Below are 114309 nucleotides of genomic sequence, written 5' to 3'. Positions count from 1 at the left end.
TCACATTGTCGGGTGCATCGTCGCCGGGGCCGGAATCGAACGCCGTGAACAGCGAATGGCCTATGATCTCGTCACGTCGCGCGCCCGTGACGTCGAGATAGGCCTGGTTCATCTCGACAATGCGCAGGTCCGGCGTCAGCAGCAGATAGGGATTAGGCGAAGCCTCAAAGGCGCTCGCCACCTCCGCTAGGGAAGCGCCCATTCTATTTTGTGTAGTCAATCGAAGCCCCGACCTCAGCCAAGTCGTAATGCGCGACAGGCAAAAGGGTTCGCTACCGAACACAGAATTTTCCTTTTATCCGTTCGTCATTGGCCTGTTGGGAGAATTTGCTAAGGACGGGGCATGACTTTCGTAGGCGCCTTGGCCACCCTCTCGCTCATGATGGCTCAACCGACAGATCAGCCGGCGGTGGATCGGCCCATTGTCCAATTGGCCCAGGGCGCCCTGGCGGGACGCACGGAAGACTCCGTCGCCTCGTTCAAGAACATCCCCTATGCCGCCCCCCCGGTCGCGGAACGGCGCTGGCGGCCGCCGGGCGAGGCGCCGCTTTGGGAGGGCCAGAGAGACGCCACCACCTATGGCGCCATCTGTATCCAGGCGACTCCCCAAGGCGATCCCGGCGTCGGCCCTCTGCCGATGAGCGAAGACTGCCTGAACCTGAACGTCTGGCGTCCCTTGGACGTCACCGGCCCGGCCCCGGTCATGGTGTGGATCCACGGCGGCGGACTGGTCAACGGATCGGGCACCGCCGCCCTCTATGACGGTTCGCACCTGGCGCGACAGGGCATGGTGGTGGTGACGCTGAACTATCGCCTCGGACGTCTGGGGTTCTTCGATCACCCGGCGCTGGCGGCGGAACGACCTGCGGAGGAGGCGGCAGGCAACTACGGCCTGATGGACGTCATCGCCGCATTGAAATGGGTCAGGGCCAATATTGCGGCCTTCGGCGGCGACCCGGCCAATGTCACCATCTTCGGCGAGTCGGCCGGCGGGGCCATCGTAACCCGGATGATGATCTCGCCGCCGGCGCGTGGGCTGTTTGATCGGGCCATCGTCCAGTCGGGTCTCGGGCGGGAACTGCAGACGCCGCTGGACCGTCGCGGCGCCTATGATCTCCCGTCGGCGCGCGAGAGAGGCGAGGTCTGGGCCTATGGCCATAATCTTCTAACGGCGGCCGACCTGCGCGCCGCGCCGGTGGAGCAGTTGCTGACCCCGGCGCCGGTCTTCGCCAACGGCGACCTGAGCCTGATCGACGGCCGAATCGTGACCTCGACCGTCGAGGCCGCCTTCCGGGCCGGGCGGCAGGCGCCCGTGCCGATGATGATCGGAACCAACAGCGCCGAGTTCTGGTGGATGAAGCCGACGGACCGCAACGGCTACGGCATGATCGACGATGACATGACCTGGCTGGAACGAGCCATGATCACGGCGGCCTATGGCGGGGAGGCGGGGTTCGACCGGGGCTTCATCACCGACGCGGTCTTCGCCGAGCCGGCGCGACGGCTGGCGCGGCTGCACACGGCGGCGGGACACCCCGCCTATTTGTATCGGTTCGACATCTCGTCGCCGGACAATCCTGAACCCCACGGCGGGGCGACGCACGCCATCGAACGCCCCTATGTGTTCGGGACCCTGTCGCTACTGCCTTATCCGGTGCGGGACGTTGACGGCGCAGCTTCCGAGGCGATGACACTCTATTGGACCGCCTTCGCCCGTTCAGGCGACCCCAACGGAGTCGGGCGGCCGAACTGGCCCCTGGCGGAGGGGGGCGACACCCAACTGATGCAGTTTCGGAACGAGGGTCCGGCCGCGACGTCGATCCCAGAATCGGGGCGGCTGGATCTGATCGAAATGTTCCGCGAACGGCCGCATCTGATCAGCAAGCCGGCGGTCACCCCGCCGACGTCGCGCCCGACTGCTTCTCCTTCAGCGTGACCAGTTCCTCGGCCATGGTAGGGTGAACGGCGCAGGTCGCGTCCCACTGGGCCTTGGTCAGGCCGGCCTTCACGGCGATGGCGGCGAGCTGGATCATTTCCGGGCTGTCCGGCCCGACGATATGGACGCCGACGACCCGCTGGCTCTGGGCGTCAACCACCAGCTTCATCAACACCCGTTCCTCCGAACCGGTGAAAGCGTATTTCATCGGCCGGAAGCGGGTCACATAGACATCGACCCCGGCCGAGCAGGAATGCCGGGCCTCTGCCTCTGACAGGCCGACGACGCCCACCGGCGGCTGGCTGAAGACGGCGGTGGCGACGGCCTCGTAATCGAAATGCTGCGGATTGTCGCGATAGACGGTCTGATGGAAGGCGACCGCCTCGCGGATGGCGACGGGCGTCAGATTCATCCGGTCGGTGACGTCCCCGATGGCCCAGATGTTGTCGGCCGTCGTCTTGGAATAGGGGTCGACCTTGATGGCGCCTTCGTCGTTCAGCTCTACGCCCGCCGCTTCCAGACCCAAGCCTTTCACATGCGGGATGCGACCGGTGGCGAACATGACCACGTCGGTTTCCAGCTTCATCCCGTTTTCGAGATGGTTGACCAGGCCGGTGTCGGTCTTTTCGATCTTCTCGTGCTGGCAGCCCAGGACAACCTTGACGCCGCGCTTCTCGATCTCGCCGGCCAGGTGGGCGCGCACGTCGTCGTCGAAGCCGCGCAGGATATTGGGGCCGCGATAGATCAGGGTCGTCTCGACGCCCAGCCCCGCGAAGATGCCGGCGAACTCGACCGCGATATAACCGCCGCCCGCGATCAGGATTCGCTTGGGCAGTTGCGGCAGGTGGAAGGCTTCCTCCGAGGTGATGGCGTGTTCGATGCCCGGCAAGCTGTCGGGTTTCCACGGCCGGCCGCCGGTAGCGATCAGGATCTTCTCGGCGGTGAAGGTCTGGTTCTTGCCGATGATCTCGACCGTATGGGCGTCCTTCAGAACCGCGCGGCCATGGACGAGTTCGACCCCGGCCTTGCCCAGATTGGCGGCGTAGATGCCGGACAGGCGGGCGATTTCGACGTCCTTGGCCTCCAGGAAGGTCGGCCAATTGAACTTCGCATTGTCGAACGACCAGCCATAGCCTTCGGCGATCTCCAGTGCGTGGCTGACCTCGGATGCCATGACCATGAACTTCTTGGGCACGCAGCCCCGGATCACGCAGGTTCCGCCGACGCGGTACTCCTCGGCCACCGCGACCTTCTTGCCGTCCAAGGCGGTCAGACGCGCCGCGCGCACACCGCCGGAACCGGCGCCGATGACGAAGAGGTCGTAGTCATACTGGGGCATTGGGGCCTCTGGCTTGGACGCAAATAAAGGCTAAGTTGGAGACCGTCTCTGACACAGCCTGGAGTCCTGCCAAGCCGAAGCGTCACTTAGGGGCCGAACGGCGGGGCGGCAAGGTTGGACCTCGCAGCCTGCCTTAAACGCATTTGACAAGACAGGGCGCGGCGACGACGCAGAGCTTGACCGCCAGACTTGCGCATGTGCAACTTGTGCTAAGTCTCCAGGAGGGTGAAATGATTGCCTTGGCTGTCGTCGCAATACTCGCGCTACAGACGTCTCCTTTAGCTGTCAGCGATACGACGGATCAGATTGATCAGGATCGAAGAACTCGTCTTGAAGACGTGGAGGTCGTGGGACGCCCGCTTGACCGAATCATCCGCGATTTCGTCGACGAGGTAGCTGCCCCCAATTCTGGCCGCGGACTCGCGCGTTGGGACAATACAGTCTGCGTCGGCGCGGCGAATATGCAAGGCGATCTGGCCCGAGATATCGTTGATCGCGTCTCAACGGTGGGGGCTGATCTCGGATTAAGGCTCGGCCAACCCGGCTGCAGCCCCAACATACTGATCATCGCCACATCTGATGGGAACGCCCTAGCGACAGAACTGGTGAGGTCCAAACCTCGTGCGTTCCGGATGGGAGGCAGCGGTATGGACCAAGGCCGAAGCGCGCTGAATGATTTCCAAACGTCGGGAGCCCCCGTGCGCTGGTGGCAGCAGGCGATGCGCGTCGACTCCAGCACGGGCCAACGCGCCCAGCGTTTGCCGGGCGAAGGGCCTGCGGTCGTAAATCAATTTGCAGCCTCTCGCCTGACCACACAGATCGTCGACAATATATTCCGAACCATAGTGGTCATTGATCTCGACAAGTCGAGCGGCGTGAATTCGGCGCAACTCGCCGACTATATTGCGATGGTGACCTTCGCCCAGATCAAACCCCAGGCGGACACGCGCCACTACGCCTCGATCCTCAACCTGTTCAACGAGCCGGAACTGCGTGAGTCGGGCTTGACTGACTGGGACAGGACCTATCTCGCAGGCCTTTATGTCGCGAGTCGCACCAGCAGCAATATGCGCGCCGTAAAGTCGGCTATTGTGGGCTCCATCGTGCAAGAACACCGGGTCTTGGCGGCCCAGCGGGATGTAAACACTGACGACCGGCGCGACGACAAAGCTGAGCTTGACCGGTGAACCTGCATATATGCAACCTGCATTACACTTCTTGGAGAGCGGAATGATTGCTCTGGTTGTTGCTGCAACAATCGCACTACAGGCTTCGTCTCCGCCGCCGGCTAGTAGTGATGCGTTGCGTTCAACCGATCAAGATCGTGGCGCGCGTCTCGAAGACTTGGAAGTCATCGGACGCCCCCTCGAAAGGCTGATAAGTGATTTCGTTGACGAGGTAGCGGCTCCCAACAACGGCCGAGGTATGGCCCGTTGGGACAATACGGTCTGCGTCGGTGTGGCCAATCTACAGGGGGATCTGGCCCAATATATCGTGGACCGTGTTTCAACTGTCGGAGCGGATTTGGGATTGACGGTCGGTCAACCGGGCTGCGGCGCCAATATCCTGATCATCGCCACATCAGACGGGAACGCTCTGGCCACGGAGTTGGTCAAGTCCAAACCACGCGCCTTCCGTATGGGAGGGAGCAGCATGGACCGCGGCGGAGACGCGTTGGAAGACTTCCAGCGCTCAGGTGCGCCCGTGCGCTGGTGGCAGCAAGCCATGCAGGTTGACTCGAATACCGGTCAGCGAGCTCAGCGCGTGCCCGGCGAGTGTGCCAATGACTGCTCCATTCCCTACGACATGGCGCCCGTCATCAACCAGTTCGCGGCTTCTCGCCTAAACACGCAGGTCGTGGACAACATATTCCGGACCATAGTGATCATCGATATCGACAAGACTGCCGGCATCAACTCCGGCCAACTTGCCGACTATATCGCCATGGTCGCTTTCGCTCAGATCAAACCCCAAGCCGACACGCACAACTACGCTTCTATCCTGAACCTTTTCGGGGCGCCCGAAATGCAAGAGCCGGGCCTGACCGACTGGGATCAAACTTATCTCGCGGGACTTTACGCGGCTCCCAGCATGAGCAGGAATATGCGAGCCGTAAAGTCGGACATTACGAGTTCAATCGCTCGAGAACATCGAAATCTCAGAGGCGGGTCGGAAGCCAATTCCGACGACTAAAGTGATGCGTCAGGGCGTAATGATCTCTACGCCTGTGTCGTGGCCGATGATCGCAAGATCCGCCAAATCCAGAAACAGCCCATGTTCAACCACGCCGGTGATCAGTTTCAGATCGTCGGCCAGTCGGACGGGATCGTTGATGGCCTTGCAGCCGGCGTCGTAGATCAGGTTGCCGCCGTCGGTGCGGACCAGACCGCGATCCGCCTGGCGCACGCGGGCGGGCTGGCTGATGTCATGGTCGATCAGAACGTCGGCGATGCGGTTGGCCGTGGTCTTGTGTCCGAAGGCGATCACCTCGATCGGCAGGGGGAAGGTTCCCAGCACAGGCACCACCTTGGCGGCGTCGGCGATGACGATACAGCGGCTGGACGCCTCCCACACCAGTTTCTCGCGCAGCAGGGCCGCGCCGCCGCCCTTGATCAGGGCCAGACCGGGACCGACCTCGTCGGCGCCGTCTACGGTCAGGTCGATGCGGGGGGTGTCTTCCAACGTGGACAGGGGCAGGCCCAGTTCGCGCGCCAGATCGGCGGTCTTTTCCGAGGTCGGGACGCAGCGAAGGCCGGACAGATTGCGCGCCGCCAGGGCCTTGACGAACCAGGCGGCGGTGGAGCCGGTGCCCAGGCCGACAACCATGCCGGCTTCGACATAGGCGGCTGCGGCTTCGCCGGCGTTCTTCTTTTGTAGATCGCTCATTTCGACTTGGCGGCCTTGGCCGCTTCCTTCTTCGCTTTGGCCTTCTCGCGGAAGGCGGCGCCGGCGTCCGGCTTAAGGGTTTGACGGGCTCGACCGAAGGCCAGGGCGTTCTCCGGAACGTCCTCTGTGATCACCGAGCCTGAGGCGATGATTGCCCCGGCGCCGACCGAGACCGGCGCCACCAGACTGGAGTTCGAGCCGACAAAGGCGCCGGCGCCGATCTCTGTCCGGGCCTTGTTGAAGCCGTCATAGTTGCAGAAGATGGTCCCGGCTCCGATGTTGGCGGCCGCGCCAACCGCGCCGTCGCCCAGATAGGCCAGGTGATTGGCCTTGGCCCCCGCGGCCATCTTCACATTCTTCACCTCGACGAAATTGCCGACCTTGACCCCCTCGGCCAGGTCCGCGCCGGGCCGCAACCGGGCATAGGGACCGACCTCGGCGCCGGATGCGACGCGCGCGCCCTCGATGTGGCTGAAGCTGCGGATGCGTGCGCCGCCCTCGATCACCGCGCCGGGGCCGAAGACGACATAGGGTTCGATCACGGTTCCGCCGCCCACCTGGGTGTCCCAGGCGAAGTGGACGGTGTCTGGCGCGCTCATGGTCACCCCGGCGGCGAGGAAGGTCTCGCGCTGGACGCTCTGGAACAGGGCTTCGGCCTGGGCCAGTTCGGCTTGAGAATTGACGCCCATCACCGAGTCCTCGCCGGCGAAGACCGCCCGTGTCGGGTGTCCGGCCTTGCGGGCCAACTCCACCACGTCGGTCAGATAATATTCGCCCTTGGCGTTATCGTTGCGAACCTCGGCCAGCAGCGAGAAGAGCAGGGCGGCGGGGGCGGCCATGACGCCGGAGTTGCAGGCGGTGACGGCCAGAACCTCGGGCGAGGCCTCCTTGGCCTCGGTAATGGCCATCAGCGTCTCGCCGTCGATGATCAGACGACCATAGGCGCCGGGATCGCACGCCTCGAAGCCGATCACCGTGACGCCTTCACCCGCAAACACCGGTTCGATGTCGACGGCCTTCAGAAGCGGCACGTCGCCATAGGTGACGACCACCTCGCCCTCGAACCCGGCCAAAGCCTGTTCCGCAGCGCGCACGGCGTGGCCGGTGCCCAGCGGCGGATCCTGCACCGCGACGGCGGCCTCGCCGAGACGTTTCACCACATGGGCGCGCACCTCGGGCGAATGGGTTCCGACCACCACGACGATCCGCTCGCAGCCCAGTCCCTCCGCCGCATCAATGGCGTGGTCCAGCATGGCCCAGGCGCCGACGGGGTGCAGCACCTTGGGCAGAGGCGATTTCATCCGCGTGCCCTGGCCGGCGGCGAGAATGATGGCGGCGCGGGGGCGCGTCTGGCTGGTCATGAATCGTTCCGGCGTCTAGTCGTCGTTCGCCGTCTACAGCGCGCCTGCCATTCCGTCATCCTCAGGCTTGATGTGAGGAGGGCGAATCGAAACGAGAGTGACCATGACCGATCGCGACCTTGAAGGCTGGACCATCGCCTTCGACCTGGACGGCACCCTGGTCGATTCCGCGCCGGACCTGATCGGGACCCTGAACCGTTTGCTGGTCGAAGAAGGACTGCCCCCCGTGCCGATGAGCTCGGCCCAGACCCTGATCGGATCCGGCGCACGGGCGCTGCTGGTCCACGGCTTCGAGGCGGCGGGCGCCTCAGTCGAGCGGGCGAAGTCCGACGAACTGTTCGAGCGGTTCCTGGTTGATTACGCCGCCCATATCGCCGACGGGTCGCAACCATTCGAGGGCGTGGTCGAGACGCTGGAACGGCTGGCCCAGCGGGGCGCCAAAATGGTTGTAGCGACCAACAAGCGCTCCGACCTGTCCGAACTGCTGTTGGAAAAACTTGACCTGACCCGTCACTTCGCCGCCATCGTCGGGCCGGATCGAGTCAGCGCCCGCAAGCCGTCGGGCGCCCATCTTAAAGAGGCGGTCCTGAAGGCCGGCGGCGATCCCGAACGCGCCGTCATGGTGGGGGATGCCGCGCCGGACGCCGAGGCGGCCAAGGACGCATGTATGCCGTGCATTCTGGTCACCTTCGGCTTCACCCCGGTTCCGGTCGAGGACCTCGGCGGCGATGTGCTGATCGACGCGTTCGAGGATGTTGAAGAGGCGATCGATGGGATTCTGTCGGACTTCTACGTCAAGAAAGCCCTGAAATTCTGACGGACGCCGACAGGAAATCTGGCGGCTGAATGACCGCCGACGCAGTTGCGGATCGACGCTGCGATGGACAGATTGGCGCGGCCTCAATGAAAGCGCCTCCATGTTCGCTCGTTTCTTCAAGATCCCGCTCTGGCAACGCTCCGCCGCCGGCTTCATTCTGGGAATCCTCGCTGGGCTGATCCTGCGCGAACGGGCCGAGGTCTGGCTTCAGCCGATCGGCGACGTCTATCTGAACCTGATCCGTATGGTGGTGGCGCCGCTGGTGTTGTTCACCATCGCCAGTTCCATCGCCAAGCTGGGGGAGGGGGCCGGGGCGGTGCGGCTGGGCGTGCGAACCCTCGTCTGGTTCGCCATCACCTCTCTATTGGCCGTGCTGGTCGGGTTCGCCTTCGGCCACATCATCAATCCGGGCGTGGGCTTGGCCAATCTGCCGCTGGGCGAGGTCAAGGAGCGGGTGATCCCAACCCCTCTGGAAGTGTTGATCGGCGTTGTGCCGACCAATCCCTTCGCCGCACTGGCCGAGGGCAGGGTGCTGCAGATCATCTTCTTTTCGGCCTTGGTCGGGATGGCCCTGGTCGCATTGGGCGACCGGGCGCAGGGCGTGCGGCGGCTGGTGGACGAAGGGGCCGCCGTCATCTTCCGCATCACCCGCTGGGTGATCCAACTGACGCCCATCGGGGTGTTCGGTCTCATCGGCTCGGTCGTCGGCGGCTACGGCTGGGAGGCCCTGCTGCCCTTGTTGAAATTCATCGGCGCCATCTACGCCGCCTGCCTGTTCCACATCCTGGTGGTCTATTCGGGCCTGCTGAAGATCCACGGCCTGAAGGTGACCAGCTTCTTCCGCGGCGCCTTCGCGGCCCAGCAGACGGCCTTCGCCACCTCGTCGTCGCTCGGCACCCTGCCGATCACTCTACGTCAGACGGTGGAGCGGTTGGGCGTGCCCCAGGCCTACGCCGCCTTCGCCGTGCCTCTCGGCGCCAATGTGAAGATGGACGGCTGCGGCGCCATCTATCCCGCCATCGCGACCATCTTCATCGCCCAGTATTTCAAGATCGACCTGACGCTGACCCAATATATTCTGATCGGCCTGACGGCGGTTCTCGGTTCGCTGGGCACGGCAGGTGTTCCGGGCACCTCCATCGTCATGCTGACCCTGACCTTATCTACAGCCGGTCTTCCGCTCGAAGGCATCGGCTATATCGTGGCCATCGATCGCATCATCGACATGATGCGCACCGCGACCAACGTCACCGGCCAGATGCTGGTCCCGGTGCTGGTGGCCAAGGAAGAAGGCATTCTGGACGAGGGCATCTACAACGGCCACGTCGCCTGGCTGCCCGGCGATCCCGAGGCCGAGACGCCGGAAAACGTACAAGCGGCCGGAATCTGAAACGGACGCTTGCGCGGCGCGAAAGGCCGGGCTATGTCGCCGCCTCCGCAAGGCATGGATGCGTAGCTCAGCGGGAGAGCACCTCGTTCACACCGAGGGGGTCACAGGTTCAATCCCTGTCGCATCCACCATTTCTTTCTCCCCAAATTTCGCGCTGTTGGCCGGTCGATGACCGAGCGCTTAGACGCACCCGTCTTCCGCGCGGCATACAAGGGAGACCGGCCAGTTGGCTGAGATCACGGCCAAGGCGTCGCTGATTCGCGCATCTCGCAGACCTGAAGGCCGTGGGTGCATTCGCGCCGATCCAAGACCTGAGCCTCGGGTCGGGCCACGCTGACCGCCTCATCAAGGCGCGCGCCATGGACAGTGGTTCAGCCGACCTCTGCGAGAACGTCCTGAAGGTCGTGGAAGGCGGCGTTGGCGGCGGGGACGCCGCAGTAGATGGCGGACTGGAGGATGACTTCCTTGATCAGGTCCGTCGACATTCCGTGCTGTAGCGCGGCGCGGAGGTGCAACTTCAGTTCTTCCGACCGGTTCAGGGCGATCATCATGGATATGGTCATCATCCGGCGCGTCGGATGATCAATGGCCTCGCGAGTCCATATCGTGCCCCAGGCATAGCGGGTGATCAGGTCCTGGAACTCGGCGGTGACCTCGGTGGTGTTCTTGATGGAGCGGTCGACGTGGGCGTCGCCCAGCACGCTGCGGCGGGTCTTGAAGCCCAGTGCGAGGCGTTCGGCTTCATCCATGATCAGGACTCCAGATGGGCGATGACAGCGCCGGTGAAGGCGTCGGGCTGTTCGAGGTTGGACAGGTGGGCGGCGTCCAGGACGATGTGGCACGCACCGCGGATCGCATCGGCCAGGGCGCCGGTCTGGACCGGCGGGGTGGAGACGTCCAAGGCGCCGCCGATCACCAGGGTCGGGGCCTCGATGGCGGCGACAGCCTCAGTCAGATCGGCGTCGCGCAGGGCGGCGCAGCAGCCGATATAGCCTTGGGCGGGCGTGGCCATCAGAGCGGCCCGCACCGGCGTGACGACCTCTGGACGGGCGTCGATGAAGGCGGCGTTGAAGAAGCGGCTGATCGCCATGTCGGCTATACTGGCCATGCCGCCGCCGCGTACGGCGGCGATCCGCTGGCCCCAGCCGTCTGCGGAGCCGATGCGAGCGGCGGTGTTGGCCAGGATCAACCGGTCGATCCGATCTGGATAGGTGAGGGCGAAGGCCTGGGCCACGGCGCCGCCCAGCGACAGACCACAGACATGAGCCCGCGCAGCCCCAGCGGCGTCTAGTACGGCGGCCATATCCCGCACCAGGCGATCAAGGGCGTAGTCGCCCTCCGGCGCGTCCGAACGCCCGTGGCCGCGCGTGTCGAACCGGATCAAGCGCAGACGACTGGCCAGAGATTCGACCTGCGGCGCCCACATGTCGGTCGTCGAACCGATGGAGTTGGCGAGCAAAAGAACGGGGGCGTCGGCCGGACCATCCTCAGTCCACCACAGGGAGACGCCATCGTCGGTCAGGGCGGTCGGCACGTCAGCTGTCCTTCAGAACACGATCAATGAAGTCGTGCGCGACGCCGAGACGGCGGGAGGGATCGAACAGGGCGTTCAGGTCGTCGTCATTCAAGTTTGCTACGATCTCAGGCAGGGTTTTCAGCACTTCGATCAAGGGGCGGCGTTCAGCGATAGCGGTCTTGGAGGCGGCCTCGACCAAGGCGTGGGCCTCGGTCTTGCCAAGCCTGGGGGCCAGGGCCAGGGCCACGCCCTCCGCAAAGGGCAATCCCTGGGTCAGATCCAGATTGCCGCGCATCCGGGCCGTATCGACTTCCAGCCCCTCCAAGATCTCAGCCGCATGGTCGCCGGCGCCGGCGGCGAGGCGGAACAGCTCGGGCAGAACCTCCCATTCTGCGTGCCAGCCGCCAACCCCGCGCTCATGTTCCTGTGGCAGGACAGTAAGTAGGGTCGAAGCCAGGGCCGGCGCGCGGGCCGCTGCTGCGGTGAGGACGACCGTTCCGACAGGATTGCGCTTGTGCGGCATGGCGGATGAGCCCCCCTTGCCGGCGGCGGCGGGTTCGAAGGTTTCGCCGATCTCGGTCTGCATCATCAGGGCGATATCGCGGCCGATCTTGCCCAGTACGCCGATGTACAGGGCCAGGGCGGTCCCCAGATCGACGATCCGCTCGCGGCGCGTATGCCAGGGCAGGGCGGCTTCGGGCAGGCCGAGGACCTCGGCGAGGGCGGCGCTGATCCGCAGACCGTCGTCTTCGAGCGCGGCCAAGGTGCCGGCTGCACCGCCGAATTGCACTCGAGCGGCGGCGTTCACCGCCTGCGTCAGTCGTCCATCGACGTAGCGAATGCTGTCGAGCCAACCTGCGCACTTCAAGCCGAATGTGGTCGGCAGGGCGTGCTGCAACAGGGTGCGCCCCGCCATCAGCGTGTCGCGGTGGGTTTCGGTCAAGGTCGTCAGCGCCGCCGCGATCCGGGCGCGGACCGGCGTCATGGCGGTGTTCGCCTCTACGATCTGTAGCGCCAGGCCGGTGTCGATGACGTCCTGGCTGGTCGCGCCCCAGTGAACAAAACGGGCGGCGTCGGGTGAGGAGGAATACACCTTGGCCGTCAGAGCCTTGACCAGGGGAATGGCCGGATTGCCTGCGAGACGCGTCGCTCCGGCGAGTTGGCCGATGTCATACAGGTCTGGGTCGCAGGCGGCGGCGATGGCGGGAGCGGCCTCGCCGGGGATCATTCCGGCTTCGGCCTGCACCTGGGCCAGAGCGCGCTCGAACCTCAGCATGGCGTTCAGGCGATTGCGGTCGGCGAAGATCGTCTCCACCGTCGGATCCCCGAACAACTCTCCCGTCAGTGCGCTCACGCCCAGATCCCGTATCAAACGTCGAAGAAGACCGTTTCGTCGGCCCCCTGCAGGCGGATGTCCAGCCGGTAGCCGCCGGGAACGGGCGTGGCGATCAGGGTGCCGCGTCGTTCTTCGGGCACCAGGGCCAGGATCGGATCTTCGGCGTTCGAGGCGTCGTCTGCGAAATACAGACGGGTGCAGAGCCGTTTGATGACGCCGCGCGCCTGGACGCCCACAGCGATATGGGGCGCCTGCAGGCTGTTGCCGGGACCGGGCGCGCGTCCGGGCTTGACGGTGCGGAAGCGATAGACGCCGTCCTGATCGGTGGACGAACGGCCGAAGCCGATGAAGCCCTCGTCCAAAGGCAGATCGGCGCGGTCGTCCTGGGGATCGGCATAGCGGCCCGCCGCATTGGCCTGCCAGATTTCGATCATGGCGTCCGAGACCGGGGCGCCGTCAGCGTCATAGACCACGCCCCAGATCTGGATCGGTTCGCCCGTCACCTTGCCGCGAGGGGTCGTATTCGGATTGAGGACATAGTGACCGTCGGGAATCAGGTCCAGGCGGGCGCCCAGATCGCCGCCGACCTCGATCAGGTCCGCGCCGCCCTTCCACGCCAGGCCGTAGTGGAAATAGGGGCCGACGGTCTGCCAGGGGGTTTGTCCAGCCATGCTCAGGCCTCCATCGGGGTGGCGTGGCGTCCGCGCAGGACGATGTCGAAGATGTAGCCGAGGGCATGGTGGTCCTCGGTCGTCTCGATGTCGAAGCGCGAGACCAGACGCTGCACCGCCGCCTCGGGGACCGCCTGGCAGATGGGATCGATGGCGATCAGCGGATCCCCCGGGAAATACATCTGGGTCACCAGGCGCGTTGCGAAGGCCGGACCCAGTAGGGAGAAGTGAATATGTTCCGGCCGCCAGGCGTTGAAGTGGTTCTTCCACGGATAGGCGCCGGGCTTGATGGTGATGAAACGATAGCGGCCCTGATCGTCAGTGACGACATGGCCGGCGCCGGTGAAGTTCGGATCCAGCGGCGCGTTCCACTGATCGTTCTTGTGGATGTAGCGGCCGGCGGCGTTGGCCTGCCAAACCTCGACGACAGTGTTAGGCACTGGGCGGCCGTTCTCGTCCAGCACGCGACCGGAGACGATGATCCGCTGCCCCAGCGGCTCAGCCTTGTGCTGTTTGGTCAGGTCCATCACGGCAGGCCCCATCAGCTGGTCCCAGGCGCCCTGGGGGCCGGTCACCTCGGTCAGGGTGTGGGGGATGTTCACCAGCGGTTGGCGGGGAGACCGGGCGATCGTCGAACGATAGGCAGGGGACAGCGAAGCGGGATGAGCGCCTGTCTCCTCACGATGATAGGCGAACACGTCGGTCATGATCAGACCCTCTCAATGACAATGGAAACGCCCTGGCCGACGCCGACGCACATGGTGATCAGGGCCAGGCGGCCGTCGATCTTCTCCAGGGCGTGAGCCGCGGTCAGGGCCAGGCGGGCGCCGGTCATGCCCAGGGGGTGGCCCAGGGCGATGCCGCCGCCGTTCGGGTTGATCCGGCTGTCGAACGGATCGACGCCCAGTTCGCGCATGGAGGCTATGACCTGGCTGGCGAAGGCCTCGTTGAACTCGATCAGGTCGAAATCGGCCATCGTCAACTTCAGCCGATCCAGCAGCTTGCGCGTTGAATAGATGGGACCGACGCCCATGATGTCCGGTTCGACCCCGGCCGAGGCGAAGCCCAGGATGCGGGCGCGAGGGGTCAAGCCTTGCGCGGCGGCGCCGGCCTGGGAAGCGATGAACAGCGCCGCCGCGCCGTCGTTGATGCCCGAGGCGTTGCCGGCCGTGACCGTGCCGTCGGGACGGACGACCGGCTTCAGCTTGGCCAACAGCTCCAGCGAGGTTTCGCGCGGGTACTCGTCGGCGTCGAAGACGAACGGCTTGCCTTTCGCATCCTTGGCCTCGACCGCGACGATCTCTTCGGCGTGAAAGGCGCGCGCTGTAGCGGCCTTTTCCTGGCTCCACAGGCCGAAGCGATCCTGATCGTCACGGCTGATCTTGTAGCGGTCGGCGACGTTTTCGCCCGTCTCTGGCATGGAAGCCGCGCCATAGAGGGATTTCATGATCGGGTTGACGAAACGCCAGCCGACCACGGTGTCTTCGATCTGGGCGCCGCGCTGAAAGGCGGACGTCGCCTTGGCCATGACCAGCGGTGCGCGGGTCATGGACTCGACGCCGCCGGCGACGGTCAGCTCGGCTTCGCCGGTCTTGATGGCCCGAGCGGCGGCCCCGACCGCGTCTGCACCCGATGCGCACAGGCGGTTCAGGGTCACGCCCGGCACCGAGACGGGCAGGCCGGCCAGCAGGGCGGCCATGCGGGCGACGTCGCGGTTGTCCTCGCCGGCCTGGTTGGCGCAACCGTAGAAGACCTCGTCGATGGCGGCGGGATCGACGCTGTTGCGATCCATCAGCGCCTTGAGCGGCGCAGCGGCCAGATCGTCGGTGCGGACGTGAGCCAGTGAGCCGATATATTTGCCGATGGGGGTGCGGACAGCGTCGCAGATGAAGGCGTCGGTCATTGGAAGCCCCCTGTATCCAGCGTCGCCTCGGTCTTGGCGAGCACCTCTGACACCTCGACGTCCGGGGCGAGTTCCACCAGGGCCAGGCCCGAACCGTCGGGCTTCACATCGAAAACGCCGAGATCCGTGATGATCCGATTGACCACGCCCGCGCCGGTCAGGGGGAGCTTGCATCGTTTAAGCAGCTTGGACTGCCCATGCTTGTTGGCGTGATCCATGATCACCACCACACGCTTGACGCCGGCGACCAGATCCATGGCGCCGCCCATGCCCTTCAGCATCTTGCCGGGGATGGTCCAGTTGGCGATGTCGCCGTTCTCGGCGCACTCCATGGAGCCGAGGATGGTCAGATCGACATGGCCGCCGCGGATCATGGCGAAGCTGGCGGCGCTGTCGAAAAAGCTCGAGGTCGGCAGCTGCGTGATCGTCTGTTTGCCGGCGTTGATCAGGTCGGGGTCGGCTTCGCCCTCATAAGGGAAGGGCCCCATGCCCAACATGCCGTTCTCGGACTGAAGGGTGACGTGCATCCCGTCGGGGATATGGTTGGCGACCAGGGTCGGGATGCCGATGCCCAGATTGACGTAGAAGCCGTCCTGGAGCTCGAGCGCCGCACGCTGGGCCATTTGTTCGCGGGACCAGGGCATCAGGCAGTCTCCTCGGAGCGCGGCCGGGTGGTCAGTTTCTCGATCTTCTTCTCGTTGACGGTCGAGACGATGATCCGATCCACGTAGATGCCCGGCGTGTGTATGGCGTCGGCGTCTAGCGCACCGGCCTCCACCAGTTCCTCGACCTCGACCACGGTGACAGCGCCGGCGGTCGCCATGACCGGATTGAAGTTGCGGGCGGTCTTGCGGAAGACGAGATTGCCTTCCGGGTCCGCCTTCCAGGCTTTCACGATCGACAGGTCGGCCTTCAGCCAGGTCTCGCGCACATAGTCGCGGCCATCGAAACGTTCGACCGGCTTGTTGTCGGCGACGACCGTGCCGACGCCCGTCGGGGTGTAGAAGGCGGGAATGCCGGCGCCGCCGGCCCGGATACGCTCTGCCAGAGTGCCTTGGGGATTGAGTTCAAGCTCAAGCTCGCCCGAGAGATAGAGGCTTTCGAACAGCTTGTTCTCGCCCACATAGGACGAAATCATCTTCTGGATCTGGCCGTTGTCGAGCAACATCCACAGGCCGAACCCGTCGGCGCCGCAGTTGTTGGAAATGACCGTCAACTTCCTGACGCCCGCATCACGAACCGCAGGGATCAGGGATTCCGGATTGCCCGACAGACCGAAGCCGCCGGACATGATCGTCATGCCGTCGAACAGAACGCCTTCCAGCGCAGCCTCGGGCGAAGGATAGATCTTACCGGCCATCACAGCCGCTCCAGCGGCAAGCCGACATAGTTCTCCGCCAGCATGGTCTGGGCTGCATGTGAGTGGGCCAGATAGTCGATTTCCGCAGTCTGGAGGCGGCGGTCGATATCGGACGTACCCGGAAAACGATGGGTCAGGCTGGTGAACCACCAGGAAAACCGCTCGGCCTTCCACACCCGCCTCAGGGCCAGGTCCGAATAGGCGTCAAGGCGGCTGTTATCGCCACGCAGACAGGCCCCGACGAGCGCGTCAGACAGAACGGCGACGTCCGAGGCGGCCAGGTTCAATCCCTTGGCGCCGGTGGGCGGAACGATGTGGGCCGCGTCGCCGGCGAGGAAGAGGCGCCCCCAACGCATGGGTTCGGCGACGAAGCTACGCAGCGGCGCGATCGATTTTTCCGTCGAAGGCGCACGGGTCAGCGCCTGGGCGTCCTGGCCAAGCCGTATCGCCAACTCGTCGTAGAACCGGTCATCGCTCCAGTCCTCAACACGGTCAGTCAGAGGACATTGGACATAGTAGCGGCTGCGGGTCGGCGAGCGCATGCTGGCCAGGGCGAAGCCTCTGGCGTGGTTGGCGTAGATGAGTTCGTGATCGACCGGCGGCGCGTCCGCGATGATGCCGAGCCAGCCGAACGGATAGACCTTCTCGAAGGTTCGCAGCACCGATGGCGGAATGGAGTTGCGGCTGACGCCGTGATACCCGTCGCAGCCCGCGACATAGTCGCATCGCAGCTCATGGTCTTGCCCGTCCGAACGCCAGCGAACGATGGGGTGATCCGTATCGAGGTCGTTCAGGCTGACGTCCTCTGCGTCGAACACGATCTGGACGTCCCGTTCCTCGGCGGCGTCGAAGAGATCCTTCATCACCTCCTGCTGGCCATACACCGTCACCGTCCGGCCGCCGGTGCATTCGGCGAAGTCGATCCGGAACGACTGGCCGTCGCGCGACAGCCGCGTACCGCCATGCACGAGACCTTCGCGCCGCAGGCGTTGATCGAGGCCGAGTTCCGCCAGCATATCGACGGTCACCTGTTCGAGAACTCCCGCCCTGACCCGAGCCTCGACGTAGGAACGGTCCCGACGTTCAAGGACCAGGCAATCGACGCCGGCACGACGAAGCTTGTGGGCGAGCAGCAGGCCCGCCGGGCCCGCTCCAATAATCGCGACTTGTGTGCGCAAAAGAATTCCTTTCGTTTCCAGAGCGGCGCCTCGAGGCGCTCTTGGTCGGACGATTTCATCGTGAAGGGCTATTCCCTCGACGCTTCAGTGACCGCCGAACCCCGCCGTCGAGGCAGGTGTTCGTTTGGGGATATCTGTACTGATGTGTACGCTATTGAAAACGACCTGACTAGGGCATATATGCATAATTCCGTTTATACCGGAACGGTGTCGAACTACTTCCTCTCCAAGCCCCCCCCTCGGCTCGGCGCATAAAAGGATGCCCCCCATGACTTCATCACTGGCGCCCTACACGGCGTTCGACGGACAGTTTATCGACGGCGCCTGGCGCAAGGGGCGCTCCGGCAAGGTCAAGGCCGACGACAATCCCTACAATGGCGAGATGGTGGCCGAGATCGCGCTAGCGGACGCGCAGGATCTCGATGACGCCTACGCCGCCGCCTATCGGGCTCAGAAGATCTGGAGCAAGGCGCTGCACAATGAACGCAGCGAACTGTTCCACCGGGTGCTGAAGATCATCGACGCGCGAAAGGACGAGATCATCGGCTGGATCGTGCGCGAGACCGGCAGCACCCTTCTCAAGGCGACCATAGAATGGGGATCGGTTCGCGGCGGGGTGCTCGAGGCGATCAACCTGCCGTCGCGGGTGCGGGGGCGCATCATGCCCATCGACGTGCCCGGCAAACAGAGCTTTGTGTTTCGTGAGCCGCTGGGCGTCGTCGGCGTCATCAGCCCGTGGAACTTCCCCTTCCATCTGTCCCACCGGTCAGTCGCCCCGGCGCTCGCCATGGGCAACGCCGTTGTCTTGAAGCCGGCCGAGGACACCCCGATCACGGGCGGTCTGCTGATCGCCAAGATCTACGAAGAGGCGGGCCTTGCGCCCGGTCTGCTGAACGTCATCGTCGGCGACACGAGCGATATCGGGGATGCCTTCACCCTGAACCCGATTCCCAAACTCATCTCGTTCACCGGCTCGACTCGCGTCGGCCAGCGCATTGCCGAACTGGCTGCTACGGGTGTTCGCCTCAAGCATGTCGGGCTGGAACTGGGCGGCAATGCTCCGTTCGTGGTGCTGGATGATGCGGATCTGGACCAGGCTGTTCGCGCCGCCGTGTTCGCTCGCTTCCTGCACAATGGCCAGATTTGCATGAGCACCAACCGCATCATCGTCGACGCCAGCCTCTATGACGAGTTCGTCGAGCGTTTCGTGGCAAGGGTGAAGGGGCTGAAGGTTGGAGATCCTGCGGATCCTTCGACCCATATCGGTCCGCTGACCACGGCCAAACAGACGGCGGCGGCGTGGCGGAGCATCGAGATGGCGCGCGAGGCCGGCCTTACACAGCGGCTGGGCGGGGACGGGGAGCGGCAGATCGTACCGCCGCACGTGTTCATCGACGTGCCGAATGACAGCGCCTTCGCCCAGTCGGAACAGTTCGCGCCTATCGCGCCGATCATCAAGGCGTCCAACGAGGCCGAGGCCCTCGCATTTGCGAACGCCGTGGACTTCGGCCTGTCCAGCGCCGTCTTCACCCAGGACACCGCACGAGGCCTGCGGTTCGCGCGTCAGGTCGAGGCCGGCATGACGCACGTCAACGACATCTCGATCCAAGACAGCCCCTACAACATGTTCGGGGGCGAGAAAAACAGCGGGATCGGTCGTTTCAATGGTGATTGGATCATCGACGAATTGACCACGGACCACTGGATCACCGTTCAGGAGACGCCCAGGGATTACCCCTTCTAAACAGGCATTTGTCTAGTTGATCTTCTCCAAAGGGCCCGGGCGCAACCCGGGCCCTTCTCTTTGTCTGAAATGTCAAAAATCCCAATTTTCCGGATATAACGGAAAATCGCTTGACTAAAGACGGCTTCGAGTCCGATCCTTCTTCAAGTTTGACGAGGCGGCGGTCCACGCCTCCCGGCACCTGGAGAGGAAAACCCATGAATGCGACGACGGCGCGCGCCCTTGCGGCGTGCATGATTACGGCTGGCCTGAGCCTGCCGGCCAACAACGCCAGCGCCGAGGCCCTGCCTGCTTCCGCAATCCCGGCGCTCGTCGGGCCGCCCAATGGCATCAACCTGGGCAGCACCAGCTTCTACGACGGCTTCTCGACGCTGAGGCCCGGCGTTACCGCCCTGGCTTATCTGCGGTACGAGGCCAATGACGCCATGAAGAATGCGGATGGCGACGACAACCCCGGCTTCGACGACCCTCAGATCGATACGACGACCGTAAACTTCCAACTGTCGTACGTCTCACGGTTCAAGGTGGCCGGCGGCGCGCTCGGTTTCGACGTCCTTATGCCGTTCACGAACATTGACGCCAGTTTCGGACCTGCTGGAGGACAGCTCGTCGATAACGGCCTGGGGATCGGCGACCTGACGTTCGGGCCTTTCATCCAGTTCGCCCCCTTGATCCGTCAGGGGCGCCCTGTGGCCTCGGCGCGTATCGCCTTGGATGTCCTCGCGCCGACGGGAGATGTCGATGAAAGCCGCGATCTGAACCAGGGTTCGGGCGCGTGGTCGATCAACCCCTATGTGGCTTGGACCTTACTGCCGGCGCCGGGTTGGGAAGTGTCCGGCCGGACGCAGTACCTCTACGCCTTCGAAACCGACAAGATTCCGAATCCGCCCTCCATTCCAGGTTTCACCTTTGAGGATGGCCAGGGTGGGCAACTGATCTGGACCAGCTTCACGGTGTCCAAAGAAGTCTCGCGCGGCCTTTCGCTCGGGCTGAACGGCTACGCCTTGCAGCAACTCAACGAGGACCAGATCAACGGGATCGACATCCCCGACACCAAGCGCCAGGCGCTCTACGTCGGCCCTGGGCTGCATTTCGACCGGCTGCCCGCCGGCATGGTCAATCTGAACCTCTATTTCCCGGTGCATGTCGAGAACATGTCGTCAGGCCCTCGCTTCAACGCCCAGTTCATTCGCCCCTTTTGACCTAAGCCGGAGCTCCAGCCATGCATTCCGCCGCCTATATGCCGGATGATGTGAACGGGGGATCCCTTTCCCGTCGCGCTCCCGGCGTCCTTCTCGCCCTTCTGGCCTGTCTACCGATCGCCGGCACCTTGCTGGTCGCCCAGATTCTTCCCCAGATGGAAGCCGCCTTTCCCCACACGCCGAATGTGCGTCTCCTGGTGTCGGTGGCCCTGACTGCGCCCGCGTTGGCGATTGCTCTGTCGTCGTGGATCGCCGGTTGGCTGGCGGACCGCGTGGGGCGCCGCCGTCTGTTGATGGGGGCCTTGGTCGCCTACGCCATCCTTGGCCTGACGCCCTTCGTCCTGAACGATCTCGGCCACATCATCCTCGCCCGCGCCGGCATGGGCGTAGCCGAGGGCTTCATCATGACCTGCTCGACCGCCCTGATCGGAGACCTTTACACAGGACGCGCTCGCGAAGGTCTTCTGTCGCTTCAAACCGCCATCGCCTCGATGGCGGCTGTGATCTTCGCTGTGATCGGCGGGCTGCTGGGCGAGACCGGCTGGCGGGCTCCCTTTGCTGTTTACGGCATCGCCCTGGTCTTCCTGCCGCTCGTGTTCCTGATGGTTCCGGCAGGCCAGGCTGTCGGGCGGCAAGCGCAAGGGCTGATCGCCAAGACGCGTTTCCCGATCACAGCCCTTTCGCTGATCTGTCTGACGACCCTGTTGTTCTCGTTCGGCTTCTACGTCGCCCAGATTCAGCTGCCCTATCTGGTCAACGGCGTCGGCGTGCTCTCGCCCGGCGCGGTAGGCGCGACTTCGGCCATCGCCAATACGGCGGTCGTTCTCGGGACCCTGACCTTCGTCGTACTTCGGCGACTGCCGCTCGCCGTGGTCGGCGGTCTTTGCTTCGTCTTCCTCGCGGCCGGACTGGGTCTGTCGGCGGCCGCCCGGTCCTATCCCCTGTTGTGCGCGGGGTTGGCCCTGGCCAGTTTTGGCGGAGGGATCGGCCTGCCGACCTTCCTGAACGCCGCAATGGAGCGTCTCGAGCTGGCGCAGCGCGGCGTAGGTACGGGCCTTTGGCAAACGAGCTTCTGGACGGGGCAGTTCCTCAGCCCCGTGCTCATGGTGCCCCTGACGGTGATGGCAGGCGGGCTGACCAGCGCGGTCTTCCTGGTGGCTGTCGCCTGCGTGGCGCTGACGATCCTGGTTCCCTTGGCTGTCAGGTTGGGCGTCAAGGCGATCTGAGCCGCAATACTTACGGTTAGGGCCCCGCGCGGAAACGCGCGGGGCCTATTCTTTTTTCCGCCCTGGGGTTGCGGACTGGGACAGGCCCGCCCTATCCAAAGGGTCTTCAAAAGGGAGAGATCGTGGCGACTGCGGACCGCGTGCTGGCCGTGCTTGGCCTGTTCACACTCGAAGAACCGGAGTGGACGGTCGACGACGCCATGCGCCGCCTTGGAATGGCGAGCAGCAGCACGGCCTATGAGTATTTCCGAAGCCTGGTGGACGCTGGGCTTCTAACCGCCACACGCAGCGGCATCTACACGGTCGGACCCGCCGTCATCGCCCTCGACCGAGTCACGCGCCGGCATGATCGGCTGGTGGCGGCCGCAACAGGCTCGCTATCTCAGGTCGTCGAGGGCCTGCACTCACGGACGACCGCCCTGGTGTGCCGTAGCTATCGGATGCAGGTGATGTGCGTGGACCAGTTCTGTGCTGCGCCGGGCGATCTTGCGATCAGCTACGAGCGAGGCCGGCCGATGCCGCTCTATCGGGGGGCGGCCTCCAAGGCGATTCTCACCCATCTTGCGCCGCGAATGGTCAAAAAGCTCTGGAAGGCGGACGCAGCCGAGATTTCGGCGGCGGGACTGGGCGACGACTGGGACTCGTTCAAGGTGAACCTGCGCCGGATGCGCAAGGCGCCCGCCCTCGTGACCCGTGGCGAACTCGACCCCGGCCTGGTCGGGATCTCGGCTGCGGTCTTCGACGAGGACGGGGTCGTGGGCAGTCTCGGGATCGTGGCGCGCGCCGAAGACCTGCCGTCGGAGGAGACAGAGGTTATCGAGCGGATCGGCGCCCAGGCCCTGGCCGTCAGCGAAACCCTGCGGGCTCAGGCGGCGGCGGGAAGCCGGTCTGAACCAGAGGCGGACGACGTCGACTGAGGCCATAGGCCCTCAAGCCGCCGGACAAAATGCTCCGCCTGTTCCGGCGTGAACGCCCCCAGGACGTATCGATCAGGACGAACCAGGAACAGCCGACCTTCCGGAGAGTCCAGTCCACGCGCCAGGCCGGAGGCCGCGTCATCGACCATCACCACCCCATCGTCCGTCTCTACGGGAGGCGTACGTGTCACCAGGACGCGGCGGGCGGCGAAACGGTCGAATGCGGTCGAAGTAAGCGCCGTCCGGACCGCGTCCGTAGATCCGAAGCCGAGCAAGGCGAAACCGTCTCCAAGCACGTCGTCGAGCAGCTGATCCCCATTGATGGTTCGGACCATCGGCTGTGGCGACAGGCGGCCGACGGAGGTGCGTCGTGTCGTCCGTCCATCGTCCAGCAGCAGCCCCTCGGCGAAGCGTGGAGCCGGCTTGTACTTCATCTGAGCGAAGTAATCGCGGGCCGCAGGCCACAGGTTGAGAAGCCTGAAGCCGCTCTGGGTCAGGAAGCCGTTCAGGGCCGATGAAGGAGCCATGATCCGACCCATCCGCAGCGCGAGGTCGATCATGGCCCGCACATGATCCCGCCGTTCCAACTCATAGGTCGCCAGCAATGAAATCGGCAGGGTTCCGCGAACCGCGTGGGCGAGCTTCCAGGCCAGGTTATGAGCGTCGCGCAGACCGCTGTTCATGCCCTGACCGGCGAAAGGCGGTGTCAGATGGCAGGCGTCGCCGGCCAGGAAGACGCGCCCGAGCGACCAGCGCGCAGCGAGGCGAGCATGGAAGCCATAGACGCATTTTCTGACGATGCGACTGGACCCGGCCGCGCCATGGGACGCCAGCAGGGTTTCCACGACCGCGTCGTCGGTCATGGTCTCGGCGGTCTCGTGGGGGAGGAGCTTGAACTCGAACCGCCGGGTGTGATGCGGTCCGGGAAGAGCGACGCAGGGGCGGCGGGTGTCGCAGAACACCATGGTGTCGGGACTGGTGGAGGGGGAGTTCTCCAGATCGACGATCAACCAGCGCTCATGGAAGCTGTCGCCGTCTATGCTCAGGTTCATGAGGCGACGCACCGTGCTGCTTGCCCCATCGGCGCCGACGACGAACCGCGCCTTGAAGGCGCGCTCCTGGCCATCGCTGTCGCAGGCGGTGGCCTCAACGACGCCATCCTCTTCAGCAAGGGCGGTAAGAGTCCAGCCGAACAGTGTCTCGATCCGCGAATGGCGGGTCAGACAGTCTCGCAGCGTCGCTTCCAGCAGGGGCTGACGAAAGGCGTTGCGGCGCGGATAGCCGTAGGGCGTCGTCGTGGGTTCGACTTTCAGGAACCGAGAGCCCTTGGAGGTCAAATATTCCGAGCCATAGCCGCGGACGATGTCCGGCAAGACCGCATCTATGACGCCGGCGGACTGAAGGGTGCGAAGGGACTCGTCGTCGATCGAAACCGCGCGGGGTTCCTGCACGGTCGTCCCGTTGCGCTCGATGAGCAGGGCGTCAACGCCATAGCGTCCCAGCAGATTTGCGAGGGTCAATCCGGTCGGCCCTCCGCCGACGATCAGGACGTCATAGATTTTCGCCGGGTTGGAAGCGGAGGCTGTCATCTCACGCCTCTTGCACGACAGCGTGGCGCAACAGGCCCACGCCGGGGATATCGACCTCGACCACATCTCCCGGCGCCATCCAGACCGGAGGCTGGCGCTTGGCCCCAACGCCGCCCGGGGTTCCGCTGACGATGACGTCGCCTGCGGAGAGCGGCGTGAAAGCCGAGACATAGGCGATGATGCGGGCGACGGGGAACAGCATCTCCGACGTCGGCTGGGATTGCATGACGGCCCCGTTGAGGCGGGTTGTCACGCTCAGGGACTGGGGATCGGGGATCTCGTCGGCCGTCACAAGCCAGGGACCGAAGCCGCCTGTGCCGGGGAAGGTCTTGCCGGGGGTGAACTGTTGGGTGTGCCACTGCCAGTCGCGCACCGAGGCGTCCATGTAGCAAGCATAGCCGGCGACATGTCGGAGCGCGTCTTCCTCGGCGATCGCTCGACCGCCAAGGCCGATGACCACGGCCAGCTCTCCCTCATAGTCCAACTGGGTCGAGACCGTGGGGCGGACGAGCGGCTGATCATGTCCGATCTGACTGTCGGCAAACCGGGTGAAGATCGAGGGATGCCCCGTCTTGGCGCGTCCGGTCTCCTGGCGATGGCTTTCGTAGTTATGGCCCACGCAGAGGATCTTCGCCGGGTTCGGAATGACCGGCGCCCAGTGGAACTGATCTTTGGTCAGCAGTTCGGCTTGCGGCAGAGCGTTTCGCACGGCCTCATAGCCGTTGTCGGCGAGCATGGCCTTGAGGTCGGAGTAGCGCTCCGCCAGAACAGCGCCTGCATCGCGCACTCCGTCACCTTCGACAACGCCCCAACTGGCGCGCTCGTTCGTGACAAAACTAGCCAGTTTCATCGGTTTATTCCTGTCTGTTGAAGAGGCGGCGTCTAGCTGCGCAGAATGCCTTGGCCCCAGAAGTTCAAAGTCCGTTCTTCGTGCAGCCACCGGCCCACGGGGCGGTCATGCGACACGACTTCAAGCTCGGCGGAAAGCTCGAGCCAGTTTCCGTCCGGGTCATTGATGAAGAAGAACAGATTGTTGCCTGGGCCATGACGCCCCGGCCCCCAGGTCATCTTGATCCGTTCTTCGGCCAGATGGTCGCCCCAGTCACGGATGGCGTTCCAGTCCCGCGTCTCATAACAGTGGTGATCGAAGCGCGCGCGCGGCGCCTTGAAGACCGCGAAACTATGGTGCTCCTCGCTGCAACGCAGGAAGGAGGTCCGAACGCCGCCTCGTTCATCAACCACGTCGTCAGACAGGGTGAAGCCGAGAACCTCGGTGAAGAAACGCGCGATCTGCTCCGGCTGCTCACTGGCGATGACGACATGCTGAAGGCGCGCGGGAGGAAGGGGAGAGGCGACTTCTTGAAGGGCGTCTGACGCGACCGCCGGCCTCAGCAGGCCGAATTTGTATTGGTTGCCGTCCGGGTCGGAAACCTGGACCGCATCTTCGAAGAAGACGTCTTCCCCATCGCTGGACGTCACGTCTGCTAGGGCCAGTCGCGAACGCAGGCGCGACAGGGCCTCCGCGTCGGGAAGAGCGAAACCTGCACAGGCCAACGAGTTGCCAGGGCCGTTCACAAAGCGAACACGACGATCGGCGGCATAACCGATCACGCCTTCTGGGCCCGTCTCGATCCGATAGCCCAAGGCGCGACGGTAGAAGTCGGCCAGCCCCTCGGGATCGGGCGTATTCAGGACGATATGGTGCAGGGTTGCGGTTAGGCAGGAATCCGGGCGTGCCGAACGAATTGTCATGGCTTCCTCCGCTCGTGTTCAATCACGAGTGCTGCAATATTCCTAAAATACCGGAATATTGCTGTCAAACGCCAATCGATCTATGCGGCGTTTTCCAGAGCGGCGGTCCAGGCGCGCCAGTCTCCGCCATTCTGCAATGGCGGCGGCGCGGCTCGGGAAACGGGGCCTGTTCGTTCCACATGGTCCACGGCGGCGGACGCCGCAGCGAGAAGATCGACGAGGTCGGTAGGTGCGCCTATTCGGGTCCGCGATCCTAATGAGGCGAGTTGGGCGCAACGAACCGTCAGGCGGATATATCGACGACGAGCCGTCGTAGGCCTGTCGGATCTCAGCACAGCGCCCAGATCGTCCAGCACGGACCGATACAACAGCCGCACCCGGGCCGCCGGGGTGGCAGGCGCAATCAGCAAAAAGGCCAACCAGGCCGCCGCGACGCCCAGGATGATCGCCAGCGCCTGCGCGAGGCTCTCCGAGGCGGTCGTTCCGATGTGCGCCAGGGGTTGAGCCACAAGCAGGAAGCACATGTTGTAATCTATCGCGGCCTTGGCCGTCGCCGGACGAGCCATGGCGTAGGCTCCGAGCGCGAGAAATGGCGTGAGTCCGGCGATCAGCGCCAAATCGCCCTGAAGGCGGGGCTGAAGCCAGAGGCAATAGATCACCCCGCAGGCCGCGCCGACCACGGAGCCCCGCAGCACCTGCGCCGTCGCCGCTTGAGCATTGTCGTGGGCTGAGAAGAGGGTGACGAAGATGGCGGCGGACATGACCATGGCGGGACCGTGACTCCAGCCTGTGGCCAGCCAGATTCCGGCGACGACGGCGAGCGCCAGAACGGCGCGCCCGGCCGCCTGCAGAACATCGCGCCAGGCGATCGCCTCTATGCCCCATAATCCATGACGCCGGCTGGCGATGGAACGGTCGAACGCCGCCAGTCCGCGCACCAGGTCGCGTCGCGCGACGTCGATTCGGCGGTCGGGGGTCGTGGGACCGGCGTCGCCGACAGGCGCACAACGCACCGCGCGATCCAGATTGTCCGCCTGTTCGCGAAGCGCAGCGCTGGTCGCCAGGCTGGGTGGCGCTCGCCAACCCGCCAGCCGCGCCTCGGCCGAGACCGTCAGGCCGGCCGCCAAGACGTGCCGGGCCCATCGGGCGCGGTTGGCCCAGCGAATCGAACCGGCTCCGGCCTGATCCGCCAATCCGCCTATCATCCCGACATCCGTCAGGATCCGCATGTCCGCCCGGTTCGGACGCCGGGTCGCATCAAGGTCGTCGGCCGCCTGCTCAAGTACGAGCCTCGCAAAGCGCTGGAGCGCTATACGCAAGGGATCGCGTTGGCTGGGCTTGAGGAAAAGACCGCTGACGAGCGTGGAGCAGACGACGCCGATCACCGTGCAGGCCACGCGCCCCAGGGCGAGCGCATCCTGATGGACCGGATCGGCCCATCCCGCCATGGCGACGATGCAAGCCGTATAGCCCGCCAGAAGCAGGCCATAGGTCTTGAAATGTCTGAGCGCCATTGCGCTGGCGATGCAGAGACTGAGCCATGCCGCAATCCCGACCATCAGCGTCCAGGCCTGGGCGCCGAGGTTCATCAACAGCAACCAGCCCGCTGCCGCGCCCAGGGCGGTGCCCGCCAGACGAACGGCGCATCGTTCCAGCAGCAGGTCTCGGGTCGGCTGGGCGACCAACCACACCGTCATCGCCGCCCAGTAGGGGTGAGAGATTCCCAACCCGGTCGCCGCGACCAGCGCAATCAGGGCCGCCCCAGTCGAATAGGCGGCGAACAGCGACGCCTGGGGATCGATCAGGTTTGGCAGGCCTGGACGGCCTTCAGCGCCGCTCTGCTTCCAGGCGCGCTTGAGGCCGCCCGTCATGGTCAGGCCGAAGGACCGGCGTCGAGCCAATTGCCGTGCAGGCTCATGCGAAGCCGGACCGGCAATTTCACGCGAGCGACCGGGCCGTCCGCGACCTTCAACGCGTCGAGGATGACCAGTTCAGTCGTGTGGGTCAGCAAATGGTTCACGAGGACCAGCACATAGCCGTCCCCTTCCGCCGCATCCTGTGATCGCGGAACGAAGGTGGGCTCCTGGAAACATTCGGCGTCTCCTGGGAACCAGGTTTCGAACCCGCCGCCCTGTGTGTCGACGTGCGCCAACTGGTTGAAGAACTGGAACGGCCATGGGCCTAAGGCCTCATGCTGGAAGGGGAGGGTGGGATCCAGTGCGAGGACGAAGGCGTGACGATAGGCCTGCCCGGCATAGCGGGGATCGCAGCGGGGGAACTCGCAAGGCTGAGCGAACAGGGTTGAGGGCACGGCCTCATCGCTCTCGGCGGCCAGGTCGATTGTCCAGCGCGTCAGTTCGGACCGCAGCGATTGTGGATCGGGGACGGATCCATCGGCTTCGGGGAAGAAGGTGAAGACATTGCCGCTGGCGCTCGGCATGTCGAGGATGAGCTTGCCGTCGGCCTCGAAGGCGTTGAGCACGTGCGCCTGGAAGCAGTTCGCCCCTCTGAACCAGCGAACACCCTGGGCGTCGGACGTGCGCGAGAGCACGCCGAACTGATAGTCCAGGTTCGGTTGCCATTCGAAATGCCGCCCGCCGCGAGCCATGCGATCCGCGTCCGCCGTCATCGGCAGAACCGGGAAAATGATCCAGTTGTCGGTCACCGCGAAGTCGTGGACCATCCCCGCATAGGGCGCCTCGAGCCATATCTCGCGCAGCTTTTTACCGGCGGCGTCGAACTCGTAATAGACGATGTCGCGGGTTCCCAGCCCCTTGGCCTCGTAACCCATGGCGCACAGCGCGCCGGAACGGCTGTCGATCTTTGGGTGGGCCGTGAAGGGCGTTCGGCCGATCTGGCCTTCAAAATCCCATTCGCCCATGGTTTCGAGCGTCTCGGGATCGACCAGATAAGGAAGGCTGTCCTCCTTCAGCGCCAGCAAGCGGCCGGCGAAAGGCACGATATTGGTGTTGGCCGTGCTGGGGCTCAGCTCGCGCACGCTCTCATCGTCCGTAAACGGATTGCGGTAGAGACCGAAGAGCGACTTCCGCGCGGCGCGTTGGGCGGCCAGACGGTCAGTCATGACATAGCGACGCTGGAGATCGACATGGCCTCCGGCGAACCGGAAGGCCGTGACCGCCCCGTCGCCATTGAAGAAGATGTCGTCGCCCAGCATCGGCGGGTAGGCCGGGTCAGGCGCAACCTGATAGAAGGCGCCGTTCAACTCGTTAGGAATCTGGCCGACCACCTCGAGGTCGAACACTTCACCCTCGAATCTTGAGGGCGTGTAGAGTGGGCCGGTGAAATCGGGGGTATGGGGGAAAGGGGTCGTCATTTTTGAGCCTTTCAAAACCGTACAGAATAGTACTGTAATAAGGTCGGCGGCGTCAAGAGTCGGCCATGGGAGGCGCGTTTGAGGGTCAGGACCGAAACCAAGAGACTTTCGATCATCGAGATCGCGGGTCAGATGTTTATGGCGAACGGATTTGCTGCTGTGTCGATGGCCCAGATCGCGGCGGCCGTCGGCGGATCGAAAGCGACGCTGTACGGCTATTTCTCGACCAAGGAGGATCTCTTCGCCGCCTTCGTCGTGGAACTGGGCAAAGACCATTTCGCCGATCTTCTGGAGGGGCTGAAAACCGAGGGCAAGCCGCTCGACCGCCTGATCAGCCTCGGGGAGCGCTATCTCAAACTCGCCCTGGCGCCGGACATCCAACGGATCAACAGGATGGTCGTCGCAGAGGCTGAACGCCTGCCGCACATCGGCAAGCTGTTCTTCGATAACGGCCCCGGACGCGTGATTGATGTGATCAAGACCCATATCGGCGCGCTCCAGCTTCCCAAAGGCGCCTTCTCGGACGATGCAGAGGCGGCGAACGTCCTGAAAGCCCTTCTGGACGCCGGCCTTCAAGAGCCGACGCAATGGTGCGTCGCCGCCACGCCTACATCCGACGAGCGACGTGCGGCGGCCGAGAAGGCTGCGCAGCGGTTTCTCCAACTGGCTCGCGCCGATCTCGGTGCGTCCTCGACGTAGTGGACGGCGGCCGACATTTGCCGCGAGCGTGTGATCGCTAGGAGGCGAACGAGATATCAAAGGCGGCGGCGTGACGTGTCGGCGAGACGTCGGGTGCGTGAATCAGGAGCGCCCCATCGGTCTGCTGGAACTCCAGTTTCCTCGGATATCCGAGCATCCTTACGCGTCGCACAGGTTGCGTCTCGTAGCCGGCGGCGCGACCAAGCGACTTGATCGCCACCGTGCCCTGGGGCTCTCCCAGAGTGATGGCGTAAAGGGATTGCCCCCGTGTCGTAAAGCGAATGTCCGCCGCCGTGTAATCGGCCTTTTCCTGAAATGCGCCGGCAGCGGTCTCGGTGGGGCCTTCCCCGAAGACGCGCCATGGTCGCGTGCCGTGGATGGCCTCCGCATTGACCTGCATCCAGGCCGCCAGGTCAGCCAGCAGGGCCTGCGATTCAGGCGGCAACGACCCGTCGGGATACATGACCACGTTCAGGAGCAGATTGCCGTTCTTGCTGACGATATCGGCCAACATGCGGATGACGTCGGGGCCGGTCTTGTAGTTGTCGCCCTCGGCGTAGAACCAGTCGCCGTTAGAGGTGTCAGTCTGCCATGGCAGATCGTTGATTCCGTTCAGGACGCCGCGCTCGACGTCCTGCACACAAGCCTGGCGGTCAAACTCGCCTGAACCCAGATCCTTGCAATTATAGACCGCTTCCAGGCGACCGTTGCGCGCCATGCTGCTGTTATAGAAATGGGCGACCAGAGCGCGCCCGACCTCTCCGAACGGAAGGCCGCCGTCCGAGTAAAGAAGATCGGGCTGGTACGAATCGATGAGGTCCCGAATGCGGGCGAACCAGAGCCTGTGGAACTGCGGATCGCGCGTGTACCAGCTGTCTGCCGTTCCCCGATAAGGTTCATTGTGCTCGGGGTGATAGAGGTCGCTGAACTGGGGATCGGCGCCGTCGTAGGGCACGCCCAGCTTGGGCCAGAACTGATCATATTGGTGGCTGGGGCGCCACCAGTTGTGACTGGCCCCAAGGTGTTCGGACACACCGAAGCGCAGACCGCGGCGCCGCGCAGCATCGCGCCAGGCGCCGACAATGTCGCGACGAGGCCCCATCGCGACGGCGTTCCATTTGTGATGTCGCGAATTCCAGAGATCGAAATTGTCGTGGTGAACGCCCATGCTGACGAAATATTTGGCGCCCGCCGCAGCATACATATCCATCAGCGCATCCGGATCGAAGCGCTCCGCCTTCCAAAGGGGGATGATGTCCTTGTAGCCCTTCGCCGACGGGTGCCCATAGGTTTCCAGGTGATGAGCGTAATGCGGATGGCCCGGGACATACATCCAGCGCGCATACCAATCGCCTCGACCCGGGACGGCCTGCGGCCCCCAATGCGCCCAGATCCCGAGCTTGGCGTCCCTGAACCAGTCCGGCGTCCGATAGGCCTTCAGCGAAGCCGCTGAGTCGCTGAAGGGGCCGGACGCGATATCGACGCGCGCCGCCGTGCTGGCGGGCGCCGCCTGGGCGGCCTTCGCGGCGAAGGCGACGGCAAGCGGCGCTCCGAGCAGGTTCCTCTTGCTGAACATCACCATGGCCGTCCTCCTGCGTGCCGACGCTTGTCGATCATCCCGATTTCTTGGCGGCCTGACCCGTCGTTCGTGCGTCGAACGAGTGCCGACGACGTTGCCACGACGGGGCGCCGCATTTACAGTGTTAGCGCTATCAAAAGACGGGTCAACTGTCTGGGCGAAAGGGAAGGCGTCGTGTGCTCCATCGCCGATAGGTTCACGAAACGCCGTGCCGACATGTTGATGGCGCGCAGGAGGAGAAGCGGAATGAAGGCCCTAATGATCAGCATGGCCGCCATGCTTGCGGCGGTCGCTGGCGTGGCGAATGCGCAGGACGCCGTTGATCGGCCGCCCCAGGCCGCGCCCCCTGGCCGCCTGTTCGTCGGAGCCAACTATCAGCCGGTCGATCGGACGTCTGCGGAAGTTCACCAGGACATCGCCTTCATGCGTCGCGCCGGGTTCAACGTCGTCCGAATGGGAGATCTGGCCTGGGACTATTTTGAACCCACGGAGGGCAGGTTCGATTTCGTCCGTTTCGATGCGGTCATGGACGAAATGCAGGCCAACGGCATTCGCGTGATCCTGGATATTCCGGGCCAACCCGCCCCGATCTGGCTGCACCATCGCTATCCGGGCGTTGATCTGGTCGACCAGGACGGCGTGCGCCTCAATCCGGCTGAACGATATATGGACAATATCTCGGACCCGGATTACCGGCGGCTGCTGCACCGGATGGCCGATACGCTGACCCGCCGGTACGCCGACCACCCGGCCGTGATTGCGGTGGGCTACAATAATGAGATCGGCAACGGTTTCATGTCCTACTCGGCGGCGGACCGCGACCGGTTCGTCGCCTGGCTGAAGACCCGCTACGGCGATATCGAGACCTTGAACCGCGCCTGGGCGACCCAGCGCTGGTCGCGCCGGATCGGCTCCTGGGACGAGGTCGATCTCCCCTACGGCGACGGTCCCGGCCCGTTCGAACGTTATTTGGATCTGCGACGCTTCTGGTCCGAAGAGACCATTGATGTCCTGACTGAGCTGGACGCGGTGCGGCAGGCCAATATGCCGGACACGCCCGCTCTGTCGAACCTTTGGCCCGGCTCCGGTCGCAAGGGTTTCGACTATTTCTCGAGCTATCGGCGATACACCGACCACGGCGCGTTCGGCTACTACGCCGGAGATGCGATCGGCGGCGCCTATGAGACCATGCAGATGCGCGGCGCGCTGGAGACGCCGGTCTGGTTCAATGAATTCCAGGCAGGCGGCGGCGGCTATTACGGCACGCGAGGCCGCTCGCGCATGTGGGCCTATTTCGGTCTGCTGAACGGCGGGCAGGGCTTCCTGGCCTGGACCTTCAACACCCACAGGGGTGGGGAGGAACAGGCCCTGTTCGGCCTGATCGATCACGACAATACGCCGTCCTGGAAGCTGGACGAATGGGGACAGATCGCGTCCGAGTTCAGTCGCCTTGAAAAGCTAGGCTTCCCCCGCAAGCTCTCGCCCAAGGTAGCCTTCGCCTATTCGTTCGAAGCGGAGGTGGCCTCGGACCCGCATTCACGCACCAATACGGTGCGCCAATATTTCACGACGCCCTATATGGATCAGCAGCGAAACGCCTTCGCGCCGATCTATAACGACAATATCGACGCCGCCGTTATCGACGTCGCCCATGAGGATCTGAGCCCCTACAAGCTGGTCGTGGTTCCGGCCCTCTATCTGATGAGCGACGCCGCCGCATCCAACATCCGCGCCTATGTGGAGAACGGCGGGACCGTGATCATGACGGCCTTCTCCGCAAAGGTGGACGAGACCAATCAGTGGTTCGATACGCCGCTGCCGGGGCGGTTGGGCGACGTGTTCGGCCTGCGCACGAAGGAGTTCTATCGGGCGTCCTTCCCGCTGAAGGGCGACATCGGGGGGCAGGCGTTCACCTCGACCATCGACTTCTACGAGGTGCTGGAACCCACTACGGCGACCGCCATAGGCCACATCGGCAATGTGGACGGCGCGCCGCCCTCCGCGACCGTCAACACCTACGGCAAGGGCCGGGCCATCTATGTGGCCATGCCGGCGCAACCGTCTGTGATGACGCCGCTGTACCGCAGTCTTTACGCCGAGTTGGGCATTGATCGCGGGCCGATCACGCCCGAGGGCGTCTATGCTCGCGTCGTCGAGGGACGCACCCTCTATGTCAATACGACGGGCGAACCCAAGGATGTCGCCTATGACGCGCAAGGCCGAGGCTTGCTGTCGAACAGCCGCGTTGCCGACACCCTGCGGCTGAAGCCTTGGGGCGTCGAGGTCGTGGAATAACGGAAAGCCGCGCGGTCATTCCGTCGGAGGCGATTGTGGACGGCCGGAACCGCAAAGTTCCGGCCGTCGCGACCGAGTCGGAGCGGCTGTCCCTGACTATCAGACGTCCGCCACTTCGCGGCCGGGGGGCACATTGACCCCCATCGACTTCAGGTAGCCGCGAATGTTGCGTGCAGCCTGGCGAATGCGCTGTTCGTTCTCGACCAGGGCGATGCGGACGAAACCCTCGCCGTTTTCGCCGTAACCGACCCCCGCCGCGACCGCGACCTTGGCGTGGGTCAATAGTTGCTTCGAGAACTCGAGGCTGCCCAGATGGGCCAGCGCCGGGGGCAGGGGCGCCCAGGCGAACATCGAGGCGGCGGGCTTGGGGATGTCCCAGCCGGCGCGGGCGAAACTGTCGACCAGGACGTCGCGGCGACGGTGATACAGGGCCCGGTTCTGATCGACGATATCCTGCGGCCCGTTCAGGGCGGCGACGGCGGCCGCCTGGATCGGCGTATAGGCGCCATAATCGAGATAGGACTTCACCCGCGCCATGGCTGCGATCAGCTTGCGATTGCCCACAGCGAAGCCGATGCGCCAACCGGCCATGCTGTAGGTCTTGCTAAGCGAGGTGAATTCGATCGCCACGTCCTTGGCGCCCGGCACCTGCAGGATCGAGACCGTCGGTTTGCCGTCGTAATAGAGCTCGGAATAGGCCAGGTCGCTGATGATCCACAGGTCGTTGGCCTTGGCGAAGGCGACGACCCGCTCATAGAAGGCCAGATCGACCGTCTCCGCCGTCGGGTTCGACGGATAGTTCATCACCAGGATCTTGGGGCGCGGCACAGTGTAGGCCATGGCCCGCTCGAGGCTCTCGAAATAGCGCTCGTCCGGCGTGGTCGGTACGCTGCGGATCGCGGCGCCGGCGATGATGAAGCCGAAGGTGTGGATCGGATAGGACGGGTTGGGCGCAAGAACGACGTCGCCCGGCTCGGTGATGGCGGTCGCCAGGCTGGCCAGGCCTTCCTTGGAGCCCATGGTGACGATCACCTCGGTCTCGGGATCCAGGTCCACGCCGAAGCGGCGGCCATAATAGTTGGCCTGGGCGCGGCGCAGGCCGGGGATGCCCTTGGAGGCCGAATAGCCGTGGGCGTCGGGCTTGCGCGCCACTTCGCACAGCTTGTCGATCACGTGGGGCGGGGGCGGCAGGTCGGGGTTGCCCATGCCGAGGTCGATGACGTCCTCGCCGGCCTGACGGGCGGCGGCTCGCATGGCGTTGGTCTCCGCGATCACATACGGAGGCAGGCGCTTCATGCGATAGAATTCTTCGGACATCTCGATCTTCATGGGTGGAGGATTACGGGGCGCCAGCGATGCCACCGATGCGCGCTTCGCGAAACAGAAAGATGACCTCAGAAGCCGTTTTCTCGCTGAAACATGTGTCCGCACCCTCGATACGCCCACCCGAAGCAAGAAGCTTGCGAAGCTGAGGTTCGTCAGGGTTCGAACGCGCGCGGTTCCTCGGCGATCCCGCTGGGCGGCCTCAGGTTCAACGAAGCGCTGCGTCGCCGCCGCACATAGTCCGCCAAGCCGCGCACCTCGGCCTCGACGACGCCGTCGCGCTCCATCAGGCGACGCACGATGGGATCAGCGAGCATCTCTTCTAGGGTCAGGTCGTAAGCCGCCATGTTGCGTCTCCGGCTCTTGGTTTCTCCCCCATTAAGGACATGGGAAGACTGGCCGCGGGCGCCAGCGCCGCAAGCCTGTGTCGTAGAAATTTCATCGCCCAGCCTCAGGCGCCGCACCTGTAATCCGAAGGCAGAGCGAATTGCTGATTGCGTCGCGCGCGCCAGACCGCCACCCTTGCCCCAACGACAGACTCCACGAGGACGCCCATGGCCCGCAAGCCCAACTACAGTTTCGAACGTCAGGAACGTGAGCGCGCGGCGGCCATAAAGGCGGCGGAAAAGGCGGCCGCCAAGGCTGAACGCAAGGCGGCGGACGCTGCGGAAAAGGCGCCGCCCGCCGAGGATTGAGGCTCCGCTGCAAAATCTATTCGTGTTTTCGTTGTTCGGGCGGCCGCAAAGCTCTATTCTTGCACGATGACACGCTGGACCCCCGAAAGCTGGAGAACCAAGACCGCCCTGCATATGCCGGCGGACTATCCGGATCCCAACGCCCTGGCCCTGGTCGAGGATGAACTGCGCGCCCTGCCGCCGCTCGTCTTCGCCGGCGAGGCTCGACGCCTGACGTCGAAACTGTCCCAGGTGGAGCGGGGCGAGGCCTTCCTGCTTCAGGGCGGCGACTGCGCCGAGAGCTTCAAGGAGTTCTCGACCGACAATATCCGCGACACCTTCCGCCTGATCCTGCAGATGGCGGTTGTCCTGACCTTCGCCGGGCGCAAGCCGGTCGTGAAGGTGGGCCGGATCGCCGGCCAGTTCGCCAAGCCGCGCTCTTCGCCGCTCGAAGAGATCGACGGCGTCGAACTGCCCAGCTATCGCGGCGACATCATCAACGGCATGGGGTTCACGCCGCAAGAGCGCGCGCCCGATCCTCAGCGCCTGATCCGCGCCTATAATCAATCGGCCTCGACCCTGAACCTGCTGCGGGCCTTCGCCGGCGGCGGTTATGCCGACCTCTACAACATCCACCGCTGGACCCTGGGCTTTGCGGGCGACAACGCCGCCGGCGCCCAGTACCGCGAACTGGCCGACAAGATCACCGAGGCCCTGGCCTTCATGGAGGCCGTCGGGGTCACGCCCGAGACCCATCCGGACCTGAGCCGGGTCGAGGTCTTCACCAGCCACGAAGCCCTGCTGCTGAACGTCGAGAGCGCCCTGACGCGGCTGGACGGAGGGTCGGGCGAATGGTTCGACACCTCGGCCCACATGCTGTGGATCGGCGAGCGCACCCGCCAACTGGACGGCGCCCATGTCGAGTTCATGAAGGGGATCAAGAACCCCATCGGCGTGAAGTGCGGACCGACCATGACGGCCGACGATCTGCTGCCGCTGATCGACGCCTTGAACCCGGACAATGTCTCGGGCCGCCTGACCCTGATCGGACGCTTCGGGCACGACAAGGTCGGCGAGCGCCTGCCCAAGCTGATGCGCGAAGTGAGCGCCTCGGGCCGCAAGGTGATCTGGTCTATCGACCCGATGCACGGCAATACGCTGAAGGCCGGCAACGGCTACAAGACCCGGCCGTTCGACCGGATCCTGGGCGAGGTACGAACCTTCATCGACGTGGCCGAATCCGAGGGAGTCCACCCCGGCGGCGTCCACCTGGAGATGACCGGTCAGAACGTCACCGAGTGCATCGGCGGGGCCCAGGCCGTGACCGAGGACGACCTGTCCAACCGCTATCACACCCACTGCGACCCGCGCCTGAACGCCGACCAGGCGCTGGAGCTGGCCTTCCTGGTGGCGGAACGGTTGAAGTCGGGCCGGATCAGCCGCTCGGAAGCCGCCTGATCGACGGGAACAACGGGGCGACGAGGCCGATGGTCGCGTTCGCCTCGTCCCGGTCCGGCGTCTCGTCGTCGATTCCGACGCCGTTCATATCGTTGCGCGTGGCCTGAACCACGATCCCGTCCGGTCGCGACAGCACCGTCACGCCCCGGAAATGCAGGCCGTAGTTCGCCTCGGGCTGGGGCGCGAGCCAGGCGATCTGACCGCGCACGGGCATCAGTTCCTTGTCTTCGAACAGGGCTTTTGCGCCATAGCCGGTGCAGTTGATCACGATCTTCTCGGGCAGGGTGGTCAGGTCCGCCGGCGTGTTGAAGGTGCGGGTCTCGATCCGCCCGCCCTGGCTCAGAAACTCAGTCTCCAACCGATGCGCCAGCTCAGCGACGTTGAACTGCATGGCGCTGACCATCCGGGTTTCCCTGACCGGAAAGGGCGAGGCCGAGGCGGGGAAGGGGATGGATCGCGGCGCCAGCCCGTCCAGCCTGTATTCGGCGAAGCGGATCGGTTTTACGCCGGGTGCGGTGCGGATCGGTGGCGGTTCGGCCGTACGGGGCAGGTCCGCTGCGCCAGACAGGATATAGCGGTCGCTGAACACGACCGGATCGCCCTCAGTCCCCAGATAGGTTTGGTGGGTCGCGTAGGTCTCGCGCGCCATCTGCTCCCACAAGGCCGGGAATTCAGCCCCGATACGGTCGGCGTCGGCGATGCGGCTGTCCGGCGTCCAACTGCCGGTCGCGCGCATCGACCGCGTGAAGGCGGCGCGGTCGCGGGCATAGATGGTCACCCGCGCCCCCATCCGCTGAAGCTGAAGCGCCGAGGTCAGGCCCAGAGCGCCGCTGCCGATCACGGCGATGACAGGAGGCCCTCCCGCGAGTCCGGCCAGAGCCATGGCCTTGCGCGCCGCAATAGCGCTGGAGCCCCAGGACAGGGACCAGCCGCTGCCGCCGTGGCCATAGTTGTGCACCACCTTGGTCGCGCCGACCGTTTCCACGTCCAGGCGGGGGCCTGTGGGGCGGAAGGGGCGGGTGCAGACGGTGATGCGGATGATCCGCTCGGGCTCCATCAGGATCGGCGCGATCCGCCGTGGTGCGAATCCTGTCGCGGGCAAGACGGCCGGTGTCGAGGCGCAGCCTGCGATGGTTCCCGCCAGACCCGTCAACACGGCGCGACGGCTGGAGCGAGAGACGACGGACATGAGCGGCTCCGGGAGATACGAACTGCGACGCTAGCCGGACCTCGCGCCGCCCGAAAGCGCTCCCCGATCACATTCGACTTGTGGCGATGAAAGCGGCGCCGCAGATACGGCCCGAAACGGTCACGGCTCGGACAAGTATGCTCCGTCTGATCAGCGACCAACCAAAGGGAAGGCTTTCGGGCGAGAACCCGGAAGTGACGAACATGGACAAGCCAGCGCACCAAGACGAAAAGCCCGGCCGGGTCGCCTATCAGGGCGCGCCGGGGGCGTTCAGCCATGAGGCCTGCGCGGTCCTGCGGCCTTGGGATACGGCCGTGCCGTTCGAGACGTTTGCGGCGGCTCTGGACGCTTTGAAGAGCGGTGATTGCGACTGCGCCCTGATCCCGGTCGAAAACTCCTCCATCGGGGTGGTCGAGCCGGCGGCGACCCTGGTGCGCGAGTCCGGGCTGACCGTCGTCGCCGAGGCCTGGCGGCCGATCCGTCATGCGCTGATGGGGCTGGACGGTGCGCGGATCGCCGATCTGAAGCAGGTGCTCAGCCACCCCATCGCCCTGGCCCAGTGCGAGCAGACGCTGAAGGGCCTGAAGCTGAACGTGGTCGAGCATTTCGACACCGCCGGCGCCGCCCGCGACGTCGCCGAGGCGGGCGATCCGACCCAGGCCGCCATAGCGCCGATGGGGGCTGCGGAAGTCTATGGCCTGTCGATCCTGCGCAACGATCTTCAGGATTCCAGCGACAACCGGACGCGTTTCGTCCTGTTGTCGGCCTGAGGGGACTTGACGACGCACGGTCTTTGCGTGCTTTAAGGCCCCACGGATCGCAATCGATCCGCATAACCGGACCCGGACCCATGTCCCGCCAGCGCGTTCTTTCTGTTTCCTTCGACCGTTCGCGCACGGTTTCCGGTCTCTATTTCGGCTACGGCTTTTACGGCTTTCGATACGCCGGCTGAGGCGTCGGGCGCTCTTCGTCCCTGACTGTCTCGCCGGCGACCGCTCTGGACCAGAGCGGCTGTCCGCCCCTGCACATCGAAATCCCCCCTTTGCCGAAAGCCTAATCCCATGCCCAATTCCAACGTCCAGAAAGTGTGGCCTGACGTGGTCGAACTGACCCCCGAACAACAGGCCCTGGCCGCTCTGCGCGCCGAGATCGACGCCATCGACGATCAGATCCTGGCCCTGTTCGAACAACGTCTCGCCGTCGCCGCCACTGTCGGCCGCGCCAAGGACGCTCCCACCGGCCCCCACACCAAGCTGCGCCCCGACCGCGAACAGACCGTACTGTCGCGGATGTTGTCCAAGGCCCAGCCCGAGAACGCCGAAGCGGTCGAGCACCTCTGGCGTGAAATCATCGGCTGGGGCTTGGCGCGCCAGGGCCGGCTCCAGGTCCAGGTCTGGGCCCCCATCGAACCGACCCGGGCCTATGACGGCGCCCGGCTGCGTTTCGGCGCCGCCGCCGACATCAAGATGGTGCGCGACCCGCAAAAGGCCCTGGCCTTCGCCGCCGAGGGTCACGGGGTCGCCGTCCTGGCCATCAACACCGAAGACGCCTGGTGGATGGGCCTGCGTCGCGAATGGTCGATGCTGAGCGTGTTCGACGGTTACGGCGGCGAGACGCCGACATCTCTGGCCGTGGGCAAGATCGACCCGCCGGCCCTGCCGAGGGGCCGCCGCGTCGTCGTCACCGCCGGCGGTGATGCGGGCGACGGCGGCGGCGCGCGTCGCTGGGGCCTGAACACCCACCACGGCTGGACCATCGCCCTGACCGAGGCGGAACTGACCCCCGGCGAGGCGGAAGGCTGCGTCGGCGCGATCGGCTGACCGCGCCGACTGATGCGGCTCAGGAGGCGTGAGCCTTCTGGGCCTTGGTCAGTTCGATCATCCCCTGGGCGGCGCCCATCTCCGGCACGATCTCTTTCGTGCGGTCGGAGATGGCTTCGAACTGGGCCGCCACCTGCTCCGGCGCATCCTCGCCCATGATGTGGACGCCCTCGGTCAAGGTGACATAGGCCCGTTCGAACCCGCCGGCGCCCGCCGCCAGAATACAGCGGCTGGGCGCGTCACGGCTCAACAGATACAGCAGGCCCGGCGTCACCAGTTCCGGCGCCAGCGCCTCCAGCGGCAAGGCTGCGCCCAGGTCTTCCGTCATGCGCGTATGGGCGGTCGGGGCCAGGCAGTTGACGCGGATGTCGTTCTTGCCCCCCTCGATCGCCAAGGTCTGCATCAGGCCCACCAGGGCCATCTTGGCCGCGCCATAGTTCGACTGGCCGAAATTGCCGTACAGACCCGAGGACGAGGTGGTCATGACGATGCGGCCATAGTTCTGGCTGCGCATGATCTCCCACACCGCCTTGGTGCAGTTGACCGCGCCCATCAGATGGACGTCCAGAACGAAGCGGAAGTCCTCCAGCTCCATCTTGGCGAAAGAGCGGTCGCGCAACACCCCGGCGTTGTTCACCAGCAGGTCGACCCGGCCCCATTTCGCCCTCGCGGCCTCGACCATGGCCTGAACAGCGGCGAAGTCGGTCACCGAGGCCGCATTTGCCATGGCCTCGCCGCCGGCCGCCTCGATCTCGGCCACGACGGCCTCGGCGGCGGTGGCGGAACCGCCGGAACCGTCGCGGGCGCCGCCCAGATCATTGACCACCACCTTGGCCCCGCGCGCCGCCAGAGCCAGGGCGTGCTCCCGCCCCAAACCGCCGCCCGCGCCGGTTACGATCGCCACCTGACCGTCAAACCTAATCGTCATCTCGTCGTCTCCACCCAAGGACTGAGGCGTTCGGCCCTAGGGCCTGCCCCTTGATCCGGTTTTGACGATGCCAGCCGCGGCGCACAAGTCCGGGCTGCTCAGCCCGCGCGGTTCTTGACCAGATCCTCAACGACGGACGGATCGGCCAAGGTCGAAGTATCGCCCAGCGCCCCGATCTCGTTCTCGGCGATCTTGCGCAGGATACGGCGCATGATCTTGCCCGACCGCGTCTTGGGCAGGCCGGGGGCCCACTGGATCACGTCGGGCGCGGCGATAGGACCGATCTCGCGACGGACATGGGCGCCCAGGGCCTTGCGCAGGTCCTCGGTCGCCTCGACCCCCTTGTTCAGGGTGACGTAGGCGTAGATGCCCTGGCCCTTGATATCGTGGGGATAGCCGACCACGGCCGCCTCGGCGACGTCGTCGTGCAGCACTAGGGCGCTCTCGATCTCGGCCGTGCCCATCCGGTGGCCTGAGACATTGATCACGTCGTCAACCCGGCCGGTGATCCAGTAATAGCCGTCCGCGTCCCGGCGACAGCCGTCGCCAGTGAAGTACCGGCCCGGATAGGTCGAGAAATAGGTCTCAAAGAAACGCTGGTCGTCGCCATAGACGGTGCGCATCTGACCCGGCCAGCTGTCGGTGATGCACAGATTGCCCGAGACGGCGCCGACCAGCTCCTGGCCCTCTGCATCGACGATCTGAAGTTCGACGCCGGGCAGGGGCAGGGTGGCGGATCCAGGCTTCAGGTCGGTGGCGCCGGGCAGGGGGGTGATCAGATGCCCGCCCGTCTCGGTCTGCCACCAGGTGTCCACGATGGGGCAGCGGCTATCGCCGACCACCTCATGGTACCAGCGCCAGGCCTCCGGATTGATCGGTTCGCCGACCGTGCCGAGCACCCGCAAGGACTTGCGCGACGTCGCCTTCACCGGCGCATCGCCTTCGCGCATCAGGGCGCGCAGGGCGGTGGGGGCGGTGTAGAAGACCTCGACCTTGTGCTTGTCCACCACCTGCCAGAACCGGCTGGCGTCGGGATAGTTGGGCACGCCTTCGAACATCAGGGTGGTCGCCGCATTCGCCAGCGGCCCATAGACCAGATACGAGTGGCCCGTGACCCAGCCCACGTCGGCGGTGCACCAGAAGACCTCGCCCGGGCGGTAGTCGAACGTCAGCTCATGGGTCCAGGCGGCCCAGAACAGATAGCCGCCGGTCGTGTGAAGAACGCCTTTCGGCTTTCCAGTGGAACCTGAGGTGTAGAGGATAAACAACGGATCTTCCGCATTCATCGGCTCAGGGGGGCAGTCGGTCGAGGCCTTGGCCGCCGCGACGGCGTAGTCCACGTCGCGCCCCTCGATCATCGGCACATTGGCGCCGGTGCGGCGGATGACCAGGACGGTGTCGACCTTCACCTTCTCCAGAGCCGCGTCGACATTGGCCTTCAACGGCACGACCTTACCGCCGCGCAGGCCTTCGTCGGCGGTGATGACCAGGGTGGAGCCGCAGTCCTCGATCCGGCCGCACAGGCTGTCGGGCGAAAAACCGCCGAAGACCACGGAATGGACCGCCCCGATGCGGGCGCAAGCCAGAATGGCGTAGGCGGCCTCGGGAATCATGGGCAGATAGATGGTGACCCGGTCGCCCTTCTTGGCTCCGTGGGATTTCAGCACATTGGCCATGCGGCACACTTCGTCGTGCAGACGGCCGTAGGTGATGTGCTGGCTGTCCGACGGGTCATCGCCCTCCCAGATGATCGCGGTCTCGTCCTGGCGATGGGGCAGGTGCCGGTCGATGCAGTTGGCGGCCACGTTCAGGACGCCGTCCTCGAACCAGCGGATGCGGAAGTCTTCCTTCTTGAAGGAGACGTCCTTGATCTTGGTCGGCGCCTTGATCCAGTCGAGGCGTTTCGCCTGTTCTGACCAGAAGGCTTCGGGCGTCTCGCGCGCCGCGATCCGCGCCGCCTCATAGGCTCGCCGGTCCATATGGGCCTTGGCGGCGAAGTCTGCGGGAACGGGGTAGAGGTCTGAATCGGGCACGCGAGACGTCTCCAGCATCGTTAGAATCCGTATTTGGCGAACAGGATCAGTCTGGTCATGTCGCCGCTCGCGCCGGATTCAATTTCGCGATCAGCGAACATCAGTTCGGCGCCCACATCAAACGCCGTAACGGGCGACCAGATCAAGTTGGCGTGGATGCTCTGGGCCGAGCGGTTGACGGCCAGGCCGGTGACAGTCGTGTCATTGTCCACCTTCTGCGCCGACCAGATCAGGCTGGAACGCCAGCCGGGCGCCCAGATGTGGCGATAGGCGGCGAAGCCGGCGACGACGCCGATCGCGTCCAGTTCGCCCGAGGCGTCCAGCACCGCGTCGTTGGAGAAGTTCAGCCCGACATAACGGCCGATGCCTTCGCCACCCGTCACCATCAGACGGACATCGTCCTTGGCCCCGACCTTGATCTTGGTCGAAGCGGACAGGCCCCAGCCGGTGGCGGTGGAATCGATGTTCGTCGCCGGGTTCTGGTATTTCAGCTGGCGCAGCAAGCCGGCGAACTGCAGATCGCCCCACGGCCGCGCCATGGCGTAGCGAGCGGTGAAATCCGGCAAGCTGCTGTCGTCCGCGATGATCCGCGTTCCGCCGCTAAATGGCGTTACGGTCGTCTCGGGATTTTCCACGGAGACCGAGAAGGGGCCGCGCGTGTAACGCACCTGGACCTGGCGGGCGAAGACCGTGCCCTCGGCCGCACCGATGAAGTCGGCGGATTCGGGCAGGACGGCGGTGTTCTGGAAATTGGTCCATTCCTGGCCGATCAGCCAGTTGTCGATGGTGACGAAGGCGCGGCGCAGGGCCGGATTGGCGGGACTGGTCGTGCGCTGGTCCGCTGTGCCGGGCAGGGTCTGGAAATCCATCTCCAGCCGTGTGCCGACCTTGTGGCCGCCGACCAGTCCATCGGTCGTCAGCCAGAACCGGGTCTGGCGCGCGTTGAAGTCGGTCGCCGTGTCCTCGTCCGCGCCGCCGATGGGAATAGAGCCGGGAATGTGGAATTCGCGCAGGGCGTCGCCGTTGACGGGATCCCCCCCGGAATAGCTGGAGGCCGAGGCGTCGACCTTGATGAAGCCGCCGAACTTCACCGTATGGTCGCCGATGCGGAAACCGTCGCTGGGCGCGGTGGCCTGCTGAACCGGCGCCGGTGGGGCAGGGCGGGTCTCCAGCCGGATGATGTCCTGCTGCTGCGCCGCCTGCTGGGTGCGGGCGGCGACGACTTCGGACTTGAGGGCGTTCAACTCGGCTTCGAGCTGAGCGATTCGGGCTTCGAGGGCGGCCTGGGCGTCTTGCGCCGAGGCGGCGCCGGGGGCCAGAAGCAGGGCCGCAACCGCGCATCCTGCCGCCAGGCTGGATTTGATCATCATGGTACCTCCCGCGCTCGTCTGATGCGAGCGTCCGGGTGAACCTTTTCCCCAAGGGGCGTATGCGGCCATTAGCCATTCGTCTAGTTTCGACGAAAGTCGAACCGCGCCATGCTGCCGCCGACGTGGCCGTAAAGCATGCCGCGCAAGGGAAGGACGTCACATGGACCGTATCGTCGTCGCCGACGATCACCCGCTGTTTCGCGCCGCTCTGCGATCTGCGGTGGACAAGGCTGCTCCGGGCGCTGTCATCGATGAATGCGCCAGCCTGGCCGAGGCCCGGGTCGCTCTGGGAGCGGCGTCGGCCGATCTGCTGCTGCTGGATCTGAAACTGTCAGACAGCGAAGGAATGGCCGGCCTCGCCGCCATCCGCGCCGAACATCCGACCGTGCCGGTCGCTGTGGTCTCAGCCAGCGAGGAGGGCTCGGTCGTCCGACGTGTGCTTGCGCTAGGCGCGGCGGGCTTCATCCCCAAGTCGGCCAGCCTGCCGCAGATGGTCGAGGCCATCACCGCTATCCTGGCCGGCGACGGCTGGGCCCCGGAGACGCCGGAAAGCGACGCCGACGACGACCTGGCGGTGCGGGTCGCCAGTCTTACGCCGTCACAGCTGCGGATTCTGGAAGGCCTGAAGGCCGGGCGGCTGAACAAGCAGATCGCCTTCGATCTCGGGGTGTCCGAGGCCACGATCAAGGCGCACCTGACCAGCGTTTTCCGCAAACTGGGCGTCCACAACCGCACCCAGGCGGTAATCCTGGCGAACCAGCTCGATCCGGCCTAGCTCGACAGAAAGGCCTTCAACGCCGCCGGCTTGATCGGCTTGGGCAGCAGGACGGCCCCTGCCGCATTGGCCTTTTCGTTCAGACCATCGCGGGTGTCAGCGGTGACCAGCGCGATCCTGCGCACGCCGCGCGGCCTCAAGCTGTCGATCACCGCAAATCCGTCGGCCCCGTCGCCCAAGTGCAGGTCCACTACGGCGGCGTCGAACGGCCCCTGCGCCTCCAGCGCCGCATCCACTCCGGACACCAGCGTCGGTCGGGCGCCCCATCGCGTCAGCAGGGCGTCGAGGGCTTCCAGGATCACCGGCTCATTGTCCACGCACAACACACGGAGCCCCGCCAGAGGCAGTCGCACCTCATAGGGCGGGGCGACCTCGACGACCGGATCAGCGACGCCGCGCGGTACGGTGATGCGGAAAATCGAACCGCGTCCGACGCGCGAGTTCAGCTCCAGCGGATGGTCCAGCAGGCTGGACAGACGCCGCACAATGGCCAGGCCGAGACCGGCGCCGGGTTCATCGACCGGGGCGCCGGGCAGGCGCACGAACTCGCCGAAGACGGTTTCCTGGTCCGCGTCGGGAATGCCGCGTCCAGTGTCGCACACCAGCAGACGCACCGTCTCGCCCTGCCGACGCGCGCCCACCAGCACCCGGCCTGCATCCGTGTATCGGATGGCGTTGGCGATCAGGTTCTGCAGCATGGACCGCAGCAAGTCGCGGTCGGACCTCACCCACAGGCCGCTGGGCACGAGGGTCAGGGCCAGACCCTTGGCCTCGGCCACCGGGGCGTATTCGCGCCTCAACTCGTCGAACAGACCGTCCATCGGCAGACGCGTGACCGCCGCCTTGACCCCGCCGGCCTCCAGCTTGGACAGGTTCAACAGGGCGGTCAGCAGGCGGTGGGCGCTGTCGATGGCACGGTCAGCGTTGACGGCCAGGGTGCGACTGGTCGGTTCTGCGTCCGGACCAGACACCGCCGGTTCCTCCTTCAGGGCAGCGATGAACAGACGGGCGGCGTGCAGCGGCTGCAACAGATCGTGGCTTGCGGCGGCCAGGAAACGGGTCTTGGACGCCGTCGCATCCTCCGCCACCCGCCGGGCCTCCTCCAGTCGGGCCGTGCGGTCCACGACCCGCGCCTCCAGCCTCTCATTGGCCTCTTCCAACTGGCTGGCCGCCCGCCGCAGGGCGGTGATGTCCGTATAGCTGGTGACATAGCCGCCGCCGGGAATAGGGGCGCCGGAAGAGCGCAGCACACGCCCGTCCGGCTGGAGCCGTTCGTGATCATGCGGAATACGCCGGCTCAGCGCCTCCAGCCGTCGCTCGACCCAGGCGTCGATATCGTCCGGGCTCTCGCCGCGCTCGGCGTTCAGCCGATAGATGCTGGCGATGGGCAGGCCGACGTGAACAAAGCCAACCGGCAGATCGAACATGGACACATATATTCGATTCCAGGCTGTTACGCGTAGATCTTCATCCACCACGATCACCCCCTGATCGATATTGTCCAGGGTGGTCTGCAACAGGTCGCGGCTGAACTGAACGGCCTGGGACGCCTCGTCGAGCATTCGCACCACATCCTCGGGCGCGCGACCGCCGCCCGCCAGCGCCGCCGCGATCACCCGCCGCGCCGAGGCCGCGCCGATAGCGCCGGCCAGCATCCGCTCCGCCGCCCGCGCCAGGCCGGCGTCGGCCGGATCGGCGTCACGCAGTCGGATGTCGGTCTCTGCGCTCCAGGCGGTGAAGGCCCGCTCGGCCCGCTCGTCGCCGATGAAGCGGGCGACCAGGGCGCGCAGATCGCCGACCGAGGCGCCGGACGGCGACGGCTTGGTCTCAAGCCAGTCCGGCCCCAGCCGATCGACGAAGGCTCGCGCCTGCACCCTGTCGATCAGCCTGGGCTGGGCAAACCGCGAGACTCCGACATAGGCGGCCAGGTTCAGCCCCAGACTGACGAACACGCCCAGGGCCAGCGGATCCTTGACCCCCAGCATCACATGCGGATGCCAGGGCGCGCCGGGCGCCAGCTGGGGCAGAGCCAGCATGACGATCCAGACCGCGATCCCGACCATCATACCCGCCAGCGCTCCGTGGGCATGGCCGCCGCGCCACAGCACAGCTCCGAACAGGGCCGGCGCGAGCTGCGCCATGGCCGCAAACGACACCAGCCCCATGGCCGCCAGCCCGCGCGACTGATCGGTCGCCTGATAATAGAGCCACGCCAGCAGAAGCACGGCGACAATGGCCCCGCGCCGCACCTGTAGAATGACGCCCGACATATCCGAGGCGTCACCCCTCATCCGCCAGCGGTCTCGCGCCAGGAAGGGCAGGATCAGGCTGTTGGACACCATGGCCGACAGGGCCACCGCCTCGACGATGACCATAGCCGTCGCGGCGGAAAACCCGCCGACGAAGACGACGGCGGTCAGCAGGGCTTCGCCCCGCCCGAACGGCAGGCCAAGAACCAGCAGATCGGGATTGGTCGACGGCGCGAACAGGGCGCCCGCCGCCACCAGCGGCAAGACCGCCAGACTGGTCAGCACCAGATAGGCCGGGAAGATCCAGCGCGCACGCCGTACATGGCTGGGGTCTGCGCCCTCGACGAAGGCCACATGGAACTGACGTGGCAGGCAGAAGATGGCCAGGGTCGCGATCAGGGTGATAGCCATGAACCGGGGCGTCAGCTCTGGCGGGGCGGCGAGAGCGCCCAAGCCTTCCAGGCCTCGCGCCGGAGACCCGTCCTGCACCAGAAGGACCAGCGCAAAGACCGCCACCAGCAGAAGGGCGCCCAGCTTGACCAGGGATTCCAGACCTATGGCCTGGATCAGACCCCGGTTGTGTTCGGTCAGGTCCGGACGCCGCGCCCCGAACAGGATGGCGAAGCCTGCCAGAACCCCGGCCAGAACCAGGACTGTCAGCCCCTCCGATCCCGCCACCGGCGTCCCCGCCGTCAGCAGCGCCCCGGCCATCGACAGGGATTTCAGCTGAAGCGCGATATAGGGCAGGGACCCCAGAATGGCGACCAGGGTGACGGCCGCGCCGAGCGTCTGGCTCTTGCCGTAGCGGGAGGCGACGAAGTCGGCCATCGAGCCGACATTCTCGCGCCGTGCGGCGGCGGCGATCCGACGCCACAGCGGAAACAGGACCGTCAGGCCCAGCACCGGCCCGATATAGATGGGCAGATACTCCCACCCGTCCCGCGCCGCCGTGCCGACCGCGCCGTAATAGGTCCAAGAAGTACAGTAGATGGCCAGCGACAGGGCATAGACCGACGGTCCCAGCCCGCGTCCGCGCGCCCGCGTCGCCGGTCGTTCCTGATGCCAGGCCACGGCGAAAAGAACCGCCATATAGGCGACCACCAGGCCGAGGATCATCAGGCTGAACATGGCGGCATCTGAACCGGGCAGGGGAGATTTAACAAGTGAAAGGCGGGCCGCCTTGCGACGCCCCGCCCCTCATTCACACCCGAAAGCAGGATCAGGCGTTTAGATCGACGTCCTTGCCTTCCTTGACCAGCAGGAAGCCCAGCACGACCGTCGCCAAGGCCACGATGATCGGATACCAGAGGCCGGAGTAGATATTCCCCGTCGCCGCCACGATGGCGAAGGCCGTGGTCGGCAGGAAGCCGCCGAACCAGCCGTTGCCGATATGATAGGGCAGGGACATGGAGGTGTAGCGGATATTGGTCGGGAACATCTCGACCAGGGCCGCCGCGATCGGTCCGTAGACCATGGTCACATAGAAGCCGAGGATGAACAGGATCAGCACCACCATCGGCTTGTTGACCAGGGCGCTGTCCGCCTTGGCCGGATAGCCGGCGGCGGTCAGGGCGGCGCTCATATCCTTGTCCCAGGCCTTCTTCTCGACCGCGAAGTCCGCCGGGGCCATGGCGTCGCCGCGGAAGCTCTGGACGACCGCCTGATCACCGATCCGCACCTCGGCCACCGTGCCTGCGGGCGCCTCGATATTGGTATAGGTGACGCCGGCCTTGGCCAGGTGCGACTTGGCCACGTCGCAGGACTGGTTGAACACCGTCTTGCCGATGGGGTCGAATTGGACGTTGCAGTCCGCCGGATCGGCATAGACCACGACCGGCGCCGAGGCGGCGGCGGCGGCCAGGCGCGGATTGGCGGCCTGGGTCAGGGCGTTGAACAGCGGGAAATAGGTGAGGGCGGCGATCAGGCACCCGGCCAGGATGACCGGCTTGCGTCCCACCTTGTCCGACAGCCAGCCCCAGAAGATGAAGAAGGGCGAGGCCGCGACCAAGGCGATGGTCAGCATCACATAGACCAGGGTCGCATCCACCTTCATCACCCGTTCCAGGAAGAACAGGGCGTAGAACTGGCCCGTGTACCAGATCACGGCCTGGCCGGCGGTCAGGCCGAGCAGGGCGATCAGCACCAGCTTCAGATTGGGCCATTTGCCGAAGGAGTCCTTCAGCGGGGTCTTGGAACCCTTGCCCTCGGCCTTCATCCGCTTGAACGACGGGCTCTCAGACAGTTTCAGACGGATCCACAGCGACACCGCCAGCAGCAGGATCGAGACCAGGAACGGAATCCGCCAGCCCCATTCTGCGAAGGCCTCTTCGCCGACCGAAACCCGCACGCCCAGGATGACGACCAGGCTGAGCACCAAGCCTGCCGTCGCCGTGATCTGGATGAAGGAGGTGTAGAAGCCGCGTTTACCATGTGGCGCATGCTCGGCCACATAGGTGGCGGCGCCGCCATATTCGCCGCCCAGGGCCAGGCCCTGGATCAACCGCATCAGCACCAGGATGATCGGCGCTGCGATGCCGATGGCCGCATAGGGCGGCAAGAGACCGACCACGAAGGTCGAAAGCCCCATCAGCAGCATGGTCACCAGGAATGTGTTCTTGCGACCCCAAAGGTCGCCCAGCCGCCCGAACACAATGGCCCCGAAAGGTCGCACCGCAAACCCGGCCGCAAAGGCCATCAGGGCGAAGATATAGCCGGTCGTCTCGTTGACGCCCGAGAAGAACTGAACCGTAATGATCGCGGCCAGCGACCCGTACAGATAGAAATCATACCACTCGATAACGGTGCCGACCGACGACGCCAGGATCACCAGCTTGTCGTTCTTACCCACCACATACTCATCGACCGGCGCACCCGTGGCGCTGTCCGTCATTGCGTAGCCTCCCAGCTATCAGGTCTTTCCGACCGTTCACGCCGCTAGCGGCGCATTGACGAGAGAGTGGCGCAGCTATGAGACAAGCGTCAGGGCGACTTTGGTCGAAGCCGTCCGGTTATCGCCTAAGATATATTATGCGAAGCAGACCCAAGTTCGAAGGTGTTGCAAGGCAGGCTTACCCTGGAGCGCAAAGACCCGCGGCGCAGCTATCAAAACGCGCAGCAGCGGGGCTTTGAGCGGTCCGCATTCACCGATTTTCGATCGCCTTCTCGCTAGACGCCACACGGCGCCCCTGCCCCATGGCGGAGAAGTCCCAAGCGCGACGTCTGACCTGGCGATTGGAACGCACCCTGAACATCCCCCTCCCAGGATTAGGAACGCTGGCGGCGCCGCCCTGAAGGCGGAATTCAAATCGTCACGCCATCATCGCATTCGGTCACTCGACAGCTATTCTACGGGACTGCATTTAAGCCCATGCTCAGATCCCAAGCGACCAGCCGAACCGCCGACGCACAGCAGATTGTCGAGGCGGCCATAGCCCAAGCCGCGGCGAACGGACTTCATAGTCTGACGATGCGTGACTTGGCCCAATCGGTCGAAAAGAGCACGACGGTCATCGTCAATCTGTTTGGGACGAAGTCCGGTCTGATCCAGGCGGTGGGCGAAGAAGCGTTGAGGCTGGATACGGACTTCCATGTCCGATTCTTCCAATCGGTCGCCGGTTTGGAGTTGAACCGCGACACCCTTCTGACCTTGGTCCAGCACTATGTTCGTCTGCGCGCCTCGGACGAAGCGGGTTTTGCACGTGTCTGGGAAGCCCTGCTGCTTGAAAGCGATTCCTCGTCGGCGCGTTTCGATCTGATGCGGCGATGGGACACGATGCTCAAGACGGCCTGGAGCGAGCAGCTGGCGGGCATTCCTCAGCTGGAGAGCTACGCCGCCCCCCTGATCGCCTGGACTACGATCGAACAATTCTACGCCGGCGCGCTTCAGGGACGGACTGAATATGAAATCATCGCCGCAGAAGGTCTGGGCGGGCTGATCGACCATGGCCTTGGTCTGCCTGAAAGGCCGGCGACGGCGACCTTTTGGTATCGCGAGAACCTGATCCTGCCTCAAGCTCCCGCCGAGGGGTTAGAGGCGGACTCGATCCAACACAAACTACTGGATATTGCGGCGGACCAGATCCTGGCGGGCGGCGTAACGGCCATAACCAACCGTTCCGTCAGCGCCGTTGCCGGCACCTCCACCTCAACCATCGCCTATCATTGGCCCGATATGCGACGCTTCGTTCTCGACGCGGTCTGGCACAGCGTGTTCAGAGACATGCCCCGTTACATGGCCGGCCAGCGGCCCGAAGGCGACGCTGAAAGCGCAGATATGGAGCGTTGGACGCGGCTTATGGCGCCCACGGTCTCCCTCCCGCCGGATACGGAGGGCTTTTACATCCGATACGCCCGCCTGATTGCCAGCATTTGCGTCGAGGCGCGGCGCGATCCGTCATTGCGGGATCTTGCCATGCTGCTCCGTGGCCCGGAGGGCGGCGGCACCTACTACAACAGCATCGGCGTCTGGCCTGCAGAATTCGACCTGACGCGCTTGGCCGCGACCCGCTTCGCACTCTGGATCAAGGGGCGCGCCCTGATATCTTCCGCGACGGGAATTCCCGTGTCGTCGACGGAGCTTATAGCGGGCGCAAATCAGTTGGTCGCACGCGCCACAAGATAGAACACCCGTTATCCGCGCATCTCGCACGCAGGCTCAGACGTGACAAAAACACTTTAGATAAGCTTCACAAAAGCATCGCTTCGGCAGCCTATCCCCCGGATCGTTGTCGAACAGTTGTTTTTCTGGTGAAGCGAAGGCGGCCTTGGCCTCCTCCCCAAGCCCGCGACCGCCTCGCCTGACGGCCGGATAAGGCGACTGTTCGACAACATCCCCAAACGCTTCGGCGCGCGAGGGAGGGGGTGTCCCCGCGCGTCGCCCGAAGGATGATCAAATGAAACGTCTTCTCCTCGGCGCCTCCGGCGCCGTTCTCGCACTGGCGGCCCTGCCGGCCGCAGCCCAAACCAATTCCCAGACCAATGCGACGACGGTCCAGGACATCGTCGTCACCGCCCAGCGCCGCGAACAAGCCAGCCAGGACGTCGGCGCCTCGCTCAGCGTGGTCGGCGGCCAGGAGCTGGATGAAAAGAACATCTCCGTCGTCAACGACCTCGAAAACGTCGTGCCCAACCTTGAGGTCGACAGCCAGTTCGGCGGCGGCCAGCCCCAGTTTCGCATTCGCGGCGTCGGCGCCCGGGAATACTCCAGCAACAACGCCTCGACCGTGGGCATCTATGTCGACGAAGTGGCCCACCCCTATACGGTGACGACCCAGGGCGCCCTGTTCGACATCGCGCGCATCGAGGTGCTGCGCGGACCGCAGGGCACCCTGTACGGCAGCAATACGACCGGCGGCGCCGTCAACATCATCACCAATGCGCCCACGGCGGACTTCCGCGCCGGCGTAACCGGCGAATACGGTTCGTATGATCGTTACAAGCTGGACGGCTATGTCTCCGGCCAGATCGCCGAAGGCCTGCTGGGCCGCCTCGCGCTCGTCACCGAACAGGGCGGCGCCTGGCAGTACAATCGCGACACCGGTCAGAAGCTGGGCGATCTGGACAAGACCGCCGTGCGCGGCCGACTAACCTGGGATGCGACGGACGACGTGACCGTTGATCTGGCGGCGACCTATATGGTCGACAAGTCCGATGGCCTGGGCTTCCGCCTGCTGGGCGACTATACGACCGCTGGCGGCGTCACCATTCCCAAGGATACGGCCTGGCGCGTTACCGGTTGGTCGCTGTCGGAACAGTTGGCCAAGGTGGCCGGTCGATCGGTTGGCGACAAGCCGGGTCGCGACAATGACGGCCTGGACCTCAGCGCACGGGTGACGGCAAACCTCGGCTGGGCGGACCTGACCTCAATCTCGGCCTACCAGTCGTTCACGCGGTCCGAATACAATGACTGGGACGGCACCAGCGCGCGCGAATCCGACGTCTTCTTCTACAACGACATCGACGTGGTTTCGCAGGAGCTCCGCCTGGCGTCGAACAAGGACGGCCGGTGGAACTGGATGACCGGTCTCCACTATTCGAACGAGAGCAACGACGGCGGCTTCTATACGGAATACCGCGCCATCACCGCCCTGATCCACACGCCGTACAAGCAGGATGTGGAATCGATCGGCGTCTTCACCAACAACAGCTTCAAGGCCACGGACCGGCTGAACCTGATCCTGGGCCTGCGTTACGAGTATGAAGAGCGCAGCCTGACCAGCCCCGGCACCTACCGCCTCAGCGCGACGCCCGGCGCGGAAGTCACCTATTCCACCGATATGTCCGAGGTCACCGGCAAGCTGGGCTTAGAATATGACCTGAGCGACAACTCGCTTTTCTACGCCAACGTCGCGCGCGGCGTGAAGTCCGGCGGCTTCACCACCTACAACGCCACATCGGCCACCCCTTTCGCGCCGGAAGAACTGATCGCCTATGAGGCCGGCGTCAAATCCGACCTTCTCGACCGTTCGATGCGTTTGAACGGCTCGGTCTTCTATTACGACTATAAAAACCAGCAGGTTCAAACGGTTCTGTACGACCGAACCGCCGGCCGGGTGGGTAAGATCGACAATGTGCCCAAGTCGTACATCTACGGCGCCGAACTGGAGTTCGAATGGAACCCCATCGCCGGCCTGAGCATCAGCCAGAACGTCAGCTACAAGCACGGCGAATACGACGAATATAACTCGGTCGATACGACGGCGACGGCTGCGGCCAACCCCACCAACGGGCCGTGGGATGTGATCATCTACACTGATCGTGCGGGCGAAAAACTGCCCTTCCCCAAGATGAACTACGGCGGCTCCATAGCCTATGATTGGCAGATGGGTGGTTTGGATCTGCGGGCGGAGACCAACTACAACTATCGCGACGATCTGTATTCGACCAGCGCCTCGTCGATCATTCCGGCCTACTGGCTGTGGAACGCCAACTTCACCAGCGGCCCCACGAACGCCAACTGGCGCGTCGGCCTGTCGGTGCGCAACCTCTTCAACACCTACTACGAAGAGACGCGCAACGGCTTCAACGGGTCGGCCCGTCCGACCACCTCGCCACAGCCGGGCCGCACTGTGGCGGTCCGTCTGTCGATGGACTTCTAAGGTCTGAGAGAAGGGCGGACCGGTTCGCGCCGGTCCGCCCTATGCGCTAAATTCGCTCGAAAGCCTCCCGTATGCTGAAACCCACTTTTCCGATGAACCGGCGCCTGTTGCTCGGCGGCCTGGTCGCGGCGCCCCTGGTGCTGCGATTTGGTCAGGCGCAAGCTCAGGGCGGCGGCGCCTATGTCTTTCCCTTGGGCGTGGCCAGCGGCGATCCGGCGCCCGACGGCTTCGTCATCTGGACACGGCTGGCGATCGATCCGCTTGCGCCTGACGGCCTCGGCAGCATGGGAGGTGCGGTCAGTGTGCGCTGGGAGATTTCGGCAGACGAGGCCTTTCACCACATCGTCGCCTCTGGCGAGGCGGCGGCGGACCGTGGCGACGCCCACAGCCTGCATGTCGAGATCGAACACCTGAGGCCCGACCGCCCCTATTGGTACCGGTTCACGGCCCTCGGGCAGCAGAGCCCCATCGGTCGCGCCCGCACCGCCCCTGCCCCGAACGCCGACATCGACCGTCTGCGACTGGCCATCGCCTCCTGCTCCAACTGGGAGTCGGGCTATTTCAGCGCCTACGGCCATATGGCCGACGAGGCGCCGGACCTGACCCTGTTCCTGGGCGACTATATCTACGAATACACCCGCACCGGCGCCCAGGCGGCGAATGTGGTGCGGCCCTACGGGCTGGAAGAGGCGACGACCCTGGCGGGCTATCGCAACCGCTACGCCCTGCACCGGACCGACGCCGATCTCCAGCGCCTGCACGCCGTCGCCCCCTGCCTGGCGGTCTGGGACGATCACGAGATTCAGGACGACTATTCCGGCGTCTGGTCCAAGACCCCCGGCGTCGCCCCCAATGATTTCCTGCTGCGCCGCGCCGCCGGCTACAAGGCCTTCTACGAGGCCATGCCCATCCGCCGCACGCGACTGAACGCGCGTCTACAGATGCCGATCTATCGCAGCGTTCGCTATGGCCGACTGGCCGAGTTCTTCATGCTGGACGGCCGCCAATACCGGTCGAAGCAGGCCTGCAGCGACGGCGTCAACGGTGGCAAGGGCCAGGTGGTCACCGACGCCGCCTGCCCCGATCGGCTGGATCCGGCGCGCACCTTCCTGGGCTTCGATCAGGAGCGTTGGCTGTACGACGGCCTGGCCCGCTCGCAGGCGCGATGGAACATCCTGGGGCAGGACCTGGTGATGGCGGGACTCAGGTTCGGGAACGGCGACGCCGAGACCCGCTACTGGACCGACACCTGGGACGGCTACCCCGTCGCGCGGGACCGGATGACCGAGGCCCTGGCGACGCTGAAGCCGTCCAACCCCATTGTGCTCAGCGGCGACTACCACTCCTTCTGGACCAATGACGTCAAACGCGTCAGCGCTGACCCTTCGTCGGCCACCGTAGCGACCGAGTTCGTCGGCACTTCCATCTCGTCCTCGGGACCGCCTCATGATGCTATGATGGCCAATATGCCGAACAATCCGCAGATCAAATTCTTCGACAGCCGGGTGCGGGGCTACATGTCCATCGACATGGACCGCGACCGGGTGAACACCCGTTACCGCGCCATTTCCGACGTGCGCGATCCACGAGCTTCGGTGTCCACCCTGAACAGTTGGGTGGTCGAAAACGGCCGGCCGGGCGCACTGCCGGCCTGACGCCCAAAATCACAGCGTCCGGAATTCCAGAGTTTCATGATCAACACGTCTACCGACCGCCGCCCCGCGGCCGTCGCCTTCGCCGTTTCCCTCGCGCTTTCCTTGGTCGGCTGCGCCACCGCCCCCGCTCCCGCTCCCGCTCCCGAGTTCTGGACCGGCTTTCGCGATCATCCTCACGGCTATCTGGCCAAGGACGCTGCGCCGAACGCCGCCGCCTTCCTGCCGCCCCCGCCGGCCGAAGGTTCGCTGCGCGCCCAGGACGACGTCGCCGTCTATCGCGCCACCCGCGCGCTCCAAGACAGCGCGCGCTGGGCCCTGGCCCGCGCCGACAACGAGATCGAGACGCCAGAAGCCCCTCGAATCTTCGACGAAGCCCTCGGGATTCACTTCGATCCCGAACGCATGCCGACCCTAACCCGTCTTCTGGGGCGGATGCTGGGCGACCTGGAGACGATCCAGACCCCGGCCAAACGGGGCTTCACTCGCCCCCGCCCCTTCGTGGCCGAGCCGGCGGCGACCTGTATCGCGCCCGAACCCTGGTTGGCCGCCAGCGGGGCCTATCCGTCAGGACACGCCGCTCTGGGCTGGGCCTGGGCCCTGGTGCTGACGGAAATGGCGCCGGATCGCGCTGACGCCATTCTCGCGCGGGGCCTGGCCTATGGCGATAGCCGCGTCATCTGCGGCGTCCATTATCCCAGCGACGTCGAGGCTGGCCGTATTGTCGGGGCGGCCCTGGTTGCGCGGCTTAAAGCCGATCAAGAGTTTCAGGCGGATTTCACGGTCGCCGCCCGAGAGTTGACCCAGGCCCGACGGGCAGGTCGCTAACCGGCTCGCCCTCCGCCCGACCACACCGCCAAGGCCGGCGACACGGCCAGCGGAACTACTCAGTCGCTCGGATTCCAATGAACTAGGAACCTGCAGTTCTATGGAATTCAGCGAGTTGGAGGTATACGATTCAGAAGCGCTCACAACACAGCCAAACGATATCCAACCCCTGGCTCAGTCACCAGCAAAGCCGGCTGTGCCGGGTCTGGCTCCAGCTTGAGCCTGAGCTGACCGACGACGACGCGCAGATATTGGACATCGTGGGCATGGCTGGCGCCCCAGACGGTCGTGAGCAGATCGACGTGACCCAAGACCTTGCCAGCGTTCCGCGCCAGATAGGCCAGAACATCGTACTCCTTGGGCCGCAGTTTCACCCGCTCGCCGGCGCGGGTCACGATCCGGCGGTCCAGATCGATTATGACATCCTCCGCCGTAACCACACCCCCAGCGACCGGCGTCAACGCCCCCTGTCGCAGCCCGGCTCGTATACGGGCCAGCAGTTCGCCGACCCCGAAGGGTTTTTCGACATAGTCGTTGGCGCCCAAGTCCAGGGCCGCGATCTTCTCGGCTTCCCGATCGCGGGCGGACAGGATGATGATCGGTCCCTTGTAGAACTCGCGCGCCCGCAGCAGCACGTCTTTGCCGTCCATGTCGGGCAGACCGAGGTCCAGCACCACGGCGTCAGGGTTCCACAGGGCGATGGCGCGCAGCCCCTCCTGACCGCTGTCGGCCCGACGAGGTTCATAGCCTGCGACGTCCAGAGCCGGGGACAGGAAGCGATGGATCTGGGGTTCGTCGTCGATGACGAGGACCTGAGGGCGGACGGCGGACATCACAGCAGATCCGGATGGGTGGCGATGGACTTGGGCAGGCTGATCAGAATGCGGGTGCCCAGCTTGCCGCCGTTTGGTCCGTCCTGGATCGGGCTGGCGGCGGCGATACGGCCGCGCAGGGCCTCGACGAACCCCTTGGCGATAGCCAGGCCCAGACCGGCGCCCTGGACGCGGTCGGGGGCCCGGTCGGTGGACTCTTCCATACGCCGGAACTTGTCGAACACCCGCTCCAGTTCGGCGGTGGGGATGCCCCTCCCCTCGTCCTCGATGGAGATGACCACTGCGCCTCGGTCCTCATAGGCCGCCAGTTCGATGGTCGTGCCGTCCGGGCTGTAGGCGATGGCGTTTTCCAGGATGTTGACCACGGCCTGCTCCAACAGGCCCGGATCGGCCTCGACCATGCTGAGTTGAGCCGGAAAATCGCGCGTCACCTTGCGCTGGCCCAGGCGGCGCGACACCCGGTCCGCGGCCGCGTTCAGGATGTCGCGCACGTCGGTCCAGTCGGTGCGGACGTTCAGGCCGCCGCCTTCCAACCGGGTCATGTCCAGCAGATCGCCGACATAGCGCGACAGACGCTCGGCCTCTTCGCGGATGCTCAGCAGCAGGTCGTCGCGCACCTCGGGCTTGAGGCTGGCGCCATAGTCGATCAGGGTCGTCGCCGAGCCCAGTACGGTCGACAAGGGCGTGCGCAGGTCGTGGCTGACGGAGTTCATCAGGGCCGCGCGGAACCGGTCGGCCCGGCGAAGGGTCTCGGTCTCCAGCGCCTGACCCGCCAAGTCGGCGCGCTCCAGCGCCACGGCCCCCTGATCGAGCAGGGCCAGGGCCAGCCGCTCCTCGTCCGAGCCCGCCGCCACGGCCGAGGCGTCGATCCCCGCCACCCCGGCCCGGCCGCGCACGCCCTGCAAGGGTTGGAACCGCCAACGGCTCTGCGGCAGGGTGCCGGTGTCGTGGCCCGCGACCTCGCCATGCATCCAGGCCCAGCGGGCGGCGGCCATGGCGTCGGCGCCCAGAACGACGCCTTCGGGACTGGCGGCCGCCAGGACGATGTCGTCGCCGTCCGGCAGCAGGACCACCGCCCCTGCCCCGGCGGCCGCCGAGGCCTGTTCGGCCAGGCTTCGGGCCGTGCCGGCGCGATCCTGGGCCGCCGACAGGGTCTGGCTGGCGGCCAGCAGGGCCGAGACGGCGGCGGCGCGCCTCTGGGCCGCCCGCGCCTGTTCGTGCACCCGCCCCGCCAGGGCCCCGGCGCCCAGGGCCACGGCCCAGAACAGCACCAGGGTGAGGAAGTCGGTGGGGGACCCGATCAGGAAGCTGTAGCGCGGCTGAAGAAACAGGAAGTTGTAGGTCAGAAAGGCCAGGGTCGCGGCCGCCAGGGCCGGCCGCAGCCCGTTCAGCACCGCCGCCGCCACGACCGCCGCAAGATAGATGACACCCAGATCGACCCGCTCGAACCGCGTGTCCAGCAGCAGGGCGATACCGGTCGCCGCCCCGATGAACCCGGCGCTCACGCAATAGGCGCGCCAATCCACGGCGCTGCGCGGCCCCGGTCGCATCGCCGGTTCGGGCGCCGCCAGATCGCCTTCGGTCACCACATGAACCGCGACGCCCTGGGCCTTGCGCAGCAGTTCGGTCGCCAGCGCCCGGCCGGTCCATTCGGCGAACCGCCCGCCCCGCGTCTTGCCGATGACGATCTGGGTGACGTTGTTGCGGTGGGCGTGATCCAGAACGGCGCGAACCACATCGTCGCCGCTCAGCGTCACTGGCCGGGCGCCGAGCTGTTCCGCCAGTTTGAAGGCCTCGGACAGGCGCGCGATGGAGCGGGAATCCGAGCGCGAACCCGACGGCCGTTCGACGTGGGCCACCGACCAGGGAGCGTCCATCATCATGTCCGACATCCGCCGCCCGGTCCGCACCAGAGAAGCGCTCATGGCGTCGCCGCCCACCAGGACCAGGATACGCTCGCCCGCCGCCCAAGGCCCGGACACGCCGCGATCCCGCAGATGCGACAGCAGCTGATCGTCCACCGTCTGGGCCGCGCGGCGCAGGGCCAGTTCACGCAGGGCCGTCAGATTCTCCAGCTTGAAGAAGTTCTCGGACGCCACCCGCGCCGTCTCGGGCACATAGACCTTGCCCTCGGCCAGGCGGGCGCGAAGGTCCTCGGGCGTGATGTCCACCACCTCGATGTCATCGGCCTCGGTCAGGACGCTGTCGGGCACCGTCTCGCGCTGACGCACGCCGGTGATCCGCAGGATGACGTCGGACAGGCTTTCCAGATGCTGGATATTCAGCGTCGTCCAGATGTCGATCCCGGCGTCGCGCAGCTCCTCCACGTCCTGCCAGCGTTTCGGATGCCGCGAACCGGGCGCGTTGGAATGGGCGTATTCATCGACCAGAAGCAGTCCTGGTCGGCGCGCCAGGGCGCCGTCGAGATCGAACTCCATCAGCGATCGACCGCGATGGTCGATCGGTGCGCGCGGCATGACGTCCAGCCCGCGCAGCAGGCTCATGGTCTCCTTGCGGCCGTGGGTCTCGACCACTCCGACCACGACATCCAGCCCCTCGGCCTTTCGACGGCGGGCGGCGCGCAGCATTTCGTAGGTCTTGCCCACGCCGGGCGACATGCCCAGAAACACCTTCAGCCGCCCGCGCTTGCGGCGCGAAACGGCTGAAGTCGCAGGCGTTTCGGGCTCCGCCTCGGGCAATCAGCCCTCCGCGCCGAAGCGGGCGTCCAGCGCGCGATTCGTCAGCAGGACATTGACCCGCGGCTGACCGATGAAACCGAGGAAGGCCCCCTCGGTCTGGCTGTCGATGATGCTCTGGACCTGCTGCACGGAAACGCCTCTGGCGCGGGCGATCCGCGCGGCCTGAAGCCGAGCGTAGGCCGGGGACACGTCCGGGTCGAGGCCCGAACCCGAGGTCGTCACCGCATCGGCAGGGATGACGCCGTCGCCGTCCTCGGCGCGGATGGCCTGGGCGCTTTCGGCGACCCGCCCCGCCAGGTCCGGGTTCAACGGCCCCATGTTCGAGCCCGACGAGGCGGCGGCGTCATAGCCGTCGCCCGCCGCCGACGGGCGCGGGTGCAGATAGGTCACGCCCACGAACGGCTGACCGATCAGAGCCGAGCCGACGACCCGCCCTCCGGCGTCGCGCACCAGACTGCCGTTGGCCTGGCTGGGGAAGGCGGCCTGGGCGATCCCCGTCACCGCCAGCGGATAGGCCAGCCCCAGCAGGAGGGTGAACAAGGCCATCATCGCGATGGCCGGACGGAACGAATTGACCATGATCGTCGCCTCAGAAACTGGTTTTCGACGCGGGCACAGCGCGCATGGAGATATCCTTGGAAGCGCGCATCAGGCCAGGCCCAGCGCGGAAATGACGAGGTCGATCAGCTTGATGCCGACAAACGGGGCGATCAGACCGCCGAGGCCGTAGATCAGCAGATTGCGACCCAGGAGGGCGCCGGCGCCGATGGCTCGGTACTTCACGCCCTTCAGCGCCAGCGGGATCAGGGCGACGATGACCAGGGCGTTGAAGATCACCGCCGACAGGATGGCGCTCTCGGGGCTGTGCAGACGCATGACGTTCAGCGCGCCTAGCGCCGGCAGCGAGACCACGAACATGGCCGGGATGATGGCGAAATACTTGGCCACGTCGTTGGCGACCGAGAAGGTCGTAAGGGCGCCGCGCGTGATCAACAGTTGCTTGCCGACCTCGACGATCTCAATGACCTTGGTCGGATCGCTGTCCAGATCGACCATATTGCCCGCCTCGCGCGCCGCCTGGGCGCCGGTCTGCATCGCCACGCCGACGTCCGCCTGAGCCAGGGCCGGAGCATCATTGGCGCCGTCGCCGCACATGGCGACCAGACGGCCCTTGGCCTGTTCGGCCTTGATCAGCCGCATCTTGTCCTCTGGGGTGGCCTCAGCGAGGTAGTCGTCCACCCCGGCCTCCGAGGCGATGGCCGCCGCCGTCACCGGATTGTCGCCGGTGATCATGACGGTGCGCAGCCCCATGCGGCGCAGGTCGGCGAAGCGCGCCTTAACGCCCGGCTTGACCACGTCCTTCAGGTGGATGACGCCGACCAGCACGCCGTTCTGGGTCACCGCCAGAGGCGTGCCGCCCGAGCGGGCGATCCGGTCCACGGCCTGGCGGAACTCGGCCGGGGCCGAGCCGTCGGACAGGTTCAGATCCTTCAGCACCGCATCGACCGCGCCCTTGCGCCAGCCGTCCTTGCCGACATCCAGGCCCGACTGGCGGGTGACGGCGGTGAAGGGGATGGCGACGGCGCCGGCCGGCTGTTCCCCCGAGACGCCGGCGTTGCGGCCCAGTTCGACAATGGAGCGGCCCTCGGGCGTCTCATCGGCCAGGGACGCCATAACGGCGGCGGCCAGGGCGGCCTCGGGACGAACGCCCGGAACCGGGATGACCTCGGTCGCCATGCGGTTGCCGAAGGTGATGGTGCCGGTCTTGTCGAGCAGCAGGGTGTCGACGTCGCCCGCCGCCTCAACCGCACGGCCCGAGGTGGCCAGCACATTGACCTTCAGCAACCGGTCCATGCCGGCGATGCCGACGGCGGACAGCAGTCCCCCGATCGTGGTCGGGATCAGGGTGATGAACAGGGCGCCCAGCACCATCGGATCCAGATCGACGCCCGAATAGGCGCCCAGGCCGACCAGGGTCACGACCGCGATCAGGAAGACCAGGGTCAGGCCGGCCAGCAGCACGGCCAGGGCCAGCTCGTTCGGCGTCTTACGACGGTCCGCGCCCTCGACCATGGCGATCATGCGGTCGAGGAAGGTCGAGCCGGGCTTGGCCGTGATGCGCACCTTGATCCAGTCGGACACCACGGTAGTGCCGCCGGTCACCGCCGACCGGTCGCCGCCGCTTTCGCGGATCACCGGGGCGCTTTCCCCGGTGATGGCGGCCTCGTTGACCGAGGCCACGCCCTCGATGATCTCGCCGTCCGAGGCGATCACATCGCCGGCCTCGACCAGGATGATCGATCCGACCTCGAGCTCGGACGCATTGGTCGGAACCACAGCGCCGGTCTCGGGGTCGACGATCAGCTTGGCCTTGGTCGTGACGCGAGTGGCGCGCAAGGAATCCGCCGCCGCCTTGCCCCGCCCTTCGGCGACGCTTTCGGCGACATTGGCGAACAGGACCGTGGCCCACAGCCACAGCGCCAGCTGCACCGCAAAGCCCGCCGACTGACCGCCGGCCATGGCCGCCGCCGCCGAGATCGTGGACAGAAGCGCCACGATCCAGGTGGTGAAGATCACAGGGTTCTTGACCAGTTTGATCGGGTTCAGCTTGACGAAAGCCTCGCCGACGGCGCGCCCGATCATCGCCCCGGAGAGACCGCCGGCGAGGGGCGACGTGCGGCCGCCCTCGCGTGGGTCCCCCCCGCGTGGATCCAATGTGATTTGTGTCATGTCAGGTTGTCCGAAGGATCAGGCGCCGGCGACCGCCGCGAGCACCTGGAAGTGCTCGACGATCGGTCCCAGGGCGAGGGCGGGCAGGAACTGCAAACCGCCGAGGATGAGGATCACGCCGATCAGCAGGCCGATGAACAGGCCGTTGTCGGTGGGCAGGGCGCCGGCGCTGGGCGCCAGCTTGGGCTTGACAACCAGGCTGCCGGCGATGGCCAGGACGGCGACGGCCGGAATGAACCGCCCGAACAGCATCCCCAGCCCCAGGGTCGTGTTCCACCAGGGGGCGTTGGCGGTCAGACCCGCAAAGGCCGAGCCGTTGTTCGCCGCCGCAGAGGTGTAGGCGTAGAGGATCTCCGAAAGGCCATGCGGGCCCTCGTTCAGCAGCCCCGCCAAGGCGGTGGGAAACACCGCGCTGACCGCCGAGAAGCCCAGGATCGCAAGCGGCAGGACCAGCACCGCGATCATGGCGAACTGGATCTCGCGCGCTTCAATCTTCTTGCCCAGATACTCCGGCGTGCGACCGACCATCAGGCCGGCGACGAAGACCGACAGCAGGGCCATGACCACCATGATGGCGATGCCCGACCCGATCCCGCCGGGCAGGATCTCGCCCAGCTGCATCAGAAACATCTGCAAGGCTCCGCCCAACGGCATATAGCTGGCGTGCATCGAGTTGACCGAGCCGTTCGACGCCCCCGTCGTAACGACGGACCAGACGGTGGAGGCCGGGGCGCCGAAGCGGACCTCCTTGCCCTCCATGTTGACTGAAGCGTCCACATGGGCGGCGACCAAGGCCGGGGCCGGCTGAGTCTCGATGGCGTACATGGCCGCGCTGGACACAGTCAGGATGATCACGGCCGCCGTCGCCAGGGCCTTGACGTCCCGCCCCGCCGATGCCGTGCGGCCAAAGGCGAAGAAGGCGGCCCAGCCCATGACGTTGATCGCCACGGCGGTGATCAGATTGGTCAGAGGCGACGGATTCTCGAACGGATGGGCGCCGTTGACGTTGAAGACGCCGCCGCCGTTGATGCCCAACTGCTTGATCGCCACCTGACTGGCCGCCGGGAACAACGGCAGGGTCTGGGTTCCACCCTCAACGCCTGTAGCCTGCACATTCGCCGCCAGGCTTTGCACAATGCCCAGACCGGCTAGAACGACCGCCAGCACGAAGGCTGCGGGCAGCAGCACATAGAGTGTGGTCCGCGTGAGGTCGGCCCAGAAATTGCCGACGCCCTCGCCGCGATGGGCGACGAAGGCCCGCGCCAGCGCAGCCGCTATGGTCGCGCCCGTCGCGGCTGAGACGAAGTTCTGCACCGTCAGCCCGACCATCTGACTGAAGGTCGACATCGTCGCCTCGCCGCCATAGCTCTGCCAGTTGGTGTTGGTGACGAAGCTGACGGCGGTGTTGAAGGCCAGGTGCGGCGCGACGCCCGCGAAACCTTGGGGGTTCAGCGGCAGAAACCCCTGCATCCGCAGGATCCCGTACAGCAGCACAAAGCCCGCCAGGTTGAAGGCCAGCAGGGCGCCGGCATAACCCAGCCAGCCCTGGCTGCGCTTCGGATCGACGCCGGCTGCGCCATAGAAGACAGCCTCCACCGGCTTCAGCACCGGGTCCAGCCAGGTCCGTTCGCCGTTCCAGACGCGCGACATGTAAACGCCGATGGGCCAGCCGAGCAGAACGGCCAGCCCAAGGGTCAGGGCGATCTCGCCCCATCCTTGAATGTTCATGATTTCAGTCCCGGTTCTTCAGAACCGCTCGGGCCGCAGCAGCGCCGCGACCATGTAAACGGCGACGACCACCGCCCCCGCCCCCCAGAGCATGGCGATCATCGTCACACCCGTTTCAACGCTGCGGCGAGCGCGGCGAAGGCGACGAACGCCCCTACCCCGACCGCCAGAAAGATCACATCAGCCATGTCGGCCTCCTCGCTCAAGTTCGAGCGGGACAGCACCATGGAGACGCATAATGGCGCGATGTGAGTCCCGAGTCTGCGCCTAAAGGATTCATAAAAACCCGCGTTTAGCGGGGGGGGCCGCCGCAACGTCCAATCGCCTGGATTCCAATGAATCAAGAACCTGAAGTTTTATGGAATTCAGCGAGTTGGAGTCTTACGATTCAGGACCGCTGACAGGTGAAGCCCGATATCAAGCCTGAGGCTTCACGGCCTTGGACCCGTTGCCGCTTCCGTCGATGATCGGCGGGCTGGGCCGGTCGATCTGCGGACCAGGAGTTCGTGCCCATGCTCGCGAAGCCTGGGAAACTCCCCGCCCGCCAACTGGCCGATCACCATGTCGGCGGCCGACGCCGCCATTTCGAAGACGGGCTGGCGGATCGTCGTGATCGTCGGCCAGGTGATCCGGGACACTTCCGAATCGTCGAAGCCCGCGATGGAAAGATCCTCCGGCACGCTCAGCCCCCGTTCGCGCGCCGCCATCAGGGCGCCGACGGCCATGTCGTCGTTTTGCGCAAGGATGGCGGTTGGCGACAGGCCCTTGTCGAAGATCCGTTGAGCCGCGACATATCCGCTTTCACGCGTGAAGAGCGCCGGCTCAATGTGGTCCGGGGGTATGACGATCCCCGCCGCTGCAAAGGCTTCGTCATAGCCTCGCGTCCGCGCCGTGCTGGCGGGATGGGTCGGATCGCCCAGAATGATCGCGATCCTGCGATGTCCCAGAGCGATCAGATGCTCGGCGATCTCTCGCGACGCGGCGACATCGTCGATGATGTCGCTGGGGCCGGCGTCCAGGGAATGGGTCGGTGCGATGCGTCCGAACCTTATGCCGGCGGAGGTCAGACCGGCCAGGATCTTCAGATTGTCCGACGCCGGAGGGGCCAGCACCACGCCGTCGAGCGCCGTCGAGCGGAGCAGTCCGACGATCTCGTCCTCCCGGCCTGCGATCGAGGCGACCGGGATCACGACGAGGCGATACCGATCAAGCCTCAGCCGATCCAGCACCCCGCGCTGCAACTCGACCACATAGCTGGGCGACGGGTTCTCGTAGACCAGGCCGATCAGATGCGACCGTCGCCGGACCAGGGCCTGGGCCAGGACATTGGGGTGGTAGTCGAGCTCCAGCGCAGCCGCGCGGACGCGCAGCCTCACCGCCTCGCTGACGTTGGGTTGTTCGTTGAAGACCCGCGACACCGTCTTCGTCGATACGCCGGCCCTCCGCCCCACGTCCACGATCGTTGAACGTCGCGAACTCCTGCTCACCCCTGGGCCCTGCTCCTTCGCACTCCGATGCGACCAGCTATCGAGTGTTGGCGGCGTGGTCCAGCGGCATCAGTTATCGAATTATTTCCACTATGTTTCGGTAGCGCTACCATTTTGATTGACAACGTATGACAATGGAGGAACTTTCAGCCTGCGGTGGTGCAGACCGTCGCTAAATCACAATGGACGATGGCTTAGCCGTCGCGGAGGGAAACAATGAGGGGTTATAAGTTCACCAAGGCACTCGTGCGTTCGACGTCGGCATTCGCCCTGCTTGCGGGCTTGGCTTTGCCTGCTGTCGCCGTCGCGCAAGCCACGCCAACCGCCCAGGATCCGAGCGAAGCGACGACGGTCGATGAGATTGTCGTCACGGGCGTTAGGGCCAGTCTCGAGCGCGCCATGGACATCAAGCGCGACTCCAACGGCGTTGTCGACGCCATCTCCGCCGAAGACATCGGCAAGTTCCCGGACACCAACCTGGCGGAATCGCTGCAACGGGTGCCCGGTGTCTCCATCAACCGCGTGAACGGCGAAGGCTCCGAAGTGACGGTCCGCGGCTTCGGCGGCGGCTTCAACCTTGTGACCCTGAACGGTCGTCAGATGCCGACCGCCAACGTCGTCGCCGTCGGCGGCGACCAGAGCGTCGACTTCTCGACCGCCACCAGCCGTTCGTTCGACTTCTCCAACATCGCGTCCGAAGCGGTCAGCCTGCTGGAAGTCTACAAGACGGGCCAGGCGGCGGTGCCGTCGGGCGGCATCGGCGCCACGATCAATGTGGTCACCCGTCGGCCGCTGAACAACCGCGAAGCCGGCGTGAACGGCAGCTTCGGCGTCAAGGCCGTGCATGACGCCAGCGTCGATGGCGGCGACGACGTCACACCCGAGGCCTCCGGCCTGCTGAGCTGGCGAAACGAGGCCAGCACCCTGGGCGTCCAGGTGTTCGGCAGCTATCAACGCCGCGACAGCGCCGCCGTCAGCGCCACCTCCAACGCCTGGACGGTGATGCGCCGCGACGAGTTCCTGAATACGGCTGGTCCCTACATCAACGCCCAGACCGATATCATCAATGCGCCGGCGACCAACCAGCTGATCGCGGTTCCCAACGACAGCCGTTACCACTTCTCCGAATCCGAGCGCGAACGCTTTAACGGTCAGGCGGTGCTCCAGTGGCGTCCTATGGAAAGCCTGACCCTGACGGCCGACGCCCTCTATGCCGAAAACACCACGAATGAGGCGCGGACCGACCAGACCAACTGGTTCAACCGTCCGTTCGGAGAGGTGCGGTTCGACGACAACGAAGCCATCGCCACCACTGTCTTCCTGCAGGAAACCATCGCCGGCGCCAAGGATACCGGCTTCGAGCAACAGTACCGCGCCACCAAGGACACGCTGGAATCCTTCGGCTTCAACGCCAAGTGGGACGCCACCGACAATCTGACCGTGACGCTCGACGCCCACTCCTCCGTGGCCGAGAGCTTGCCCGACGGTCCGAATGGAACCAGCTCGATCTTGGTGGGTCTGGGCGCCAAGGTCATCGGCGCCCATTCGGTGGACTACACGGGCGACATCCCCGTGCAGAGCATCACCTTCCGGGATGACCTGTTCGGCAACGACAACGGCGTGCTGGACACACCGGACGTCGGGAGCTCCATCGCCCGCACCAACGCCTCGCAGCAGCGTCAGGAGATCCAAGAAATCCACCTGAGCGGCAGCTACGACTTCGGCAATGGCGGCCGTTTCGATTTCGGAACCGAATATATCGACTCCGAAATGATCAGCCAGCGCGTGCAGACCCAGCAGACCCTGGGCGACTGGGGCGTCAATAATCCGGGCGACGTCGACTCCCTGGCGCCCGGCCTGCTCGAACAGTTCTGCCTGACCTGCAAGTTCGACAGCTACAACCCCGGCGCCACCGGCGCCTCGCTGGTGGCCTTCCGCGCCAATGCCGCAGCCCTTTATGACGCCCTGTCGCCCGCCTATGCGGCCGACCGGAACCCCTTCAACAACGTCGCCGAAGCCGGCAGCCCGGTCGAGATCAACGGCCGCGACTACAATGTCGTCGAAGAAAAGACCTGGGCGGTCTACGGACAGGTGACCTTCGAAGGTCTGCTCGGCGAAATGCCGATTCAGGTCGTCGCCGGGGTTCGCTACGAAAAGACCGACGTCGACGCCACCTCGCTGGTTGCGGTGCCGACCTCGATCCGTTGGGTGTCCGACAACGACTTCACCCGCGTCTTCGGCAGCGACGTGTCGCCGGTGAGCGGCGAAGGCAGCTATGACAACGTCCTGCCGTCGCTCGACTTCTCGATCGAGCCTCGCGAAGACGTCAAGCTGCGGGCCTCGTACAGCCGCACCCTCGCCCGACCGGACTTCGGCAACCTGTTCACCGCCACGACGGTGAACGCCCCCGGTCGACCCACTGTCCTCGGCGGCGAGGCGACCGGCACTTCCGGCAACCCGGATCTGCTGCCTCTGGTCTCCGACAACCTGGACTTCTCGGCCGAGTGGTACTTCGCCCCGTCCAGCTATGTTTCGGCCGGCTTCTTCGACAAGCGGGTCCGCAACTTCATTGGCCAGGGCCAGGTCACCCGTAACCTGTTCGACCTGCGTGACCCCACCTCGGGCGCGGCGGGTACGAGTTCAGGCATCGCCATGGGTCGTTTGGCGGCGCTCAATGCCGATCTGTCGGACGTGAACCTGTTCACCTACACGGCGCTGCTGATCGAGAACGGCGGCAACACGACCCTGACCGACGCCCAGTTCAACGCGGCGCGCACGGGGCCGAACGGCGCCCTCGACCAGGGCTTCACCGACGATGTGCTGACCCGACTCGACGTCTCGGCTGTGGCCGGTGATCCGCTGTTCGACTTCGTCGTCTCGCAGCCGGTGAACAACCGCGAGGCCAACATCAACGGCTTCGAGTTCTCCGGTCAGTACTTCCTGGGCGACACCGGCTTCGGCATCGCCGGCTCCTACACGATCGTCAATGGCGACGTGGAGGTGGACGTCGGCGCCGACCCGAGCATCGACCAGTTCGCCCTGCTGGGCCTCAGCGACAGCGCCAACGTCACCCTGATTTACGACAACCACGGTCTGTCGGCCCGTCTCGCCTATAACTGGCGCGACAAATACCTGACCCAGACCAACCGCGACGGCACCAGCCGGAACCCGGTGTTCACCGCGCCCTTCGGCACCCTGGACCTGAACATCAGCTATGATGTGACGGACAATATCGCGGTGTCGTTCGAGGGGATCAATCTGACGAGCGAGTCGATCCGCACCTACGGCCGCAGCGAGCGTCAGTTGTACTTCGCTCAAGAACTGCAACCGCGTTATCTTCTGGGTCTGCGCGCCCGGTTCTGATCGCGAGGTCGAAACGAAACCAGGGCCGCCGAATGTCGGCGGCCCTGTGTCGTTCTGGCCAAGGCCCCGCGCGCCTTGCCCAGGCGATCTGTAGATTGCCGCGAACACCGACCCCGGCCAGTATGGGGCGGCGTTCTGGAGAGCCTGTTCCGTGCCTCACATCGTACCCCTGAACAACATCGACCACGCCGACCTTCAGGTCGCCCAGGGCTATGGCGCCACCTACGGCGACGCCGTTAACCTGACCCGCGTCTTCGCCACCGAGTTCGAGGCGTTGCAGCGGGAATATGTCATCCTGTTTCGCCCGGATCCTGAGGGGAGTTTTCAGGCCGTCGTGCTTCTGGGGCTTGATCGGGACGAGAACCTCTATCTCGACGGAAACGCCTGGTCGGCGCGCTATGTGCCCGCGATCCACCGTCGCGGCCCGTTTTCCATCGGCGTCCAGGCCGGCGACACGCCGGGCCAGGGTCATGACCCCAGGATCAACGTCGATCTGGAACACCCCCGTATCGTCCGCCAGGGCGGCGAGCCGGTCTTTCGCCGCCATGGCGGCAATACCGATTATCTGAACGGCGTCAGCCAGGCGCTGTTCGCCATCTATGAGGGCCTGGCCCAGACCCGCGCCATGTTCGCCGCCTTCTCGGAAGTCGGGCTGATCGAGCCGGTCGCCATCGACATCACCATCGGCGAGGGCCTGCGCTATGATCTCGACCGCTTCCACGCCGTCAGCCGCGAACGACTGGCGGCGCTGACAGGGTCGGAGCTTGAACGACTGCACCGCGACGGCTGGCTGGAAACGGCGATCTACGCCGCCGCATCCATGGCCAATATCGATCACCTGGTGGCCAGAAAGAACGCCAAGGCGGCGGGCGGATGACGGCGCCCCTCCCCGCTTCAGCCGCCCGCGCCGGAACCATCACGCGCCGAACCCGCGTCGTCGAAGGCCAGACGGTCCTGCCGCCCCTGGCGTCACTGCTGACGGACCAGCAGCCGGTCATCTTCCGGGGGCTGGCCTCGAACTGGCCTTTGGCCGCCGCCGGTCGCCAAGGCCCCCAGGCCGCGATCGACTATCTGAAGCGCTTCGACGCCGGCCGCCCCGTGGTGGGCTATACGGGACCGCCGGAGATCAAAGGCCGATACTTCTATCGTGAGGATTTCGCCGGGCTGAATTTCCAGGCCCAGCGCGTGCCCTTGAGCGCCTATCTCGACACGGTGGCGTCGCACCTCGAAAGCGTCGTCTCCCCGTCCTTCTACATCGGCTCGACCGATCTGGACGCCTATATGCCTGGCCTGCGCGAAGAGAACGACCTGGGCCTGTCGATGGACGGCGGCGATCCCCCCACGGTCAGTATCTGGATGGGCAATCGCACGACGGCGGCGACCCATTTCGACATGTCCAACAACCTGGCCTGCTGCCTGGTCGGGCGCCGACGCTTCACCCTGTTCCCCCCCGACCAGATCGAGAACCTCTACCCAGGCCCCCTGGAGCCCACCCCGGGCGGCCAGGTCGTCAGCCTGGTCGATCCGTCCCATCCCGATCTCGACCGTTTTGCCCGCTACAGTCTGGCCGCCGAGGCGGGCGAGATCGCGGAGTTGGAGCCGGGCGACGTCCTCTTCTATCCCGCCCTGTGGTGGCACAATGTCGAGGCGTTGGACGCTTTCAACGCCATGATCAACTATTGGTGGAACCCGACGCCCGCCTTCATGGACACGCCGATGACCACCCTGCTGCACGGCATGCTCAGCCTGCGCGACCGGCCCACGGCGGAGAAGCAGGCGTGGCGGGCCCTGTTTGACTACTATGTCTTCGGCGATCCCGACCGACCGGCCGAACATCTGCCGCTCGGCGTCCAAGGCGACCTGGCGCCGCTGGACGAGATGTCCAGCCGCCGTCTGCGCGCCAAGATCATGCAGAAACTGAACCGATAGGGGATCGCATCATGGACGCTCGAAAGACCAGGGTGGTGATCGCCGGCGGGGGCACGGCCGGCTGGCTGGCCGCCGCCTTCCTGACCCGCCAGCTGGGTCCGCTGTTGGATGTCACCCTGGTCGAGTCCGAAGACATCGGCACGATCGGCGTCGGGGAATCGACCATCCCCACGGTCCGGTCCTTCCATGCCCTGCTGGGCCTGGATGAGCGGGACTTCATGCAGACCACCGGCGCGACCTTCAAACTGGGAATCTCGTTCGAAGACTGGACGAAGGTCGGCGACCGCTACATCCATTCCTTCGGCGACGTGGGCAAGTCGACCTGGATGGGCGACTTCCAGCATTTCTGGCTCGAGGCCCGGCGACAGGGTCTGGCGGCCCCGCTCGGCGACTATTGTTTCGAACACCAGGCCGCCAAGGCCGAACGGTTCGCCGCCGGTCCCGACAGCAAGCTCAACTACGCCTATCACCTCGACGCCGGCCGCTATGCCCGGTACCTGCGCGCCCGCAGCGAGGCCGCCGGCCTGACGCGGGTCGAAGGGCGGATCACCCGCGTCGATCGCCATGCCGAGAGCGGCCTTATCGACGCCCTGGTGCTTCACGATGATCGACGTATCGCCGGCGACGTCTTTCTGGACTGTACCGGGTTTCGCGGTCTCTTGATCGGCGACGCCCTGGGCGTCGGGTTCGAGGACTGGGGCGATTGGCTGCCGACCAACCGGGCTCTGGCGGTGCAGACCGCCTCGACCGGCCCGGCTGCGCCCTATACCCGCGCCATCGCCCATGACGCCGGCTGGCGCTGGCGCATTCCGTTGCAGCACAGGGTAGGCAACGGCCTGGTCTATGCCGCCGATTATCTGTCGGACGACGAAGCCCACGCCCGGCTGCTAGGCTCCATCGAAGGCGAACGGCTGATCGAGCCGGGGCTGATCCGTTTCCGCACCGGCCGCCGGCTGAAGACCTGGGAAGGCAACTGCATCGCCTTGAGCCTGGCCGCAGGCTTCATCGAACCCCTGGAGTCCACCAGCATCCACCTGATCATGACCGGTCTGACGCGTCTGGTTCAGCAGTTCCCGTTCGACGGGATCGACCCCGCCGTCGTCGCCCGTTTCAACGATCAGTCGCGCGGCGAGATGGAGCGGATCCGCGACTTCATCATCCTCCACTACCATCTGAACGACCGCCCGGAGCCCTTCTGGCGGCGTCAGCGCGAGATGGATCTGCCCGCCTCCCTGGCCGAGCGCCTGGCCCTGTTCGCGCAAACCGCCCAGGCCTACCAGGGACCGGACGACCTGTTCCGCGTCAGCTCCTGGCTCCAGGTCCTGTTCGGCCAGGGACTGGAGCCCGCCCGCTACCACAGGCTGGCCCAGCTCCTGCCCCCTGAAAAGCTCGCTGAGGCGCTCGGCTCGCTGAAGACCAATATCGACGCCGCCGTCAGCAAACTGCCGTCGCATCAGGCCTTTATCGAGAGTTATTGCCGGGAGCCCGAGCCCCAGACCGCCGCCGCCTGACGGAGACGTCCGGTTTCAGGTCCCGGCTCTGAGCACAGGCTTCAGTGGTTGTCTCTCGGATTGCCGAACCGATCGATGATGCGGTGATATTTCAGCGCCGGCTCCAGCACGGCGCCCGCGCCCAACTGGCCGACGTTGGCGCGCTGAAGCTCCTGCCATGGCGTCTGGGACTCCGGATAGGCGAAGCCGCCGGCCGCTTCGAGCGCCGCCCGACGCTGGGCCAGTTCGGCGTCGGAAATCAGCACATCGACCCGACAGGCGTTCAGATCGACCCGCACCCGGTCGCCCGTTTGCAGCAGGGCCAGATTGCCGCCGGCGGCGGCTTCCGGCGAGGCGTTCAGAATGGACGGAGAGCCCGAGGTGCCCGACTGGCGACCGTCGCCGATACAGGCCAGGGCGTGCACCCCCTCCCGGATCAGATGCGCCGGCGGGCGCATGTTCACGACCTCGGCCGCGCCAGGATAGCCGACAGGCCCGGCCCCGCGCATGAACAAAATACTCTTCTCGGTGATGCCTGTCGCCGGGTCGTCGATGCGATGGTGATAGTCTTCGGGTCCGTCGAACACGACGGCCGGGCCTTCGAAAGCGTTCGGGTCGTCTGGATTATTCAGATAGCGATCACGGAATTCCGCCGCGATGACGCTGGTCTTCATGATCGCATTGTCGAACAGATTGCCGGTTAGAACCAGGAAACCCGCGTCGGTCACCAACGGATTTTCGAAGGCGCGGATCACGTCCGGCAGATCGATCTCCACCCCTCGGCAGTTGTCGCCGATGGTCTTGCCGTTGGCGGTGACGGCGTTTTCGTGGATCAGACCATGCCGCATCAGCTGCGACACCACGGCGGGCACCCCGCCCGCCTGGTGGAAGTCCTCCCCCAGATAGGCGCCGGCCGGCTGCAGGTTCACGAGCAGAGGCACAGCATGACCATGTGTCTGCCAGTGCTCGATCGGCAGATCGACGCCGACATGGCGCGCCAAGGCGGTGATATGCACCGGCGCATTGGTCGATCCGCCGATGGCCGAGTTGACGACAATGGCGTTCTCGAACGCCTCTCGCGTCAAGATGTCCGAGGGCTTCAGATCCTCATGCACCATCTCGACGATCCGCTTGCCCGTCAGATAGGCGGTTTGCGGACGCTCGCGGTAGGGCGCGGGAATGGCCGCCGATCCGGGCAATGACATGCCCAGGGCCTCAGCCAGGGAGTTCATCGTCGAGGCCGTGCCCATGGTGTTGCAGTAGCCGACCGAAGGCGCGGAAGTGGCGACCAGATTGATGAAGCCTTCATAGTCCAGTTCGCCCGCCGCCATCATCTCGCGGGCCTTCCAGATAATGGTGCCCGACCCGATCCGCTCCCCCTTCAGCCAGCCGTTCAGCATGGGCCCGACCGACAGGGCGATGGCCGGAATATCCACGGTTGCGGCGGCCATCAGACAGGCGGGCGTGGTCTTGTCGCAGCCGATGGTGACCACCACCCCGTCCAGCGGATAGCCGTAAAGCAGTTCGACCAGACCCAGATAGGCCAGGTTACGATCCAAACCCGCCGTGGGCCGTTTGCCGGTCTCCTGGATCGGGTGGACGGGAAACTCCATGGCGATGCCGCCGGCTTCGCGAATGCCCTCGCGCACGCGCTCGGCCAGCACCAGATGGTGCCGGTTGCACGGCGACAGATCCGAACCGGTCTGGGCGATGCCGATGATGGGCTTGCCCGACTGCAACTCTTCCAGCGTCAGCCCATAGTTCAGGTAACGCTCGAGATAGAGCGCCGTCATGTCTGGATTACTGGGATTATCGAACCAGGCGCGCGAGCGAAGAGGTTTGGCCATTTGTCAGACTTTCGTGGAATAGTCTGACAATTAGACAGATCCGCCTCAAAGGCAATCCGGGTCGGACCTTAAATCAGCGCGACTTCAGAGCCTGCGATGTCTGAGCCAGGGCGCTGGTCACCAGAGCCTCCATGGCGGCCTTCGCCCTGCCCTCGTCGCCGGCCTCGATGGCGGAAAAGACCGCCCAGTGATCGGGCATGGGATCAGGCGGCAGCTTGCGCTTGCGCTGCTTGTACAGGGTCGTGAACCTGACCCCCGCCCCGATGGTCGAAGCGAGGCTGATCAGGGGCGGATTACGTGTCGCCGCCAGAATGGCGTGGTGAAAATCCCGGTCCGCCGAACGTCCTTCGTCGGTCCGCAGCGTCATCCGGTCCATGGCCTCCAGCGCGTCGCGCATCTGCCTCAGGTCCTCGTCCGTCCGCCTCAGCGCGGCCAGGGCGGCTGCGGCGGGTTCGACGATCAACCTCAGCTCGAACAGGCCGTTGACGATCGCCTCGCTCGGCTCGCTCTCGAACAGCCAAGCCAGGACATCCGGATCGAGCAGGTTCCAGCGCGCCACCGGCAGGACCCGCGTGCCCGTTCGCGGACGGCTTTCCACCAGACCCTTGGCCGCCAGAATGCGCACCGCTTCGCGATAGGCGCTCCGCGACACCGCCAGTCGCTCGCTGAACTCGATCTCATTGCTGAGCGCCTGGCCCGGCGGCGGATCGCCCGCGACAATGGCCACCCCAAGGTCTCGGGCGATGGCGCCGTGCAGCCTTTCCGACCCCACCTTCTGCAGCGAGGAGGTAATTCGGCGGGAGGGCTTGGTGGGCATCGCGAACTCTATGGCTTTGGCGACAGCATACACCGATGGCCGTCCCGCGACACTTGGCCCTGCCAGAAATGCGGTTGACCGACATTACGAGACTGATACGTTGATGTTAGCGCTATCATCGCCGACGAACGGCGGGGCACATGGGAGGTTTGCCGATGACCGGTTTTCACTGCGGGCTGCCGAAGCCTGACCGTCGTACATTCTTGGCCGGTCTGATGACCGCCGCGGCCCTGGCGCCGATGCGCGCCGTAGCCCAGACGCGGGACCGGCCCCCTGCCGACGCCCCCTACCGCAATCCCGCCGTGCCGGTGGATCAGCGGGTCGAGGATCTGCTTCAGCGGATGACGCTGGAGGAGAAGGTGGCCCAGATGGTCGGCATCTGGGAATTCAAGAACAAGATCCAGAACCCCGCCGGCGACTTCGATCCGGCCAAGGCCACGAGCGCCTTCCCCCATGGCCTCGGCCAGGTGTCTCGTCCACAGGACTACCGTGGGGTCGATGTCAGCCAGAACGGGTCGGCCGGAGCGGCGACGGAGGCCGTCAACCGCACGGCTCGGCAGACCGCGGACTATGTCAACGCCGGCCAGCGCTGGGCGGTCGAGAACACCCGCCTCGGCATACCGATGATCTATCACGAGGAGGCGCTCCACGGCTATGTCGCCCGCGGCGCCACCAGCTTCCCTCAGTCCATCGCCCTGGCCAGCACCTGGGATCCCGCCCTGGTCACCCGGGTCTTCAGCGTCGCCGCGCGCGAAATGCGGGCCCGGGGCGCCCAGCTGGCCCTGGCCCCGGTCGTGGACGTCGCCCGCGACCCCCGCTGGGGCCGGATCGAGGAAACCTATGGCGAGGATCCGCATCTGGTTTCCGAAATGGGCCTTGCCGCGATCAAGGGCTTCCAGGGCGAGACCCTGCCCCTGGCCCCGGACAAGGTCCTGGTGACGCTGAAACACATGACCGGACACGGCCAGCCCGAAAACGGCGTCAATATTGGCCCGGCCAACATCTCCGAACGAACCCTGCGCGAGAACTTCTTCCCCCCGTTCGAGCGGGCGGTGAAGGAGCTGCCGGTCATGGCGGTCATGGCCTCCTACAACGAGATCGACGGCCTGCCGTCCCACGCCAACCGCTGGCTACTGCACGACGTGCTGCGCGAGGAGTGGGGCTATAAGGGTTCGGTCGTGTCCGACTATTTCGCGGTGCGCGAACTGAACACCCGCCACAAGATGTTCGCCACCATGGACGAGGCGACGATACGCGCCCTCGACGCCGGGGTGGACATGGAGCTGCCCGACGGCGAGGGGTATAACGCCATCCCGGCCCTGGTCGCCGCCGGCCGCGTGCAGGTCAGCCAGATCGACGACGCCGTGCGCCGCGTCCTGACCATGAAGTTCCAGGCCGGCCTGTTCGAAAACCCCTATGTCGACGCCGCTGCGGCGGCCGGTAAGACGGCCACGCCCGACGCCGTCGCCCTTGCGCGAGAAGCGGCCAACAAGGCCTTGATCCTGTTGAAGAACGATAAGGGACTGCTGCCGCTCGCCTCCGCCCGGGTCGGCAAGCTGGCCGTCATCGGCACTCACGCCCGCGACACGCCCATCGGCGGCTATTCCGACGTCCCCGCCCATGTCGTCAGTGTGCTGGAAGGCTTCCAGACCGCCGCCCAGGGCCGGTTCGAGGTCGTCTATTCCGAGGGCGTGCGCATCACCGAAAGCCGCTCTTGGAGCGCCGACGAGGTCACTCTGGTCGATCCTGCGGTCAACGCCGGGCTGATCGAGCAGGCGGTGCGCGACGCCGCCGACGCCGACGTCATCCTGATGGTCCTGGGCGATAACGAACAGACCAGCCGCGAGGCCTGGGCCGACGCCCACCTGGGGGACCGCGACTCCCTCGACCTGGTCGGTCAGCAGAACGACCTGGCCCGCGCGATCTTCGCCCTGGGCAAGCCGACGGTGGTGGTCCTGCTGAACGGCCGCCCCCTATCGGTCAACGAACTGGTCGAGAAGGCCGACGCCATCATCGAGGGCTGGTACCTGGGCCAGGAGACCGGTCACGCCGTCGCCGACGCCGTCCTCGGACGGGTCAATCCGGGCGGCAAGCTGCCGGTCTCGATCGCCCGCTCGGTCGGCCAGTTGCCGATTTTCTACAACTACAAACCCTCCGCCCGGCGCGGCTATCTGTTCGACACCACCGACCCCCTGTTCCCATTCGGCTTCGGCCTCAGCTACACCAGCTTCGACATCTCCGCCCCCCGTCTGCGCCAGTCCTCGATCGGCCTGGCGGGAACGACGACGGTCGAGGTGGACGTGCGCAACACCGGCCCCCGCGCCGGCGATGAAGTGGTCCAGCTCTATGTTCGCGACGACCATTCGTCGGTCACCCGTCCGATCAAGGAGCTGAAGCATTTCCAGCGCGTGACCCTTGAGCCCGGCGCCCGCACCACGGTGCGGTTCGAGATCACCGAGCGGGATCTGTGGTTCTGGAATATCGACATGAAGCGGGTTGTCGAGCCGGGAACCTTCACCATCGGCGTCGGCCCCAACTCGCGCGACCTGAAGACCGCGACCCTGACGGTCACTGCTTAGAGCAGCGTCCGCCCTGCCCGTTCCGCCCTATCGGGCGGAGCGGGCATGGGGCCCGAAGACCGCCCCGACGAAACCGCCCGCCGTGCGGGTGCTCAGGATCGTGCCGTCCACGTCGCTGGCCAGGGTCTTCCAGCCGTCGCCGGCGTCATACAGGAAGTCATAGACCGGCCCGCGCGCCACCGCCTTCAACCGGACCGGCCCCGTGGCCGTCAGAGGGGCCTCGGCGATCAGCACCCCGTCGGCGGCCTCCTGCGGCCCGGCGCGCCGGCGCAGCTCCAGCCGGTTGCGGCCGTCGGCGCGCGCCACGGCGAGGAAGTACCAGAAGTCGTCGCTCTGAAGCGCCGCCAACCCGGCGCGGTCGCCGTCACGCACCGGCGAGAATTCGACCACGGTCTCGGCGCTGGCGTTCTGGTGCTGCTGGCGTCGCGCCAGGAAGGAGGGGTTGGCGTTGTCGCCCAGATCCACCGCCCGCGCCCGAAGCGTCAGCGACCCGGGCGTCGATGACAGATCGAACCAGGTCTCGCGCGGATTGCGCATCATCATCCACGACAGCGGCAAAGGACCGTCAAAGCCCTCCTCGACCCTGAACGGCCCTGTCATGGGCGCGGCGGCGGCTCGCGGGGGCAGATCGGGGCGGGTCGCAATCTCGGGCAGGACCTCGCCGGGAGACGTGATGCGCGGCCATTCGCCCGACCAGTCGACAGGCATCAGGAAGGTCTCGCGCCCCGTATTGTACTGATCCGGCCCATAGGGTCGAACCGCCAGAAAGGTCGCCCACCAGTCGCCGTCCGGCGTCTGCACCAGATCGGCGTGCCCCGCCGAGGTTACCGGCCGCGGGCGATCCGCAGGCAGACCCTTCTGCGTCAGGATCGGATTGCCTTCATAGGCGACATAGGGACCGTCCGGCTTGCGGGACCGCAGAACCACCTGGGAATGCCCCTCGGCCGTGCCCCCCTCCGCGCAGACCAGATAGTACCAGCCGTTGCGATAGATCAGGTTCGGCCCTTCGATCCAGATCGGTTTGGTCGCGAAATCAACCCCGCCGTTGACCAGTACGGTGCGCGGCCCGAACGTCTTCTGCGCCGCAGGGTCGAACCGCTGGATCCAGATCGCGCGGTGCCCCTCATACTGGGGCTCTCCCTCCGGCGGGCCGTTGTTCAGGATCCAGCCCTGCCCTTCGGCGTCGAAGAACAGCGAGGGATCGATGCCGCCCTCAAGCTCCGGCAACCAGACCGGATCGCTCCAAGGCCCGGCCGGATCGGTCGCCGTGATGAAGAAATTGCCGCCGCAATCCACGCAGGTGTTCAGGATGTAGAACCGGCCGTCATGGTGCTCGATCGTCGGCGCGAACACGCCGCGCGACAGGCCCAGCGTGCCGAAATCCAGCTGATCCGGTCGATCTATGGCGTTGCCGATCTGGGTCCAGTTGACCAGGTCGCGGCTGCGAAACACCGGGATGCCCGGAAAATAGGCAAAGGTCGATGTGACCAGATAATAGTCTTCGCCCACCCGCGTATTGCCCGGATCGGGGTAGAAGCCGCTCAGGATCGGATTGCGGTACTGGCCCGGCCCCGGCGTCGGCCCGCCATCGTCGCCCTCATAGATGAAGACCGAGAACCGGGCGACGGGCGAAGCGCCCTCGACCGCCTGAGCCGACGCCGCCCCGCCCGCCCCCATGCCTGCGGACAAGAGGCCCGAGATGACCGCTGCAATGATCGATCGCCCCATCGACTCTACTCCCTATGACTCATTTTTATTTGTCGGACATTTTACATTGCCGCTATGGTCGCGCAATCCTCAATAGGCAGGAAGCGAACCCGTGATGACCTCCAGACGTTCCCTTCTGGCCGGCGCCGCCGCCACTCTGGCCGCCGCCCCGATGACCTCGCTCGTGCAGGCCGGCGCGGCGCCGCCTGCCGCTCTCAAGGACTTGGCTGCGGCGAAGGGCTTGATCTTCGGCTCGGCCGTCAACGCGCGACAGGTCCGCAGCGACCCGCAGTATCGACAGGTCCTGGAGCGCGACTGCGGGGCCCTGGTCTGCGAAAACGAAACCAAATGGGTGGCGCTGAGGCCCGACGCGGCGACGTTCGACTTCACCGACGCGGACGTGATCGCGGCCTATGCCTCGGCTCACGGCATGGCCCTGCGCGGCCACACCCTGTTGTGGCATCATCCCCAGTGGTTTCCCGACTGGCTGACCCGCTACGATTTCGGCGCCCGGCCGGCGGCCGAGGCGGAACGGATCCTGACCGGCCATATCCAGCGCGTCTGCGCCCATTATCCGCAAGTCTTCTCCTGGGACGTCGTCAACGAGACGGTCGACGCCGACACCGGAGAGCTTCGGGAAACCAGCCTGTCAGGCGCCATGGGCCAGGACGTGCTCGACCTGGCCTTCCACACCGCCCGCGAAGCGGCCCCGCACGCCCAGTTGGTCTATAACGACTATATGAGCTGGGAGGCCGGGCACGAGAAACACCGCGCCGGCGTGTTGCGCCTCCTCGAGGGGTTCAAGGCGCGCGGCGTCCCGATCGACGCCCTCGGGGTCCAGAGCCATATCGGCTCGGGCAATTCCGACGATTCCGTCGGATTCGACACGGCGCAGGAACGGGAATGGCGGCGGTTCCTCGACGAGGTCGTCGGCCTGGGACTGGATCTGATGATCACCGAGTTCGACGTTCACGACAAGAATCTGCCCGAAGACATCCCCACGCGCGACACGGCCGTCGCTGACCTGGGCAAGCGTTATCTCGACCTCATGCTGGGCTATGAACAGACCCGGGCGGTGCTGTGTTGGGGCATGGTCGACCGGCACTCCTGGCTACAGGGCAATTGGCCGCGCGGTGATCGGCTGCCCAAGCGTCCCACGCCCTATGACGCTGATTATCGGCCCAAGCCGCTTCGGACCGCCATCGCGGACGCCCTGGCCGCCGCCCCGGTTCGGACGCCGCTCGAGACGACGACGGCTCGCCGGGGCTGAAGGCCGCGCCTTCAGTTGCCGGGGGCGAACGGAAACGCCAGTCCCTGGTAATAGGCCAGCGGATGCTCCGGCTCCGGCGATCCCTCAGGCAGGGGAAGCCCTGACCGGCTGGCGAAATAGGCGAGGCTGGCGTCGCGCCACCAGCGCGCCTCCTTCTCCTGAATGGCCAGAAACACCGACACCTCCTCAAAGCGCCGCTGGTCGACATAGGGCTGGAGGCCGGACCAGGTCCGCCGCATATCCCCCACAGCGACGACGCCCCGATCATAGGAGAAGGCCAGCTCGTCCCACAGCGTCCGCCCGGACCGCATCCGGTGATCCCAGGGCAGGTGATGGAACCAGAGCAGCATCGTCTCGGGCACGGCGTCCAGGTCGCTGAAACGGTCGCCGACTTCGGGGGCGTACTGGGCGACGGCATTGCTGCCGCGCGCGGTCCGGTCGAAGCCGATCCCGTTCTTGTCGGCCTGATGATAATAGGCCGGGTTCCATTCCGGTCGCGCCAGATCGGCGACCCAGGGCGCCGGCCCGTAGTGATGGCCCGTCGCCATCAGGTGATGAAGTCCCAGGGGCGTCATATAATCGACCACCGCCTCGCGTGATCCCATCATCACGCCGACGACAGGTTCGACCAGGCGCGCGTCGTTGGAAAACGTCATCCGCACCCATTCCTCGGCGATGGGGCCGGCCCGCGCCGCCTCCGGATCCCAAGCCATGCGCCCGAAGGCGTACCAGTTGGCCTGATCGAAATGCGAACCGGACCAGTTGCGGTCGGCGCCGATATTGGCCACGCCCGCCATGCCGGTCAGGGCGTGTTTCCCGAACGATCCGTCGATCACCCGCGCGACGGTCGCTCCGGCGGCCGGCCGCATCGTGTCGGATTGCAGCACCTCTTCATACAGGGGGCCGAGATAGGCCAGATGGGTGGAGAAGCCGAGGTATTCCTTGGTGATCTGAACCTCGATCATCAACGGCGTCTGCGGCATGGCGCCGAAGATCGGATGGAAGGGTTCGCGGGGCTGGAAGTCGATGGGGCCGTTCTTGACCTGGACGATCACATTGGTCCGGAACCGCCCGTCCAGCGGGACAAAGTCCGTATAGGCCTGTTTGGCCCGGTCGTCCGGCGCCTGGTCTGAATAGACGAAGGCCCGCCACATCACGACCCCGCCATGGGGCGCCACCGCGTCCGCCAGCATGTTCGCCCCCTCGGCATGGGTGCGATGATAGTCCTGCGGACCGGGCTGGCCTTCGGAATTGGCCTTGACCAGAAACCCGCCGAAATCCGGAATGGCGGCGTAGATTTCATCCGCCTTGGCTCGCCACCAGGCCTGAACCTCAGGGTCCAGCGGGTCGGCGGTCGTCAGGCCGCCGATCTCGATCGGGGCGCTGAACCGGGCCGACAGATAGACCCTGACGCCGTAGGGCCGGAAGACATCCGCCAGGGCGGACGCCTTGGAGATATAGGGGGCGGTCAGGCTCAGCGCGTTCGCATTGACGTTGTTCAACACCGCGCCGTTGATCCCGATCGAGGCGTTCGCCCGCGCGTAGTCGGTATAGAGTTCAGGCGTATAGTCCGGCAGCCGGTGCCAGTCCCAGATGGACTGGCCCGCATAGCCGCGCTCGACATGCCGATCCAGATCATCCCAATGGTTCAGCACCCGCAGCGCCACCTTCGGCGTGGCGCGGAGGTCCAGCCTGTCTATCGGCTGGCGCGTCTGAATTCGCCGTAGCAGGGCGAAGGCGCCGTACAGAACACCGACGTCGCTGTTGGCCGCGATCACGGTGACGGGGCGGTCGTCGATCCGCAGGCTGCGGATCACATAGCCCTCGTCCCCCAGGTCGCCGAGATCGAGATCCAGGGCGGCGATGTCCGGCGAGGCTGCCGGCGTCCCGTAGATCAGCGCGCCCGCCACGACCGAGTCGGAAACGGCGGGCGCGGCGCCCAACAGGCCCGTCATGCCGCGGGTCAATTCGGCCGTGGCCGCAGTGATCGACGGCGACGCCCCTCCCGGAACCAGCCTCGTCACGACCGCCCGATAGTCCGCAACCGCCGTCGCCTCCATCGGCCGGTAACGCAGCCACAGCTCGTAGCCGTCCTCCGCCGAGGCCGGCGTCGCAATCGCCGCCAGGATCGACAGCAGGGCCGACAGGCCCGCCCAGACGATGGCTCGCATATTCTCTCCTCCCGGCGCGTCTCCGCACGCCCTCTCCGACCCCGACCGTTCGCCACCCACAGTTGACAAGCGCCGCTGATCGCCTTCTGGTAGCGCTATCACGTCCTGAAAGCGGAGTCAGGCCGAGGGGCGGAATGCGGCCGACCGCCGCAGGGGAGAGCTGCGATGAAGATTCGGTCCGCGCGCGTCATCGTCACCTGCCCCGGCCGGAATTTCGTCACGCTCAAGATCGAGACGGACGAGGGCCTGACGGGGGTCGGCGACGCCACCCTCAACGGGCGCGAGCTTTCGGTCGTCAGCTATCTTCAGGATCACCTCATCCCCTGCCTGATCGGCCGAGACGCCCATCGGATCGAGGACACCTGGCAATATCTGTACAAGGGCGCCTACTGGCGGCGTGGGCCGGTCACCATGACCGCCATCGCCGCCGTCGACATGGCCCTGTGGGACATCAAGGCCAAGGCGGCAGGCCTGCCCCTGTATCAGCTGCTGGGCGGCGCCTGCCGCGACAATGTGCTGGTCTATGGCCACGCCAACGGCGCCACCATCGAAGAGACGATCGATGAGGCCCGGCGCTATGTCGACCTGGGCTACAAGGCGATCCGGCTGCAATCCGGCGTGCCGGGCCTGGCGTCGACCTACGGCGTGTCCAAGACCTTCGGCTATTACGAACCGGCCGACGCCGATCTGCCGACCGAGAACCTGTGGTCCAGCGAGAAATACCTGCGCTCCGCCCCCCCGCTTTTCGCCAGGGCGCGCGACGTATTGGGCTGGGACGTGCATCTCCTGCACGACATCCATCACCGGCTGACGCCGATCGAGGCGGGGCGTCTGGGCAAGGATCTTGAGCCCTTCCGTCCGTTCTGGCTCGAAGACGCGACCCCGGCCGAGAACCCGGCGGCCTTCCGGCTCATCCGTCAGCACACGACCGCTCCCCTGGCCGTCGGCGAGATCTTCAACTCGATCTGGGACTGCAAGCAACTGATCGAGGAACAGTTGATCGACTATATCCGCGCCACGGTGGTCCACGCGGGCGGGATCACCCACCTTCGGCGGATCGCCGCCCTGGCCGATCTTTACGGGGTCCGCACCGGTTGCCACGGCGCGACCGACCTGTCGCCGGTCGCCATGGCGGCGGCTTTGCATTTCGACCTGTCGATTCCGAACTTCGGCATCCAGGAATATATGCGCCACACCCCAGAGACGGACGCCGTCTTCCCCCATGCCTACAGCTTCGCCGATGGGGCTCTCCACCCCGGCGAGGCCCCCGGACTGGGCGTCGATATCGATGAGGCCCTCGCGGCGCGCCATCCCTATGCCCGGGCCTATCTGCCCGTAAACCGGCTTGAGGACGGGTCGATGCACAGCTGGTGAGATCGGATCGCGATCCACCGTTCGGCGCCCCGACACTCGCGGCGCCGTCACAGGAATGAGATGACGGGAGAGTCGATATGCGTCCAAATCCTGCGGGGCCTGTGCGCCTCTGGCTGGCGGCCCTGGTCCTCCTCCTGTCCGCCGCATCGGGCGCCCGGGCCCAGGTCGCCCTGCCGGCGCCGCCTGCCGACGGCTGGGTCGCGATCTGGGGATCGTCCCAATACGCCCCCGAACCCCAGAACGCCCTCCCCGCCGACGACCTGCACGACGCGACCCTGCGTCAGACGGTGCGCGTCACAGCCGCAGGCGACGTCATTCGGGTGAGGATCAGCAACGCCTTCGGCGCCGCCCCGCTCAGGGTGGCCGCCGCCGCCGTCGCCCGGCCTGTCGCCCCCGGCGGCTCGGCCGTTGATCCGAACAGCCGTGCGCCCCTCCTGTTTGACGGCAGGCGCGAGGTCGTCATCCCGCCGGGGGCCGACTGGCGGTCCGACCCCATCACCTGGCCGGTCGAGGCCTTGAGCGACGTCGCGGTCAGTCTTCATCTGGTCGATGCGTCCGGGGGACAGACCGGCCATCCCGGCGCCCGCGCCACCAGCTTCATTGCGCCCGGCGATCAGGTCTGGGCTCCGGAACTGACGAATCCGAAGTCGGCCGAGCGCTGGTATTTTCTGTCAGCCTTAGAAGCCGGCGATCCCGATCTGGACGGGGCCGTGGTCATCCTGGGCGACTCGATCACCGACGGTTATGGCGTGCCGGCCGACACCAATCAGCGCTGGCCCGATCAATTGGCGGCGCGCCTCCAGGCCGATCCGGAGACTCGCGGCCTGTCGGTGATCAACCAGGGCATAGGCGGCAACCGCGTCCTGCTGGACGGCCTAGGGCCAAACCTGCTGGCGCGGCTTGAACGGGATGGGCTGTCCCATCCCGGCGTGCGGTTCCTGATCCTTCTTCAGGGCGTCAACGATCTGGGCGTCCTGACGCGCGACCGGCCCGCCTCCCCCGAGGCGCACGCGGCCCTGGTCGAAGAGATCACCGGCGCCTACCGCCAGATCACGGAGCGCGCTCGTGCCCGCGGCGTTCGGGTGATCGGCGCCACCATCCTGCCCTATGCGGGCTCGGCCTATTATCATCCCACAGCGGAAAACGAGGCGGACCGCCAGGCGCTGAACGCCTGGATCCGCGCGCCCGGAAACTTCGACGCCGTGATCGATTTCGACCAGATCATGCGCGACCCCGACCGGCCTGATCGGCTGCGCCCGGACGTAGACAGCGGAGACGGGCTACACCCCTCGATGCGGGGCTATGTCGTCATGGGCGACGCTGTCCCGCTGACCCTTTTCCGCAAGGAAGCGCCGACAGCCCCCTGAAGCCTGCGCGCAACTCGGACGCCAATTGCAAAGGGGCCGCCCGAAAGCGACCCCTTCAACCAACCGTCTTCTTTGGGGAAGATGGTCGGAGCGACAGGATTCGAACCTGCGACCCCTTGACCCCCAGTCAAGTGCGCTACCAGGCTGCGCCACGCTCCGAAGGCGCTCCCTATAGACGGGGGAACCGTTGTCCGCAAACGCTAAAACGACTTTTCCACCGACCGCAACAGCACGGCGTCCAGACGCGACTTGGCCTGCTCCAGATCGGCCAGAACCCGGTGCAAATCCGGGTGTTCGATACGCCCAGCGCCCGAGGCCGCCCCGGCGCGCGCGGCGAAGGTCTCTCCGTCCTCGATCAGGGCCGCCGCCTCGGCGCCGACCAGCTTCTTCAACCCCTGCTCCTTGTGTAGGCGCTGGACGCCGCGGATCGTCAGGCCGTCGTCATGCAACAGCCGCCGCACGGCCTTCAGCACGGCGATATCCTGCGAACGATAGAAGCGCCGTCCGCCCGCCCGTTTCACCGGGGTCACGAAGGTGAACTTCGTCTCCCAGAACCGCAGCACGTGCTGCGGCGCCCCGACCTCCTCGGCCGCCTCAGAAATGGTGCGGAAGGCGTCGGCGCTCTTGGCCAAGCGAATCAGGCCTCGACGACGGCGTCGTGAACCCGGCTCTTCATGATCTGAGAGGCGCGGAAACTGATGACGCGGCGGGGATTGATCGCCGCCGGTTCACCGGTCTTGGGATTACGGCCCATACGAGCCCGCTTCTCGCGAACCTGGAAGACGCCGAACCCGGAAAGCTTGACCGTATCGCCCTGTTCAAGGGCTTCCACGATCAATTCGAGGGTCCGTTCCACCAGAGCCGAGCACTCCTGCCGGGACAGGCCGACCTCCTCGTGCACGGCTTCGCAGAGATCGGCGCGCGTTACGGTCTGTTGGCCTGACATCATATCCCCGGCTTGTTTCGGTCCGTTGCGCCTATAGACGCGCAAAGTCTACGGAAAATCAATGCCTATGGGTTTAAGCTAGAGTCGCAAGGCGCAGGCGCCCCAGGTCAGGCCGCCGCCCATGGCTTCCAGCAGGACCATGTCGCCCTTCTTGATCCGCCCGTCCTGGATCGCCGCATCCAGCGCCAGGGGGATGGAGGCGGCCGAGGTGTTGGCGTGCAGGGCCACGGTCGAGATCACCTTGTCCTCGTCCAGACCCAGCCGGTCGCCGACCCCCTTGATGATCCGCTGATTGGCCTGATGCGGCACGAACCAGTCCACGTCCGCAATCTCGACCCCGGCTGCGGCGCAGGCGGCGGTGATGCCTTCGGCGATGTTCACCACGGCATGACGGAACACCTGGTTCCCGGCCATCCGCAGATGGCCGACGGTCCCAGTCGTGGCCGGGCCGCCATCGACGTAAAGCAGATCGGTCTTGGACCCGTCGGCGCGCAGGGCGAAGCCCAGCATCCCCTGGTCGGCGGCCGTTCCCTGCCCTTCGCGCGGCTCCAGCACCACGGCGCCGGCGCCGTCGCCGAACAGGACGCAGGTGGTCCGGTCGGTCCAGTCCATCAACCGCGTCATTTCCTCGGCCCCGATCACCAGGGCGCATTTCGCCAGGCCGCGCGCCACGAAACCGTCGGCCACGCTCAGCGCATAGACGAAGCCCGAACAGACGGCCTGCACATCGAAAGCGATCCCGACGCCGGCGCCCAGCTTGCGCTGGACGATGGAGGCGACGGCGGGGAAGGTCATGTCGGGCGTGGTCGTGGCCACGATGATCAGGTCCACGTCCGCCGCCGTCTTGCCGGCGTCGGTCAGGGCCTTCTTGGCCGCTTCGACGGCCAGGTCGCTGGTCGGCTGATCGTCGCGCGCCTTGTGGCGCTGCTTGATGCCGGTGCGCTCCTGAATCCATTCGTCGGAGGTGTCGACGATCTTGGCCAGGTCGGCGTTGGTGACGATCTGCTCCGGCAGGAAGGAGCCGACGCCGGTCACGGCGCTGCGGGTGACGCTCACTGAAGGGGTTCTCCGGCGGGGGCGGCGGGCGGGCTGGAATGGTCGAATACGGCGTCCAGCTTGCCCAGATTGGCGCCCACCTTGGTCATATAGTCGCTGCGGGCCAGATCGACAGCGATACGGATCGCATTGCCGAATCCCTTGGCGTCGGCGCCGCCGTGGCTCTTCACCACAATCCCGTTCAGCCCCAGCAGCGGGCCGCCGTTGATCGTGCTGGGGTCGATCTTCTCGCGCATCTTCTTCAGGGCCGGCATGGCGATGGCGGCGCCCAGCTTGGACTGCAGGTTCGAGGTCAGGGCCTCGCGCAGCAGGGCCGAGATATAGCGCGCCGTGCCCTCGGCCGTCTTCAGGGCGATATTGCCGGTGAAGCCGTCGGTCACGACCACGTCCACCGTCCCCTTGGCGATGTCGTCGCCCTCGACGAAGCCGTGATAATTCAGGTCGAACGGCCCGTCGCGCAGGATGGCGTGCGCCTCCTTGACCTGCTCGTTGCCCTTCATGTCTTCCGAACCGACGTTCAGCAGACCAATCGTCGGCCGGGCGATGCCGCGCACCGCCGACTGGAAGGCCTCGCCCATGATGGCGAACTCGACCAGCTGTTCGGCGTCGCTGCCGATATTGGCGCCCACGTCCAGAACCGCCGTATGGCCCTTGAAGGTCGGCCAGCTGGCGACGATGGCCGGCCGTTCCAGCCCCGGCGCCGACATGCGCAGAATCAGTTTGGAGATCGCCATCAGGGCGCCGGTGTTGCCGGCCGAGACGACGCCGCCGGCCTCGCCCGTCTTCACCGCCTCGACGGCGTTCCACAGGCTGGAGCCCTTGCCTCGACGCATGGCCTGGGCGGGCTTCTCGTCCATGGCCACGACCTTGTCGGTATGGCGGATTTCGACGGTCTCAGGCGACAGGTCGCAGCGCGCCAGCTCGGCGCTGATCTGAGCCTCGTCGCCGTGCAGCAGGAAGCGGACCCCCTCCCCGCCATGGGTGCGGACATAGCTGCGGATGCCGGGAACGACGACGGATGGCCCGTGATCGCCGCCCATGGCGTCAAGCGAGATCGTAACTGGGGCTGGCAAATGGACCTCGTGTGGCCGCGTCGTTTTGTCGCGCGACGCTTGATAGGGGGCGCTGGACGATAGCGCCGAAGCGGGGGGATGCAACCACGCGCCCCTTACGTCAACCTCAGCCTTGGTCGTTCTGGGGTTTCAAGGCTTTCAAGGCGGCGAAGGGCGAGATTTCGGCGGGCTCTTCCGGTTGCACGAACTCCGCGCCCGGCTTGCGCGGGAACGGATCCAGCGACAGGACCAGTTGCTCGACGGCGTATTGGCCCAGGTCGATCTTGCCGTCTTCGATCAGATCGGCGTCTTCCTCGTCCAGCGTGACCTCGATCTCGTCGGTCTGCTGCGGCGCGGCCTCGACCAGCTGGATCGAGAATCGACGGTCCACATCGATCGGCAGCGGCTCCAGCGTCAGGCCGCAGGTCTGGACCGCGTGGGCCGAGACCCGGCCCTTCATCGTCCATTCGCTGGTCGACGGCGTCGGCTTCACCTCGATCTCGACGACGAAGTCCTCCAGCCCCTGAAGATCCAGGGCGCGCGCGATTCGCTTGCGCGCGTCCGCGTCCGGCTCCAGCCGCCGGCTCAGCCCGGCGCCGATCTGGTTGACCCGCACCGTCTCGCTATAGGGAAGGCTTACGCTCATCGTCTCAAACATCCGTCCAGGCCGGCTTCGCCAGCACTTCATTGAATCCCTGCGCGGCCAGCCCGGCCCGCGCGGCCAGGGCGTAGCGCGCCAGATCGGCCGCCTGTTCCGCGCTCGGGTCGGCATAGACGTTGCGCGCCAGGGTCTCGGCCAAGGCCGTCGCGTCGTCATCGCGCAACGGCGTCTCATAGGCGCTCATCCGCCCGTACAGGGCCTCGCCCAGCTTGCGCATCTTCTTGGCCACCGAAACGTCGCCGACGCCCTCTTCCCGCAGCGCATGGTCCAGGGCCGAAACATAGACGTCGAACAGGGCCTGGGCCGCATCCCGTCCCGCCTCGGTGTTCTCGTCGCGCAGCCGCAGCACCAGCAAGAGGACGTGCAGCGTATACAGCTCGAATCGCGCATCGATCCGGTCCGCCACGCCCAGACGCGTGTAAAAGCCGACATTTCGCGCCTGTTCCACCGCCAGGGCGTACAGGGCGTCGCCGATACGGACGCCGGTCCGGGGTTTGAACAGGTTTTTCAGCATGGTTTTATACGGCCCCTTTTCCGCCGCGCCGTTGAACTAGGACGCAGGTCCGTCTAGGTCAAAGACCTTGTTCTCTCGCAGGCGCCCGATCATGTCTCGTTTCGTCCCGCTTTTCGTCGCCGTTTCCCTGGCCGGCCTGTCCGCCGCCTGCGCCCCGACGATCGGTTCCAACGGCTTCCAGGCCATCGACGCCAAGCCGCAGGACATTGTGGCGGGCGCCGACACCAAGGAAACCGTCCTGGCCCGCCTCGGTTCGCCGTCGACCACCTCGACCTTCGAACCGGACCAGGTCTGGTACTACATCAGCCAGACGACCGAGAAATACACCTACAACCGCCCGGTCATCTCCAGCCGCACCATCACCGAAGTCACCTTCGAGCCGAACGGCGACAAGGTGACCGGCGTGCGCACCCTCGGCCTGACCGACGGCGAGCAGATCGCCATGAACACCAAGGAAACCCCGACCCGCGGCCGCGCCCTGACCGTGCTCGAACAACTGCTGGGCAACGTCGGCCGCGGCCAGCTGCCGCGCACCGAAGACGACACCCCCGGCCAACGTCGCCCCGACTAAGGGCCCCGACGCATCGCCAAAGAAAAACGCCCCGGAGATCGCTCTCCGGGGCGTCTTCGTATGGGTCAGCCGATATTCCCGCTGGCCAGCACCGCCAGCAGCAGCAGCGCCACGATATTGGTGATCTTGATCATCGGGTTCACCGCCGGACCGCTGGTGTCCTTGTAGGGATCGCCCACCGTATCGCCGGTCACGGCGGCCTTGTGGGCCTCCGAGCCCTTGCCGTGGACCACGCCGTTCTTGTCGGTGAAGCCTTCCTCGATCACCTTCTTGGCGTTGTCCCAGGCGCCGCCGCCCGAGGTCATCGACACGGCGACGAACAGGCCGGTGACGATCACCCCCATCAGCATGGCGCCCAGCGAGGCGAAGGCGTTGGCCTTGTCCGAAATCGCCAGCACCGCGACGAACAGCACGATGGGCGACAGCACCGGCAACAGCGACGGCACGATCATCTCGCGAATCGCCGCCTTGGTCAGGATATCGACCGCCCGGCCGTACTCCGGCTTGACCTGATAGGTCATGATGCCGGGGTTCTCGCGGAACTGACGCCGCACCTCGGCCACCACGGCCTCGGCCGCGCGCCCGACCGCCATCATCGACATGCCGCCGAACAGGAAGGGCAGCAGCCCCCCGAACAGCAGGCCCACGACCACATAGGGGTTGGTCAGGTCAAAGGCGATCGGCCCCATGTCGGCGAAGAAGGGATAGTCCGCCGGATTGGCCGAGAAATACTGCAGGTCCGACGTATAGGCGGCGAACAGCACCAGCGCCCCCAGGCCCGCCGAACCGATGGCGTAGCCCTTGGTCACGGCCTTGGTCGTATTGCCCACCGCGTCCAGCGCATCGGTCGAATGCCGCACCTCGCTGGGCAGGCCCGCCATTTCGGCGATCCCCCCGGCGTTGTCCGTCACCGGCCCGAAGGCGTCCAGCGCCACGATCATCCCCGCCACACCCAGCATGGTGGTGGTGGCGATGGCGATGCCGAACAGGCCCGCCAGCTGGAAGCTGGCCACGATCCCGACGATGATGGTCAGAGCCGGAAGCGCCGTGGCCTCCAGCGACACCGCCAGCCCCTGGATCACATTGGTCCCGTGACCCGACACCGAGGCGTTGGCCACCGACTGCACCGGCCGGAAGTTCGACCCCGTGTAGTACTCCGTCACCACCACGATGGCCGCCGTCACCGCCAGCCCGACCATGCCGGACCAGAACAGGGCCATCGGCTGGATCGTCAGGCCGCTTGCGGTCACGATCGCCCCCGTCACCATCTGGTCGATCACCCACCAGACCGCGCCGATGGACAGGACGCCGGTCACGATCAGCCCCTGATACAGGGCGCCCATGATGTTCTGGCTCTTGCCCAACCGGACGAAGAAGCTGCCGATGATCGAGGTCACGATACAGACGGCGCAGATCGCCAGCGGCAGCACCATCAGGGTGTCCACATAGGCCTGGCCGCGGAAGAAGATGGCCGCCAGCACCATGGTCGCCACCGTCGTCACCGCATAGGTTTCGAACAGGTCGGCCGCCATGCCGGCGCAGTCCCCGACATTGTCGCCCACATTGTCGGCGATGGTCGCGGCGTTGCGAGGGTCGTCCTCTGGGATGCCGGCCTCGACCTTGCCCACCATGTCGCCGCCCACGTCGGCGCCCTTGGTGAAGATGCCGCCGCCCAGCCGCGCGAAGATGGAAATCAGCGAGGCGCCGAAGCCCAGCGCCACCAGTCCGTCGATCACTTCACGCCCGACCGGGTCCAATCCCATGTGGCGCGTCAGCACGATATAATAGCCTGACACCCCGATCAGGGCCCCGCCCGCCACGAACATGCCGGTGATCGCCCCCGACCGGAAGGCCAGGTTCAGCCCCTTGGACAGGCTTTCAGAGGCCGCCTGCGCCGTGCGCACATTGGCCCGCACCGAAATCAACATGCCGGCGTAACCGGCCGCGCCCGACAGGACGGCCCCGATCACGAAGCCGACCGCCGCATAGACGCCGATCAGCAGATAGGCGGCGATCAGGATCACGATCCCGACCAGGCCGATGGTCAGATATTGCCGCTTCAGATAGGCCGAGGCGCCTTCCTGAATGGCGGCCGCGATCTCTCGCATCTTGTCGTTACCAGTGCTTGCCTTCATCAGCACGGCGGTCTGGGCGGCGCCGTACAGCACCGCCAGAACACCGGCCGCGAAGACCAGCGTAAGATAGATCGTCATTGGCGTTTCCATGCCCTTGCAACAAGCACACGGGCCCTTGCGACGGGCGGGCGTTATCGCCTCTGTCCGACGTCCGGTCCCCCCGAGCGCGGCGGACGCGTCAGTGCGTCCCTTGGGATTTGCAAGGTCAGCGTGTCACGGGCGCCGCGTTGACGCAACCGTGATCGACTAGGCGGCTCAGCGCGCCGCCGTCATGCCCGAGCGACGCCGGGGGGCCTGGTTCACGATTTCGACCCGGGTCACCGATCCCCGCCCCGAAATCGTGTTGGCGGCCGCGATCAGGGCCGCAGACATCCGCCCCTCGTCCAGACGGGTCCAGTCGCCGGACACGGTGAAGGGCGTGCGATGCGCGGCCTTGACCAGGGCGTCGCGGAAGAAGGCCGTCTTCGGCCGCATCTGCTCGGGGGTCTTGCCGCTGCCGATGTGGAGTTTCAGCGAAACAAAGACATAGTTTCTGATCCGGCCATCCGCGATCACGGGCAGACCGAGACCCGGAATATCCAGTGCGGGCGCCGCTTCGGGCGTCTTGCCGCCGGACGAGGCCACAGCAGGCGTCGCGGCCGCCGTTGCGGCGGCGCCGGCCAGGGCGACCGTTGCAGAGGTGATCAGGGTTCTACGATCCATGGCCGCCAGCTTAGCCGCGCGCGGTTAGGATTGTGTTTCCGCCTCAATCGTGGGTCCAGCCGCCCTGTTTCATGGGCACGACCCGCCCCGCATAGCGAACGGTCACGCCCGCGCCGTCGGTCACGGCCCCGATCTTCGTCAGGCGCGTCAGCCGGCGTTCCGCCTCGCGTCGCAGCGCCGCTTCGTGGCGGGGATGGGCCGTAAAGATGATCTGATAGTCGTCGCCGCCGGCCGCCAGGATCGACAGGGCCGCTTGCGCATCGACCCGATTGTCGAGCCAGGCCTGGGCCGCAGCGGACAGGGGCAGCACGGCCAGGTTCAACTCGACCCCTAACCCGCTGGCCTTGGCGATATGGGCCAGATCGGCCGCCAATCCGTCGGACACGTCGGCCGCCGCCGTCGCCAGATTGCGAACCACCTCAGCGAAATCCAGCTGGGGCGCCGGGGTCCGATAATGAGCGATCAGCGCCTCCAGACGCTCCGGCGCCAGCGACAGCTCGCCCCGCGCCGCCCTCAGACCCAGCAAGCCGTCGCCGATGGTCCCGGTGACGAACACCAGATCCCCGACCTCGGCGCCGCCCCGCGACACCGTCTCGCCCTCGGGAACCCAGCCCAGGGCGGTCAGGGAAAACACCGCCGGCCCCGGCGTCTTCACCGTATCCCCGCCGATCAGAAACACCCCGAACCGCGCCTGGTCCTCGGCCAGACCCGCCGCAAACGCCTCGCGCTCAGGCCAGCCGCACCGCTCGGACCAGCAGCAGGCCATCAGATAGCCGAAGGGCTCGGCCCCCTTGGCCGCCAGATCCGACAGGTTCACGCGCAGCAGCTTCTTGGCCACCGTGTCCAGCGGATCGTCGGGCAGGAAATGTACGCCCTCGACGATGGCGTCCTTGGTCAGGACCAGGTCATAGCCGGGCCGCGACGGCAGCACCGCCACATCATCGGCCAGCCCCCTGCCCCATTCGGGATGGGCCAGGGGCCGCAGCAGCCTCTCGATCGTCTCGAACTCGCCCGCGACGTCGAGCGCCGGCATTATTTGCGCGTGTCTCTGGACACGCCGTCCAGGGCGGCGTTGACGAAGCGCGCCTCGGAATCGTCGAAGAAGGCCTTGGCCAGCTCCACATATTCGTCGATCACCACTTCGCGCGGCGTCTCCGGATGCTTGATCAGCTCCCAGGCCCCGCAGCGCAGCAGGGCGCGCAGGGTGGCGTCGATCCGCTCCAGCTTCCAGTTGGAGGCCAGACGCGCCTTGATCGCCGTATCGATGTCGCGCTGGCTCTCGATCACGCCGCGCACGACGTCGGCGAAATAGGCCTCGTCCGCCTCGGCCAGGGCCTCGCCCTCGATATCGGTATCGAAGCGGAAGTTGGAGAATTCGGTAATCACCGTCTCCACGCCCTCGCCCGCCAGCTCCATCTGGTACAGGGCCTGGACGGCGGCCAGCCGCGATACGGTGCGCGCACGGCGCTGTTTGGAGCTTAGATGGGGCTCTGCCCGCTGCTTTTCGGCCTCGGCCAGTTGCTCGAGGACGGCTTTGACGCTGTTCGGTTCACTCATGCGCCGAGGCCTAGCCGCAACCGCTTCTTCAATGCAATGAGGTCGAGGCAGGCTTTCGCCGCTCCACCGCCCTTATCCCCTTCCGAAAGCCGCGCCCGGTACCAGGCCTGGTCTTCGTCCTCGGTCGTCAGAATGCCGTTGCCGATGATCAGCCCCTTGGCGCCCAGGGCCATGATGCCGGCCGCCGACTGATCCGAGACGATCTCGAAATGATAGGTCTCGCCGCGGATCACGCAGCCCAGGGCGACATAGCCGTCATAACGCGGCGCGGTCGGGAACCGCCCGGCCTCCTCGGCCATGGCGATGACGGCCGGAATCTCCAGCGCGCCCGGCACGGTGACGACGTCGAACTCGGCGCCGCGCGCCTTCAACGTCTCCTTGGCGCCCTCCAGCAGGGCGTCGGCCAGCTCGTCGTAGAAGCGCGCCTCGACGATCAGAATACGGGGGCCCTCAGTCACGCCTTGTCTTCTCCATCCATGTCGCGCCAGCCGACGATGCGCAGGCCATAGCCCTCAAGCGCCGTCGGTTCGGGTCGCGTCGAACTCATCACGATCATATCCTTGACGCCCAGGTCCAGCAGGATCTGCGCCCCGACGCCATAGGCCCGCAGCGACCGATCCACCGCCGCCGGCCTGTCCACGCCCGCCAGACGTTCCGCCAGGGAGTTCAGCGACGGATCGCGCAGGAAGACGACCACGCCCGGACCGTCATGGTCGGTGATCTGTTTCAGCGCCTTGGGCACATAGTCCTGGCGCGTCTCGACATGGCCCAGCAGGTCGCAGGCGAAATCCACCTGGTGCATCCGCACCAGGGTCGGCTTGGACGGATCGATCTTGCCGTGGACCAGGGCGACGTGTTCCGCGCCCTCGATGGTGTTCCGGTACAGCATCAGGCGGAACGGCCCGCCGTGGACGCTCTCGAACGGCGTATCCATGACCCGCTCGACGAACCGCTCGGTGCGGCGACGATAGGCGATCAGGTCGGCGATGGTGCCGATCTTCAGCCCGTGCAGCTGGGCGAAGGCGACCAGATCGGGCATCCGCGCCATCTCGCCGTCGTCCTTGATGATCTCGCAGATCACCCCAGCCGGCGTCAGGCCCGCCATGCGGCTGATGTCCACCGCCGCCTCGGTATGGCCGGCGCGGACCAGAACCCCGCCGTCGCGCGCCACCAGCGGGAAGATGTGGCCGGGCGAGACGATGTCGTCCATGCCCTTCGACGCGTCGGTCGCCACATGAATGGTGCGCGACCGGTCGGCCGCCGAAATGCCGGTCGTCACGCCTTCCTTGGCCTCAATCGAGACGGTGAAGGCGGTCTTCATGCTCTCGCGGTTTTCCGCCGCCATCGGCGGCAGGCGCAGCTGGTTCGCGCGCTCGGCCGTGATCGCCAGACAGACCAGGCCGCGCGCCTGGCGGATCATGAAGTTGATCTGGTCGGGGGTGGCGAACTGGGCGGGGATAATGATGTCCCCCTCGTTCTCGCGATCCTCGGCGTCCACCAGGATATAGGGACGGCCGTTGCGGGCGTCCTCCAGGATATCCTCGATGGGACTGATCGGGCTGTCGTTCATGTTAGCGGCCAATTGCATCACGCCGTCTCCTGCCACCGCGCGAGGTATCGCGCCAGCATGTCGATCTCGAGATTGACCGGATCGCCGACCTTCAGGCGGCCCAGGGTCGTCACATCCCACGTATGCGGGATGATATTTAATGAAAACACCCGCCCCTCGACGCTGTTCACCGTCAGGGACACCCCATCGACAGTGATCGAGCCCTTGGCGGCGATATAGCGGTGCAGGGGCGCCGGCGCCTCGACCTCGACCCGGTGCGACCCGCCTTCCGGCGTGATCGATACGACCCGCCCCAGCCCGTCGACATGGCCCGACACCACATGGCCGCCCATCTCGTCGCCCAGCTTGGCCGCCCGCTCCAGATTGATCCCGTCGCCGGCCTTCCAGGCGCCCAGGGTCGTCTTGGACAGGGTCTCGTTCGACACCTCGACCGCGAACCAGTCCGGCCCCTTCTCCGTCACCGTCAGGCAGCAGCCCGCGTGGCTGATCGAGGCGCCCAGGTCGATCCCGGACACGTCCCAGGCGGTCTGGATCTCATAGCGGCGATCCCGCTCCGTCTCGCGGACGTCGCGAACGCGCCCGATGTCGGTGACGATTCCGGTGAACATTTCGGCGTTGGCCCCTTCCGGACCCGAAAAACAAAGTCTGAAATCAACAGAAACGACGGCGTCAGAAACGCGCGTAACGTTCCCACAGGTCGTCTCCGACGGGCTCTACGCCCAGGCGACGGAACTTGGGGGCCTCGGCCAGCTTTGCAAGAGCCAGGGCCGCCACACAGGGCCGCCCCTCCCCGCCCAGCAGGATCGGCGCCCGGAACCACTCCAGCCGGTCAACCGCCCCGGCCCTCAGGAAGGCGGCCGCGACCTGCCCCCCGCCCTCGATCAGCACCGACTCGACCCCCGCCGCCTTCAGCGCCTTCAGCACCGCCGGGATCGCCGGACGCCCGTCCTCGGCCTCGACCTGCCTCACCTGGGCCGAGCCGACCGCTCGCGCTTCGACCGCCGTCAGGATCAGCGTGTTCTCGCCCGCCAGTTTCGCCGTCGTCGGCGTCCTCAACCGGCTGTCCAGCACCACCCGCAGCGGCTGATCCACGCTCCGCCCCGGCAACCGCGCCGTCAGTTCGGGATCGTCCTTCAGCACCGTCTCGACGCCGACCAGAATGGCGTCATGACCCGCGCGCAGCCGATGGCCTTCCAGCCGCGCCGCCTCGCCGGTGATCCATCGGCTCTCGCCCTCGGCCGTGGCGATCCGCCCGTCCAGCGACGTCGCCAGCTTCAGGGTGACGCGCATCAGTCCTTGCCAGAGTCCTTGCCAGAGGGCTCGTCGAAGCCTTCGTCGCCTAAAAATTTGGCGAAATCGCCGGTCGCGCGGAAGTCCTTGTAGACCGACGCGTAGCGGACATAGGCCACCTCATCCACGCCCTTCAGCGCCTTCATGATGAAGTCCCCGACCGTGCTCGACGGCACCTCAGTCTCGCCCAGGCTCTCCAGCTGGCGCACGATTCGGTTGACCATCTGCTCGACCTGATCCGGCTGAACCGGGCGTTTGCGCAGGGCCACGCCCAGCGACCGCTCCAGCTTGTCGCGCTCGAACGGCGTGCGCCGCCCGTTGCGCTTCAGGATCACCAGTTCGCGCAGCTGCACCCGCTCGAAAGTGGTGAAGCGCCCGTTGCAGTTGGGGCAGGACCGCCGCCGTCGGATCGCCGAGCCGTCGTCCGACGGCCGGCTGTCCTTAACCTGGGTGTCCTGATGACCGCAGAAGGGGCACTTCATCGGTCAGATCATCCGTAGATGGGGAAGCGGTTCGTCAGCTCCCGCACCTGGGCCGCCACGCCCGCGACCACGGCCGGATCGGCTTCGTCCCCGCCGTTCATCGACGAGACGACGTCGGCGATCCAGTGGCCGATCTGCTTGAACTCGTCCTCGCCGAAGCCGCGCGTCGTGCCCGCCGGGGTGCCCAGGCGAACGCCTGAGGTGACGGTGAAGGGGGCGGTGTCGAACGGCACGCCGTTCTTGTTGCAGGTCATCAGCGCCTTTTCGAGCTCATGCTCGGTCGCCTTGCCGGTCACGCCCTTGGGCCGCAGATCGACCAAGGCCAGGTGGCTGTCGGTGCCGCCCGAGACGATGGCCAGGCCGCGCTCGACCAGAACCCCGGCCAGGGCCTGGGCGTTCTTGACCACCTGATGCGCATACAGCTTGAACTCGGGCTGCAACGCCTCGCCGAAGGCCACGGCCTTGGCCGCGATCACATGCTCCAGCGGCCCGCCTTGCAGGCCGGGGAAGACGGCCGAGTTGATCTTCTTGCCCAGCTCGACGTCGTTGGACAGGATCATGCCGCCACGCGGTCCGCGCAGGGTCTTGTGCGTCGTCGTGGTCACGACATGGGCGTGCGGGATCGGATCAGGATAGGCGCCCCCGGCCACCAGGCCGGCATAGTGGGCCATGTCCACCATCAGATAGGCGCCGACGCTGTCGGCGATCTCGCGGAACCGCTTGAAGTCGATGTGGCGGCTATAGGCGCTGGCGCCGGCCAGGATCAGCTTGGGCTTCTCCTTCTGCGCCATCTCCGCCACGTGGTCATAGTCGATCAGATGGGTGTCTTCGGTGACCTTGTAGGTCACAGGCCGGAACCACTTGCCCGACTGGTTCGCCGGCGACCCGTGCGTCAGGTGCCCGCCGCAGGCCAGATCCATGCCCAGGAAGGTGTCGCCGGGTTGCAGCAGCGTAAAGAAGACCGCCTGGTTGGCCTGCGCGCCCGAGTGGGGCTGCACATTGGCGAAGGCCGCGCCGAACAGCTTCTTCGCCCGCTCACGCGCCAGATCCTCGGTCACATCGACGAATTCGCAACCGCCGTAATAGCGACGACCGGGATAGCCCTCGGCGTATTTGTTCGTCAGAACCGACCCTTGCGCGTCCAGCACCGCCTGGGAGACGATGTTCTCGGACGCGATCAGCTCGATCTGCTCCTTCTGACGGCCCAGCTCCCCCTGAATGCCCTTGAAGACGTCCGGATCGGCGTCGGCCAGGGTCTTGGTGAAATAGGCGTCATGGGTGAAGGCGGTCACGTCGGAATCCCCGCGTCTGAGAAGGCCGCCTATCTAGTCCGCACCGGACCGAACCACAATATCTTGTGGTCACACTCGACCGACAGATCAGATCCGCTTAAGGCGCATCGCCGACCAATTCGCATCCACCGCAATCTGACTGACGGTGTTCAAGCCGTGGCCCAGCGCAAGCGTCCGCATCCGATCGCGACTGAGATCTCCGGCTAGAGGCGACGTTAACTTGGGATAGGCGATCCAAAATATGGCGTCAGCGCCCAGCCGCGGCGCCGTTTCCACCAAACGCGTCTCCAGCTGGCTTTGGTCGGCGACAAAAACCAGCACGACCTCCGCCTCTTCCATAGATCGACGCGGCACGCCGACAAGCCCCTCGATATCAGCCGGATCGTCCACAACGGCTAGGCGGCGCCCGTTCTTGACCTGAAGACGTTCCAGCAACGGCTTGTCCGACATAATTAGCCGCCCTGAGCCTGAAGGACTCGCCTCAACTTCGCGATCGCCACCCGCTCCACCGCCTTGGGCTCGTTGACCGGCCCCATGGCGCTGACCTCGCGCCCGGTCGCCACATGGATGGCCGAGCATTTGATATAGGGCCCGTTGCGCACGAACTCGACAATGATCTCCCCGTCGTCGCCCATAATCAGAGGCTCTTGAGCGCCCGCACGAACTCGATCGTGCTGAGATCGCCCTCCCAGTAGCCGATCAGCGCCGTCGCGTTGAGACGGATCCAGGCTTGAACAGGCTTCAGATCCGCAGTCGGAAGCGGACCATGAATCAGTTCAAGCTCGGGTTGGATGCTGACGGTCGCCACATCATCGGCGTCCATGCGATTGCCGTGCGTGCGGCAGACCTTGACCCGCGCGTCGTGCCGCGCCCGTCCCTTGGGACTGACCCAGACGGTCATCGGCAGGCCGGTGTCGCGTGGATACAGGTTCGCCATCTCGAAAAGGTCGACCTCCTCGGGCGGCGTGTCCGGCGCAGGATGATGGACGTTCATCACGCCATCATAGCCCAATGCGGGTCTTCAGGAAACGATCAGGCCGCCACCGACCGCCGCGCCACATTACAGTGGGCGAACAGCCGGTCCATCGCCTGGACCAGATGGTCCATCATCTCGTCCGTATGGTTCGGCGAGGGGGTGAAGCGCAGCCGCTCGGTCCCCTTGGGCACGGTCGGATAGTTGATCGGCTGAACATAGACGCCGTACTCGTCCAGCAGCATGTCCGAGATCATCTTGCAGTGGACCGGATTGCCGACATGGACCGGCACGATATGGCTCTCGCTCTCCATCACCGGAATTCCGGCGGCGGCGAAACGGGCCTTCAGGGTCGCGGCCCGTTCCTGGTGGCGTTGGCGCAGTTCCGGATGGGCCTTCAGGTGCCGCACCGAGGCCAGAGCCCCCGCGGTCAGGGCCGGCGGCAGGCTGGTGGTGAAGATGAAGCCCGAGGCCCAGCTGCGCACCGCGTCGATGATCACGGCGTCGGCGGCGATATAGCCGCCCATGACCCCGATGGCCTTGCCCAGGGTGCATTCGATGATGTCGATCTGGTCCAGCAGGCCGTCACGTTCGGCCACGCCGGCGCCGGTTTCGCCATACAGGCCGACCGCATGGACCTCGTCCAGATAGGTCAGGGCGCCGTATTTCTTGGCCAGGGCCACAGTGCCGGCCAGGTCGGCGATGTCGCCGTCCATCGAATAGACGCTCTCGAAGGCCACCAGCTTGGGCGCCCCGGCCGGGGCCGCGGCCAGCAGGGCCTCCAGATGGGCCAGGTCGTTATGCTTGAAGATATGACGCTCGCCGCCGCCGTGCCGGATGCCGGCGATCATCGAGGCGTGGTTCAGCGAGTCGGAGAAGGTGATCAGACCGGGCAGGATCTTCTGCAAGGTCGACAGGGTCGCCTCGTTGCCGACATAGCCCGAGGTGAACAGCAGCGCCGCTTCCTTCTGGTGCCAGTCCGCCAGTTCGGCTTCCAGATCCACCGCCGAACGCGTCGTACCCGAGATATTGCGCGTGCCGCCGGCCCCGGCGCCCACAGCATCGATCTCGTCCTGCATGGCCTTCAGCACGTCCGCGTGCTGGCCCATGCCGAGGTAGTCGTTGGAGCACCAGATCACGACATCCTGTTCGGACCCGTCCTCGCGGCGACGCACCGCCTGCGGAAACTGGCCGCGCACTCGCTTCAGATCGGCGAAGACACGATAGCGTCCCTCGCTGCGCACCTGCTCCACCGAGCGTTCAAAGGCGGCCTTATAGTCGAACACGATATTCGTTCTTTCGCTTATGGCGATGTCTTCCTGCTCTTTGCGCCCGGCGGCGCCGCTTGTCCATGCGCCCCGTGTGGTCAAAACGCCCCAAGCCCTTCATTGATAACGACTCTCAGGAACTCAGATCACCTCCCCGTTCGCGAAGGCGAACGGGGAGGACAGGCGGGAGCGTCAGCGAACGCCAGGAGGGGGCGACTCGGCGCCAGACGCTGGCTTGGTCATCCCCGCCATTGGAGTCGCCCCCGCCTGGTCGCAAGCGCGACCTGTCCTCCCCACGCGCCTTCGCGCGCGGAGAGGTGACGCCGCCCGCTTTTTTCGTCATTCCGGGCGAAGCGCAGCGGAGACCCGGAACCCAGCGGCGCGCGTGAGCGCGAACCTGTCGCGGACTCTGATCTTCGAGCATCGTGCTGCGGACCCATTTCGCCTTCGGCGCCGCTGGGTTCCGGGTCTGCGGGCCAAGCGGCCCTTCGCCCGGAATGACGAAAGGGAAGAGCGGCCAGCGCGCACAATGACGCTGCCTCGTCCTCAACAATTTCAACGTCCTAACAGAATCTCACCCCCCTCTTCTAATCACCCCTCAAACCTCCCGCATAATCCTCTCATCCCCGCCGATGGGGAGGGCGTCGGATCCAGCGCCCTGACGGCGGCGGGGCTGTGGTCGAGCGATGAAGCCGGTGGGGAGGAGACCGCCGGGGTCCTTAGGGGCGGCGATGGATGCCGTCTCCTGCTCGCCGCACGCCTAGGAAAGCGGACCGCTGTCGACCTTCGTCGGCATGTCCGCCCCGGCGAAGCCGTCGCAAGGCGGCCCGCCGATCCGGCAAGGCTCTAAAAGGAGGGCCGCCAGCCGGAGCGCGTGTGGAAAACGACCGCGTGGGACGACGACTGCGCCGAAACGGTACTTAAAACTCCAAACACCGGGTGCAGACCCGGCGTCCCACGCCCTCCCCGAACTTCGCTGGTTTCCCGCGAAGCCAAAGCCAATTCACCCAACCGAGAAAGGCTTCCCATGCGTCCTCGCCGCCCCGCCCGCGCCCGCCAAGACCAGTTGTTCGCCTATGCGCTTCAGCGCCATCGGCTGGAGCTGATCGCCGCCGGCCGCGCCAACCCCCTGTGCGAGCGCGAACGCCTGTTCCTGCACGCGGTCCAGACCCGTCGCCGCCCGGCCTTCGCCGACTATATCCTGCCCTGGCCCCTGCTTCAGGCCGAGCACGAGACCCATCGCCTGGCGCGAGAGGCTCGCGCCGCCCTGGGGGACACGCCGCGTGACGGCCTCAGCCCGGCTTTCTGAAGCGATAGACGAATTGATCGGTCTTGCCGCGAATGGCTGCGTCGAAGACGTTCAGGCTGTGATCGTCGGCCGGATTGGCCACGGCCGCGCTCTCGCCTTCGAAGACGAAGCCCGCCGCCTCGACCTCGCGCTTCAGATAGTCGCCCTCGATCCGGTGCAGGGTCTGGACCGCCGAGATTCCGGCCCCCGCCGCCGCCTGGTGATCGATCAGGATATAGCGGCCGCCGGGCTTCAGGGCCGCGAACACCGCTGCGTTCATCTTGGCCACATCGGTGTTGAAGCCGGGGATGTGGAAGTCGTGATATTCCTGGCTCATGAAGACCATGTCCAACGGCTGGTCATAGGTCATGGCGTCCAGCAGGCCGTTGACCCGCGTCACATTGGGATAGGCGGCGACCAGGGCGTCGGCCAGCGGGTTCTCCCGCGCCATGGTCCGCTCGGGTACGAAGGCGTAGACCCGGCCCGTCGGCCCGACCACGTCCGAGAACAGGCGGGTGAAATAGCCGGCGCCGGGGCGCACATCGGCCACCTTGTCGCCCGGCGCCAGCTGGGCGAAGGCCAGGATCTCGGCCGGATGGCGCAGCGGATCGCGCGTGACCTCTTCCGCCGGACGCTTCGGATCGGCGACCGCATCCGTATAGAGCGAGACATAGGCCGGTGCGCCCAGATCGGCCGAGGCCTCCTGGACGACGATCCGCTCGCCGCCGTCGGACGCGACGATGATACATCCCGACAGCCCCGCCGCCAGGGCCAGAACCGCCGCGCCCGTCGCCCATCGTCTCATCATCGCCGTCTCCCTCGATTTGCTGCGATAGGCTCGCATTTTGCCGCTCCACGCAAGCCGGTATCACGTTGGAAACGATCCGAAGCTTCACGCGATTTGCGCCCCGGCCCCGGCGGCGCTAGTCCGGCGACAGATTTCCAAGGTCTTGCCATGCTTCCCTATCAGCCCGCCCCCTTCCCGCTCGCCCGTCCCCGGCGTCTGCGCGCCAGTCCCTGGGTCCGCCGTCTGGTCGCCGAGACCGTCCTGACCCCGGCCGATCTGATCTGGCCGCTGATCGTCCACGACGGCGCCGAGGACCGCGTGCCCGTCGCCTCCATGCCGGGCGTCTTCCGCCTGTCGCCCAAAGCGGCGGCTGCGGCGGCGGTCGAGGCGCGCGATCTGGGCATTCCGATGCTGGCCCTCTTCCCCAATGTGGACGGCGCCATCAAGGACGCGGTCGGCACCGGCGCCACGGATCCCGACGGCCTGATCCCCGACTGTATCAAGGCCATCAAGGACGCCGCGCCGGAGATCGGCGTCATGACCGACGTGGCGCTCGACTGCTACACCGACCACGGCCACGACGGGGTGCTGGAGGGCGACCGGATCGTCAATGACGCCACCCTGGACCGCCTCGCCGAACAGGCCTTCATCCACGCCCACGCCGGCGCCGACGTGGTCGCCCCCTCCGACATGATGGACGGCCGCATCCAGGCGGTGCGCGAGGCGCTGGAGGCCAACGGCTTCCATGACACCCTGATCCTGTCCTATGCGGCCAAGTTCGCCTCGGCCTTCTACGGCCCTTACCGCGACGCCGTCGGCTCTTCGGCCGCGCTGAGGGGCGACAAGAAGACCTATCAGATGGACTACGCCAACTCGGACGAGGCTCTGAAGGAGGTCGCCATGGACCTGTCGGAAGGCGCCGACGCGGTCATGGTCAAGCCGGGCATGCCCTATCTCGACATCGTGCGCCGCGTCTCCGAAACCTTCCGCGTCCCGACCTTCGCCTATCAGGTGTCGGGCGAGTACGCGATGATGCAGGCCTCCATCGCCAATGGCTGGCTGGACCACGACCGCGCCGTTCTGGAGACCCTGCACGGGTTCAAGCGGGCCGGCTGCGCGGGCGTCCTGACCTATTTCGCCCCCCAGGCCGCGCGGTTGCTGGGCTGATGGCGGGCGCCGTCCAGATCCGCGAGGCGACCCCCGCCGACATGGCGGCCATCACCGCCATCTATGCCGAAAGCGTCGCCAACGGGCGCGGCACCTTCGAGCTGGAGCCGCCGGACGATATCGAGATGACGGCCCGCTTCGCCGCCGTCCAGGCCCTGGGCCTGCCCCGTCTGGTCGCCGTGATCGACGGCGCCGTGGCCGGCTACGCCTACGCCGGCCCGTTCCGCACCCGCCAGGCCTACCGCTACATGGTCGAGGACTCGATCTATGTCGCCCCCGAGGCCCGGGGTCGCGGCGTCGCCGGCGCCCTGCTGGACGCCCTGATCCTCGCTTGCGAAGCCCTGGGCCTGCGCCAGATGGTCGCCGTCATCGGCGATTCCGACAACGCCGGCTCCATCGCCTTGCACCGCGCACGCGGCTTCGCCGACGCCGGCGTGTTCAAGGCGGCGGGCTGGAAACATGACGACTGGCGCGACGTCGTCTTCATGCAGCGCGAGCTGGGCGCGGGCGGACAGACCCCGCCGGACGCGCCGGGCCTGCCGCTGGTGGACAAGAAGCCGGCGCGGTGAATGACACGGGCGATACATTGCGGCGCCGGGTTGCAACGCCTATCCTTGGCGTCGTGAAGATCGTCTCGTCCCTTCTGCTGCTGATCGGCGCCCTGGCGGTGCTGACCCTGGGCGCCCTCGGCGTCTCGGCAGGGCCGGCCATGGCCGAGGCGCCCTGTCATGAGACCCGGCACGCCGCGCCGGACCAGACGCATGACCAACCCGTCAAAGCCCCCGGCAAAACAATGAAGGTGATGGCCTGCTGCGTCGCCTGCGTGGCCGCGCCGAACCTCGACCCCGCCTCAGATCCCGTCCCGACCGTCGCCCCGGCCCGCCTCAGCGCCCCGCTGTTCGACCTCCCCGCCGGCCGCCTGCTCTCGCCCGAGCCCGGCCCGCCCCGCCTCCTGATCGCCTGAACTCCCGCGCCCCTCGCGGCGCCCTCAGTCACGATCAATCAAGGAGGCTTTCATGGCTCCCCATACGCTCGTCGGCGCCCTCGCCGGCGTCTCCCTGCTCGCCCTCGCTCAGGTGGCGACGGCGCAGGACCATTCTCACCACCAGGCGGCCGATCCGCACGCCGGCCACGACATGGCCGACATGCCCCACATCATGACCAGCCCCTACGGCCCCTGGCCCATGAGCCGGGACGCTTCGGGCACCAGCTGGCAGCCCGACTCCGGCGAACACGGCGGCATCCACACCGTCCGGGGCGACTGGACGGTCATGACCCACGCCCTGCTGAACCTGACCTACGACACCCAGTCCGGCCCCCGCGGCGGCGACAGAACCTTCGTCTCGGGCATGCTGATGACCACGGCCCGCCGCGACTTCGACGACGGCTCGACCCTGAACCTGCGCGCCATGCTCAGCCCCGATCCGCTGATGGGCAAGTCCGGCTATCCGCTGCTGCTGGCCGCCGGCGAGACAGCGAACGGCGTCGATTCCCTGGTCGATCGCCAGCATCCGCACGACTTCTTCATGGAGCTGTCGGCCAGCTATTCGAAACGCCTGTCCGAAAAAGACAGCCTCTACGGCTACATCGGCCTGCCCGGCGAGCCCGCTTTCGGCCCGCCCGCCTTCATGCACCGGATGAGCGCCATGGACAGTCCCGAGGCGCCCATCACCCACCACTGGCTGGACTCGACCCACATCGTCTTCGGCGTCACCACCCTGGGCTGGGCCCACGACCGCTTCAAGATCGAGACCTCGGCCTTCAAGGGCCGCGAACCGGACGAGGAACGCTGGGGCATCGACACGCCGAAACTGGATAGCTGGTCGGTGCGGGGCTCGTGGAACCCGACGGCCGACTGGTCCTTCCAGGCCTCCTACGCCGACGTCTCGGCCCCGGAACAGCTGGAGCCCGACGAGGACGAGACCAAATGGTCGGCCAGCGCGATCCATACCCGCCGCCTGGGCAAGACCGGCTGGTGGTCCTCGACCCTGGCCTGGGGCCGCAAGACCAATAGTCACGACGAGTCCAAAGACGGCTGGCTGCTGGAATCCGCCGTCCATCCGAACGACCGCTGGACCGTCTTCGCCCGGGCCGAACGGATCGAGACGGACGAACTGGTCCCCGGCGACCACGGCGGACACGGCGACCTCTACACGGTCGGAAAAGCGTCTCTGGGCGCCGTCCGCGACTGGCGGATCGCCCCCCGCGTCCGCTTCGGCCTCGGCGCCCTCTATGCCATGAACCGCGTGCCGGACGCGCTGGAGCCGGTCTACGGCGGCGATCCGGACGGCGGAATGATCTTCATGCGCCTGAAGATCGACTGAAGATCGACTGAAGATCGCCTGAAGATTGACTGGCGGCTCAGGCCCGCCCGGTCTCCGCCGGGTGGGCCGACGGCGCCTCCAGGCTACGCACGACCTCATAGCCGACCACGGCCACGCCGATGACGAGACCCACTCCCCCGGCGATCAGCACCAGGCGGACATGCCGGTGCAGGTGATAAAGCAAGGCGCCGATCATCGACGGTCCATCCTGTCGGATCGTCCCATTTCGATCCGTTCCAGGCATTTTACTGCAAAACCTGATCCGAACGGAATCGCAGGTCCGTGAACGCGGTTTGATCAGACCAGCCGGCTCTGCACCACGGCCGCCTCGATGAAGCTGGCGAACAGCGGGTGCGGCGCGAACGGCCGGCTCTTCAGCTCCGGATGGTACTGAACGCCGATGAACCACGGATGGTCCGGCCGCTCCACCGTCTCCGGCAGGACGCCGTCCGGCGACAGGCCGGCGAACACGAGGCCGGCCTTGGCCTCGATCGCTTCGCGATAGTTGATATTGACCTCATAGCGGTGGCGATGCCGCTCGCTGATGGCGGTGGAGCCATAGATCTCTGCGATCTTCGAACCTTCGGTCAGCGTCGAATCATAGGCGCCCAAACGCATGGTGCCGCCCAGGTCGCCGCCCTGCTGGCGCAGCACCCGTTGATTGCCCTGGGTCCATTCGGTCATCAGGCCCACGACCGGCTCGGCCGTGGGCCCGAACTCGGTGGACGAGGCCTTGGGATAGCCGGCCAGGTTCCGCGCTGCCTCAATCACAGCCATCTGCATCCCGAAGCAGATGCCGAAATAGGGAATATTGCGCTCCCGAGCGAACCGCGCCGCCTCGATCTTTCCTTCCGAGCCCCGCTCCCCAAAGCCGCCGGGCACCAGGACAGCATGGGCCCCTTGCAGCCGCTCCTCGCAGGCTTCCGGGTCGCCCTCGAAGGTGTCGGCCTCGACCCAGTCGATATTGACCTTGACGTTATTGGCGACGCCGCCGTGGTGAAGGGCCTCGATCAAGGACTTATAGGCGTCCTTCAGCACCGTGTACTTGCCGACCACCGCGATGGAGACCTCGCCATCCGGGTGCAGCCGGCGGCGCGCGATCTCCTGCCAGCGCGACAGATCGGGCTCGGGCGCGTCCTCAATGCCGAAATGGGCCAGGACTTCCCGGTCCAGCCCCTCGCGGTGATAATCCAGCGGCACCGCATAGATGTCCGCCGAGTCCATGGCCTGAATGACGCCGCTTTCGCGGACATTGCAGAACTGGCCGATCTTGCGCTTTTCCTCGGCCGGGATCGGCTGTTCGCAGCGGCACAGCAGGATGTCCGGCTGAATGCCGATGGAGCGCAGCTCCTTGACCGAGTGCTGGGTCGGCTTGGTCTTCATCTCGCCGGCCGTCTTGATGAAGGGCAGCAGCGTCAGATGGACGAAGCACGACCGGCCGCGCGGCAGGTCCTGGCCCAGTTGGCGGATGGCCTCGAAGAAGGGCAGGCCCTCGATGTCGCCGACCGTGCCGCCGATCTCGACCAGCACAAAGTCGACGGCGTCACCTTCGTCGGTCAGGGCCGGGGTCAGGCAGAAGGATTTGATCTGGTCGGTGACGTGCGGAATAACCTGGACGGTGGCGCCCAGATAGTCGCCGCGACGCTCCTTCTCCAGGATGGTCGAATAGATCCGGCCCGTGGTGATATTGTCGGACTTGGCCGCCGACACCCCGGTGAACCGCTCATAATGGCCCAGGTCCAGATCGGTCTCGGCGCCGTCGTCGGTCACGAAGACCTCGCCGTGCTGGTACGGGCTCATCGTGCCCGGATCGACGTTCAGATAGGGATCGAGCTTGCGCAGGCGGACCTTATAGCCACGCGCTTGCAGAAGAGCGCCGAGAGCGGCGGAGGCGAGGCCTTTTCCTAGCGAGGAAACCACGCCGCCGGTGATGAACACATAGCGAGCCATGGGCGGACACCTTACTCCATGATTCGCGAACGACGCATGGGCCGCCGCGAATCGAACTGTTGATCAAAAGAAGAAAGCGCGCCCTGCGGCGCGCTTTCGGGGATTTCGGGTCGGTCGCCGGCCCGTTACTGGGCGGGCTGCTGGGCCGGAGCGGTCGCCGGCGCCGTCGTCGTCGCCGACGGCAGGCTGGCTTCCAGATCGTCCAGCGACGGAGCCGTCGGCTGGGCCGGCGCGGCCGGTTGCGGCTGAGCGGGCTGCTGCTGTTGGGTCTGCGGCGTGGTGGCCAGCGAGCCCACGGCGTCGGCGTCGATCACCGAGACCGAGGCGCGGTCCATATTGCCCACGACCGTCAGCACGATGGTCAGACCGAACAGAAGGAAGGCCAGAATCCAGGTGATCTTGGTCAGCAGATTGCCGGCGCCGCGCGCCGTCATGAAGCCCGAAGGTCCGCCGCCCATGCCCAGGGCGCCGCCCTCGGACCGTTGCAGCAGCACGACGCCGGTCAGGGAGACGGCGACGAGGATGATGGCGACGAGCAGGATGGTCTGGAGCATGGCGTCATTCATGTGGGCGCGGAGCTGCGCCGATCAAGCGGCGGCCTCTATCACCGAAGCCGCCGTGGGGCAAACCTCAAGCCGTCGTCAGGCCGCGCGAATGATCTTCAGGAAATCCTCGGCCTTCAGCGAAGCCCCGCCGACGAGGGCGCCGCCGACCTCGGCCACGTTCAGAATTTCGGCCGCATTGTCCGGCTTCACCGACCCGCCGTACAGGATCGGCGCACGCCGCGCCGCCTGGCCCAGACGCCGGATCATGGCGGATCGCACGGCCGCGTGGACTTCCTCGATCTGCTCCAGGCTGGGCGTCAGGCCGGTGCCGATGGCCCAGATGGGTTCATAGGCGACCGCAAAAGGCCTTTCGGACAGACCGTCGGCCAGCGAGCCCTCAACCTGGGCGCTGACGACCGCCGCCGCCTGGCCCGCCTCGCGTTGCTCCAGCGTCTCGCCGACGCAGACGATGGGTTCCAACCCCACTGCGATCGCCGCCTCGACCTTGGCCGCGACTTCGGCGTCCGTTTCCCCGAAAGCGCCGCGACGCTCCGAATGTCCCAGAATCACGAGCCCGGCACCAGCATCCACCAGCATCTCGGCCGAAACCGAACCGGTGCAGGCGCCCGACGGCGCCTGATGGCAATCCTGCCCGCCCAGCTCGACCCGGCTGTCGGCCAGGACCTGCCGCATGCGATCCGTCAGGGTGGCTGGAGGACACAGGGCGATGCGGCAGTCGGCTCGAACCTCTTGCACGCCTTCCACCAGCGCCCGCGCCTCGGCCAGATCGGCCGCGACGCCGTGCATCTTCCAATTGCCGACGATCAACTTCACGGATTGTTTCATCGCGCCTCTCTAAGGGGCGGAAACCGGCAAGCCAAGAGGGGCGCCGCAATCTGGACATCACGCCGTCCTTGCGGGGGCGCGCCCGCCCCGACTATACGCCGGAGCGACGCCACTGTCGGCAAATCTCCGGGTCTTCGAATGATCACCGCCTTCCGCGCCTTCTCGCGCTCCAAGTGGGCCGCCGCCCTGCTCGTGCTGATCGCCATCAGCTTCGTGATCGTGGGCGCGCGGATGGATGTCTTCGCCAACCTGGGCCCGAAACATGTGATCGACGCCGGCGACCGTTCGATGAACGAGGCCGAGTTCAGCGCCGCCTTCGGGCGGGTGCGCGAAAACATTCAGCAGCAGGCTGGTCGCCCCGTCACCAACGAGGACCTGATCGCCGAGAATATCCACACCCGCTTCCTGGACAGCCAGACCGAACAGCTCGGCTTCCTGAACTGGGCCTGGAAGGCGGGCATCCGCCCCGGCAAGGAGCTGATCGTCAAACAGATCCGCCAGATCCCGGCCTTCTTCAACTCGGTCACCGGCCAGTTCGACCAGCAGGCTTATGAGACCGCCCTGGCCCAGCAGAACCTGACCCCGGCCATGCTGGAGCAGGACCTGCGCGACCAGTATGCGACCGAGCATTTCGGCTCGGCCATCTTCGCCGGCGCCCGCGCGCCGCGCATCTATGGCGCCCTGCTCGCCGGCGCCGCCTTCGAAACCCGCGACGGTCGCTGGTTCGAGGTCACGCCCGCCATGGCCGGCGAGGTTCCCGCCCCGACCGACGCCCAGCTGAACGCCTTCATCCAGGAAAACGCCGCCCGTCTGCGCGCTCCCGAGTTCCGGATGGTTTCGGTCGTGCTGTTCACGCCCGACGCCGGCGCGGCCCCCGCCATCTCCGATGACCGGATCCGCGAACGCTTCGAGTTCAAGAAGGACAGCCTGAGCCAACCGGAAACCCGCACCTTCGTCACCCTGACGGCGCCCAGCCGCGACGTGGCTCAGAAGATCGCCGCCGCCCTGCGCGCCGGTCAGTCGCCCGAAAACGTCGGCCGCGCCAACAGCATCCAGCCCGCCAACTTCAACGCCACCCCGCGCGCCGCCATCGGCGACGCCGCGACCGCCGCCGCCGTCTTCGGCCTGCAAGCCGGTCAGGTTTCGGACCCTGTTCAGGCCGGCATCGGCTTCGCCGTCGTCAAGCTGACTGCGGTCCAGCCGGGCAAGCCGGCCACGCTGGAGAGCGCTCGCGAACAGATCGTTCAGGAACTGCGCGACGAGGACGTGAAGGGTCAGACCTACGCCAAGGTCGAAAAATACGAAGCCGCCCGCACCGCCGGCAAGAACCTGGCCGACGCCGCCCGCGAAGCCGGCGGCCGGATCGTCGATCTGCCCCCCTTCACCCAGGACGGCAAACTGCCGAACGGCCAGGCTCTGAACGCCCCGCCGCAGATCTTCGAAACCGCCTGGAGCCTGACCAAGGGCGGCGAGAGCGACGTGATCGACGCCGGTCAGGGCCAGTACTTCGCCGTTCGCGTGAACGACATCCGCCCGTCGGCCCTGCCGACCCTGGCCGAGGTCCGCGCCCCGCTGGCCGCCCAGTGGACCCAGCGTGAAGTCGCGCGCCGCCTGTCCGCCAAAGCCGAGGAACTGGCCGCCCGCGTTCGCCAGGGCCAGGACATCGCCGCCGTCGCGCGTTCGGTCAACGCGCCCCTGACGGTCCGCACCGGCGTTGTGCGCGACCAGGCGACGCAACAGTCGCTCGGCCAGGGCGTGCTGCAGGGCCTGTTCGGCCCGGCCAAGGGCCAGGTCTTCTCGCAACCCGGTGAAGGCGGCTATCTGGTCGGTCGCGTCGACAATATCCATGCCGCCAGTCCGGCCGTCGCCGGCCCGCTCGCCGAACAGGCCCGCCCGCGCATCACCCAGGAAATGGTCCAGGCCATGGTCCAGACCTCGATGACCGCCGGCGCAAAACACTCCAAGGCCAAGAACGACGTCGCCCTGGCGCGTCAGGCCCTGGGCCTGCCCGCCGAGCCCGCCCCCGCCGCTCCGGCCCAATGACCGATCCAATGACCGGCCAAATTACTGGGGCGGCGTCCGGCGAACCCGATTTCGACGCCTTCGCCGCCGGCCTCTCGGCCGGTCGGCCCCAGGTGCTGGTCCGGCGCGTCATCGACGACCTGGAGACGCCGGTCTCGGCCTATCTGAAGCTCGGTCACAGCCGGCCCTACGCCTGCCTGCTGGAGTCGGTCGAAGGCGGCGCGGTCAAGGGCCGGTATTCGATCCTGACCCTGGATCCCGATGTGATCTGGCGCTGCCGCTCCAACGCGGCGGAGCTGGCGCGCGGCCCCGCCGTCGCCGAGGGCCGGTTCACGCCCGAGGCCCTGCCGACGCTCCAATCGCTTCGCGCCCTGATCGCCGCCTCGAAGTTCGACCTGCCCGAAGGCCTGCCGCCGATGGCCGCCGGCCTGTTCGGCGTCTTCGGCTACGACATGGTGCGCCTGCTGGAGCCGCTGGGCGAACCCAATCCCGAT

General features: G+C 66.0%; 100 protein-coding genes and 2 tRNA genes (2 of these 102 running past the window's edge). 37 read left to right on the top strand and 65 right to left on the bottom strand.

The annotated features are described in order from the left end of the window. A protein-coding gene (locus tag ACW177_RS09175; RefSeq protein ID WP_492025420.1) for an HWE histidine kinase domain-containing protein crosses the window boundary here: on the bottom strand, window positions 1-202 show its beginning. The gene continues 1289 nt to the left of window position 1, outside the view; the window shows 202 of its 1491 coding nt (coding positions 1-202); the start codon lies at window positions 200-202; its stop codon lies beyond the left edge, outside the window. A gap of 141 nt (window positions 203-343) precedes the next feature. Here ACW177_RS09175 and ACW177_RS09170 point away from each other — a divergent pair, with 141 nt between their 5' ends. After that, window positions 344-1936, top strand: a complete 1593-nt coding sequence (locus tag ACW177_RS09170) for a carboxylesterase/lipase family protein (protein WP_492025419.1) — start codon at window positions 344-346, stop codon at window positions 1934-1936. Here the strand turns inward: ACW177_RS09170 and gor are convergent. Continuing rightward, window positions 1893-3275, bottom strand: coding sequence for a glutathione-disulfide reductase (gene gor / locus ACW177_RS09165; protein ID WP_492025418.1), 1383 nt, complete (start codon window positions 3273-3275; stop codon window positions 1893-1895). The two genes, ACW177_RS09170 and gor, sit on opposite strands and share 44 nt — an antisense overlap. A 230-nt stretch (window positions 3276-3505) precedes the next feature. Between gor and ACW177_RS09160 the strand changes: the two genes are divergently transcribed. After that, window positions 3506-4462 (top strand): hypothetical protein, encoded by a 957-nt coding sequence (locus tag ACW177_RS09160; RefSeq protein WP_492025417.1) that lies wholly within the window; start codon window positions 3506-3508, stop codon window positions 4460-4462. A 43-nt stretch (window positions 4463-4505) separates the two neighbouring features. After that, window positions 4506-5468, top strand: a complete 963-nt coding sequence (locus ACW177_RS09155; protein WP_492025416.1) for a hypothetical protein — start codon at window positions 4506-4508, stop codon at window positions 5466-5468. Window positions 5469-5477: 9 nt separating this feature from the next. Here the strand turns inward: ACW177_RS09155 and rpiA are convergent, their stop codons facing one another. Both rpiA and glmU read right to left on the bottom strand, forming a co-directional pair. After that, complete coding sequence (gene rpiA / locus ACW177_RS09150; RefSeq protein WP_492025415.1) at window positions 5478-6161, bottom strand: ribose-5-phosphate isomerase RpiA; 684 nt, start codon at window positions 6159-6161, stop codon at window positions 5478-5480. After that, entirely contained in the window at window positions 6158-7522 is a 1365-nt protein-coding gene (gene glmU / locus ACW177_RS09145; protein WP_492025414.1) for a bifunctional UDP-N-acetylglucosamine diphosphorylase/glucosamine-1-phosphate N-acetyltransferase GlmU, read from the bottom strand. Before glmU ends, rpiA begins: the two co-directional genes overlap by 4 nt. 103 nt (window positions 7523-7625) lie before the next feature. On the opposite strand from glmU, the gene ACW177_RS09140 reads away from it, so the two are divergent. The 3 genes from ACW177_RS09140 (at window position 7626) to ACW177_RS09130 (ending at window position 9860) form a co-directional block, all read left to right on the top strand. Beyond that, window positions 7626-8339 carry an HAD-IA family hydrolase gene (locus tag ACW177_RS09140; protein ID WP_492025413.1) on the top strand — a complete coding sequence of 238 codons (714 nt, stop codon included), beginning with the start codon at window positions 7626-7628 and terminating at the stop codon, window positions 8337-8339. A gap of 100 nt (window positions 8340-8439) precedes the next feature. Further along, a complete protein-coding gene (locus ACW177_RS09135) occupies window positions 8440-9729 on the top strand; it encodes a dicarboxylate/amino acid:cation symporter (protein ID WP_492025412.1) in 1290 nt (429 codons plus the stop codon). 56 nt (window positions 9730-9785) lie between these two features. Continuing rightward, window positions 9786-9860 (top strand) — tRNA-Val (locus ACW177_RS09130). Window positions 9861-10100: 240 nt separating this feature from the next. Here the strand turns inward: ACW177_RS09130 and pcaC are convergent. Genes pcaC through pobA form a run of 9 tightly spaced genes read right to left on the bottom strand, consistent with a single transcriptional unit; the run spans window position 10101 to window position 17693 of the window. Beyond that, window positions 10101-10478, bottom strand: coding sequence for a 4-carboxymuconolactone decarboxylase (pcaC, locus tag ACW177_RS09125; RefSeq protein WP_492025411.1), 378 nt, complete (start codon window positions 10476-10478; stop codon window positions 10101-10103). A gap of 2 nt (window positions 10479-10480) precedes the next feature. Beyond that, window positions 10481-11263 carry a 3-oxoadipate enol-lactonase gene (gene pcaD, locus ACW177_RS09120; RefSeq protein ID WP_492025410.1) on the bottom strand — a complete coding sequence of 261 codons (783 nt, stop codon included), beginning with the start codon at window positions 11261-11263 and terminating at the stop codon, window positions 10481-10483. A 1-nt stretch (window position 11264) separates the two neighbouring features. Then, complete coding sequence (pcaB, locus tag ACW177_RS09115) at window positions 11265-12599, bottom strand: 3-carboxy-cis,cis-muconate cycloisomerase (RefSeq protein WP_492025409.1); 1335 nt, start codon at window positions 12597-12599, stop codon at window positions 11265-11267. 14 nt (window positions 12600-12613) lie between these two features. Continuing rightward, window positions 12614-13252 (bottom strand): protocatechuate 3,4-dioxygenase subunit alpha, encoded by a 639-nt coding sequence (gene pcaG, locus ACW177_RS09110; protein ID WP_492025408.1) that lies wholly within the window; start codon window positions 13250-13252, stop codon window positions 12614-12616. A gap of 2 nt (window positions 13253-13254) precedes the next feature. Beyond that, a complete protein-coding gene (pcaH, locus tag ACW177_RS09105) occupies window positions 13255-13959 on the bottom strand; it encodes a protocatechuate 3,4-dioxygenase subunit beta (RefSeq protein WP_492025407.1) in 705 nt (234 codons plus the stop codon). 2 nt (window positions 13960-13961) lie between these two features. Further along, entirely contained in the window at window positions 13962-15155 is a 1194-nt protein-coding gene (pcaF, locus tag ACW177_RS09100) for a 3-oxoadipyl-CoA thiolase (RefSeq protein ID WP_492025406.1), read from the bottom strand. Beyond that, window positions 15152-15799, bottom strand: coding sequence for a CoA transferase subunit B (locus ACW177_RS09095; protein ID WP_492025405.1), 648 nt, complete (start codon window positions 15797-15799; stop codon window positions 15152-15154). Before ACW177_RS09095 ends, pcaF begins: the two co-directional genes overlap by 4 nt. Further along, entirely contained in the window at window positions 15799-16515 is a 717-nt protein-coding gene (locus ACW177_RS09090) for a CoA transferase subunit A (RefSeq protein WP_492025404.1), read from the bottom strand. The genes ACW177_RS09095 and ACW177_RS09090 overlap by 1 nt, the downstream gene beginning before the upstream one ends. Then, window positions 16515-17693, bottom strand: a complete 1179-nt coding sequence (gene pobA, locus ACW177_RS09085) for a 4-hydroxybenzoate 3-monooxygenase (RefSeq protein ID WP_492025403.1) — start codon at window positions 17691-17693, stop codon at window positions 16515-16517. The genes ACW177_RS09090 and pobA overlap by 1 nt, the downstream gene beginning before the upstream one ends. A gap of 268 nt (window positions 17694-17961) precedes the next feature. Between pobA and ACW177_RS09080 the strand changes: the two genes are divergently transcribed. The 4 genes from ACW177_RS09080 to ACW177_RS09065 all read left to right on the top strand — a co-directional run bounded on the left by ACW177_RS09080 (window position 17962) and on the right by ACW177_RS09065 (window position 22782). Continuing rightward, window positions 17962-19437: an aldehyde dehydrogenase family protein gene (locus ACW177_RS09080; RefSeq protein WP_492025402.1), complete on the top strand. Its 1476-nt coding sequence runs from the start codon at window positions 17962-17964 to the stop codon at window positions 19435-19437. A 197-nt stretch (window positions 19438-19634) separates the two neighbouring features. After that, window positions 19635-20639 (top strand): SphA family protein, encoded by a 1005-nt coding sequence (locus ACW177_RS09075; RefSeq protein WP_492025401.1) that lies wholly within the window; start codon window positions 19635-19637, stop codon window positions 20637-20639. A gap of 20 nt (window positions 20640-20659) precedes the next feature. Further along, on the top strand, window positions 20660-21865 hold the full coding sequence (locus ACW177_RS09070) for an MFS transporter (protein WP_492025400.1): 1206 nt from the start codon (window positions 20660-20662) through the stop codon (window positions 21863-21865). A 122-nt stretch (window positions 21866-21987) separates the two neighbouring features. Next, the gene (locus ACW177_RS09065) at window positions 21988-22782 is read left to right on the top strand and encodes an IclR family transcriptional regulator (protein ID WP_492025399.1); all 795 of its coding nucleotides are present in this window, start codon (window positions 21988-21990) and stop codon (window positions 22780-22782) included. Here ACW177_RS09065 and ACW177_RS09060 read toward each other — a convergent pair. The 5 genes from ACW177_RS09060 to ACW177_RS09040 all read right to left on the bottom strand — a co-directional run bounded on the left by ACW177_RS09060 (window position 22731) and on the right by ACW177_RS09040 (window position 29457). Further along, on the bottom strand, window positions 22731-24371 hold the full coding sequence (locus ACW177_RS09060) for a bifunctional 3-(3-hydroxy-phenyl)propionate/3-hydroxycinnamic acid hydroxylase (RefSeq protein ID WP_492025398.1): 1641 nt from the start codon (window positions 24369-24371) through the stop codon (window positions 22731-22733). The genes ACW177_RS09065 and ACW177_RS09060 overlap by 52 nt on opposite strands. Before the next feature lies 1 nt (window position 24372). After that, a complete protein-coding gene (locus tag ACW177_RS09055) occupies window positions 24373-25221 on the bottom strand; it encodes a fumarylacetoacetate hydrolase family protein (protein WP_492025397.1) in 849 nt (282 codons plus the stop codon). A gap of 32 nt (window positions 25222-25253) precedes the next feature. Next, on the bottom strand, window positions 25254-26123 hold the full coding sequence (locus ACW177_RS09050) for a VOC family protein (RefSeq protein WP_492025396.1): 870 nt from the start codon (window positions 26121-26123) through the stop codon (window positions 25254-25256). A gap of 80 nt (window positions 26124-26203) precedes the next feature. Continuing rightward, window positions 26204-28024, bottom strand: coding sequence for an FUSC family protein (locus tag ACW177_RS09045; protein WP_492025395.1), 1821 nt, complete (start codon window positions 28022-28024; stop codon window positions 26204-26206). Then, the gene (locus ACW177_RS09040) at window positions 27997-29457 is read right to left on the bottom strand and encodes a carotenoid oxygenase family protein (RefSeq protein ID WP_492025394.1); all 1461 of its coding nucleotides are present in this window, start codon (window positions 29455-29457) and stop codon (window positions 27997-27999) included. Before ACW177_RS09040 ends, ACW177_RS09045 begins: the two co-directional genes overlap by 28 nt. A 78-nt stretch (window positions 29458-29535) precedes the next feature. Here ACW177_RS09040 and ACW177_RS09035 point away from each other — a divergent pair, with 78 nt between their 5' ends. Further along, window positions 29536-30156, top strand: a complete 621-nt coding sequence (locus tag ACW177_RS09035; protein ID WP_492025393.1) for a TetR/AcrR family transcriptional regulator — start codon at window positions 29536-29538, stop codon at window positions 30154-30156. 37 nt (window positions 30157-30193) lie between these two features. On the opposite strand, the gene ACW177_RS09030 is transcribed toward ACW177_RS09035, so the two are convergent. Beyond that, complete coding sequence (locus tag ACW177_RS09030; protein ID WP_492025392.1) at window positions 30194-31738, bottom strand: alpha-L-fucosidase; 1545 nt, start codon at window positions 31736-31738, stop codon at window positions 30194-30196. A gap of 243 nt (window positions 31739-31981) precedes the next feature. Between ACW177_RS09030 and ACW177_RS09025 the strand changes: the two genes are divergently transcribed. Further along, a complete protein-coding gene (locus ACW177_RS09025; protein WP_492025391.1) occupies window positions 31982-34030 on the top strand; it encodes a beta-galactosidase in 2049 nt (682 codons plus the stop codon). Between the two features lie 99 nt (window positions 34031-34129). Here the strand turns inward: ACW177_RS09025 and ACW177_RS09020 are convergent, their stop codons facing one another. Further along, window positions 34130-35347, bottom strand: a complete 1218-nt coding sequence (locus ACW177_RS09020) for an LL-diaminopimelate aminotransferase (RefSeq protein ID WP_492025390.1) — start codon at window positions 35345-35347, stop codon at window positions 34130-34132. Between the two features lie 161 nt (window positions 35348-35508). Continuing rightward, window positions 35509-35700, bottom strand: coding sequence for a hypothetical protein (locus tag ACW177_RS09015; RefSeq protein WP_492025389.1), 192 nt, complete (start codon window positions 35698-35700; stop codon window positions 35509-35511). A gap of 207 nt (window positions 35701-35907) precedes the next feature. Here ACW177_RS09015 and ACW177_RS09010 point away from each other — a divergent pair, with 207 nt between their 5' ends. Continuing rightward, on the top strand, window positions 35908-36048 hold the full coding sequence (locus tag ACW177_RS09010) for a hypothetical protein (protein WP_008261426.1): 141 nt from the start codon (window positions 35908-35910) through the stop codon (window positions 36046-36048). A 66-nt stretch (window positions 36049-36114) separates the two neighbouring features. Continuing rightward, on the top strand, window positions 36115-37485 hold the full coding sequence (locus ACW177_RS09005) for a class II 3-deoxy-7-phosphoheptulonate synthase (protein WP_492025388.1): 1371 nt from the start codon (window positions 36115-36117) through the stop codon (window positions 37483-37485). On the opposite strand, the gene ACW177_RS09000 is transcribed toward ACW177_RS09005, so the two are convergent. Next, window positions 37463-38674 carry an FAD-dependent oxidoreductase gene (locus ACW177_RS09000; RefSeq protein WP_492025387.1) on the bottom strand — a complete coding sequence of 404 codons (1212 nt, stop codon included), beginning with the start codon at window positions 38672-38674 and terminating at the stop codon, window positions 37463-37465. The two genes, ACW177_RS09005 and ACW177_RS09000, sit on opposite strands and share 23 nt — an antisense overlap. A 203-nt stretch (window positions 38675-38877) precedes the next feature. Between ACW177_RS09000 and ACW177_RS08995 the strand changes: the two genes are divergently transcribed. Both ACW177_RS08995 and ACW177_RS08990 read left to right on the top strand, forming a co-directional pair. Continuing rightward, entirely contained in the window at window positions 38878-39444 is a 567-nt protein-coding gene (locus ACW177_RS08995) for a prephenate dehydratase domain-containing protein (RefSeq protein WP_492025386.1), read from the top strand. 291 nt (window positions 39445-39735) lie between these two features. Beyond that, on the top strand, window positions 39736-40494 hold the full coding sequence (locus ACW177_RS08990) for a chorismate mutase (protein WP_492025385.1): 759 nt from the start codon (window positions 39736-39738) through the stop codon (window positions 40492-40494). A gap of 19 nt (window positions 40495-40513) precedes the next feature. Here the strand turns inward: ACW177_RS08990 and ACW177_RS08985 are convergent, their stop codons facing one another. The 3 genes from ACW177_RS08985 to ACW177_RS08975 all read right to left on the bottom strand — a co-directional run bounded on the left by ACW177_RS08985 (window position 40514) and on the right by ACW177_RS08975 (window position 44825). Further along, window positions 40514-41422 carry an SDR family NAD(P)-dependent oxidoreductase gene (locus ACW177_RS08985; RefSeq protein ID WP_492025384.1) on the bottom strand — a complete coding sequence of 303 codons (909 nt, stop codon included), beginning with the start codon at window positions 41420-41422 and terminating at the stop codon, window positions 40514-40516. Window positions 41423-41520: 98 nt separating this feature from the next. Next, window positions 41521-43473, bottom strand: a complete 1953-nt coding sequence (acs, locus tag ACW177_RS08980) for an acetate--CoA ligase (protein ID WP_492025383.1) — start codon at window positions 43471-43473, stop codon at window positions 41521-41523. 2 nt (window positions 43474-43475) lie between these two features. Beyond that, window positions 43476-44825 (bottom strand): DcaP family trimeric outer membrane transporter, encoded by a 1350-nt coding sequence (locus tag ACW177_RS08975; RefSeq protein ID WP_492025382.1) that lies wholly within the window; start codon window positions 44823-44825, stop codon window positions 43476-43478. Window positions 44826-44985: 160 nt separating this feature from the next. On the opposite strand from ACW177_RS08975, the gene ACW177_RS08970 reads away from it, so the two are divergent. Further along, a complete protein-coding gene (locus ACW177_RS08970) occupies window positions 44986-45600 on the top strand; it encodes a response regulator transcription factor (protein ID WP_492025381.1) in 615 nt (204 codons plus the stop codon). Here the strand turns inward: ACW177_RS08970 and ACW177_RS08965 are convergent. Both ACW177_RS08965 and ACW177_RS08960 read right to left on the bottom strand, forming a co-directional pair. After that, on the bottom strand, window positions 45597-48977 hold the full coding sequence (locus tag ACW177_RS08965) for a hybrid sensor histidine kinase/response regulator (protein WP_492025380.1): 3381 nt from the start codon (window positions 48975-48977) through the stop codon (window positions 45597-45599). The genes ACW177_RS08970 and ACW177_RS08965 overlap by 4 nt on opposite strands. A gap of 91 nt (window positions 48978-49068) precedes the next feature. Next, window positions 49069-50739 (bottom strand): MFS transporter, encoded by a 1671-nt coding sequence (locus ACW177_RS08960; RefSeq protein ID WP_492025379.1) that lies wholly within the window; start codon window positions 50737-50739, stop codon window positions 49069-49071. 477 nt (window positions 50740-51216) lie between these two features. Between ACW177_RS08960 and ACW177_RS08955 the strand changes: the two genes are divergently transcribed. The 4 genes from ACW177_RS08955 to ACW177_RS08940 all read left to right on the top strand — a co-directional run bounded on the left by ACW177_RS08955 (window position 51217) and on the right by ACW177_RS08940 (window position 57426). Next, the gene (locus ACW177_RS08955) at window positions 51217-52470 is read left to right on the top strand and encodes a TetR family transcriptional regulator (RefSeq protein WP_492025378.1); all 1254 of its coding nucleotides are present in this window, start codon (window positions 51217-51219) and stop codon (window positions 52468-52470) included. A gap of 271 nt (window positions 52471-52741) precedes the next feature. Further along, complete coding sequence (locus ACW177_RS08950; protein WP_492025377.1) at window positions 52742-54946, top strand: TonB-dependent receptor; 2205 nt, start codon at window positions 52742-52744, stop codon at window positions 54944-54946. Between the two features lie 71 nt (window positions 54947-55017). Further along, complete coding sequence (locus ACW177_RS08945) at window positions 55018-56601, top strand: alkaline phosphatase D family protein (RefSeq protein WP_492025376.1); 1584 nt, start codon at window positions 55018-55020, stop codon at window positions 56599-56601. 36 nt (window positions 56602-56637) lie between these two features. Next, a complete protein-coding gene (locus ACW177_RS08940; RefSeq protein WP_492025375.1) occupies window positions 56638-57426 on the top strand; it encodes an acid phosphatase in 789 nt (262 codons plus the stop codon). Window positions 57427-57566: 140 nt separating this feature from the next. On the opposite strand, the gene ACW177_RS08935 is transcribed toward ACW177_RS08940, so the two are convergent. From ACW177_RS08935 to ACW177_RS08900, 8 genes are all read right to left on the bottom strand, one after another. Beyond that, the gene (locus ACW177_RS08935) at window positions 57567-58259 is read right to left on the bottom strand and encodes a response regulator (protein WP_492025374.1); all 693 of its coding nucleotides are present in this window, start codon (window positions 58257-58259) and stop codon (window positions 57567-57569) included. After that, window positions 58259-60958 (bottom strand): DUF4118 domain-containing protein, encoded by a 2700-nt coding sequence (locus ACW177_RS08930; RefSeq protein ID WP_492025373.1) that lies wholly within the window; start codon window positions 60956-60958, stop codon window positions 58259-58261. Before ACW177_RS08930 ends, ACW177_RS08935 begins: the two co-directional genes overlap by 1 nt. Then, the gene (kdpC, locus tag ACW177_RS08925; protein ID WP_492025372.1) at window positions 60959-61537 is read right to left on the bottom strand and encodes a K(+)-transporting ATPase subunit C; all 579 of its coding nucleotides are present in this window, start codon (window positions 61535-61537) and stop codon (window positions 60959-60961) included. 69 nt (window positions 61538-61606) lie between these two features. Next, the gene (gene kdpB / locus ACW177_RS08920; RefSeq protein WP_492025371.1) at window positions 61607-63601 is read right to left on the bottom strand and encodes a potassium-transporting ATPase subunit KdpB; all 1995 of its coding nucleotides are present in this window, start codon (window positions 63599-63601) and stop codon (window positions 61607-61609) included. A gap of 105 nt (window positions 63602-63706) precedes the next feature. Continuing rightward, the gene (gene kdpA, locus ACW177_RS08915) at window positions 63707-65416 is read right to left on the bottom strand and encodes a potassium-transporting ATPase subunit KdpA (RefSeq protein WP_492025370.1); all 1710 of its coding nucleotides are present in this window, start codon (window positions 65414-65416) and stop codon (window positions 63707-63709) included. 18 nt (window positions 65417-65434) lie between these two features. Next, window positions 65435-65518 carry a potassium-transporting ATPase subunit F gene (locus ACW177_RS08910; RefSeq protein ID WP_081836166.1) on the bottom strand — a complete coding sequence of 28 codons (84 nt, stop codon included), beginning with the start codon at window positions 65516-65518 and terminating at the stop codon, window positions 65435-65437. Window positions 65519-65520: 2 nt separating this feature from the next. Then, window positions 65521-65643, bottom strand: coding sequence for a hypothetical protein (locus ACW177_RS08905; RefSeq protein WP_492025369.1), 123 nt, complete (start codon window positions 65641-65643; stop codon window positions 65521-65523). A 204-nt stretch (window positions 65644-65847) separates the two neighbouring features. Then, window positions 65848-66867 carry a LacI family DNA-binding transcriptional regulator gene (locus tag ACW177_RS08900; RefSeq protein WP_492025368.1) on the bottom strand — a complete coding sequence of 340 codons (1020 nt, stop codon included), beginning with the start codon at window positions 66865-66867 and terminating at the stop codon, window positions 65848-65850. A 435-nt stretch (window positions 66868-67302) separates the two neighbouring features. Here ACW177_RS08900 and ACW177_RS08895 point away from each other — a divergent pair, with 435 nt between their 5' ends. From ACW177_RS08895 to ACW177_RS08880, 4 genes are all read left to right on the top strand, one after another. Then, complete coding sequence (locus ACW177_RS08895) at window positions 67303-70266, top strand: TonB-dependent receptor (protein WP_492025367.1); 2964 nt, start codon at window positions 67303-67305, stop codon at window positions 70264-70266. A gap of 151 nt (window positions 70267-70417) precedes the next feature. Then, window positions 70418-71143: a SapC family protein gene (locus ACW177_RS08890; RefSeq protein WP_492025366.1), complete on the top strand. Its 726-nt coding sequence runs from the start codon at window positions 70418-70420 to the stop codon at window positions 71141-71143. Then, the gene (locus tag ACW177_RS08885; protein WP_492025365.1) at window positions 71140-72195 is read left to right on the top strand and encodes a cupin-like domain-containing protein; all 1056 of its coding nucleotides are present in this window, start codon (window positions 71140-71142) and stop codon (window positions 72193-72195) included. Before ACW177_RS08890 ends, ACW177_RS08885 begins: the two co-directional genes overlap by 4 nt. An 11-nt stretch (window positions 72196-72206) precedes the next feature. Next, entirely contained in the window at window positions 72207-73706 is a 1500-nt protein-coding gene (locus tag ACW177_RS08880) for a tryptophan halogenase family protein (protein ID WP_492025364.1), read from the top strand. Between the two features lie 41 nt (window positions 73707-73747). On the opposite strand, the gene ACW177_RS08875 is transcribed toward ACW177_RS08880, so the two are convergent. After that, a complete protein-coding gene (locus tag ACW177_RS08875) occupies window positions 73748-75532 on the bottom strand; it encodes an IlvD/Edd family dehydratase (protein ID WP_492025363.1) in 1785 nt (594 codons plus the stop codon). A gap of 73 nt (window positions 75533-75605) precedes the next feature. Then, entirely contained in the window at window positions 75606-76349 is a 744-nt protein-coding gene (locus ACW177_RS08870) for a FadR/GntR family transcriptional regulator (RefSeq protein WP_492025362.1), read from the bottom strand. Between the two features lie 215 nt (window positions 76350-76564). Here ACW177_RS08870 and ACW177_RS08865 point away from each other — a divergent pair, with 215 nt between their 5' ends. Then, window positions 76565-78928 carry a glycoside hydrolase family 3 N-terminal domain-containing protein gene (locus ACW177_RS08865; protein WP_492025361.1) on the top strand — a complete coding sequence of 788 codons (2364 nt, stop codon included), beginning with the start codon at window positions 76565-76567 and terminating at the stop codon, window positions 78926-78928. A 27-nt stretch (window positions 78929-78955) separates the two neighbouring features. Here ACW177_RS08865 and ACW177_RS08860 read toward each other — a convergent pair whose 3' ends face one another. Further along, window positions 78956-80656, bottom strand: a complete 1701-nt coding sequence (locus ACW177_RS08860; protein WP_492025360.1) for a glycoside hydrolase family 43 protein — start codon at window positions 80654-80656, stop codon at window positions 78956-78958. A gap of 94 nt (window positions 80657-80750) precedes the next feature. Here ACW177_RS08860 and ACW177_RS08855 point away from each other — a divergent pair, with 94 nt between their 5' ends. After that, the gene (locus ACW177_RS08855; RefSeq protein WP_492025359.1) at window positions 80751-81905 is read left to right on the top strand and encodes an endo-1,4-beta-xylanase; all 1155 of its coding nucleotides are present in this window, start codon (window positions 80751-80753) and stop codon (window positions 81903-81905) included. Between the two features lie 11 nt (window positions 81906-81916). Here ACW177_RS08855 and ACW177_RS08850 read toward each other — a convergent pair whose 3' ends face one another. Then, window positions 81917-84076: an alpha-glucuronidase family glycosyl hydrolase gene (locus ACW177_RS08850; protein WP_492025358.1), complete on the bottom strand. Its 2160-nt coding sequence runs from the start codon at window positions 84074-84076 to the stop codon at window positions 81917-81919. Between the two features lie 165 nt (window positions 84077-84241). Here ACW177_RS08850 and manD point away from each other — a divergent pair, with 165 nt between their 5' ends. Beyond that, a complete protein-coding gene (gene manD / locus ACW177_RS08845) occupies window positions 84242-85450 on the top strand; it encodes a D-mannonate dehydratase ManD (RefSeq protein WP_492025357.1) in 1209 nt (402 codons plus the stop codon). 77 nt (window positions 85451-85527) lie between these two features. After that, the gene (locus ACW177_RS08840) at window positions 85528-86817 is read left to right on the top strand and encodes an SGNH/GDSL hydrolase family protein (protein ID WP_492025356.1); all 1290 of its coding nucleotides are present in this window, start codon (window positions 85528-85530) and stop codon (window positions 86815-86817) included. Window positions 86818-86899: 82 nt separating this feature from the next. Here ACW177_RS08840 and ACW177_RS08835 read toward each other — a convergent pair. The 7 genes from ACW177_RS08835 to ACW177_RS08805 form a co-directional block, all read right to left on the bottom strand. Beyond that, a tRNA-Pro gene (locus tag ACW177_RS08835) sits at window positions 86900-86976 on the bottom strand. Window positions 86977-87017: 41 nt separating this feature from the next. Next, window positions 87018-87449: a MerR family transcriptional regulator gene (locus ACW177_RS08830; protein ID WP_492025355.1), complete on the bottom strand. Its 432-nt coding sequence runs from the start codon at window positions 87447-87449 to the stop codon at window positions 87018-87020. 5 nt (window positions 87450-87454) lie between these two features. Further along, entirely contained in the window at window positions 87455-87763 is a 309-nt protein-coding gene (locus tag ACW177_RS08825; protein ID WP_267516756.1) for an integration host factor subunit alpha, read from the bottom strand. A 78-nt stretch (window positions 87764-87841) separates the two neighbouring features. Continuing rightward, complete coding sequence (locus tag ACW177_RS08820; RefSeq protein ID WP_492025354.1) at window positions 87842-88819, bottom strand: beta-ketoacyl-ACP synthase III; 978 nt, start codon at window positions 88817-88819, stop codon at window positions 87842-87844. Continuing rightward, on the bottom strand, window positions 88816-89859 hold the full coding sequence (plsX, locus tag ACW177_RS08815; protein ID WP_492028103.1) for a phosphate acyltransferase PlsX: 1044 nt from the start codon (window positions 89857-89859) through the stop codon (window positions 88816-88818). Before plsX ends, ACW177_RS08820 begins: the two co-directional genes overlap by 4 nt. Window positions 89860-89998: 139 nt before the next feature. After that, window positions 89999-90517 carry a YceD family protein gene (locus ACW177_RS08810; RefSeq protein ID WP_492025353.1) on the bottom strand — a complete coding sequence of 173 codons (519 nt, stop codon included), beginning with the start codon at window positions 90515-90517 and terminating at the stop codon, window positions 89999-90001. A gap of 4 nt (window positions 90518-90521) precedes the next feature. After that, window positions 90522-91046 (bottom strand): ubiquinol-cytochrome C chaperone family protein, encoded by a 525-nt coding sequence (locus ACW177_RS08805; protein ID WP_492025352.1) that lies wholly within the window; start codon window positions 91044-91046, stop codon window positions 90522-90524. Between the two features lie 91 nt (window positions 91047-91137). Here ACW177_RS08805 and ACW177_RS08800 point away from each other — a divergent pair, with 91 nt between their 5' ends. Beyond that, the gene (locus ACW177_RS08800; RefSeq protein ID WP_492025351.1) at window positions 91138-91617 is read left to right on the top strand and encodes an outer membrane protein assembly factor BamE; all 480 of its coding nucleotides are present in this window, start codon (window positions 91138-91140) and stop codon (window positions 91615-91617) included. Window positions 91618-91682: 65 nt separating this feature from the next. Here the strand turns inward: ACW177_RS08800 and ACW177_RS08795 are convergent, their stop codons facing one another. The 14 genes from ACW177_RS08795 to hemA all read right to left on the bottom strand — a co-directional run bounded on the left by ACW177_RS08795 (window position 91683) and on the right by hemA (window position 102904). Next, window positions 91683-93830, bottom strand: a complete 2148-nt coding sequence (locus tag ACW177_RS08795; protein ID WP_492025350.1) for a sodium-translocating pyrophosphatase — start codon at window positions 93828-93830, stop codon at window positions 91683-91685. 177 nt (window positions 93831-94007) lie between these two features. Continuing rightward, window positions 94008-94454, bottom strand: coding sequence for a hypothetical protein (locus ACW177_RS08790; RefSeq protein ID WP_492025349.1), 447 nt, complete (start codon window positions 94452-94454; stop codon window positions 94008-94010). A gap of 43 nt (window positions 94455-94497) precedes the next feature. Next, a complete protein-coding gene (thiL, locus tag ACW177_RS08785; RefSeq protein WP_492025348.1) occupies window positions 94498-95487 on the bottom strand; it encodes a thiamine-phosphate kinase in 990 nt (329 codons plus the stop codon). Next, the gene (gene nusB, locus ACW177_RS08780) at window positions 95487-96011 is read right to left on the bottom strand and encodes a transcription antitermination factor NusB (RefSeq protein ID WP_492025347.1); all 525 of its coding nucleotides are present in this window, start codon (window positions 96009-96011) and stop codon (window positions 95487-95489) included. The genes thiL and nusB overlap by 1 nt, the downstream gene beginning before the upstream one ends. Beyond that, window positions 96008-96469: a 6,7-dimethyl-8-ribityllumazine synthase gene (ribH, locus tag ACW177_RS08775; RefSeq protein WP_492025346.1), complete on the bottom strand. Its 462-nt coding sequence runs from the start codon at window positions 96467-96469 to the stop codon at window positions 96008-96010. The genes nusB and ribH overlap by 4 nt, the downstream gene beginning before the upstream one ends. Beyond that, window positions 96466-97599, bottom strand: a complete 1134-nt coding sequence (ribB, locus tag ACW177_RS08770; protein ID WP_492025345.1) for a 3,4-dihydroxy-2-butanone-4-phosphate synthase — start codon at window positions 97597-97599, stop codon at window positions 96466-96468. Before ribB ends, ribH begins: the two co-directional genes overlap by 4 nt. Beyond that, on the bottom strand, window positions 97599-98189 hold the full coding sequence (locus ACW177_RS08765) for a riboflavin synthase (protein ID WP_492025344.1): 591 nt from the start codon (window positions 98187-98189) through the stop codon (window positions 97599-97601). The genes ribB and ACW177_RS08765 overlap by 1 nt, the downstream gene beginning before the upstream one ends. Window positions 98190-98250: 61 nt before the next feature. Next, window positions 98251-98871, bottom strand: a complete 621-nt coding sequence (locus tag ACW177_RS08760) for a RibD family protein (RefSeq protein ID WP_492025343.1) — start codon at window positions 98869-98871, stop codon at window positions 98251-98253. Further along, window positions 98871-99353 (bottom strand): transcriptional regulator NrdR, encoded by a 483-nt coding sequence (gene nrdR / locus ACW177_RS08755; RefSeq protein WP_492025342.1) that lies wholly within the window; start codon window positions 99351-99353, stop codon window positions 98871-98873. Before nrdR ends, ACW177_RS08760 begins: the two co-directional genes overlap by 1 nt. An 8-nt stretch (window positions 99354-99361) precedes the next feature. After that, window positions 99362-100645, bottom strand: coding sequence for a serine hydroxymethyltransferase (gene glyA / locus ACW177_RS08750; RefSeq protein WP_492025341.1), 1284 nt, complete (start codon window positions 100643-100645; stop codon window positions 99362-99364). Between the two features lie 87 nt (window positions 100646-100732). Then, the gene (locus ACW177_RS08745) at window positions 100733-101095 is read right to left on the bottom strand and encodes a DUF3052 family protein (RefSeq protein WP_492025340.1); all 363 of its coding nucleotides are present in this window, start codon (window positions 101093-101095) and stop codon (window positions 100733-100735) included. Between the two features lie 2 nt (window positions 101096-101097). Next, a complete protein-coding gene (locus tag ACW177_RS08740) occupies window positions 101098-101280 on the bottom strand; it encodes a DUF6898 family protein (protein ID WP_492025339.1) in 183 nt (60 codons plus the stop codon). Window positions 101281-101282: 2 nt separating this feature from the next. Further along, complete coding sequence (locus ACW177_RS08735; protein ID WP_492025338.1) at window positions 101283-101639, bottom strand: DUF4160 domain-containing protein; 357 nt, start codon at window positions 101637-101639, stop codon at window positions 101283-101285. Window positions 101640-101677: 38 nt separating this feature from the next. After that, window positions 101678-102904, bottom strand: coding sequence for a 5-aminolevulinate synthase (hemA, locus tag ACW177_RS08730; RefSeq protein ID WP_492025337.1), 1227 nt, complete (start codon window positions 102902-102904; stop codon window positions 101678-101680). Between the two features lie 1009 nt (window positions 102905-103913). Here hemA and ACW177_RS08725 point away from each other — a divergent pair. Further along, the gene (locus ACW177_RS08725) at window positions 103914-104195 is read left to right on the top strand and encodes a hypothetical protein (RefSeq protein ID WP_492025336.1); all 282 of its coding nucleotides are present in this window, start codon (window positions 103914-103916) and stop codon (window positions 104193-104195) included. On the opposite strand, the gene ACW177_RS08720 is transcribed toward ACW177_RS08725, so the two are convergent. Next, window positions 104179-104982, bottom strand: coding sequence for a class I SAM-dependent methyltransferase (locus ACW177_RS08720; protein WP_492025335.1), 804 nt, complete (start codon window positions 104980-104982; stop codon window positions 104179-104181). The two genes, ACW177_RS08725 and ACW177_RS08720, sit on opposite strands and share 17 nt — an antisense overlap. A gap of 147 nt (window positions 104983-105129) precedes the next feature. Here ACW177_RS08720 and hemB point away from each other — a divergent pair, with 147 nt between their 5' ends. The 4 genes from hemB to ACW177_RS08700 are packed head-to-tail and all read left to right on the top strand — an operon-like array spanning window position 105130 to window position 108452. After that, window positions 105130-106128, top strand: a complete 999-nt coding sequence (hemB, locus tag ACW177_RS08715) for a porphobilinogen synthase (RefSeq protein WP_492025334.1) — start codon at window positions 105130-105132, stop codon at window positions 106126-106128. After that, window positions 106128-106697 (top strand): GNAT family N-acetyltransferase, encoded by a 570-nt coding sequence (locus tag ACW177_RS08710; protein WP_492025333.1) that lies wholly within the window; start codon window positions 106128-106130, stop codon window positions 106695-106697. The genes hemB and ACW177_RS08710 overlap by 1 nt, the downstream gene beginning before the upstream one ends. A 53-nt stretch (window positions 106698-106750) precedes the next feature. Continuing rightward, complete coding sequence (locus ACW177_RS08705) at window positions 106751-107092, top strand: hypothetical protein (protein WP_492025332.1); 342 nt, start codon at window positions 106751-106753, stop codon at window positions 107090-107092. A gap of 52 nt (window positions 107093-107144) precedes the next feature. After that, entirely contained in the window at window positions 107145-108452 is a 1308-nt protein-coding gene (locus ACW177_RS08700; RefSeq protein ID WP_492025331.1) for a hypothetical protein, read from the top strand. Window positions 108453-108489: 37 nt separating this feature from the next. Here the strand turns inward: ACW177_RS08700 and ACW177_RS08695 are convergent, their stop codons facing one another. From ACW177_RS08695 to tpiA, 4 genes are all read right to left on the bottom strand, one after another. Further along, window positions 108490-108648, bottom strand: coding sequence for a hypothetical protein (locus tag ACW177_RS08695; protein ID WP_492025330.1), 159 nt, complete (start codon window positions 108646-108648; stop codon window positions 108490-108492). Between the two features lie 101 nt (window positions 108649-108749). Next, on the bottom strand, window positions 108750-110402 hold the full coding sequence (pyrG, locus tag ACW177_RS08690) for a CTP synthase (RefSeq protein ID WP_492025329.1): 1653 nt from the start codon (window positions 110400-110402) through the stop codon (window positions 108750-108752). 125 nt (window positions 110403-110527) lie between these two features. Further along, complete coding sequence (gene secG / locus ACW177_RS08685) at window positions 110528-110956, bottom strand: preprotein translocase subunit SecG (protein WP_492025328.1); 429 nt, start codon at window positions 110954-110956, stop codon at window positions 110528-110530. Window positions 110957-111043: 87 nt separating this feature from the next. Continuing rightward, window positions 111044-111793, bottom strand: coding sequence for a triose-phosphate isomerase (gene tpiA / locus ACW177_RS08680; RefSeq protein ID WP_492025327.1), 750 nt, complete (start codon window positions 111791-111793; stop codon window positions 111044-111046). Between the two features lie 138 nt (window positions 111794-111931). Between tpiA and ACW177_RS08675 the strand changes: the two genes are divergently transcribed. Both ACW177_RS08675 and trpE read left to right on the top strand, forming a co-directional pair. Further along, window positions 111932-113836 (top strand): peptidylprolyl isomerase, encoded by a 1905-nt coding sequence (locus tag ACW177_RS08675; protein ID WP_492025326.1) that lies wholly within the window; start codon window positions 111932-111934, stop codon window positions 113834-113836. An 8-nt stretch (window positions 113837-113844) separates the two neighbouring features. Next, window positions 113845-114309 carry the start of an anthranilate synthase component I gene (gene trpE, locus ACW177_RS08670; RefSeq protein WP_492025325.1) on the top strand. It continues 1065 nt past the right edge of the window, so the window shows 465 of its 1530 coding nt (coding positions 1-465); the start codon lies at window positions 113845-113847; the stop codon falls past the right edge of the window.

This window comes from Brevundimonas sp. AVps23W, from assembly GCF_058681395.1.
The sequence above is the reverse complement of the archived record's forward strand: the minus strand, read 5'-3'. Positions and strand labels throughout refer to the sequence as shown.

Excerpts from the sequence above, each read along its gene's own strand:
- ACW177_RS09170 (WP_492025419.1), top strand. The coding sequence starts at position 344 with ATGACTTTCGTAGGCGCCTTGGCCACCCTCTCGCTCATGATGGCTCAA.
- gor (WP_492025418.1), bottom strand. The coding sequence starts at position 3,275 with ATGCCCCAGTATGACTACGACCTCTTCGTCATCGGCGCCGGTTCCGGC.
- ACW177_RS09160 (WP_492025417.1), top strand. The coding sequence starts at position 3,506 with ATGATTGCCTTGGCTGTCGTCGCAATACTCGCGCTACAGACGTCTCCT.
- ACW177_RS09155 (WP_492025416.1), top strand. The coding sequence starts at position 4,506 with ATGATTGCTCTGGTTGTTGCTGCAACAATCGCACTACAGGCTTCGTCT.
- rpiA (WP_492025415.1), bottom strand. The coding sequence starts at position 6,161 with ATGAGCGATCTACAAAAGAAGAACGCCGGCGAAGCCGCAGCCGCCTAT.
- glmU (WP_492025414.1), bottom strand. The coding sequence starts at position 7,522 with ATGACCAGCCAGACGCGCCCCCGCGCCGCCATCATTCTCGCCGCCGGC.
- ACW177_RS09140 (WP_492025413.1), top strand. The coding sequence starts at position 7,626 with ATGACCGATCGCGACCTTGAAGGCTGGACCATCGCCTTCGACCTGGAC.
- ACW177_RS09135 (WP_492025412.1), top strand. The coding sequence starts at position 8,440 with ATGTTCGCTCGTTTCTTCAAGATCCCGCTCTGGCAACGCTCCGCCGCC.
- pcaC (WP_492025411.1), bottom strand. The coding sequence starts at position 10,478 with ATGGATGAAGCCGAACGCCTCGCACTGGGCTTCAAGACCCGCCGCAGC.
- pcaG (WP_492025408.1), bottom strand. The coding sequence starts at position 13,252 with ATGGCTGGACAAACCCCCTGGCAGACCGTCGGCCCCTATTTCCACTAC.
- pcaH (WP_492025407.1), bottom strand. The coding sequence starts at position 13,959 with ATGACCGACGTGTTCGCCTATCATCGTGAGGAGACAGGCGCTCATCCC.
- pcaF (WP_492025406.1), bottom strand. The coding sequence starts at position 15,155 with ATGACCGACGCCTTCATCTGCGACGCTGTCCGCACCCCCATCGGCAAA.
- ACW177_RS09095 (WP_492025405.1), bottom strand. The coding sequence starts at position 15,799 with ATGCCCTGGTCCCGCGAACAAATGGCCCAGCGTGCGGCGCTCGAGCTC.
- ACW177_RS09090 (WP_492025404.1), bottom strand. The coding sequence starts at position 16,515 with ATGGCCGGTAAGATCTATCCTTCGCCCGAGGCTGCGCTGGAAGGCGTT.
- ACW177_RS09080 (WP_492025402.1), top strand. The coding sequence starts at position 17,962 with ATGACTTCATCACTGGCGCCCTACACGGCGTTCGACGGACAGTTTATC.
- ACW177_RS09075 (WP_492025401.1), top strand. The coding sequence starts at position 19,635 with ATGAATGCGACGACGGCGCGCGCCCTTGCGGCGTGCATGATTACGGCT.
- ACW177_RS09070 (WP_492025400.1), top strand. The coding sequence starts at position 20,660 with ATGCATTCCGCCGCCTATATGCCGGATGATGTGAACGGGGGATCCCTT.
- ACW177_RS09060 (WP_492025398.1), bottom strand. The coding sequence starts at position 24,371 with ATGACAGCCTCCGCTTCCAACCCGGCGAAAATCTATGACGTCCTGATC.
- ACW177_RS09055 (WP_492025397.1), bottom strand. The coding sequence starts at position 25,221 with ATGAAACTGGCTAGTTTTGTCACGAACGAGCGCGCCAGTTGGGGCGTT.
- ACW177_RS09050 (WP_492025396.1), bottom strand. The coding sequence starts at position 26,123 with ATGACAATTCGTTCGGCACGCCCGGATTCCTGCCTAACCGCAACCCTG.
- ACW177_RS09040 (WP_492025394.1), bottom strand. The coding sequence starts at position 29,457 with ATGACGACCCCTTTCCCCCATACCCCCGATTTCACCGGCCCACTCTAC.
- ACW177_RS09030 (WP_492025392.1), bottom strand. The coding sequence starts at position 31,738 with ATGGTGATGTTCAGCAAGAGGAACCTGCTCGGAGCGCCGCTTGCCGTC.
- ACW177_RS09025 (WP_492025391.1), top strand. The coding sequence starts at position 31,982 with ATGAAGGCCCTAATGATCAGCATGGCCGCCATGCTTGCGGCGGTCGCT.
- ACW177_RS09020 (WP_492025390.1), bottom strand. The coding sequence starts at position 35,347 with ATGTCCGAAGAATTCTATCGCATGAAGCGCCTGCCTCCGTATGTGATC.
- ACW177_RS09015 (WP_492025389.1), bottom strand. The coding sequence starts at position 35,700 with ATGGCGGCTTACGACCTGACCCTAGAAGAGATGCTCGCTGATCCCATC.
- ACW177_RS09010 (WP_008261426.1), top strand. The coding sequence starts at position 35,908 with ATGGCCCGCAAGCCCAACTACAGTTTCGAACGTCAGGAACGTGAGCGC.
- ACW177_RS09005 (WP_492025388.1), top strand. The coding sequence starts at position 36,115 with ATGACACGCTGGACCCCCGAAAGCTGGAGAACCAAGACCGCCCTGCAT.
- ACW177_RS09000 (WP_492025387.1), bottom strand. The coding sequence starts at position 38,674 with ATGTCCGTCGTCTCTCGCTCCAGCCGTCGCGCCGTGTTGACGGGTCTG.
- ACW177_RS08995 (WP_492025386.1), top strand. The coding sequence starts at position 38,878 with ATGGACAAGCCAGCGCACCAAGACGAAAAGCCCGGCCGGGTCGCCTAT.
- ACW177_RS08990 (WP_492025385.1), top strand. The coding sequence starts at position 39,736 with ATGCCCAATTCCAACGTCCAGAAAGTGTGGCCTGACGTGGTCGAACTG.
- ACW177_RS08985 (WP_492025384.1), bottom strand. The coding sequence starts at position 41,422 with ATGACGATTAGGTTTGACGGTCAGGTGGCGATCGTAACCGGCGCGGGC.
- acs (WP_492025383.1), bottom strand. The coding sequence starts at position 43,473 with ATGCTGGAGACGTCTCGCGTGCCCGATTCAGACCTCTACCCCGTTCCC.
- ACW177_RS08975 (WP_492025382.1), bottom strand. The coding sequence starts at position 44,825 with ATGATGATCAAATCCAGCCTGGCGGCAGGATGCGCGGTTGCGGCCCTG.
- ACW177_RS08970 (WP_492025381.1), top strand. The coding sequence starts at position 44,986 with ATGGACCGTATCGTCGTCGCCGACGATCACCCGCTGTTTCGCGCCGCT.
- ACW177_RS08965 (WP_492025380.1), bottom strand. The coding sequence starts at position 48,977 with ATGTTCAGCCTGATGATCCTCGGCCTGGTGGTCGCCTATATGGCGGTT.
- ACW177_RS08960 (WP_492025379.1), bottom strand. The coding sequence starts at position 50,739 with ATGACGGACAGCGCCACGGGTGCGCCGGTCGATGAGTATGTGGTGGGT.
- ACW177_RS08955 (WP_492025378.1), top strand. The coding sequence starts at position 51,217 with ATGCTCAGATCCCAAGCGACCAGCCGAACCGCCGACGCACAGCAGATT.
- ACW177_RS08950 (WP_492025377.1), top strand. The coding sequence starts at position 52,742 with ATGAAACGTCTTCTCCTCGGCGCCTCCGGCGCCGTTCTCGCACTGGCG.
- ACW177_RS08945 (WP_492025376.1), top strand. The coding sequence starts at position 55,018 with ATGCTGAAACCCACTTTTCCGATGAACCGGCGCCTGTTGCTCGGCGGC.
- ACW177_RS08940 (WP_492025375.1), top strand. The coding sequence starts at position 56,638 with ATGATCAACACGTCTACCGACCGCCGCCCCGCGGCCGTCGCCTTCGCC.
- ACW177_RS08935 (WP_492025374.1), bottom strand. The coding sequence starts at position 58,259 with ATGTCCGCCGTCCGCCCTCAGGTCCTCGTCATCGACGACGAACCCCAG.
- kdpC (WP_492025372.1), bottom strand. The coding sequence starts at position 61,537 with ATGGTCAATTCGTTCCGTCCGGCCATCGCGATGATGGCCTTGTTCACC.
- kdpB (WP_492025371.1), bottom strand. The coding sequence starts at position 63,601 with ATGATCGGGCGCGCCGTCGGCGAGGCTTTCGTCAAGCTGAACCCGATC.
- kdpA (WP_492025370.1), bottom strand. The coding sequence starts at position 65,416 with ATGAACATTCAAGGATGGGGCGAGATCGCCCTGACCCTTGGGCTGGCC.
- ACW177_RS08910 (WP_081836166.1), bottom strand. The coding sequence starts at position 65,518 with ATGATCGCCATGCTCTGGGGGGCGGGGGCGGTGGTCGTCGCCGTTTAC.
- ACW177_RS08905 (WP_492025369.1), bottom strand. The coding sequence starts at position 65,643 with ATGGTGCTGTCCCGCTCGAACTTGAGCGAGGAGGCCGACATGGCTGAT.
- ACW177_RS08895 (WP_492025367.1), top strand. The coding sequence starts at position 67,303 with ATGGACATCAAGCGCGACTCCAACGGCGTTGTCGACGCCATCTCCGCC.
- ACW177_RS08885 (WP_492025365.1), top strand. The coding sequence starts at position 71,140 with ATGACGGCGCCCCTCCCCGCTTCAGCCGCCCGCGCCGGAACCATCACG.
- ACW177_RS08880 (WP_492025364.1), top strand. The coding sequence starts at position 72,207 with ATGGACGCTCGAAAGACCAGGGTGGTGATCGCCGGCGGGGGCACGGCC.
- ACW177_RS08875 (WP_492025363.1), bottom strand. The coding sequence starts at position 75,532 with ATGGCCAAACCTCTTCGCTCGCGCGCCTGGTTCGATAATCCCAGTAAT.
- ACW177_RS08870 (WP_492025362.1), bottom strand. The coding sequence starts at position 76,349 with ATGCCCACCAAGCCCTCCCGCCGAATTACCTCCTCGCTGCAGAAGGTG.
- ACW177_RS08865 (WP_492025361.1), top strand. The coding sequence starts at position 76,565 with ATGACCGCCGCGGCCCTGGCGCCGATGCGCGCCGTAGCCCAGACGCGG.
- ACW177_RS08860 (WP_492025360.1), bottom strand. The coding sequence starts at position 80,656 with ATGGGGCGATCGATCATTGCAGCGGTCATCTCGGGCCTCTTGTCCGCA.
- ACW177_RS08855 (WP_492025359.1), top strand. The coding sequence starts at position 80,751 with ATGACCTCCAGACGTTCCCTTCTGGCCGGCGCCGCCGCCACTCTGGCC.
- ACW177_RS08850 (WP_492025358.1), bottom strand. The coding sequence starts at position 84,076 with ATGCGAGCCATCGTCTGGGCGGGCCTGTCGGCCCTGCTGTCGATCCTG.
- manD (WP_492025357.1), top strand. The coding sequence starts at position 84,242 with ATGAAGATTCGGTCCGCGCGCGTCATCGTCACCTGCCCCGGCCGGAAT.
- ACW177_RS08840 (WP_492025356.1), top strand. The coding sequence starts at position 85,528 with ATGCGTCCAAATCCTGCGGGGCCTGTGCGCCTCTGGCTGGCGGCCCTG.
- ACW177_RS08825 (WP_267516756.1), bottom strand. The coding sequence starts at position 87,763 with ATGTCAGGCCAACAGACCGTAACGCGCGCCGATCTCTGCGAAGCCGTG.
- plsX (WP_492028103.1), bottom strand. The coding sequence starts at position 89,859 with ATGGGCGGCGATCACGGGCCATCCGTCGTCGTTCCCGGCATCCGCAGC.
- ACW177_RS08810 (WP_492025353.1), bottom strand. The coding sequence starts at position 90,517 with ATGAGCGTAAGCCTTCCCTATAGCGAGACGGTGCGGGTCAACCAGATC.
- ACW177_RS08805 (WP_492025352.1), bottom strand. The coding sequence starts at position 91,046 with ATGCTGAAAAACCTGTTCAAACCCCGGACCGGCGTCCGTATCGGCGAC.
- ACW177_RS08800 (WP_492025351.1), top strand. The coding sequence starts at position 91,138 with ATGTCTCGTTTCGTCCCGCTTTTCGTCGCCGTTTCCCTGGCCGGCCTG.
- ACW177_RS08795 (WP_492025350.1), bottom strand. The coding sequence starts at position 93,830 with ATGACGATCTATCTTACGCTGGTCTTCGCGGCCGGTGTTCTGGCGGTG.
- ACW177_RS08790 (WP_492025349.1), bottom strand. The coding sequence starts at position 94,454 with ATGGATCGTAGAACCCTGATCACCTCTGCAACGGTCGCCCTGGCCGGC.
- thiL (WP_492025348.1), bottom strand. The coding sequence starts at position 95,487 with ATGCCGGCGCTCGACGTCGCGGGCGAGTTCGAGACGATCGAGAGGCTG.
- nusB (WP_492025347.1), bottom strand. The coding sequence starts at position 96,011 with ATGAGTGAACCGAACAGCGTCAAAGCCGTCCTCGAGCAACTGGCCGAG.
- ribB (WP_492025345.1), bottom strand. The coding sequence starts at position 97,599 with ATGCAATTGGCCGCTAACATGAACGACAGCCCGATCAGTCCCATCGAG.
- ACW177_RS08765 (WP_492025344.1), bottom strand. The coding sequence starts at position 98,189 with ATGTTCACCGGAATCGTCACCGACATCGGGCGCGTTCGCGACGTCCGC.
- ACW177_RS08760 (WP_492025343.1), bottom strand. The coding sequence starts at position 98,871 with ATGCGCGTCACCCTGAAGCTGGCGACGTCGCTGGACGGGCGGATCGCC.
- nrdR (WP_492025342.1), bottom strand. The coding sequence starts at position 99,353 with ATGAAGTGCCCCTTCTGCGGTCATCAGGACACCCAGGTTAAGGACAGC.
- ACW177_RS08745 (WP_492025340.1), bottom strand. The coding sequence starts at position 101,095 with ATGTCGGACAAGCCGTTGCTGGAACGTCTTCAGGTCAAGAACGGGCGC.
- ACW177_RS08740 (WP_492025339.1), bottom strand. The coding sequence starts at position 101,280 with ATGGGCGACGACGGGGAGATCATTGTCGAGTTCGTGCGCAACGGGCCC.
- ACW177_RS08735 (WP_492025338.1), bottom strand. The coding sequence starts at position 101,639 with ATGAACGTCCATCATCCTGCGCCGGACACGCCGCCCGAGGAGGTCGAC.
- ACW177_RS08725 (WP_492025336.1), top strand. The coding sequence starts at position 103,914 with ATGCGTCCTCGCCGCCCCGCCCGCGCCCGCCAAGACCAGTTGTTCGCC.
- ACW177_RS08720 (WP_492025335.1), bottom strand. The coding sequence starts at position 104,982 with ATGATGAGACGATGGGCGACGGGCGCGGCGGTTCTGGCCCTGGCGGCG.
- hemB (WP_492025334.1), top strand. The coding sequence starts at position 105,130 with ATGCTTCCCTATCAGCCCGCCCCCTTCCCGCTCGCCCGTCCCCGGCGT.
- ACW177_RS08710 (WP_492025333.1), top strand. The coding sequence starts at position 106,128 with ATGGCGGGCGCCGTCCAGATCCGCGAGGCGACCCCCGCCGACATGGCG.
- ACW177_RS08700 (WP_492025331.1), top strand. The coding sequence starts at position 107,145 with ATGGCTCCCCATACGCTCGTCGGCGCCCTCGCCGGCGTCTCCCTGCTC.
- ACW177_RS08695 (WP_492025330.1), bottom strand. The coding sequence starts at position 108,648 with ATGATCGGCGCCTTGCTTTATCACCTGCACCGGCATGTCCGCCTGGTG.
- pyrG (WP_492025329.1), bottom strand. The coding sequence starts at position 110,402 with ATGGCTCGCTATGTGTTCATCACCGGCGGCGTGGTTTCCTCGCTAGGA.
- secG (WP_492025328.1), bottom strand. The coding sequence starts at position 110,956 with ATGCTCCAGACCATCCTGCTCGTCGCCATCATCCTCGTCGCCGTCTCC.
- tpiA (WP_492025327.1), bottom strand. The coding sequence starts at position 111,793 with ATGAAACAATCCGTGAAGTTGATCGTCGGCAATTGGAAGATGCACGGC.
- ACW177_RS08675 (WP_492025326.1), top strand. The coding sequence starts at position 111,932 with ATGATCACCGCCTTCCGCGCCTTCTCGCGCTCCAAGTGGGCCGCCGCC.